The sequence below is a fragment of the Flavobacterium maritimum genome (assembly GCF_040049085.1).
Classification (GTDB): domain Bacteria; phylum Bacteroidota; class Bacteroidia; order Flavobacteriales; family Flavobacteriaceae; genus Flavobacterium; species Flavobacterium maritimum.
Genome location: NZ_JBDLZY010000002.1, coordinates 461,373 through 576,715, shown reverse-complemented (window position 1 = coordinate 576,715; position 115,343 = coordinate 461,373). Strand labels below are relative to the sequence as shown.

At 35.7% G+C, this 115,343-nt stretch carries 93 protein-coding genes and 1 tRNA gene (1 of these 94 only partly in view); 33 read left to right on the top strand and 61 right to left on the bottom strand.

All coding sequences use genetic code 11. The features are described from left to right. Positions 1-80: 80 nt before the first annotated feature. From ABEB23_RS06475 to ABEB23_RS06455, 5 genes are all read right to left on the bottom strand, one after another. The gene (locus tag ABEB23_RS06475; protein WP_348811664.1) at positions 81-1,871 is read right to left on the bottom strand and encodes an acyl-CoA dehydrogenase FadE; all 1,791 of its coding nucleotides are present in this window, start codon (positions 1,869-1,871) and stop codon (positions 81-83) included. A 73-nt stretch (positions 1,872-1,944) separates the two neighbouring features. Next, positions 1,945-2,217, bottom strand: coding sequence for a four helix bundle protein (locus ABEB23_RS06470; protein ID WP_348811663.1), 273 nt, complete (start codon positions 2,215-2,217; stop codon positions 1,945-1,947). 148 nt (positions 2,218-2,365) lie between these two features. Next, positions 2,366-3,547: a thiolase family protein gene (locus ABEB23_RS06465; protein WP_348811661.1), complete on the bottom strand. Its 1,182-nt coding sequence runs from the start codon at positions 3,545-3,547 to the stop codon at positions 2,366-2,368. A gap of 80 nt (positions 3,548-3,627) precedes the next feature. Continuing rightward, a complete protein-coding gene (locus ABEB23_RS06460; RefSeq protein ID WP_348811659.1) occupies positions 3,628-6,018 on the bottom strand; it encodes a 3-hydroxyacyl-CoA dehydrogenase/enoyl-CoA hydratase family protein in 2,391 nt (796 codons plus the stop codon). 63 nt (positions 6,019-6,081) lie between these two features. Beyond that, positions 6,082-6,567, bottom strand: coding sequence for a MarR family winged helix-turn-helix transcriptional regulator (locus ABEB23_RS06455; RefSeq protein WP_348811658.1), 486 nt, complete (start codon positions 6,565-6,567; stop codon positions 6,082-6,084). A gap of 268 nt (positions 6,568-6,835) precedes the next feature. Between ABEB23_RS06455 and ABEB23_RS06450 the strand changes: the two genes are divergently transcribed. Then, positions 6,836-7,648: a hypothetical protein gene (locus ABEB23_RS06450; protein ID WP_348811657.1), complete on the top strand. Its 813-nt coding sequence runs from the start codon at positions 6,836-6,838 to the stop codon at positions 7,646-7,648. A 260-nt stretch (positions 7,649-7,908) separates the two neighbouring features. Here the strand turns inward: ABEB23_RS06450 and ABEB23_RS06445 are convergent, their stop codons facing one another. The 6 genes from ABEB23_RS06445 to ABEB23_RS06420 form a co-directional block, all read right to left on the bottom strand. Further along, positions 7,909-8,961 (bottom strand): proline iminopeptidase-family hydrolase, encoded by a 1,053-nt coding sequence (locus ABEB23_RS06445; RefSeq protein ID WP_348811655.1) that lies wholly within the window; start codon positions 8,959-8,961, stop codon positions 7,909-7,911. Between the two features lie 23 nt (positions 8,962-8,984). After that, entirely contained in the window at positions 8,985-10,757 is a 1,773-nt protein-coding gene (locus ABEB23_RS06440; protein ID WP_348811654.1) for an AMP-dependent synthetase/ligase, read from the bottom strand. 287 nt (positions 10,758-11,044) lie between these two features. Then, the gene (locus tag ABEB23_RS06435; RefSeq protein ID WP_348811653.1) at positions 11,045-11,479 is read right to left on the bottom strand and encodes a hypothetical protein; all 435 of its coding nucleotides are present in this window, start codon (positions 11,477-11,479) and stop codon (positions 11,045-11,047) included. A 365-nt stretch (positions 11,480-11,844) separates the two neighbouring features. Then, on the bottom strand, positions 11,845-12,606 hold the full coding sequence (locus ABEB23_RS06430; RefSeq protein ID WP_348811652.1) for a LuxR C-terminal-related transcriptional regulator: 762 nt from the start codon (positions 12,604-12,606) through the stop codon (positions 11,845-11,847). A 186-nt stretch (positions 12,607-12,792) separates the two neighbouring features. After that, entirely contained in the window at positions 12,793-16,446 is a 3,654-nt protein-coding gene (gene purL, locus ABEB23_RS06425) for a phosphoribosylformylglycinamidine synthase (protein WP_348811651.1), read from the bottom strand. Positions 16,447-16,531: 85 nt separating this feature from the next. Beyond that, on the bottom strand, positions 16,532-18,058 hold the full coding sequence (locus tag ABEB23_RS06420) for a hypothetical protein (RefSeq protein ID WP_348811650.1): 1,527 nt from the start codon (positions 18,056-18,058) through the stop codon (positions 16,532-16,534). Positions 18,059-18,199: 141 nt separating this feature from the next. On the opposite strand from ABEB23_RS06420, the gene ABEB23_RS06415 reads away from it, so the two are divergent. The 5 genes from ABEB23_RS06415 to ABEB23_RS06395 all read left to right on the top strand — a co-directional run bounded on the left by ABEB23_RS06415 (position 18,200) and on the right by ABEB23_RS06395 (position 21,744). Further along, entirely contained in the window at positions 18,200-18,637 is a 438-nt protein-coding gene (locus ABEB23_RS06415; protein WP_348811649.1) for a PaaI family thioesterase, read from the top strand. Further along, positions 18,637-19,719: a chorismate-binding protein gene (locus ABEB23_RS06410; protein ID WP_348811648.1), complete on the top strand. Its 1,083-nt coding sequence runs from the start codon at positions 18,637-18,639 to the stop codon at positions 19,717-19,719. Before ABEB23_RS06415 ends, ABEB23_RS06410 begins: the two co-directional genes overlap by 1 nt. Before the next feature lie 153 nt (positions 19,720-19,872). Next, on the top strand, positions 19,873-20,589 hold the full coding sequence (gene bshB1 / locus ABEB23_RS06405) for a bacillithiol biosynthesis deacetylase BshB1 (RefSeq protein WP_348811647.1): 717 nt from the start codon (positions 19,873-19,875) through the stop codon (positions 20,587-20,589). Between the two features lie 75 nt (positions 20,590-20,664). After that, positions 20,665-20,738 (top strand) — tRNA-His (locus ABEB23_RS06400). 283 nt (positions 20,739-21,021) lie between these two features. Beyond that, positions 21,022-21,744 carry a YqjF family protein gene (locus ABEB23_RS06395; RefSeq protein ID WP_348811646.1) on the top strand — a complete coding sequence of 241 codons (723 nt, stop codon included), beginning with the start codon at positions 21,022-21,024 and terminating at the stop codon, positions 21,742-21,744. Between the two features lie 187 nt (positions 21,745-21,931). Here the strand turns inward: ABEB23_RS06395 and ABEB23_RS06390 are convergent, their stop codons facing one another. From ABEB23_RS06390 to ABEB23_RS06370, 5 genes are all read right to left on the bottom strand, one after another. Then, positions 21,932-22,945 carry a M28 family peptidase gene (locus ABEB23_RS06390; RefSeq protein ID WP_348811645.1) on the bottom strand — a complete coding sequence of 338 codons (1,014 nt, stop codon included), beginning with the start codon at positions 22,943-22,945 and terminating at the stop codon, positions 21,932-21,934. Between the two features lie 4 nt (positions 22,946-22,949). Further along, on the bottom strand, positions 22,950-23,927 hold the full coding sequence (locus tag ABEB23_RS06385) for a DUF3667 domain-containing protein (protein WP_348811644.1): 978 nt from the start codon (positions 23,925-23,927) through the stop codon (positions 22,950-22,952). Between the two features lie 32 nt (positions 23,928-23,959). Then, positions 23,960-24,733, bottom strand: a complete 774-nt coding sequence (locus tag ABEB23_RS06380; protein ID WP_348811643.1) for a dienelactone hydrolase family protein — start codon at positions 24,731-24,733, stop codon at positions 23,960-23,962. 130 nt (positions 24,734-24,863) lie between these two features. Beyond that, entirely contained in the window at positions 24,864-27,065 is a 2,202-nt protein-coding gene (locus tag ABEB23_RS06375) for a penicillin acylase family protein (protein WP_348811642.1), read from the bottom strand. Between the two features lie 48 nt (positions 27,066-27,113). Next, positions 27,114-27,566, bottom strand: a complete 453-nt coding sequence (locus tag ABEB23_RS06370; protein ID WP_348811641.1) for an Lrp/AsnC family transcriptional regulator — start codon at positions 27,564-27,566, stop codon at positions 27,114-27,116. 243 nt (positions 27,567-27,809) lie between these two features. Here ABEB23_RS06370 and rocD point away from each other — a divergent pair, with 243 nt between their 5' ends. The 3 genes from rocD (at position 27,810) to cobA (ending at position 31,159) form a co-directional block, all read left to right on the top strand. Then, positions 27,810-29,060 carry an ornithine--oxo-acid transaminase gene (gene rocD / locus ABEB23_RS06365; protein ID WP_348811640.1) on the top strand — a complete coding sequence of 417 codons (1,251 nt, stop codon included), beginning with the start codon at positions 27,810-27,812 and terminating at the stop codon, positions 29,058-29,060. Between the two features lie 10 nt (positions 29,061-29,070). Beyond that, positions 29,071-30,033 carry an arginase gene (gene rocF, locus ABEB23_RS06360; RefSeq protein ID WP_348811639.1) on the top strand — a complete coding sequence of 321 codons (963 nt, stop codon included), beginning with the start codon at positions 29,071-29,073 and terminating at the stop codon, positions 30,031-30,033. A 328-nt stretch (positions 30,034-30,361) separates the two neighbouring features. Continuing rightward, entirely contained in the window at positions 30,362-31,159 is a 798-nt protein-coding gene (gene cobA, locus ABEB23_RS06355) for a uroporphyrinogen-III C-methyltransferase (RefSeq protein WP_348811637.1), read from the top strand. 140 nt (positions 31,160-31,299) lie between these two features. Here the strand turns inward: cobA and ABEB23_RS06350 are convergent, their stop codons facing one another. The 3 genes from ABEB23_RS06350 to ABEB23_RS06340 all read right to left on the bottom strand — a co-directional run bounded on the left by ABEB23_RS06350 (position 31,300) and on the right by ABEB23_RS06340 (position 36,935). Next, positions 31,300-31,848: an acyl-CoA thioesterase gene (locus tag ABEB23_RS06350; RefSeq protein WP_348811636.1), complete on the bottom strand. Its 549-nt coding sequence runs from the start codon at positions 31,846-31,848 to the stop codon at positions 31,300-31,302. Positions 31,849-31,889: 41 nt separating this feature from the next. Beyond that, positions 31,890-33,329, bottom strand: a complete 1,440-nt coding sequence (locus tag ABEB23_RS06345) for a rubredoxin (protein WP_348811634.1) — start codon at positions 33,327-33,329, stop codon at positions 31,890-31,892. 93 nt (positions 33,330-33,422) lie between these two features. After that, the gene (locus ABEB23_RS06340) at positions 33,423-36,935 is read right to left on the bottom strand and encodes a molybdopterin-dependent oxidoreductase (protein WP_348811632.1); all 3,513 of its coding nucleotides are present in this window, start codon (positions 36,933-36,935) and stop codon (positions 33,423-33,425) included. A gap of 287 nt (positions 36,936-37,222) precedes the next feature. Between ABEB23_RS06340 and ABEB23_RS06335 the strand changes: the two genes are divergently transcribed. The 5 genes from ABEB23_RS06335 (at position 37,223) to ABEB23_RS06315 (ending at position 43,275) form a co-directional block, all read left to right on the top strand. Next, on the top strand, positions 37,223-37,924 hold the full coding sequence (locus ABEB23_RS06335) for a Crp/Fnr family transcriptional regulator (RefSeq protein ID WP_348811630.1): 702 nt from the start codon (positions 37,223-37,225) through the stop codon (positions 37,922-37,924). A gap of 541 nt (positions 37,925-38,465) precedes the next feature. Beyond that, a complete protein-coding gene (locus tag ABEB23_RS06330; RefSeq protein ID WP_348811629.1) occupies positions 38,466-39,917 on the top strand; it encodes an alginate export family protein in 1,452 nt (483 codons plus the stop codon). Positions 39,918-40,085: 168 nt separating this feature from the next. Beyond that, the gene (locus ABEB23_RS06325) at positions 40,086-41,315 is read left to right on the top strand and encodes a CmpA/NrtA family ABC transporter substrate-binding protein (protein WP_348811628.1); all 1,230 of its coding nucleotides are present in this window, start codon (positions 40,086-40,088) and stop codon (positions 41,313-41,315) included. Between the two features lie 28 nt (positions 41,316-41,343). Continuing rightward, positions 41,344-42,231, top strand: coding sequence for a nitrate ABC transporter permease (gene ntrB, locus ABEB23_RS06320; RefSeq protein ID WP_348811627.1), 888 nt, complete (start codon positions 41,344-41,346; stop codon positions 42,229-42,231). 237 nt (positions 42,232-42,468) lie between these two features. Next, positions 42,469-43,275, top strand: coding sequence for an ABC transporter ATP-binding protein (locus ABEB23_RS06315; RefSeq protein ID WP_348811625.1), 807 nt, complete (start codon positions 42,469-42,471; stop codon positions 43,273-43,275). A gap of 270 nt (positions 43,276-43,545) precedes the next feature. On the opposite strand, the gene ABEB23_RS06310 is transcribed toward ABEB23_RS06315, so the two are convergent. From ABEB23_RS06310 to nirB, 7 genes are all read right to left on the bottom strand, one after another. Further along, positions 43,546-44,010, bottom strand: coding sequence for a DUF4265 domain-containing protein (locus tag ABEB23_RS06310; protein WP_348811624.1), 465 nt, complete (start codon positions 44,008-44,010; stop codon positions 43,546-43,548). 355 nt (positions 44,011-44,365) lie between these two features. Beyond that, positions 44,366-45,844: an MFS transporter gene (locus tag ABEB23_RS06305; protein ID WP_348811623.1), complete on the bottom strand. Its 1,479-nt coding sequence runs from the start codon at positions 45,842-45,844 to the stop codon at positions 44,366-44,368. Between the two features lie 150 nt (positions 45,845-45,994). After that, positions 45,995-46,654 carry a response regulator gene (locus ABEB23_RS06300; RefSeq protein ID WP_348811621.1) on the bottom strand — a complete coding sequence of 220 codons (660 nt, stop codon included), beginning with the start codon at positions 46,652-46,654 and terminating at the stop codon, positions 45,995-45,997. 241 nt (positions 46,655-46,895) lie between these two features. Further along, complete coding sequence (locus tag ABEB23_RS06295) at positions 46,896-48,704, bottom strand: sensor histidine kinase (RefSeq protein ID WP_348811620.1); 1,809 nt, start codon at positions 48,702-48,704, stop codon at positions 46,896-46,898. Positions 48,705-48,716: 12 nt separating this feature from the next. Beyond that, positions 48,717-49,304 carry a DUF4202 domain-containing protein gene (locus ABEB23_RS06290; protein WP_348811618.1) on the bottom strand — a complete coding sequence of 196 codons (588 nt, stop codon included), beginning with the start codon at positions 49,302-49,304 and terminating at the stop codon, positions 48,717-48,719. A gap of 29 nt (positions 49,305-49,333) precedes the next feature. Next, on the bottom strand, positions 49,334-49,711 hold the full coding sequence (gene nirD, locus ABEB23_RS06285) for a nitrite reductase small subunit NirD (RefSeq protein WP_348811616.1): 378 nt from the start codon (positions 49,709-49,711) through the stop codon (positions 49,334-49,336). A gap of 108 nt (positions 49,712-49,819) precedes the next feature. Further along, positions 49,820-52,327, bottom strand: a complete 2,508-nt coding sequence (gene nirB, locus ABEB23_RS06280) for a nitrite reductase large subunit NirB (protein WP_348811614.1) — start codon at positions 52,325-52,327, stop codon at positions 49,820-49,822. Between the two features lie 308 nt (positions 52,328-52,635). Between nirB and ABEB23_RS06275 the strand changes: the two genes are divergently transcribed. Beyond that, entirely contained in the window at positions 52,636-53,415 is a 780-nt protein-coding gene (locus ABEB23_RS06275; RefSeq protein WP_348811612.1) for an META domain-containing protein, read from the top strand. Here the strand turns inward: ABEB23_RS06275 and ABEB23_RS06270 are convergent, their stop codons facing one another. The 4 genes from ABEB23_RS06270 to ABEB23_RS06255 form a co-directional block, all read right to left on the bottom strand. Then, the gene (locus ABEB23_RS06270) at positions 53,416-55,917 is read right to left on the bottom strand and encodes a mechanosensitive ion channel family protein (RefSeq protein ID WP_348811610.1); all 2,502 of its coding nucleotides are present in this window, start codon (positions 55,915-55,917) and stop codon (positions 53,416-53,418) included. It lies immediately after the preceding gene. A 77-nt stretch (positions 55,918-55,994) separates the two neighbouring features. Then, complete coding sequence (locus ABEB23_RS06265; protein ID WP_348811609.1) at positions 55,995-56,786, bottom strand: NIPSNAP family protein; 792 nt, start codon at positions 56,784-56,786, stop codon at positions 55,995-55,997. Between the two features lie 142 nt (positions 56,787-56,928). After that, positions 56,929-57,732, bottom strand: coding sequence for a hypothetical protein (locus ABEB23_RS06260; protein WP_348811607.1), 804 nt, complete (start codon positions 57,730-57,732; stop codon positions 56,929-56,931). Positions 57,733-57,841: 109 nt separating this feature from the next. Next, the gene (locus tag ABEB23_RS06255; RefSeq protein ID WP_348811605.1) at positions 57,842-58,315 is read right to left on the bottom strand and encodes a DinB family protein; all 474 of its coding nucleotides are present in this window, start codon (positions 58,313-58,315) and stop codon (positions 57,842-57,844) included. Positions 58,316-58,680: 365 nt separating this feature from the next. Between ABEB23_RS06255 and ABEB23_RS06250 the strand changes: the two genes are divergently transcribed. Next, positions 58,681-59,616, top strand: coding sequence for a nuclear transport factor 2-like protein (locus ABEB23_RS06250; RefSeq protein WP_348811603.1), 936 nt, complete (start codon positions 58,681-58,683; stop codon positions 59,614-59,616). A 116-nt stretch (positions 59,617-59,732) separates the two neighbouring features. Here ABEB23_RS06250 and ABEB23_RS06245 read toward each other — a convergent pair whose 3' ends face one another. The 4 genes from ABEB23_RS06245 to ABEB23_RS06230 all read right to left on the bottom strand — a co-directional run bounded on the left by ABEB23_RS06245 (position 59,733) and on the right by ABEB23_RS06230 (position 63,232). Further along, complete coding sequence (locus ABEB23_RS06245) at positions 59,733-60,416, bottom strand: 2'-5' RNA ligase family protein (protein ID WP_348811601.1); 684 nt, start codon at positions 60,414-60,416, stop codon at positions 59,733-59,735. Positions 60,417-60,467: 51 nt separating this feature from the next. Continuing rightward, the gene (locus ABEB23_RS06240) at positions 60,468-60,995 is read right to left on the bottom strand and encodes a GNAT family N-acetyltransferase (RefSeq protein ID WP_348811600.1); all 528 of its coding nucleotides are present in this window, start codon (positions 60,993-60,995) and stop codon (positions 60,468-60,470) included. Positions 60,996-61,083: 88 nt separating this feature from the next. Further along, the gene (locus ABEB23_RS06235) at positions 61,084-61,641 is read right to left on the bottom strand and encodes a TPM domain-containing protein (RefSeq protein WP_348811598.1); all 558 of its coding nucleotides are present in this window, start codon (positions 61,639-61,641) and stop codon (positions 61,084-61,086) included. 292 nt (positions 61,642-61,933) lie between these two features. Then, entirely contained in the window at positions 61,934-63,232 is a 1,299-nt protein-coding gene (locus ABEB23_RS06230) for an NCS2 family permease (protein ID WP_348811596.1), read from the bottom strand. Between the two features lie 316 nt (positions 63,233-63,548). Here ABEB23_RS06230 and ABEB23_RS06225 point away from each other — a divergent pair, with 316 nt between their 5' ends. Further along, entirely contained in the window at positions 63,549-64,031 is a 483-nt protein-coding gene (locus ABEB23_RS06225) for an outer membrane beta-barrel protein (protein ID WP_348811595.1), read from the top strand. Positions 64,032-64,232: 201 nt separating this feature from the next. On the opposite strand, the gene ABEB23_RS06220 is transcribed toward ABEB23_RS06225, so the two are convergent. The 9 genes from ABEB23_RS06220 to ABEB23_RS06180 form a co-directional block, all read right to left on the bottom strand. After that, positions 64,233-65,705, bottom strand: coding sequence for a serine hydrolase (locus ABEB23_RS06220; RefSeq protein WP_348811594.1), 1,473 nt, complete (start codon positions 65,703-65,705; stop codon positions 64,233-64,235). Between the two features lie 461 nt (positions 65,706-66,166). Then, on the bottom strand, positions 66,167-66,559 hold the full coding sequence (locus tag ABEB23_RS06215; RefSeq protein ID WP_348811593.1) for an RDD family protein: 393 nt from the start codon (positions 66,557-66,559) through the stop codon (positions 66,167-66,169). A 7-nt stretch (positions 66,560-66,566) separates the two neighbouring features. After that, complete coding sequence (locus ABEB23_RS06210; protein ID WP_348811592.1) at positions 66,567-66,707, bottom strand: hypothetical protein; 141 nt, start codon at positions 66,705-66,707, stop codon at positions 66,567-66,569. A gap of 152 nt (positions 66,708-66,859) precedes the next feature. Beyond that, positions 66,860-67,480 carry an HAD family hydrolase gene (locus tag ABEB23_RS06205; protein ID WP_348811591.1) on the bottom strand — a complete coding sequence of 207 codons (621 nt, stop codon included), beginning with the start codon at positions 67,478-67,480 and terminating at the stop codon, positions 66,860-66,862. Between the two features lie 94 nt (positions 67,481-67,574). Beyond that, positions 67,575-68,012, bottom strand: a complete 438-nt coding sequence (locus ABEB23_RS06200; protein ID WP_348811589.1) for a putative quinol monooxygenase — start codon at positions 68,010-68,012, stop codon at positions 67,575-67,577. 70 nt (positions 68,013-68,082) lie between these two features. Next, a complete protein-coding gene (locus ABEB23_RS06195; RefSeq protein ID WP_348811587.1) occupies positions 68,083-68,583 on the bottom strand; it encodes a GNAT family N-acetyltransferase in 501 nt (166 codons plus the stop codon). Between the two features lie 333 nt (positions 68,584-68,916). Continuing rightward, positions 68,917-69,621 carry a hypothetical protein gene (locus ABEB23_RS06190; RefSeq protein WP_348811586.1) on the bottom strand — a complete coding sequence of 235 codons (705 nt, stop codon included), beginning with the start codon at positions 69,619-69,621 and terminating at the stop codon, positions 68,917-68,919. A gap of 168 nt (positions 69,622-69,789) precedes the next feature. Further along, positions 69,790-70,290, bottom strand: a complete 501-nt coding sequence (locus tag ABEB23_RS06185) for a hypothetical protein (RefSeq protein WP_348811584.1) — start codon at positions 70,288-70,290, stop codon at positions 69,790-69,792. A 160-nt stretch (positions 70,291-70,450) separates the two neighbouring features. Beyond that, positions 70,451-71,068: a hypothetical protein gene (locus ABEB23_RS06180; RefSeq protein WP_348811582.1), complete on the bottom strand. Its 618-nt coding sequence runs from the start codon at positions 71,066-71,068 to the stop codon at positions 70,451-70,453. Positions 71,069-71,593: 525 nt separating this feature from the next. Here ABEB23_RS06180 and katG point away from each other — a divergent pair. Next, the gene (gene katG / locus ABEB23_RS06175; protein WP_348811580.1) at positions 71,594-73,816 is read left to right on the top strand and encodes a catalase/peroxidase HPI; all 2,223 of its coding nucleotides are present in this window, start codon (positions 71,594-71,596) and stop codon (positions 73,814-73,816) included. 208 nt (positions 73,817-74,024) lie between these two features. Here the strand turns inward: katG and ABEB23_RS06170 are convergent, their stop codons facing one another. Both ABEB23_RS06170 and ABEB23_RS06165 read right to left on the bottom strand, forming a co-directional pair. Beyond that, positions 74,025-74,414 (bottom strand): DUF1398 domain-containing protein, encoded by a 390-nt coding sequence (locus tag ABEB23_RS06170; RefSeq protein WP_348811578.1) that lies wholly within the window; start codon positions 74,412-74,414, stop codon positions 74,025-74,027. A gap of 28 nt (positions 74,415-74,442) precedes the next feature. After that, positions 74,443-74,877, bottom strand: coding sequence for an acyl-CoA thioesterase (locus ABEB23_RS06165; RefSeq protein WP_348811577.1), 435 nt, complete (start codon positions 74,875-74,877; stop codon positions 74,443-74,445). 507 nt (positions 74,878-75,384) lie between these two features. On the opposite strand from ABEB23_RS06165, the gene ABEB23_RS06160 reads away from it, so the two are divergent. Further along, entirely contained in the window at positions 75,385-75,936 is a 552-nt protein-coding gene (locus tag ABEB23_RS06160) for a DUF4494 domain-containing protein (RefSeq protein ID WP_348811575.1), read from the top strand. Between the two features lie 96 nt (positions 75,937-76,032). On the opposite strand, the gene ABEB23_RS06155 is transcribed toward ABEB23_RS06160, so the two are convergent. The 7 genes from ABEB23_RS06155 to ABEB23_RS06125 form a co-directional block, all read right to left on the bottom strand. Continuing rightward, positions 76,033-76,608: a DUF4256 domain-containing protein gene (locus tag ABEB23_RS06155; protein ID WP_348811574.1), complete on the bottom strand. Its 576-nt coding sequence runs from the start codon at positions 76,606-76,608 to the stop codon at positions 76,033-76,035. A 93-nt stretch (positions 76,609-76,701) separates the two neighbouring features. Next, the gene (locus ABEB23_RS06150) at positions 76,702-77,241 is read right to left on the bottom strand and encodes a hypothetical protein (RefSeq protein ID WP_348811573.1); all 540 of its coding nucleotides are present in this window, start codon (positions 77,239-77,241) and stop codon (positions 76,702-76,704) included. 191 nt (positions 77,242-77,432) lie between these two features. Continuing rightward, entirely contained in the window at positions 77,433-78,497 is a 1,065-nt protein-coding gene (gene rsgA, locus ABEB23_RS06145) for a ribosome small subunit-dependent GTPase A (RefSeq protein WP_348811571.1), read from the bottom strand. Positions 78,498-78,573: 76 nt separating this feature from the next. Then, on the bottom strand, positions 78,574-79,461 hold the full coding sequence (locus ABEB23_RS06140) for an alpha/beta hydrolase family protein (protein WP_348811570.1): 888 nt from the start codon (positions 79,459-79,461) through the stop codon (positions 78,574-78,576). Between the two features lie 220 nt (positions 79,462-79,681). Continuing rightward, entirely contained in the window at positions 79,682-80,593 is a 912-nt protein-coding gene (locus ABEB23_RS06135; RefSeq protein WP_348811569.1) for a hypothetical protein, read from the bottom strand. A gap of 89 nt (positions 80,594-80,682) precedes the next feature. Further along, positions 80,683-81,222, bottom strand: a complete 540-nt coding sequence (locus ABEB23_RS06130) for a helix-turn-helix domain-containing protein (protein WP_348811568.1) — start codon at positions 81,220-81,222, stop codon at positions 80,683-80,685. A 175-nt stretch (positions 81,223-81,397) separates the two neighbouring features. Continuing rightward, complete coding sequence (locus tag ABEB23_RS06125; protein ID WP_348811567.1) at positions 81,398-81,811, bottom strand: hypothetical protein; 414 nt, start codon at positions 81,809-81,811, stop codon at positions 81,398-81,400. A gap of 602 nt (positions 81,812-82,413) precedes the next feature. Between ABEB23_RS06125 and dnaK the strand changes: the two genes are divergently transcribed. The 14 genes from dnaK (at position 82,414) to ABEB23_RS06055 (ending at position 107,574) form a co-directional block, all read left to right on the top strand. Next, on the top strand, positions 82,414-84,300 hold the full coding sequence (gene dnaK / locus ABEB23_RS06120) for a molecular chaperone DnaK (protein ID WP_348811566.1): 1,887 nt from the start codon (positions 82,414-82,416) through the stop codon (positions 84,298-84,300). A 344-nt stretch (positions 84,301-84,644) separates the two neighbouring features. After that, positions 84,645-85,715 (top strand): magnesium/cobalt transporter CorA, encoded by a 1,071-nt coding sequence (corA, locus tag ABEB23_RS06115; protein WP_348811565.1) that lies wholly within the window; start codon positions 84,645-84,647, stop codon positions 85,713-85,715. Between the two features lie 43 nt (positions 85,716-85,758). Continuing rightward, on the top strand, positions 85,759-87,852 hold the full coding sequence (gene pta, locus ABEB23_RS06110) for a phosphate acetyltransferase (protein ID WP_348811564.1): 2,094 nt from the start codon (positions 85,759-85,761) through the stop codon (positions 87,850-87,852). 70 nt (positions 87,853-87,922) lie between these two features. Continuing rightward, positions 87,923-89,122 carry an acetate/propionate family kinase gene (locus ABEB23_RS06105; protein WP_348811563.1) on the top strand — a complete coding sequence of 400 codons (1,200 nt, stop codon included), beginning with the start codon at positions 87,923-87,925 and terminating at the stop codon, positions 89,120-89,122. 99 nt (positions 89,123-89,221) lie between these two features. Beyond that, positions 89,222-91,966, top strand: coding sequence for a helix-turn-helix and ligand-binding sensor domain-containing protein (locus ABEB23_RS06100; protein WP_348811562.1), 2,745 nt, complete (start codon positions 89,222-89,224; stop codon positions 91,964-91,966). Between the two features lie 243 nt (positions 91,967-92,209). After that, entirely contained in the window at positions 92,210-95,209 is a 3,000-nt protein-coding gene (locus ABEB23_RS06095) for a SusC/RagA family TonB-linked outer membrane protein (protein WP_348811561.1), read from the top strand. A 4-nt stretch (positions 95,210-95,213) separates the two neighbouring features. After that, positions 95,214-96,668 (top strand): RagB/SusD family nutrient uptake outer membrane protein, encoded by a 1,455-nt coding sequence (locus ABEB23_RS06090; protein ID WP_348811560.1) that lies wholly within the window; start codon positions 95,214-95,216, stop codon positions 96,666-96,668. A 17-nt stretch (positions 96,669-96,685) separates the two neighbouring features. Continuing rightward, complete coding sequence (locus ABEB23_RS06085; RefSeq protein ID WP_348811558.1) at positions 96,686-97,588, top strand: LamG domain-containing protein; 903 nt, start codon at positions 96,686-96,688, stop codon at positions 97,586-97,588. A 75-nt stretch (positions 97,589-97,663) separates the two neighbouring features. After that, complete coding sequence (locus tag ABEB23_RS06080) at positions 97,664-99,049, top strand: glucoamylase family protein (protein WP_348811557.1); 1,386 nt, start codon at positions 97,664-97,666, stop codon at positions 99,047-99,049. A 27-nt stretch (positions 99,050-99,076) separates the two neighbouring features. Then, complete coding sequence (locus ABEB23_RS06075) at positions 99,077-99,754, top strand: carboxylesterase family protein (protein WP_348811556.1); 678 nt, start codon at positions 99,077-99,079, stop codon at positions 99,752-99,754. 3 nt (positions 99,755-99,757) lie between these two features. Further along, on the top strand, positions 99,758-102,058 hold the full coding sequence (gene bglX, locus ABEB23_RS06070) for a beta-glucosidase BglX (RefSeq protein ID WP_348811555.1): 2,301 nt from the start codon (positions 99,758-99,760) through the stop codon (positions 102,056-102,058). 138 nt (positions 102,059-102,196) lie between these two features. Next, positions 102,197-104,293, top strand: a complete 2,097-nt coding sequence (locus ABEB23_RS06065; RefSeq protein ID WP_348811554.1) for a glycoside hydrolase family 97 protein — start codon at positions 102,197-102,199, stop codon at positions 104,291-104,293. Positions 104,294-104,392: 99 nt separating this feature from the next. After that, a complete protein-coding gene (locus ABEB23_RS06060; RefSeq protein WP_348811552.1) occupies positions 104,393-106,156 on the top strand; it encodes a discoidin domain-containing protein in 1,764 nt (587 codons plus the stop codon). 26 nt (positions 106,157-106,182) lie between these two features. Beyond that, positions 106,183-107,574 (top strand): M28 family peptidase, encoded by a 1,392-nt coding sequence (locus tag ABEB23_RS06055; protein WP_348811551.1) that lies wholly within the window; start codon positions 106,183-106,185, stop codon positions 107,572-107,574. A gap of 125 nt (positions 107,575-107,699) precedes the next feature. Here the strand turns inward: ABEB23_RS06055 and ABEB23_RS06050 are convergent, their stop codons facing one another. The 9 genes from ABEB23_RS06050 to ABEB23_RS06010 all read right to left on the bottom strand — a co-directional run. Beyond that, entirely contained in the window at positions 107,700-108,782 is a 1,083-nt protein-coding gene (locus ABEB23_RS06050) for an AI-2E family transporter (RefSeq protein ID WP_348811549.1), read from the bottom strand. A 132-nt stretch (positions 108,783-108,914) separates the two neighbouring features. Next, positions 108,915-110,003 (bottom strand): PAS domain-containing sensor histidine kinase, encoded by a 1,089-nt coding sequence (locus ABEB23_RS06045; protein ID WP_348811548.1) that lies wholly within the window; start codon positions 110,001-110,003, stop codon positions 108,915-108,917. A 350-nt stretch (positions 110,004-110,353) separates the two neighbouring features. Then, positions 110,354-111,172 carry a 3-deoxy-8-phosphooctulonate synthase gene (gene kdsA / locus ABEB23_RS06040; protein WP_348811547.1) on the bottom strand — a complete coding sequence of 273 codons (819 nt, stop codon included), beginning with the start codon at positions 111,170-111,172 and terminating at the stop codon, positions 110,354-110,356. 238 nt (positions 111,173-111,410) lie between these two features. Further along, positions 111,411-112,688: a beta-helix domain-containing protein gene (locus tag ABEB23_RS06035; RefSeq protein WP_348811546.1), complete on the bottom strand. Its 1,278-nt coding sequence runs from the start codon at positions 112,686-112,688 to the stop codon at positions 111,411-111,413. 378 nt (positions 112,689-113,066) lie between these two features. Further along, positions 113,067-113,633, bottom strand: a complete 567-nt coding sequence (locus ABEB23_RS06030) for a YceI family protein (protein ID WP_348811545.1) — start codon at positions 113,631-113,633, stop codon at positions 113,067-113,069. A 49-nt stretch (positions 113,634-113,682) separates the two neighbouring features. Further along, the gene (locus ABEB23_RS06025) at positions 113,683-114,315 is read right to left on the bottom strand and encodes an NAD(P)H-dependent oxidoreductase (RefSeq protein ID WP_348811543.1); all 633 of its coding nucleotides are present in this window, start codon (positions 114,313-114,315) and stop codon (positions 113,683-113,685) included. Between the two features lie 13 nt (positions 114,316-114,328). After that, positions 114,329-114,784, bottom strand: coding sequence for a MarR family winged helix-turn-helix transcriptional regulator (locus tag ABEB23_RS06020; protein ID WP_348811542.1), 456 nt, complete (start codon positions 114,782-114,784; stop codon positions 114,329-114,331). 228 nt (positions 114,785-115,012) lie between these two features. Then, positions 115,013-115,198 carry a YgaP family membrane protein gene (locus tag ABEB23_RS06015; RefSeq protein WP_348811541.1) on the bottom strand — a complete coding sequence of 62 codons (186 nt, stop codon included), beginning with the start codon at positions 115,196-115,198 and terminating at the stop codon, positions 115,013-115,015. 16 nt (positions 115,199-115,214) lie between these two features. Beyond that, positions 115,215-115,343: the 3' end of a hypothetical protein gene (locus ABEB23_RS06010; protein ID WP_348811540.1), read on the bottom strand. 177 nt of this gene lie beyond the right edge of the window; 129 of the gene's 306 nt are visible here — the last part of the coding sequence; the start codon falls outside the window, past its right edge — the gene reads right to left on this strand; it ends in the stop codon at positions 115,215-115,217.

Sequence of the window (115,343 nt, the reverse complement as noted above, 5' to 3'; positions counted from 1 at the left end):
AAAGTATAAAAAAAAACCGCACTGTTATGTAAGACAGATGCGGTTTTTTAAACAAATAAAAACTAAAAAAGTTTTATGCTCTAGAAGCAGTATTCGTTTTCTGCGACTAATTTAGATGTGATTATTTCTCTTAAGCCAACAATATTTGGCATATTAGTGTATTTAGTAAAACGTCTTAGTCCCATTAACATCATGCGTTGTTCATCGCCTTCAGCAAAAGAAATAATACTTTCTTTTCCTTTTTGGGTTACAATGTCAACCGCTTTGTATAAATATAGTTTAGCCATCGCAATTTGTTCCTGTACTTTAGCTTCGCCCTCTCTTTTAGCTAATTTTTCCGTTCTCAAAATGGTTGATTCAGCCATGTAGATTTCGATCAAAATATCTGATGCTGCCATCAATAATTGTTGGTGTCCGTCTAAATCCGGGCCATATTTTTGAACGGCACCACCGGCAACCATAAGAAATGCTTTTTTCAATTTGCCTACCATTTCTTTTTCTTCAGCAAATAATTCAGAATAATCAGGTGTTTCAAAAGAAGGAATACCCATTAATTCTTCTTGAACTTTTGATGCAGGGCCCAATAAATCAACATGACCTTTCATCGCTTTTTTGATTAACATTCCTACAGAAAGCATTCTGTTGATTTCATTAGTCCCTTCATAGATACGTGCGATACGCGCATCTCTCCAAGCGCTTTCCATTGGTGTGTCTTCTGAGAATCCCATACCACCAAAAATTTGAATTCCTTCGTCAGCACAGTTTTGAACATCTTCAGAAACAGCCACTTTCAAAATAGAACATTCGATGGCATATTCTTCAACTCCTTTCAATTCAGCCTCTTGGTGTGATGAACCTTCAGCTTCACGAGCTATAATTCGATCTTCAATATCTTTTGCAGCCCTGTAAGAAGCACTTTCTCCCGCATAGCAACTTGTAGCCATTTCAGCTAATTTATAGCGAATAGCACCAAATTGTGATATTGGAGTGTTGAATTGAATTCTTTCATTAGCGTATTTAATTCCGCCAGTAGTAACTCTTCTTTGAGCATCTAAACAAGCTGCTGCCAATTTGATACGTCCCACATTCAAAGCATTCATGGCTATTTTGAATCCATTTCCTCTTTCAGAAAGCATGTTTTCAACAGGAACTTTAGTTTCGTTAAAGAATACCTGACGGGTAGAAGAGGCACGTATTCCTAATTTATGTTCTTCTTCACCCATTGAAATTCCGTTATCAGGAGTGTTTTCCAAGATAAAACCAGTAATGTTTTTATCATCGCCAATACGTGCAAAAACTATAAACAAAGAACAAAAACCTGCATTCGAAATCCACATTTTTTGTCCGGTAATCTTGTAATGCGTTCCATCTTCTGATAAGACTGCTTTTGTTTTTCCGGAATTAGCATCTGATCCAGCACCTGGTTCTGTCAAACAGTATGCACCAAACCATTCGCCAGAAGCCAATTTAGGAACGTATTTTTGTTTTTGTTCTTCGGTTCCATATAAAGTAATTGGCATGGTTCCAATTCCGGTATGAGCACCAAAAGCAGTAGAGAATGAACCAGTTGCTCCCGAAATATAATCACAAACAAGCATTGTCGAAACGAATCCCATTCCTAATCCGCCATAAGCTTCAGGAACAGCAACTCCTAAAAGTCCAAGTTCACCAGCTTTGCGCATGCTTTCCTCCGTGAATGCATAATCTTTCTTCTCAAAACGGTCTTTGTTTGGCCAAATTTCTTTGTCTACAAACTCTTTTACAGAGTCACGCATCATTAATTGTTCTTCAGAAAAATCTTCTGGAGTGAATACATCTTCACATTTTGTTTCTTTTACCAGGAATTGTCCTCCTCTTGTTTTGTCGCTCATTTTGATTTGTTTTTAAGATGATAGATAATAGACGAATAGATGATAGACGTTGTATTATTTATTAATTAACTTATTATTTATTTAATGTGTTTTGAAATGACATTGTAGCTTTTTGAAACTCTTCAATTTTCATTTCAATATTATTTGTGGATTCTTCGGTTATATATTTTCTTTGATTTGCAAGCAGTAATTGAGTTTGTAATTCGAATGATGACCCTAAAGAAATATCAAGAAAATGGCTAAAAGATTTATTTGATCTACTGGAACCTTCAGCAATATTTGAAGGCATGGAAACGGAAGACCTATCTATTTTACTCTTTAATTTTTCAGCAGCCGGAAATGCCAAATTTTCAGCTTTTTAAAATTATGTCTCTTGAAATCAGTCATTTTTTATTTTTTTAGATGAAAGATTGGCAGATGATAAACTTTGATTTAATAAAGCGGATTTTAATTGACAAAAATCTATTATCTCTTCGTCTCTTATCTATTATCTCTTACAATAATTCATAAATCCCCGCACTTCCCTGACCAGTTCCCACACACATACTTACAATTCCGTATTTACTTCCTCGGCGTTTCATTTCGTCGAATAATTGAACTGATAGTTTTGCTCCGGTGCAACCCAGTGGGTGTCCCAGTGCGATTGCGCCACCGTTTACGTTTACGATATCTGGATTGATTTCTAATTCACGGACAACTGCCAATGCTTGTGAGGCGAATGCTTCGTTTAATTCAATTAAATCAATATCTTTCAATTGTAAACCGGCTTGTTTTAAAGCTTTTGGAATTGCTTTTACAGGACCAATCCCCATGATTCTTGGTTCAACTCCTGCGGAAGCAAAGTTTACTAAACGGGCTATAGGTTCCAAATTCAATTCTTTCACCATTTCTTCGCTCATGATTAAGACGAATGCAGCTCCATCACTCATTTGAGAAGAGTTCCCTGCAGTTACACTTCCGTCTGCAGCAAAAACAGGTCTTAAACCGGCTAATGCTTCTATAGATGTTCCGGCTCTTGGGCCTTCATCTTTGGTGACAGTATACGATTTCGTTTCTTTTTTGCCTTTTTCATTAATGAAAGTTTGTTCGATGGTAATAGGAACAATTTGTTTATCGAATTTTCCTTCTGCTTGTGCTTTCAAAGCTTTTATGTGTGAATTATAAGCAAACTCATCCTGATCGGCTCTGGAGATATTGTATTGTTTGGCAACAGCTTCAGCAGTAAGTCCCATTCCCCAATAGTAGTCTTCGTGTCCTTCTTTTGCAACAGCGTAATCAGGAGTTGGTTTGTAACCTCCCATCGGAATAAAACTCATACTTTCAGCACCACCTGCAATTATACAATCGGCCATTCCTGATTGGATTTTGGCTGTAGCCATCCCTATGGTTTCCAAACCAGAAGCACAATATCTGTTTACGGTAACACCTGGCACATCTTCGATTTTCAATCCCATCAAAGAGATTAAACGCCCCATGTTCAACCCTTGTTCTGCTTCCGGCATAGCATTTCCAACCATTACATCATCAATGCGCTTTTTGTCAAAATCAGGCAACTCATTCATCATGAACTCGATGGTTTCAGCGGCCAATTCATCAGGTCTTTTAAATCGGAACACACCTTTTGGAGCTTTCCCCACGGCTGTTCTGTATGCTTTTACTATATATGCTGTTTTCATAACTATTATTTTGAATTTTGAATTATAAATTTTAAATGAAGTTCATTCGTAATTTGTAATTCATAATTTATAATTTAAAATTAATTGCGAAGTGGTTTCCCTTTGGTTAACATATATTGGATACGCTCCAATGTTTTTCTTTCGGTGCAAAGTGATAGGAATGCTTCACGTTCGATGTCTAATAAATATTGCTCAGATACTAAGGTAGGCTCAGATAAATCACCACCCGCCATTACATAAGCCAGTTTATTGGCAATTTTTTTATCGTGTTCAGAGATGTATTTACCGGCCTGCATTTGGTCAGTACCTACTAAGAACATTCCTAGCGCTTGTTTTCCAAGAACTTTCACATCCGTTCTGCGAATTGGTTGTGTGTAACCAGCTTCAGCCATTAACAAAGCATGTTTTTTAGCCTCGGCGATCTGACGGTCTTTGTTCACTACAACAATATCTTTTCCAGCTTGAAGAATTCCTAAATCGAATGCTTCATGAGCTGAGGTAGACACTTTTGCCATAGCAACAGTCAGGAAATATTCTTGCAGAACATTTAATTCCACATCATTTTTGCGGAATAAATCGGATGCTCTTAATGTCATTTCTTTTGAACCTCCACCACCTGGAATTACACCAACTCCAAATTCTACCAATCCAATATATGATTCAGCGGCAGCAACCACTTTGTCAGCATGCAAACTCATTTCGCAACCACCACCTAATGTCATTCCGTGTGGCGCAACAATAACTGGGATTCCAGAATAACGTACACGCATCATTGTGTCTTGGAACATCTTGATAGCCATATTCAATTCGTCATATTCCTGTTCAACAGCCATCATAAATATCATTCCGATATTCGCTCCCACAGAGAAATTTGCCGCTTGATTTCCAATCACCAAACCTTGGTATTCTTTTTCAGCTAAGTCAATTGCTTTGTTTATTCCTTGCAGTACATCGCCACCAATAGTATTCATTTTAGATTGGAATTCTAAGTTCAAAATTCCGTCTCCTAAATCTTGAATGATTGCTCCGCTATTGCTCCATACTTTTTTGCTTTCGCGAATGTTGTTCAAAATGATAAATGCATCTTGTCCAGGAACCTTAGTTTGCGCTTTTGTCGGAATATTATAGAAATATGTAGCTCCTTCTTTTACGGTATAAAAACTAGAGCTTCCAGAAGCTAGCATATCATTTACCCAAGCAGCAGGTTCTAAACCTTCCGCTTTCATGATTTCGATTCCTTTTGCAACACCAATGGCATCCCAAATTTCGAAAGGACCATTTTCCCATCCGAAACCGGCTTTCATTGCATCATCAATTTTGTATAATTCATCTGTGATTTCAGGAACTCTGTTAGAAACGTAGGCAAACATTCCAGCAAAACTTTTTCTGTAGAATTCACCTGCTTTGTCTTTCCCTTTTACCAGAACTCTAAAACGATCAATAGGTTTATCGATAGTTTTTGTCAATTCTAAAGTTGCAAAAGAAGCTTTTTTAGCCGGACGATATTCCAATGTGTCTAAATCCAAAGACAGAATGTCGCGATCTACTTTTTTATAAAAACCTTGTCCTGTTTTACTTCCAAACCATTTGTTCTCCACCATTTTGTTGATGAAATCCGGAAGTTTGAATAATTCATGTGCTTCGTCGTTTGGACAGTTTTCATAGATTCCGTTAGCAACATGAACTAGAGTATCCAATCCAACAACATCAACAGTACGGAAAGTAGCAGATTTTGGTCGGCCAATTACTGGACCGGTTAATTTATCTACTTCTTCAATAGTTAGTCCCATTTCTTTAACCAAATGGAATAAACTCTGAATTCCAAAGATCCCGATTCGGTTTCCGATAAAAGCTGGAGTATCTTTGGCTACAACCGAAGTTTTACCCAAGAATTTTGAACCGTATGTAGTTAGGAAGTCTAAAACTTCAGATGAAGTTTGTGGACCAGGTATGATTTCGAATAATTTTAAATAACGGGCAGGGTTGAAAAAGTGTGTTCCGCAGAAGTGTTTCTGAAAATCGTCACTTCTTCCCTCACTCATAAAGTGAATCGGAATTCCCGAAGTGTTTGAAGTAACCAAAGTTCCCGGTTTTCTGAATTTTTCAATTTGTTCAAAAACCAATTTTTTGATATCCAAACGCTCAACAACTACTTCAATAATCCAATCAACAGTTGCAATTTGCGCCATGTCATCGGTTGTATTTCCAGTCGTAATGCGATTGGCAAATTTTTGATTGTAAATCGGGGATGGCTTTGATTTTAATGAATTAGCCAAATGCTCGTTCACCAATCGGTTTCTTACAATTTTACTTTCTAAAGTAAGACCTTTTTTGGCTTCAGCATCAGTAAGTTCTCTTGGAACGATATCCAAAAGCAAAACTTCTACACCAATATTGGCAAAATGGCAGGCAATTCCAGACCCCATAATTCCGGATCCGATTACTGCAACTCTTTTAATTACTCGTTTCATACGTGGTTTTTATTTGTTTTTTATGTGATCCCGATAACGATCATGAGGTATCGCCTTTCTCAATTATTGATTGTTTTTTTGATTGTTGGCGATTTCATTTTCCTTTTTTTCGGGTTGATTAAAAATATTTTTTTCATGAATTAACTCATTGATGATTTCGGCCACTTCTATAAAATGGTTCAATTTTTCATCAGAAATATGTTGCCTAACCGTTTCATTAAATTTTAAAACTGTATTTTTTGACAGTTCTCTTTTTTCTTTACCAAAATCTGTCAGGTAAATCAAAACGCCGCGACCGTCTTCAGGATTCTTTTTTCGGATGATTAATCCTTTTTCCTCCATTGACTTTAAGGTTCTGGTCAAACTTGTCGCTTCCATTCCCATTTTTGGTCCCAATGCGGTTGAGGGCGTTCCTTTTTCTTTATCCATACTTAGCAAAGCAAAACCTGTTGCCATTGTTGCGCCGTATTTAGAGGCTTCCTCGTTGTACATTCTTGAAACAGCTTGCCAAGTTGCACGTAAAATATAATCTAATGTTTTGTCTTTCATAAGTAACTATATCGATTTCAAATATAATAAAAAATATACTATGCATGCATAATAAAATATGTTTTTTTTAATTTTTTATAAATATAGATAAAAAACTCCTTTGAAATAAGGAGTTTGAAAATATTATGCACGCCCAGTATATTTTCGTTTTAACAAAGAAAAGATGCTTTTTTGAGCTCTAAAAAAGAGATGAAATTGTGTTTCTAATTAAATCAAATGCACGAGAGTGGAATATATTTTTCTTACTTTGGTAAAAAAAAATACAATCATGAAATTTATATCAAACCGAACCATAATCATAAAATCACTTATAGCCGCATTTATTATTTTGGGAATCAAAAATTTTATTTTCAAAAATCTTTCTCTTTTCGGGCAGGATTTTCATGATTTGATAGAACTCTCGGATATTACGATAATTTTTACGGGTGCGTTTTTTGTGTTCGGATTATTATTGGCCGCAACCATGACCGATTTCAAAGAGAGTGAAAAGATTCCCGGAGAAGTAGCTTCAAATTTGGAAGCAATCAAAGATTGGATTTATCTGGCTTTCAGAGCGCCAAGAACTGGAACCTCCGATTTGTGTAAGGAAGAATTAAACAGTGCATTTTTACGTCAAGAAATGCTTACCATTACCGATGGCATCATTTCATGGATTTATTCCAGCGGTAAAGATTCTACCGTTATCTTTCCGTTAATAAGAAAGTCCAATGAAATTGCTTATTATTTTGCCGAAAGAGGTGTCGATAAAGAAGCCATAAAAGGAATTCAGGAAAACACCAACGCGATGCGAAAACAGCTTACTCGGGCGTATTCGATTTCCAGAAATAATTTCATTAAGCCTGCATATACTTTGCTTCAAAGCATTTTGTTCATAGTGATGTCTCTTTTACTGATTACCAAATTCAAAAGTCCATCAGCCGATTATTTAGTGACCTCTGCCATTACGTTTTTATTTTGCTATTTGTATTTATTGATTAGCGGCCTGGACGATCCTTTTGATATTTTCAATGGAGATACCAATGTCGATTTAAAACCCATTGACCGATTCAAACAAAGATTGGTTTCAGATTTTTTGGTTTGATTTACAAATTTTCCGAAGTCATTTCGGTTAGTAAGTGTCTTAAGTATTAGTAAAAATAAATCTTTATTTATGTCTCATAAAGAAACATGAACTACAAAATATCATTTAAGGAAAGAGCCAAGTTAGGCATGGGTCCAAGCGATCACCAGTTACCTTAGAAGAGCTAAAAGCTCAAGCAAAAAAAGAGTTTAAAAATTTATAAATAATCAAAAGTGTCCCAATTCAGGACGCTTTTATATTTCTATCACCTTTTGAATTATTTATCCTTTCTTAAATTCCCCACTATCCACATCTTTCAAAAACTTAATCACACCAGTGAAGTAGGCTTTGGGATCATCGTATTGCGAAAGATGACTGCCGTTCGGGCAAAACAAAAAGCGTCCGTTTTGTACTTCATTGGCGATCCATTTCATGTGTTCGGGATCCATAGTGTCGTATTTAGAACCGATACTGAGGGTAGGAACCGTCAGGGTTTTTAGTCGGGCTTTGACGTTCCAGTTTTTTAAGGAAGCATTTCCCGTGATGCCAAATTCACTATGGCCTTGCATGAAAACATATACTTCAGGATTGATGTGTTTGAAACATCTGTTGATCGATTCCGGCCATTCTTCCAAAGGTTTTCTTAGAATGTGTTCTGTGTAATAATGTTTGAACAACAGTTCACTGTATTTTGGATTCTCAAAATCGTTGTTTTTCTCGATCTCCTGTAATTGTTTGAGGATTTTCGGATCCATTTGCGGCGCCAGAACTTCTTTTGCGTAAGCATTATATTCAGGAATGCTGGCCATCATATTCGAAATAATCAAGCCTTTCAAGTTCTTTTGGTATTTTAAGGCATATTCCATCGCGAGGATTCCGCCCCAGGATTGTCCTAATATATAAAAGTTAGAACTGTCTAAACCCAAAGCGATACGCACTTGTTCCACTTCTTCTACAAAACGTTCGTTTGTCCAAAGTTTATCGTCTTTAGGCTGGTCGCTGTAATAAGAACCCAATTGATCGTAATAAATGTACTCGATGCTTTCGTTAGGGAAATAACCGTCAAAGCATTCGTATAATTCATGCGTCAGTCCGGGGCCGCCGTGAAGCAAAAGCACCTTTATTTTAGGGTTGTTGCCAACCCTTTTGGTCCAGACTTTAAAAGTTCCAATTGGAGTTTTTACAGGAATCATTTTAATGCCTCCTGTAAGTTGATCATCACGTTGCGAAAAATCTAAATAATTGTCTTTTATAGCATCTTCTTTTGGTTTTTCGTTACAATTAGAAAATAAAAAGATACTGAACAGCAAACAAATTATGATTTTTAGCTTCATGATTTCAGTGTATTTATGGAAATCTAATTGTAGATTTTGTGAAATAAATCAATATATTTCTCCATAACAATTTTTCGTTTTAGTTTCAGGGTAGGAGTGAGATGTCCGCCTTCAATAGACCAGGTATCAGCGGTCATTTCGAAACGTTTGATTTTTTCCCAATTTCCAAATTTGTCATTTAGTTTGTCAATTTCTTCTTGTACACGCTCAATGACTTTTGGGTTGGCAATAATTTCCTCATTGGTGGTTCCAATGTTTACATGATGAATTTTAGCCCATTCTTTAATGAATTCAAAACTAGGTTGAATGAATGCGGCCGGCATTTTCTGACCATCACCAATCACCATGATTTGTTCAATAAAACGAGATTGTTTCATTACGTTTTCAATCAGTTGGGGAGCAATATATTTCCCACCTGAAGTTTTGAACATTTCTTTTTTACGGTCGGTGATTCTAAGGAAACCTTCAGCATCAATTTCGCCAATGTCTCCCGTATGAAAATAGCCGTTTTCAATAACTTCTGAGGTTAGTTTTTCATCTTTGTAATAGCCCATCATTACGTTAGGTCCTTTGCAAAGAATTTCTCCGTCTTCGGCTATTTTAACTTCTACATTGTCAATTGGTTTTCCAACGGTACCCACTTTGAATCCTTTATTCCTCATGTCGTTTACAGCAATAACAGGAGATGTTTCGGTCAAACCGTAGCCTTCCATTACCGGGATTTCGGCGGCGGCAAAAATTCGGGCTAATCGTGGTTGTAATGCGGCAGAACCCGAAACCATTAAATCCAAATTACCTCCTAAACCTTCTTTCCATTTACTGAAAATTAATTTTCGGGCAATTTTAAGTTCGAATTCATACCAAGCGCCATTAGCACCATAAGGTTGGTATTTCAGTCCCAAATCAATCGCCCAAAAGAAAAGTTTCTTTTTGATTCCGGTTAATTGAGTTCCTTTTTCGTAAATTTTATCGTAAACTTTTTCCAATAATCTCGGAACTGCAGTGATAACCGTTGGTTTTACTTCTTTGATGTTGTCACTGATTTTATCGATTGATTCTCCAAAATAAACCGATACACCATAGTATTGATATAAATACAAAATCATTCTTTCGAAAATATGACAGATAGGAAGGAAGCTCAAGGCACGACTATGACCAGCTTCAAAAGGAATTCGGGACGCACTGTTCAGTACATTAGATACAATATTTTTGTGTGAAAGCATTACGCCTTTTGGTTTTCCAGTGGTTCCTGAAGTATAAATTATTGTCGCTAAATCATCTGTTTTTACATTGTTTTTTCTTTCTTCAACCTCATTTTGATTGCTTTCGTCCGCACCAAGGCTGAGTAATTCTTTCCAATTTTTACAACCACTGATTTCGTTAAAAGAATAAACTTCTATTAGGGCAGGAACTTTATCACGGATTAAATTTACTTTTCTAAGTACTTCTTCATCCGATACAAAACAATATATAGACCCGGAATGATTCAGGATATATTCATAATCGTTTTCTGAAATAGTCGGATAAATAGGAACTGTTTGCGCACCGGTTTGCAAAATTCCAATATCCATAATGTTCCATTCAGTTCTGTTATTGGTAGAAATGAGGGCAAGTTTATCGTCTTTTTTTATCCCCATTCGAAGTAAAGCCCTCGAAATAGCATTGGCTTTGGCGATATATTCATCAGTAGAGGTTTTTTTCCAAACTCCATTTTGCTTGGTCACCAATGCATCTGGAATATTGAAGTTTTCTTGCTGATAATAAGGAAAATCAAAAAGGCGAGATATGTTTGTCATTATAGGAATAATTGAAATTTTTTCGCAAATTAAATAAAAATTAATAATCTTTTTTGTTTTTTAAAAATTAAATGACAAAAAAGAAGCAGTAGGATTGATATTCAACGAAATCGATTTCTTTCGGATCCCAAATAACTGCTTAATGACCTTTCAAATTGTGCATTATTTACTAATAAAATATAAATGAAGGTATTAAATTTCTGTTTTTAAAGGTGTAGTAATTTTATTTTTAGCGAGAAACATTGGTTTTGAGATGCGTATGTTTTTATGATTTGGGAGATAAAGGATTATTCAATTTCATCCACATAATCCTTAACTCTTTCGCCCATGATATACATTTTATTTTTGGTATAATGAATCGAAAATTGCACTACAATCCAATCGTTGTTTTCCTCATCATTGTTTTTGTAATAAAGCGAATAGGAGGCACTATTAAATCCTTCTTTGAATATCGGAATTCCTTTTTCAGAACATTCAATTCCCCAGCTAATATCTTTTTTACTCAGGTCTTCAAATTGGAAAGTTCCACTACCATTGGCATTCAGTTGAACGATAGGTTCTGTTTTTCCTTCATAGAGATACAATCCTGTTACCGGATATCCTATAGTTGTTGTAATAAAATGGTCCTGATCTTTGACGGTAATTTTGTTAATTTCAATTTGGCCGTAAGAATGGGTTACACAAAGAAAAAGTGTAATGAAAAATAAATTAAGGGTTTTCATTTTTGTAGGTTATTTTAGGGTTGTTGAATATCTTAAAAAAGCAGGGGCAGTACTTTTATAGGATTTTAATTTTTGTTCTTGTCCGTCTCTGTAAATCGAGCAATTTCGAAGAAAGCAAATCTAATGAAATTAGTGCTAACAAAATCAATAAAATTTGTGTTGCGGAGTGGAAGGAATAAAAATAAAATTCTAGAGTTTATCGAATTGAGTATTAAAGCTTTCCTTGTAAATTGAAAGACTTGAGTGTCCAAAATTTTGTTTTTTAGCTATGAAATACCTTCAAAGAATTACTAGTGAAAGGAGAATTAATGGAGAAGTCAAAAAGATTTTTTTGGCAAGGGTTTATAACTATTCATTTTCTGAATTTAGAGTAAACCTTGCAAGGTGCTTTTTCTAATTAATTGGGCTGTATTTTTTGAGTTGGATTTTTTTAAAATGTTTTTACGATGTTGTTTTACCGTATTCACACTGATAAAAAGAGTATCGGCAATCTTGGTATTATCCAAGCCTTCGGCAATTAGTTTAATAATATCAATTTCTCTTTTCGAAAACTCTGAAATACATTCTGAATTCTCACAAACATCAATATTCATATAAGATACTTCGCCATTCAGTCCGATTAGGGAATATTGATAGGTGTTGTTTTTAGTCAGGTGGTCAATCTTGGTGTGAATATTTAATGATTTTCCGAATCCTCCTTTAGAATCTAAAGTAAGCACGATTGCCTGATGGTTTAGCATACAATAGTCTCCGTTTTTCATTCGGCTTCTAAAGCTGTAATTTATTTTATAGTTGGTTAATTTGTCAACCCCCAATTTTTTATAAAAGAAATCAGCTATTGATGCTTCCGCTTTTGAAATGAATTCGATATCGTCAGGATGAATGGTTCCAAGAATATCATTGAAAGTAACCGTTTCGGGATCAAAACCGTGGATTTCAGTTATTTCAGAACTGATGTTGGACAACGACATATCATAGAAGTCCACAATGTAAAAGTAGAAAGGGCCGGTGCTGATTATGGCACTGGTAATTTGATCGAATTGTATTGACGATAATAAGGTGTTTTCAATGGCCTTTTTCTGAGTGCCAACCCAAACGGAATGTAGTTTATCTATTTCATTGCCCATAAGGGACAAATTAATGTAAAAATTTTTTAACTGTCAATTGTTAAACGAAATAAAGGCGTAATAGCTTGATAAATATAGATTAAGTAAGAGAGGGCTTATCAAAAAACTATAGCTTGCATTTTGTTGTTTTTTCATAAAAAAAGCGCTCACCTCGATGAACGCTTTTAAATATTTAAATGATTTTACTTAGATTTTCTCAATCCATTTTCTGGCATTCACAAAAGCTTCGTGCCAAGGGGTAACTTCATCGTTTCTGTCTTTTGGATAATGTGCCCAGTTCCATTGGAAAGTAGAACGCTCAATGTGTGGCATCATCACTAAATGTCTTCCTGTTGTATCACACATCATTGCGGTGTTATAATCAGAACCGTTTGGATTGGCAGGATAACCTTCGTAGCCATATTTACCTACGATGTTGTAGTGCTCTTCGGCCATTGGTTTGCTAAATTTTCCTTCACCATGTGAAACCCAAACTCCTAGTGTTGCGCCTGCAAGAGTTGATAGCATCACCGAATTGTTTTCTTGTATTGTTACAGAAGTAAAGATGCTCTCATGTTTGTGGCTCTCGTTGTGCAACATTTGTGGTTTTTGCGTGTGTTCCGTATTGATTAGCCCTAATTCAATGAACAATTGACATCCATTACAGATTCCAACAGATAAAGTGTCTTCTCTTTTGAAGAAATTGGTTAAAGCTGTTTTCGCTTTTTCATTGTACAAAAAGGCTCCGGCCCAACCTTTGGCAGAACCCAAAACATCTGAATTCGAGAATCCACCCACCGCACCGATAAACTGAATGTCTTCCAGGTTTTCACGTCCTGAAATCAAATCGGTCATGTGGACATCTTTCACATCAAAACCGGCTAAGTACATTGCGTTTGCCATTTCACGTTCCGAATTACTTCCTTTTTCACGAATGATCGCTGCTTTTGGACGTGGTTTCGAATTGTCGATTACAGGTGCTTTTCCTGTAAAGTGTGCCGGGAAAGTATAGTTTAAAGCTTGGTTTTTATAATTGTCAAAACGTGCTTGTGCAGTTCCGTTTTTAGATTGTTTTTGATCCAACAAGAAAGACGTTTTAAACCAGATGTCTCTGTATTTTGCAATGTCTAATTTGCATGGGCCAAAGTCTAAAGTTGCTTCATGAGTGGCATTTCCTAATTTGTAGAAAGCTACACCGTTTTGGTTTAACTTGCTCTCCACTGCCAAGTCGTCTTTAGCTTGGAAAACAATCGCAATATTTTCAGCAAAAAGATATTTGATAATGTCTTTTTCTTCAAAAACAGAGAAATCGATTTTAGCACCTAAATTCACATCTGCAAAACACATTTCCAATAAAGTAGTAATCAAACCACCACTTCCAATGTCATGACCTGCAAGGATGTTATTGTCTAAAATTAATTCCTGGATTGTATTGAAGGCGCTTTTGAAAAAGGCTGCATCTTTAATTGTTGGTGTTTCGTTTCCGATGGTATTCAGGATTTGTGCAAAAGAAGATCCTCCTAATTTGAAGTCGTCTTGTGACAAATTGATATAGTAAATAGAACCACCATCTCTTTGTAAAACAGGTTCTACTACTTTTCGAATATCAGTACAATTTCCTCCAGCAGAAATAATTACCGTTCCCGGAGCAATTACCTCGTCATTTGGATATTTTTGTTTCATTGAAAGTGAATCCTTTCCTGTTGGAATATTGATTCCCAATTCGATTGCAAAGTCGGAACAACCTTCTACAGCAGCATACAAACGAGCATCTTCTCCTTCGTTTTTACAAGCCCACATCCAGTTAGCTGAAAGAGAAATTCCTTTCAATCCGTCTTTAATTGGAGCCCAAACGATATTTGATAAAGATTCAGCAATCGCATTTCTGCTTCCCGCAACAGGGTCAATCAAGGCAGAGATAGGAGCGTGACCAATTGAAGTCGCAACACCTTCTTTTCCTGAATAATCCAAAGCCATTACACCACAATTGTTTAATGGCAATTGCAATGGTCCTGCACATTGTTGTTTGGCTACTTTTCCGCCTACGCAACGGTCCACTTTATTGGTCAACCAGTCTTTACAAGCTACGGCCTCTAATTGCAATACTTGCTCTAAATAAGTTGCTATGTTTTTTACGCTGTATTCTAAACCAGCATAGTTGTAATCGATAGTTTTATCAGTCATTACTGTTTTTGGAGAACTTCCGAAGAAATCTTCCAAGGCGTAATCCATTGGTTTTAAACCAGTCGATTTTGATTGGAATGTAAAACGGTGATCGCCGGTTACGTCACCCACTTGGTACATTGGAGAGCGCTCTCTGTCTGCAATTCTTTGTAAAATGTCAATGTCTTTTTTACCAATGACCAATCCCATTCTTTCTTGAGATTCGTTACCAATAATTTCTTTTGCAGATAGGGTAGGATCGCCCACAGGCAATTTGTCTAAATCAATTAAACCTCCTGTTTCTTCCACTAATTCTGAAAGGCAGTTTAAGTGTCCACCCGCGCCGTGATCGTGAATTGAAACGATAGGGTTATTGTCACTTTCTACCAAACCACGAATGGCATTGGCAGCACGTTTTTGCATTTCCGGATTAGAACGTTGCACTGCATTCAATTCGATTCCTGAACCAAAAGCTCCCGTATCTGCTGATGAAACTGCAGCTCCACCCATTCCGATTCTGTAATTTTCTCCACCCAAAATAACGATTTTATCGCCTTCTTGTGGTTTGTGTTTGATGGCTTGGTCTAACTTTCCGTAACCAATTCCACCTGCTTGCATGATTACTTTATCGTAACCAATTTTACGGTTGTTTTCTTCGTGTTCGAAAGTAAGAAGAGAACCTGTAATTAATGGTTGCCCGAATTTATTTCCAAAATCAGAAGCTCCGTTAGAAGCTTTGATCAAAATATCCATTGGTGTCTGGTACAACCATTTTCTTTCTTGAACAGCGTCTTCCCAAGGTCTGTTTTCTTCCAATCTTGAGTAAGATGTCATGTAAACGGCTGTTCCCGCCATTGGTAGAGAACCTTGTCCTCCAGCCAAACGGTCACGAATTTCTCCACCCGAACCTGTTGCAGCTCCGTTGAAAGGTTCTACAGTAGTTGGGAAATTGTGCGTTTCTGCTTTTAATGAGATAACCGAATCAAATTCTTTTATTTCATAAAAATCAGGTTTGTCGGCAGTTTTAGGTGCAAATTGCTGTACTCTCGGCCCTTTTACAAAAGCGACGTTATCTTTGTAAGCAGAAACGATATCGTTAGGGTTTTCTTGTGATGTTTTCTTGATTAATTTGAAAAGAGATGTTTCTTTTTCTTCACCATCAATAACAAAAGTTCCGTTGAAAATTTTGTGACGACAGTGCTCTGAATTGGCCTGTGAAAAAGCGAAAATCTCAGAATCAGTTAATTTTCTACCTAATTTGGTTGCCAAATTATCTAAATAATCCACTTCTTCAGGACTTAGAGACAATCCTTCCTGTTTGTTGTAAGCAGCAATATCATCAATATTCAGAATAGGTTCCGGTTTGATATTGATGGTAAAGATATCTTGGTTTAACTCAGTATATTTTTGAGAAAGCATTGGGTCGAAATCAGAGAAATCGGCTGTTACTTTATAAAATTCTTCGATTCTGATGATTCCGGGAATTCCCATGTTTTGGGTAATTTCAACCGCATTGGTACTCCAAGGCGTAATCATGGTAGCGCGAGGACCAACAAAAAAATCCGTCAGAACGGATTTCTCTATTTTATTTGAATTGGCAAAAAGCCAGTTAAGTTTTGAAATGTCTTGAGCCGAAATTTCGTTTTGCGTTTGTACTGCAAAAACAGTTTTGCTTTGGTTTTCAAAGAAATGAATCATTGTTGTGTAGTTTGTTGTATGACGGTGCAAATTTAGTTTAAATAAATAGCAAGAGCAAATGAGAAAGAGAAGACTTTTTAAAAAATTATTCCGGGAAAGTTTTGCTCTGATATGCTCCCAAATCCGGAGGTAAAGTTCTGGTGTTTCCTAAAATATCCAAGAGGATGTTGAACGCCGGATTCCCTTTTGCGAAAGCGGCTGAAGTCTCGTCAATATTGAATTTATTTTGAGAAACGTCCAGAAATTTAGGATCTTTATTTAAGATGATAGCATTGTAATGCGTAGGATCTGTTTCAAACTGATAATCGGGATTTGTACTAAATGAATTGGAAACATTGTCAAATTTGAGCAGACAATTATTGAATTGGTATTCAAATAAAGCGTCTGATTTTTTGTTTAAAATCATTTCATTGGAGTAAGAACCGTAAATAATACAGTTATTGAAAGTGGCAGCGGTTAAATTTTTTGATTCCGGAACTGCTCCCAGGATATAATTGCCGACGGAAACGGCCACTTGTTTTGAACTGTTCCAGTTGTTATTGAAAGTGCAATGGGTAAACTGGTAATTTCCACCGTACGAGCATTCCAAACTGGCTTGTCCGGCATTATTGATAACGATATTTTCTCCTTCAATTTTTGCAGTTTGTGCCAAAATTCCATAGTTGGTACAATTGTAAATTTGGGTGTTTTTTATGCTGACCGTTGTGCCGTCATTGTTTTGAATCAATAAACCAATAGTTGCATTTTTGATGGTGAGATGATTCAAGTTGTTGTTGGTACTGCCATCGGTGAGCCAAATAGTTCCCCATTGTCCCGGTACATCCGAAAAATCAGGTTCCAGTCGGTCGCCTTCAAAAATGACTTCATTTTCAAGTTTGTCAGTTGTCGATACCGTTCCGTTTACTTTTATAGAGCCGCTGTTGGCTACAATCAATCCGGAATTAGCATGAAAATGGACTCGGGATCCTGCATCAAAAGTGGCTGTTTTTCCTGACGGGACAGCTGCATAGCCGTAAATTACATAGGGTTTTGTATTGGTAAAATGGAGTTCATTTCCGTTAATGGGATCATTTTCATCGAGATAAAAACCATCAATTTCTTCGTCACCAACTGGAAGTGTTTCGGTAGTTCCGTCTTCAAATCGCTGAGGGTATAGAAAAACAGCATCCTTAATAAGGGTTACTAATGCTACCTTTTGAAGATTTTCTCCACCATCAAATTGAATTTGGTCTGTATATAAAAAATCTGTAGGATTCGCATCCGCTATATTGGCAGTTGTTTCTATGAAAATATACAAACTGTCGTTGGCCAAAAGATCTACATTGTTGAAAACCTTTCCTTCGGTTCCCTGCATTCCGTCAACGGTCATTCGGTATTTGGAATTCAGCCCTTTTCCGAATTGGATTGTTGGTATGGTGATGTCCTTTTTGCTGTGATTGTATACTTTTAGTGTGTAGGTACTGGAACCGATATCTGTGAAAACAGTATCTAAATAGACGGTATCTTTTGAAAATGCCAAATCTCCTGTGCTGGCTACTGTATCAAAATCAGAGCGGCATGAGCCGATTGACAGTAGGATTCCAATAAAAAAAAGGAAAGATAACGTGCGCATTTTTGATAGATTTTTGGTAAAAGTAGGAAAAAACTAATTTGAATTTAGGAATGATTTTAAAATTTGAATTCACAATAACCATTGCATTTGTTATTTTGTAACTTATCTTTTATTTAATTTTACATTTCTAAAGCAGTAAACATGACATTCGATAAAGAAAAAATCCTTCACTATTGTAATAAGGTGTCAAAAAACACCTTGATGGAAACCCTAAATATTGTATATACAGATGCCGGAGAAGGTTTTCTGGTAGCGACTATGCCTGTAAATCCATCAGTTCATCAGCCTATGGGATTGTTGCATGGCGGGGCTTCAGTAGCTTTGGCCGAAAGTGTGGGTAGTGCGGCCTCGATGCTGTTTGTTAACTCGGAAGTCAGTGAAGTTCGCGGAATAGAAATCGCGGCAAATCACCTCAAAGCCAAACGTGATGGGATGGTAACGGCTACGGCTAGAATAATTCATCAGGGGAGAAGTATTCATCTTTGGGAAATACGAATTACTGATGAGCAAGACAATTTGATTTCGCTTTGCAAATTGACGAATATGGTTTTGCCAAAAAGAAAAAGTGAAGATAAATAATGAAAGTGATTTTAGATAAAGTCCAAAAACAATTGGAACAACATTTACCTTTTGTAGTCTATTGTAAACCCAATTCCGATACGGTTACAGGACTGTTTCAACAAAATGACTCTTTGTATCATGTAAGTGATTTTAGTGAAAAAGGCTTTGTTTTTTCTTCTTTTGATGGTAATCAAACGTATATCATTCCAGAGAATCAATCGGAGAGAAGTAGTGCCGTCTGGGATAAAAAAGAGATTGCTTTGGTTGATAAAGAAGGCAGTTTGCCAGATGAAGCATCCAAAAAGAACTTTGTAGATCTGGTAACCAAAGGGATTCGCGCCATAAAAAACAACGAATTCAAGAAAGTGGTTTTGTCCCGAAAAGAAACGGTTGATTTGGCTGATTTCGATTTGGTTTTGACTTTCGAGAAATTGGTTCAGTTGTATCCTTCGACTTTTGTGTATTGTTTTTATCATCCAAAGGTAGGAACTTGGTTGGGTGCCAGTCCCGAGCAATTATTGAAAGCAAAGGATACTGTTTTTGAGACAATTGCTTTGGCGGGAACACAGAAAGATACCGGTTTGACGGAAACAATTTGGGAGCAGAAAGAAAAAGAAGAACAACAATTTGTTACTGATTATATCGTGGCAAAGCTTGAAAACGTTGCCGAGGAAGTTCTGGTTTCCAAACCATATAGTGTGAAGGCGGGAAGTATTTGGCATATCAAAACGGATATTTCGGGGACTTTGAATTCTGATTCGCATTTAAAGGAAGTTATTGCTTTGCTGCATCCAACACCTGCGGTTTGCGGTTTGCCGAAAGATGATTCAAAAGCTTTTATTTTGAAGAATGAAAACTATGACAGGACTTTTTATACGGGTTTTATGGGGGAGTTGAACAGTAGTTCTAAACCCAATTCCGTACATACTGATTTGTTTGTAAATTTGCGCTGCATGCAAATAGAATTTGGCTCAAAACCTGGAATAGTAAAAGCACATTTATATATGGGCTGTGGGATTACCAAAGACAGTGTTCCTGAGAAAGAGTGGGAGGAAAGCGTTAATAAGTCTATGACGATGAAGAGGAGTTTTTTAAGTTAGAATTCAGAAAACAGAAAAATTGCAATGACAATAATAATAGCAATGTCAATTCCAATGATAATGAAGAAAATAGAGAAATGAGAATTTCGATTGATTTTGTTTTTTAGGTTTTGCTATCGCTATTGAAATTAATGAAATAAAAATACAACATAGATGAAATTAGATATACTAGCTTTTGGAGCGCATCCTGATGATGTGGAATTGGGTTGTGCAGGAACTATTTTAAAAGAAGTATCCTTAGGGAAGACCGTTGGGATTGTAGATTTGACCAGAGGCGAATTAGGAACTAGAGGTTCAGCTGAAATTAGAGATCAGGAAGCGAATGCTGCCGCAAAAATATTGGGTGTCTCTGTTCGGGAGAATTTGAATTTCCGAGATGGATTTTTTGTGAATGACGAAAAGCATCAGTTGGAAATTATAAAAATGATCCGTAAGTACCGTCCTGAAATTGTTTTGTGCAATGCTATTGACGATCGTCATATCGATCACGCGAAGGGAAGTAAACTGGTTTCGGATGCGTGTTTCTTATCGGGACTAATGAAAATTGAAACGGTGGTGGATGGTGAAAAGCAAAATTGCTGGAGACCCAAGCTGGTGTATCATTATATTCAGTGGAAAAATATTGAACCGGATTTTGTTGTAGATATTACTGGCTTTACCGATAAAAAGATTGAAACAATACTGGCTTATCGCTCGCAGTTTTATGATCCGACTTCTAATGAACCGGAATCTCCGATTACGAGTAAAAACTTCTTGGAAAGCTTAAATTACCGTTCCAGGGATTTAGGAAGGTTAACCGGAGTGGAATTTGCAGAAGGTTTTACGGTTGAAAGATATTTGGCTGTCAATAGTTTAGGAGATTTGATATAATTTTCGTGTAATTTTTTTAAAAAAATCTTTGCGAAAGTAAACATTTGTCTTATATTTGCAACCGCTAAGCAAATGGTGGTTGTAGCTCAGCTGGTTAGAGCATCGGTTTGTGGTACCGAGGGTCGCCGGTTCGAACCCGGTCATCCACCCAAAAGGCAAAAGCCTCGAAGAAATTCGAGGCTTTTTTTGTATGTATAAAAACCGGACTGAAGTACAGTTTTATAAAATGGGACACAACGGACTTTAGCCCGTCGATAAAATAGATAGTTAGATACTTAGTTCCGAAGAAACGGGGCATCTAAATTATTTAAAAAGTAACACCTCAAAAAAGAATTGGACTTGTTTCAAATTTCAATTGTTCTGAATACTGTAAGAAAGAAATATGTAAATTAGTGGCAGTAAGTCCACAAAATACTTTTCACAATTGAAAAAATGACAATCAAAGAAATTTTAAATAAAGCAAAACATCGTCCTTGGGGAATTCCGAGTGAGAATTGGCAATTTTATCAAGAATGGAATAACGTCATTTTTCTTCATTGGGAAGTTAATTATGATGAGTTGAGGAAATATGTCCCGACAGCACTTGAGATCGATTTGTTTGAGGGGAAGCCATGGGTTTCTTTGGTTGCCTTTTCGATGGAAAAGGTCAGACCCAGAAATCTTCCGTATTTTCCTCCGGTTTCTAATTTTTATGAGATTAATATTCGGACTTATATTAAATCAGGAGATAAAACAGGGGTTTACTTTTTAAGTATTGAAGGAGGGAAGAAACTGTCCTGTAAAATTGCAAAAGAAATTTCCGGATTGCCTTATCGTCATTCTGTAATCAGCAGGACTGAATATCAGTACCAATCTTTCAATAAAGAATTTAATGACAATTTTGAAATTGAGTTTCGACTTGGGGGCGAAATAACAAAAAAAACGGAGCTTGACAAATGGCTAACCGAAAGGTATTCGTTGTTTCAGGACATGAATGATTCGATCAATCGGTTTGAAATTCATCATGTCGAATGGCCTATCAGAGAAATTGAAATTGTCAGCTTGGAAGTGAACTATGCCAGGTTTAAGAACTTAATGAGAAACAGTCCTAAAAAAGTGTGCTATTCCGAAGGTGTTCAGGTTGTTTCTTGGGCTAAACAAAAAACGGAAGAATAAAGCTGCCCCTATTTTTTTTTAATGGATAGTGACAAAAAAAGCCTTGAATTGCATCAAGGCTTTTTTTGTATAGGGTTTGCACAAGGGATAGAAGTGGAAATCCTTTTTGGTGATTTTTCATCACCAAAAAGATTAGAACGGATAGCCCGACCCGCTTTTTTCGGCGGGATGTGCCCTAATTATAGTTCTATTTTTTATCTACCAAAGGTCTTAGTGTTCGGTTGGCCAAATCCCAAGCGATTACGAAAGCAAATTGGGTTCTTTTGGCTAATGCGTCAAATTCAATTTTGTCAACTTCATCTGTTTTTTGATGGTAATCCGCGTGGACACCGTTGAATAAGAATACTGCAGGGATACCGTTTTTAGCAAAATTGTAATGATCAGAACGCTCGTAAAAACGGTTTGGATCTTTTGGATCGTTGTATTTGTAATCTAAATCCAGATTAGTGTATTTGGTGTTTGCGATGGTACAGATGTTGTCTAAATCGGTTGACAATCGATCAGCACCGATTACATATACATAATTATTGCTTCCTGCGTGCGCTTCGTCACGACGACCAATCATATCAATATTTATATCACTGATGGTGTTTGCCAAAGGGAACAAAGGGTTTTCTGAATAGAATCGGGAACCGTGCAAACCGTGTTCTTCACCGGTAACATGAAGAAATAAGATAGAACGTTTAGGACCATTTCCTTCTTTTTTGGCTATTTCAAATGCTTGCGCAATTTCGAGCAAAGCCACTGTTCCGGAACCGTCATCATCGGCACCATTATAGATTTCTCCATCTTTCATACCAACGTGATCGTAATGGGCTGAAATAATCACGATTTCTTCCGGTTTTTCAGAACCTTCAATAAATGCCCAGATATTCTCTGAGTCACCCAGTTTTTGACCATATTTCTTGTTTAGATAAGCGGCAGGAATAGGTTGGTAATAATTAACGGCTCCTTTTGGGAAAGGGATATTGTTTTTTTGGTATTGATTGATGAGGTATTTACCTGCTTTTTTCTGACCGGCAGAACCTGTTTCACGACCTTCCATTGAATCGGCAGCTACGATATAAAGATGTGTTTTTAAATCATCGGCAGTAATAGTATTCATGTATTTGGTAGGTTCAACACTATCTGAAAGTGTTTTTTGGGTGGAGCAAGCTGCACTTAAAATAAGTACTAACCCCAATAAGGATAATTTCTTCATTTCTTTAATGTAAATTGATAAATGTGTAAATAGCATATAGTGTCATAATGATGATAAACAAAATTATATTCAGTATGAGAAGCAATATGCTTTTTATAAATGAAATTAATCTTGTTTCACCATAAAAACGATGATGAGCCGGGTAAAAATAGTACATCATCCAACTAATTCCAACAATATTGCAAAGTATTGTGATGAAACTGATAAAATTCGATTCTTCAAAGAATGTCTCTATTTTGTTGATTAGAAAAAGGATTAAAAAAAGCAACAATAAGAAGGAGAAATAATGGAGTGTAAAAATGCCGTGGTCAAAGTAATACCAACGTTTCTTGCTATGTAAAAGCCAAAGAAAAAAAGCGAAGAAAGGCATGAATATAAACAATACCTTAGGTAGATTGTGAATGAAGGATTCCAGAAATTTTTCAATAATCTCTTTATCGGTATTATTGTCTTTAACGACTTGGAATTTTCGGCTAATCCAATAATTAAAATCCGATAGCTTCTCCTTTTGAGTGCTGTGTGCTTGTATGGAATCTAATTCCTGAACGGATTTATAGCCATAGTCAAAAGTTAGTTCTTTTTCGGCAATGTTCCCTTTTTTTAAACTGTCATTTGCTGTTTTTGTAACGTGTTCTGGTGGATTGGCTTTTATTTCAAGGGCATCTTTACCCGGAAAAATGGCGATCGTAAGAAAGGTGACGAAGCTGATAAAAATATACAGCCTTACAGGTGCTAAATAGGATAAGCGTTTTCCCGAAAGGTATTCTTTGGTAAGGGTTGACGGTTTTAATAGCAGATTCCTTATGGTTTTCCAAAAAGCATTTTCATAATGTGTTAGGTCTTCAAAAAAGTGAACGAACAAATGATAAAATGTTTTTCGGGTATCGGTGTTTTCTTGCCCACAATTGGGGCAAAATCTATTTTCGACCACATATCTGCAGTTTAAACAAGTCTTGTCTTTTCTTAAAGCGTCTTTCCCCATAAAACGTACTTTTGGTTGTGGTGGAATCGAAATTATTTTTTCAATACTTCATTCAGGAAAACTTTCATGTGTTCGAAAGAGCGTTTGGCCGCTTTCTCATTATAGGCCGCTCCTTTTGAGTTATCATTTCCAGCTGCAGGATCTGTGAAGGAGTGTACAGCATTAGCATAGTAAATCATTTCCCAATCGGCTTTTGCATCACGCATTTCCTGTTGGAAAGCAGTAACTTCTTCTTTTGAGACGTAAGGATCATCAGCACCATGACATGCCAGTACTTTGGCAGTAATCGGTTCGGTTGCTCTTGCAGCGTCTTTCCCTAAACCACCGTGGAAAGAAACAACACCTTGTATATTCATATGGCTTCTGGCAGCTTCAAGCGCGCCGGTTCCTCCAAAACAGAAACCAATAACCACAATGTTATCCGGATTGGCTCCCGACTTGATTAATTGTTCCAATGCCAATGCAATTCGTTTTTGGTAAATGGATGTATTTTGTTTGTAATAACCGGCATTTTTTCCTGCTTCGGCATAGTCTTTTGGATAATTGCCTTCGCCATAAATGTCGGCTATAAAAGCATAATATCCAAGATTGGCCAGACTTTCTGCTGTGTTTTTGGAGTGTTGATCGATTCCCATCCAGGCAGGAAGAATCAGAATTCCGGGTTTTTGATTGCTTTTTTTAGCCGGACTGATTTCGAAACCGTTTAAAACCTGACTTCCATCACTGTATTTGATAGCTTTCAATTGTGCAAATGACACGCTTGAACATAAAAGCATTCCGCAAAGCAAATGAGTTATTGTTTTCATAATGGTTAAATTTTATACACAAATATCTGAATAATAATAAAGTAAATAATAAATTTAAAAAAAAATAGTACTAAAATTGGAATCATTATGTCAAAAAAGATCTTTTTATATAACGATTTTTTGATTTGAATTATTCACCCGGATGATAGCTGCGTTCCGCATTTTTTTGAACATCTTCCTTATAAAAAAGCACGTCTTTGAATATTCCTTTTTGGTACATCACCGCCTGGTCGTAGAAATGTTTTGATTTTGGATCGCTACTGTTTCCGCCTGCCAGTAATGATTTGGCTTTTATTTTATCTCCAAATTCGACAGCGCATACGAAACTATTGCCGCTGTATCCATATCTCTTTTTGGTGTTTTTCTGATAAGCACTTCTGTAAGCCGGCAAACATCCCCAAAGAGCAGAAGCGTTTGCAATGGGTAAACTTTCTAAATTATCATTGAAAACAGATTCAATTTCTCCAGATATTCGCTGAAACCGATTGATGCTGCCCCAAGAAATTTGCCAGCTTCCAAATTTTGTGTTCAATTCGTTAATTACCTGTTGCAGTTGCGGAAGCATTTGGTCGGCAGTGGCATTTTTAGCAAAAAGTCTGGTGTTTTCCACCTGATCTAATTCTCCTTCTTCGATGTAGGTTTGTTGTATAACGGGATTCAATTTTAATGCCCATTCGTTGGCCAATGTGGTGGCTACGGAATTTTCGGTGGCATAATAATCCCAGTTTTTGAGAATAGTAATTGGTTCAGTCAAATCCGTATAAAGAGAATCTCCGGATTGTACATTTTTTTCAAATGTGCGGATTAAAGCAGGAATCAATTCTTCAAAAATGGAAAGCTTTTTATCATAGCCGTCGGCGATTACTTTGTCTAGAGTATAATGGTTGCCTTTGTCTAATAATCTAACGGCATTTAGCCCTCTGTAGCTTTCACCATCGGGAGCCATATAAGGAGGATAATTTTCTTCTTTTGGACTATTGGCACCAGCCACACTGAAAGGAGTAGAGTTGCAGTTTTGTAACCAGCCATTCGTTGGATTGTATACGTGAACCGTCTCCGAAACATCGTGGAGTCCTTTCCATTCTGTAGTCGAGGTAGTGCCGTCCATAGCTTTTGACCAATTCAGGTGTTTGTCCCGAACAGGAATAAAGTTTCCATGCCAGTAGGCAATGTTACCTTTATTATCCGCATAAACAGTATTATTTGATGTATTGGCTTTTAAATCCATAGCCTTTTTGTAGTCATCAAATCCTTTTGCTTTTGTTCTTACCCAGCTTTGTACCAATCCATCCATGGAACGATTGTTTGATTTCAGGCTAATCCATTTCCCATCTCTTTTGGCCATGATGGGCCCGTGATTGGTGAAATATGTTTGAAAGGTTTTTGGAATCAATTTTCCGTTGTCCAGATAATTGATGGTGATTTGTTTTTCTTTAACAGGGAATAATTTACTGTCGTATTCATAAAACAGTTTGCCGTTTTTGGTTACGATTTTCTCTTCATAAATATCGGCTACGTCTACAGCGGAAGAAGTATGCATCCAACCACAATTTTCATTGAATCCCTGATAGATGAAGAACTGTCCCCAAGTTACGGCGCCATAAGCATTAAGTCCTTCCTCACTAGTCATCTGTATTTCGGGTCTGAAATAAAAAGTAGTGTGTGGGTTGATATACAAAATTGCATTTCCTGATGCGGTTTTTGAAGGCGCAAATGCAAATCCATTAGAACCGGTCTGCATGTCCTTTTCTCTTTCGACATAGGCAACTTTGTCGGTCTCATCGGAATAAAATGCTCTCAGTTCTTTGGTAGTCAGGTCGGCCGTACTAATGGCTCCAATGCTGCCATCTGTCCAAAGTAAGGGATACCAAGGTTCAAAATGGGTTAATAAAGCAGGCTTTTGTTCAGGATGGTTGAGTAAATAAAAATTGATGGCATCGGCATAGCTGTTTAATAATTTTTTCAGCCAGGGAGCTGCCCTTTTATAATCGGCTTTTGCTTCATTAGCATCAATCAAAAGCCGGATTTCTAAGTCATTATACAAAACGGATGGTCCTTTTATTTCAGAAAGTCTCCCCAGTTTTTCGATGTAATTCATTTCAACGCGTTTGAAATCATCTTCACATTGCGCGTAAAGCATTCCAAATACAGCATCGGCATCTGTTTTTCCGTAGACGTGCGCGATGCCCCAATTGTCACGAATGACAGTAACTTGTTGCGCCAGCTTTTTTAGTCTTTTGTATTCCTTAGTATTTACATTTTGCGAAAACACAGAAAAGTGGAAACAAAAGAAGAATAAAGCCAGCACTAAATGATTCTTGTGATACCGCATTTTTATTGAATATTAAATGGATAGTAACAGTAGGGGCAATCATTTTTTTTAAAGCGATACGTTTCGCTTGAAGGCACATCCCAGTTCAATAATAGAATTGGTTTTGGCTATGCCCGGGATATTATCAATTTTTTCATAAAGAATCTGTCTCATGTGTTCATGATTCTTGGCGATGATTTTTACGTAAAGGGTGTAAGATCCTGTAATGTAGTAACACTCTGTGATTTCCGGAACTTTTTTCAGCTCTTCGATAATTCGACCTGAATCCTGATCTTTTTTCAGGGAAATACCGGTAAAAGCTCCCCAATCATATCCTACTTTTTTTTCGTTGATAACAGGCTTGATTCCGGTTAAAATTCCTTGCTCTGTTAATTTGTTGATACGTTGGTGAACCATCGTATTTGATATCTTTAAATTGGAAGCAATGACAGAGAAAGCCATTCTTCCATCTTTTTCTAATTCTTTGATTATATTGACATCGAATTCATCTAATATTTCCATTTATTTGATTTTTTAAGTTAAAATCACTTTTTTTTCAAAGTATAAAAGTAATTCTTTTTTTGTCATATCAAAATAGCTGCGGAAAATGAAACATTGATTTTGTAAAAATGACTTATTTTGAATCAAATTGTTTAAATAATTTTTATTTTTTATATTTTTAAAAGTCAAAATTATTGTTTTTGTTGTTAAATAAAATATTTTTATTATATTTGAACTTTGTATTTCTAAAAAAAAGTAAATATCATGATACACACAGAGCAAACCCTTTCTTCAAAATCAGAAGCGTTGATAGCTAAAGAGAATCAATACGGTGCCCATAATTACCATCCGTTACCCGTGGTTTTAGAACGCGGTGAAGGGGTTTATGTCTGGGATGTAGATGGTAAAAAATACTATGACTTTTTATCGGCTTATTCAGCTGTAAATCAAGGACATTGTCATCCAAAAATTGTTGGTGCTATGGTAAAGCAAGCGCAAACATTAACGTTGACTTCCCGTGCTTTTTATAATGACCAATTAGGGCCTTATGAGGAGTATGTGACCAAATATTTTGGTTTTGATAAAGTCTTGCCAATGAATACTGGTGCAGAAGCTGTGGAAACGGCACTTAAATTATGCCGAAAATGGGCTTACGAAGTAAAAGGTATTGCTGAAAATGAAGCACAGATTATTGTTTGTGAAAATAACTTCCACGGAAGAACCACTACTATCATTTCATTTTCGAATGATGAAACAGCACGAAAAAGTTTTGGTCCTTTCACAGCAGGATTTATAAAAATTGCTTACGATGATATTGAGGCTTTAGAAAAAGTTTTAAAATCAACTACAAATATTGCTGGTTTCTTGGTAGAACCTATTCAGGGTGAGGCAGGCGTTTATGTTCCTACTGAAGGTTATTTGGCAAAAGCCAAAGCGCTTTGTGAAGAACACAATGTTTTATTCATAGCGGATGAGGTACAAACAGGAATTGCACGTACAGGTAAATTATTGGCTGTAAATCATGAAAATGTGCAACCGGATATCCTTATTTTAGGTAAGGCACTTTCTGGGGGTGTTTTTCCGGTTTCGGCAGTTTTGGCTAACGATCACATTATGAATGTTATTAAGCCGGGACAACACGGTTCTACTTTTGGAGGAAACCCAATTGCAGCTGCTGTTGCTATTGCTGCGCTTGAAGTAATTAAAGAAGAAAAACTGGATGAGAATGCAGAACGTTTGGGAATCATTTTGAGAAATGGACTTAACGAAATTGCTTCCAGAAATTCTTTGATTACCTTGGTTCGAGGTAAAGGTTTGCTTAATGCTATTGTCATTGATTGTGACGAAGAATCTGATTTGGCTTGGAATATCTGTATGAAATTCAGAGACTACGGATTATTGGCAAAACCGACTCATGGGAACAAAATACGTTTGGCACCACCATTGGTAATGACCGAAACTCAAATCCAAGAATGCTTGGGCATTATCGAGAAGGCATTAAATGATTTTAGGTAATCATTAATTTATGGAGAGAGTAATCAAGTTAATAAAAAACAGGTCAGATATAGGTGCCGGTACGCGGGGCTCTGATTTAGGAATCGATGCGGTTGAAATTGCTGCCATCAATCAAAACAGCGATTATTTTAATCAATTTGAGTTTGATGATGTCAAAACGCATAACGAATCCATTTATAATAAAGATCATAATTCCTTTGCCAAAAGAATAGAGCATGTTTTAGAACAATGTACGAGAGTTTCGTATTCGGTTAAGAAGAATTTGGAAGCTAATTATTTTCCAATTGTTTTATCAGGAGATCATTCTTCAGCATTGGGAACGATTAGTGGTATCAAAGCTGCTCATCCAGAACGCACATTAGGTGTTATCTGGATTGATGCCCATGCCGATTTGCATTCGCCTTATACGTCACCATCGGGAAATATTCACGGAATGCCTTTGTCGGCTGTTATTGCCGATGATAATTTAGATTGTCAGATTAATCAAGTTGCTCAGGAAACCCAAAAACATTGGGAGGGAATGAAAAATGTTGGTTATCCGGGAGCGAAAGTTCTGCCTGAAAATTTAGTTTATTTTGGTGTTCGTGATACTGAGGAAGCGGAGGATAAGCAAATTGAAAAGTTAAAAATTAAGAATTACCAGGTTGCTGAAGTCCGTTACCGAGGATTAAAAAAATGTGTGAGCGAAGCTTTGTCGAAGTTATCACATTGTGACAGTCTGTACATCTCTTTTGATGTTGACTCGATGGATTGTGACATGATTTCGTATGGTACGGGAACACCGGTTCCAAAGGGATTTGATCAATATGAAATAATTGCTATTATCAATCAAATCATTGAAACCAAAAAAGTGGTCTGTATAGAGTTTGTCGAAATCAATCCACTTTTGGACACCAAAGGAAATAAAATGGCTGAAACGGCATTCGAAGTCTTAGAAGCCATCACTTCTACGCTTATTTTGCCTATTGAATAGTTATTTGCTTAGTAATTAATAGTTTACATCCCAAAATCCTTTAAGATTTTGGGATTTGTTTTTTATGGATTTCAGCTGTTTTCTAGTACTTTATTTGTTTTTTATCAAATTATGGGGCTAAAATCTTCTTATCTTCATTTCGTTCCTAAATTTTGTTAATTTTTAATTCAGGTTTATATATTTACTTATATTTGTAATAAGTATTTATACTTAGTTTTGAGATTATAAACTAAGTTTTAAAATATCAATTAGAAGACAATGAATCTATTGGTTTTGTTTTTGATTAAAAAATTATCGATTTAGAAGAGCAATTTAATACCTGAAGAAAATGATACAGACTAATAAACCAAAGCTAACAATCGTAGGGGCGGGCCCTGGCGATGCTGAATTAATCACTTTGAAAGCCATCAAAGCACTTGAAAATGCCGATGTAGTTTTGTATGATGCACTGGTGAATGAGGAGTTATTGCAATATGCAAAACACGCCCAAATTATTTTTGTCGGCAAACGTTTTGGCTGTCACGCTTATACTCAGGACCAAATCAATGATTTGATAGTGTCTATGGCAAAACGCTATGGTCATGTGGTACGATTGAAAGGTGGAGATCCATTTGTTTTTGGAAGAGGAAGCGAAGAAGTGGAATTTGCTCAAAAATATGATTTAGAAACAGCCATTGTTCCTGGTATTTCATCTGCTTTGGGAGTTCCTGCATCGAATGGAATCAGTCTGACACAACGTAAAATTGCCGAAAGTTTCTGGGTAATCACAGGAACGACATCGGAGCATAAATTATCAAAAGATGTAACATTGGCTTCCCAATCTTCTGCTACAGTAGTCATTTTGATGGGTATGAACAAACTGGATGAAATTATTTCGATTTATCAAAATAACAGAACTGATGATTTGCCTGTAGCGATTATTCAAAACGGAACAAAAGACAGCCAAAGAAAGGCAGTTGGTACAATCAGTACTATTTCTAAGATGGTAAAAGAACAAGAATTGTCTTCACCTGCCATTATCATAATTGGTGAAGTGGTTAAAAATGCTTCGCAATTAACTTCATATTTCAATGGAGAATATTCAGATGAGGAGTTTGTTCTTCAGAATTTAGATGTATTCGAATAATTTCAACAACTATTTTTTGGCTACAGCCAAAGCATCAATAAAAAAGCCGGAATATTGACAACAGTAAATGGAGTCAATATTCCGGCTTTTCAGTGGTATGATTTCAGGATAATTTTGGACAGTTTCCTGAAAAAATACAGTTATTGTAATTCAACCTTAACATTAAATGTATTATTACTCAAAATAGTTTCTATTGCTCCAAAAGTGGCAATGCTCTTTTGATATTCTCGTTCTTTCTTCAAAGAAATTTGTTTCAGGCCATTTTGAAAACGACTGACTTCCTTTAAATTAGTCAACAGCAGTCCCGGAACAGCGGCATTTTTGCCGTCTTTGTCTTTCGAGACCATTGTAAAATAGGAAGAATTACAATGTTTGACAACTCCTGTCTGTATGTTTTCTGCCTCCACACGAATGCCTACAATCATAGAACTCGTTCCTACGTAATTGACACTGGCTTTCATAGTGACCAATTCGCCTACTTCGATAGGTTTTAAAAAGTTCACGGTATCTACGGATGCGGTTACACAATAATTGCCCGAAAATTTTGAAGCACATGCAAAAGCAATTTGATCGAGTAATGATAAGATATAACCACCATGTATTTTGCCGCTAAAATTAGTATGGGAGGGCAACATTAATTCTGAAATTGTGACGTAAGAAGAACTTACCGTTTTGAAACCAGTATTCATATAGTAATTAATTTTTTTAGCAATAGTTCCTTTTCAATTGGTTAGACAGTGTCAAGTTTTTCCCCTTTTAAAGCGATGAAGCTACTTTTTGGAGCTTCACATAAGGAGCAACAATAATCCTCCGGTAAATCTTTGAACAGAACCCCTTTTTCAATTCCTTGAATGCTGTCCCCGTATTCCGAATTATAAATCGTCAAACATTCTGAGCATTGGTGTACATCTTGTTCTTTTTTCTCTTTTTTGGCTGCGGTTTCGCTTACTTCAAAAACAGAATTACCTAATTCTTCAAAGTATTTTCGGCTCAATTCAATCAGGATATTCGGCAATTCCAGTTTATCCACGTCTTGAGTATGTACAATGTATTCTCTAGTGTTTGGGTCAAAGTTTTTGGCGTACAAGACATTGTAAGTATCCCTGATTTTTATGGATTCTAAATCTTTTGGTAAATCATTTTTTTCGATTACAATCGAAGTAAAATAATGCCCTTCACGATTGTATTCAGATAATCCAAAAGTAAGTCCGTACGTACTGATGTCAAATTGATCTAAAGTTCGTACCAAAAAAGTTTTGAGATTCAAGGCCCATTCCATGGCAACAGGCAAGTGCCAGTTAAGTTCCAATAAGGAATGACGTACATTGATTCCTTTTTTTCCAAGGAATTTTTCCCAGTCTAATTTTCTGTCTTTCGGGATTCCTTTTACGATAAATGATTTCCAAGGAGTGATACATATTTTTCCGATTTTGCAATCAAAACACAAATCACACATTTCTTTCAGAAATTCCAAATCGTATAAATTATTTCTCCAATACAAGCCCAACCAATATTGATCGATACCTAACTTATTCATTCCCTCATAATAAGGGAAAGGGTAGAAGGGAATGTGCAGCGGTTTATCAATGGTCCTGTTATTGGCATCTATAGCATCGCTGACCAATTGAAAAATCATCTCAGCCGAATACGGTTCTTCATCAAGAATTTTCTCTATGGCATAATATACCTCGGCAATATTCCAGCTGTAGATTAACACCGGATACATTTCCATTTTGTCCCATTTTGGCAAACGGATGTATAAAAACCAGTAATCTTCATGATCTGAAGCGATAAAGTTGATATGCCCGGTAAACAAAGGCACTAATTGCTGTTTTGGATCCGTGATGTTTACTTTTAATTTAGGTTGTTCTTTGAATTGCTCCAGAACATATAAAAATTTGTTTCCCGTTAGCCAAGGGGTATTTCTGAAAATATCTGTCGAAACATAGGATGAAACAATATTATTACCGCTTTTTTCATTTGGAAAAACAAAATGGTGTTTGCCTGTTTTTGTCTTATCATTAGCTGAAAAACCTTTTGGAAAAATAATGTCCTGTCTGGAACCAAAAGAAAGTGCGTTAAGCCCTTGCTCCATACCCATATTTACAATTTCTCGTAATTCACCTGGTGAAATCACGCCTCCTTTTACTATTAATCGTGTTAATTCCATGTTCTTTTAGTTTTCAGTTTTCATTTTATAGCTTTTCAGTCACAGTCACAGTCTCAGTGGCGGACTGAAACTGAAAACTGCGACTTAAAACTATTATTTAATTTTAGCTAAAATTTCTTTTACTTCTGTTTTACAGCTTCCGCATCCTAATCCGGCACCGGTGGTTTTACACAATTCGGTGAAATTAGAAACACCGCTTTTTATGGTTTCTTCAATGTTACCGCTACCTACCTGGCTGCAGGAACAAACGAGTTTCCCTAAAACAGGTTTGGCGTTTGAGCTTCCTCTCAATAAAGTATTTCTTTTGTCCGACAATTCGATTTTGCTTTCGATCATGGTTTTGAATTCGGCAAATTCATTTTTATCGCCCATCAAAATTGCACCAACCAGCAAATCGTTTTTGACTACGCATTTTTTATAGTAGCGTTTTCCTAAATCAGAGAATACAATTTCTTCGTATGAATCGTCATTTTCAGGAATTTCGATTTCTCCTATACTGCATAAATTAATATCTTCTAATTTCAGGATATTCATTAGTACCGAACCTTTGTAGAAACTGCTGATATCACCTGCCAAAAAGTTGGCTAATACATCGGCTTGCTCTTCAGCGGCTGAGGTAATTCCGAATAGCTGATTGTTGAATTCGGCTATTTCTCCAATGGCAAAAATATGCGGATTTGAAGACTGCAAATACTGATTAACTTTTACCCCGCGTCCACAGGATATTCCGGCTTCCTTAGCTAATTCTATATTCGGAATCGTACCAATGGTATATACAATCGCATTGGCAGTCAGGATTCGACCACTTTTAAGGGCAATTTCTATTTCGTTTGGATTATCCGTTTCGAATACGGTGCTGACCTCATTATCAAAATAAATTTGAATGTCACGAAGTTGTACTTCCTCGGCTAATAATTTACTCGAAATACGATCCAGTTGACGTTCCATTAAACGGGAAGCTCTTTGGATGATGGTTATTTTTACTTTTTTATGTTTTAAGGCTGCAGCCAATTCTAATCCCAATAATCCACCCCCTACAATAACCACATGTTGTTCTTCTGGGGACAGATTGGTATTGTCAAGATAGTTTTTTAAACGGTCGGCATCGTCTTTTTTTCTGATGGTAAAACGTCCTGGTAAATGCAGTTGTGCATTTTCGGGAACAAAAGGTCGGCTTCCTGTCGCCAATATCAGAGAATCGAACTTATGGAGTGTACCATTGCTATCGAGAACAGTATTTTCCTTGGTGTTGACGTTTTCAATAGATACACCAGATTTCATGGTGATATTCAGCTTGCTTAAAGCATCATCTTTTATTTTTAAAAGCTGTTGCCAAGAAAGCTCAGCAGTAACATATTCCGGCAATAAAACACGATTGTAAAATGGGTTTTCTTCATTTGAAAACACAATAATTTCATCAGTAGTATTGATTTCCCTGTAGTTTTGTATGAATCGGAAAGCGGCAGCTCCAGCGCCCACTACGGCTATTTTTTCAAAAGGTTTCACGTATTTAACCACAGAAACGATAGTGTATTTAAAATCTGGTTCTTTGGATACGGGATCCACAATCGTATTGGTTAAATTATTGGTACGGTTCAAATCGTTTTCCAATTGTTTTCCCCAATGCATCGGCAAGAATACAACACCTTCTTTGATCGTGTCAGAAACTTTTGCCTTTACTCGAACTGTTCCGTTTTTACTCGTTACCACCACAATATCTCCATTTTGGATGGATGATTTGTAGGCATCAATCGGGTTTATCTCGAGTACTGGGCTAGGGATATGCGTCATCAATCGGGATACTTTTCCGGTTTTGGTCATCGTATGCCATTGATCTCTGATACGTCCTGTTGTCAGTATAAATGGGAAGGCTGCATTAGGTGCTTCTGAAGTATTTTCAATAGCTGTCGGGAGATTGAAAATTGCTTTTTGCGAAGGCGTATAGAATTTTTTATCAGAAAACAAACGAGGGGTTCCAGGGTGTCCATAATCAGGAACCGGCCATTGGAAAGTGCCTTCGTTTTTTAGACGGTTATAATTTAAAAAGGAAATATCGATGTTAGTTCCTTTTGTCATCATACAATGTTCTTTGTAAATGTCTTCGGTAGTGTTGAAATTGAAACCACTGAAATTCATTTTTTTGGCAAAGCGAGTTAAAATCTCCACGTCCGGAAGTGCTTCACCCGGAGGATTGATGCCTTTCGGTAAATAAGAAATTCGTCTTTCAGAATTGGTCATGGTTCCTTCTTTCTCCAACCAACCTGCTGCCGGCAATAATAAATCGGCAAATTTAGCGGTATCGGCATTGTGTGAAATGTCTTGTACAACAACGAATTTAGCATTTGCCAAGGCTTTTTCTACTCGACGGGAATCAGGTAAACTCACCATTGGATTGGTACAGATAATCCAGATTGCTTTCATTTTTCCGGATTCTAAAGCATCAAACATTTCAGTTGCAGTTAATCCCGGCTTTTCGGATACTTGGTCAACTCCCCAAAATTCGGCCACCTCTTTTCGGTGTTCCGGATTATTTAATTCTTTATGAACCGCCAGTAAATTTGCCATTCCGCCTACTTCACGACCTCCCATGGCGTTTGGTTGTCCGGTCAATGAAAAAGGTCCGGAGCCTGGTTTTCCAACTTGTCCGGTTAGTAAGGAAAGGTTAAGAAGTGCTGTGTTTTTATCAACGCCAATCGCACTTTGATTGAGTCCCATTGCCCAAAGCGAAAGAAATCCTTTGGCTTTGCCAATAATATCGGCAGCCAGCTTAATGTCATTAACAGAGATTCCGCAAAGTTTAGAGGCTTTTTCTAAGGAACTCGATAGTACTAAGTCTTTATATGCTTTAAAGTTTTCAGTGTGGTTTTTGACGAAATCATTGTCGGTATATCCTTTTTCGATCAGTCTTTTAGCCAAAGCGTGGTATAAAACAATATCAGTTCCAGGGATGATTTGTAAATGCAAATCGGCAGTCAAAGCAGAGTCGGTTTTTCTGGGGTCAATAACAATGACTTTAACTTTTGGGTTTTTCTCTCTGTGTTGTTCCAGTCTTCTGAAAAGAATGGGGTGGCACCAGGCAGGATTCGCTCCTGTTATCAAAAAAGTATCGGCAAGTTCAATATCATCATATGCGATAGGCACAGAATCCTCTCCAAAGGTTTTTTTGTAACCCGCCACGGCTGAACTCATGCACAAACGCGAGTTGGTATCGATGTTATTGGTTTTAAGAAATCCTTTTACCAATTTATTCACTAAATAGTATTCTTCAGTTAAGCATTGTCCGGAGATGTAGAAACCTACACTGTCAGGGCCATGTTTTTTTATAATAGAAGAAAAAACGGCAGCTGCTCTATCCAATCCTGCATCCCAACTTACACGTTCCATAGGATGTGATTTACTCCATCGCATCTCAGGATAAAGAATTCTGTCGGAAGTGTCGTTGACTACATAATGAAGATTCATTCCTTTAGAACAAAGCATTCCTTTATTAACAGGATGGTTTTTGTCTCCGGTTACTGAAACTCCATTTTTAGAGTCATTTGTTGCTATGATTCCGCATCCTACTCCACAATAGGAACACGTAGTTTTGATTTCTGAATTTTGCATTATTGAATTTCTTTATTAATAATGGAAGCTTGTATTGACGAGCTAACTAACTTTCGAAAGTGTAAAAATAAGTATTTTTACGTATAAATACGTATAAAATCAATTTTATTTTATATTTTTGGTAAAAATAAATTTGGGACACCAAATCATTTCAGAAGCAATTTTGAATTTTATCCGTGACAGCGCCATGATTCAAAATTAGAGACAATAATGAAGGATAGTGGAACCATATTGCTTCGCCCGTTCGTTATTGATCGGGTCCTTTTAAAAACAAATATTAGCTACGTATGAAAGAAGAATTAGCCACTTGTACCAGCTGTATAAATGAAAATTGTTTCATTAAAAAGCATATTCATTTAGAACAAATGAAGACCTATATAGATAGAAAACGCAGTTTTACCTGTAAAAAAGCGCAGCAATTTATCATTGAAGGCGCTCCCATTCAGGGATTGTATTTTATCTATAAAGGAAAGGTAAAGACTGTAAAGACGGGTATTCACGGAAGGGAGCAAATCGTACGGCTGACCAAAGATGGTGACACACTTGGTTTTAGGGGATTTGGTACGACGAAGCGTTATCTCATTGGTGCTTATGCTTTAGAGGATACGGTATTGTGTAATTTCAGTAATGAAGACATGTTGGAAATCCTTCATAATGTTCCTGAATTTACCTTTGATTTGATGTTGTTTTATGCAGAAGAATTGAATAAAAGTGAAAACAATATTCGGAAAATTGCCCATATGAACGTGCGTGAACGAGTAATTGATACCTTATTATATATTCACAGGAAATTTGGACAAACAAATGGAGTTATTGAGCTTGATTTGTCCAGAAAAGAAATAGCCGATTTTGCCGGAACTACTGATGAGCAAGTGATACGCGTGATTTCAAGCCTTAAAAAAGAAGCCCTTATTAAAACTGTCGGTAAGAAGATTGGCTTAGTCCAAGTAGAAAAATTAAAGTCCGAGATAAGAGAACATAAACAATAATTTTTATTTATGTGTTTTTTGGATGTAATATGAATAAGTTTGTATGTTATTGGTTTAAAAGTGTTTGGCTTTGTTTTTATTTATTTAAAGCTTTTGAAATTAGTCCTTTTTCTTCACCTTTAAACAAATAAGGGGCAATAGGAAAGACTTTAAAATTTAATTCTTTTACTGTTCTAATCGTTTAAGAAATCTCTGGGTTTAATGGAAATACTTTTTCATTAAACCTTTTTTTATACGACAGATTGTATTTCCTCTGCATCTTTTTGCTCTTAAATTCTTTAAATAAATGAGTTTACAAATCAATTATTGGGAAATCCCAAGACTTAAATATTGATTTTACGTATTCTATACTTACGTATTCAAAACTCTTTAGCCCAAGCTATACTTGGTTTTCTTTTTGTTTTCTGTCAAAAAGCAGGATTGAAACTGATTTTCTCCTTTGTTTTTATGTGTTAAAAAGTGGTTTCTGTCTGTTTTTTATATAGTATCTAAGTATTAGTACTTACGTAAATTTGCTTCATACTAATTAAAACACATGATTATGCAAAACATTAAAACCACATTACTAAATATTCAAGGTTTAAGAAAAGTAAGTATTTCCAAAGCAACTCTTTCAAAATCTATTTTCCTAAGCATTGCTTTTACGGTACTAAGTCAAAATGAAACAAAAGCACAAGTAACAGCAACCGGACAAATAAGAGAAAGAGCTGAATTTAGAGCGGGTCAAGGAACTTTGCAAAAAATAGGGGATGAGGCAGCATTTTTCAATTCTCAAAGAGCCCGATTGAATTTAGGATATACGGGTTACCGTTTTAAAATATATACTTCTTTACAAGATGTACGAGTTTGGGGGCAAGATGCTTCTTCAATAAACAGAACAACAACGGAGGCGAATAACGGAGTTTTATTGCACGAAGCTTGGGCTGAATTAAATTTAGTTGACACCACCAGTACGATTCAAAATTTATCCTTAAAAGTAGGACGTCAGGAAGTTTCTTACGATGACCAAAAAGTCTTAGGTGCTTTAGATTGGTTGCAACAAGGAAGAAGACATGATGCGATCATCTTCAAATTTGCTAATAAAGGATGGATTGCTGATGTAGGAGCAGCATTCAACCAAAATAAAGAACAAAACACAGGAACTATTTATAATGGTGTTCCAACAGGTTATGGAGCAGGAACGAACGGAATCGGAACCATGTACAAATCATTCCAATATGCTTATGTCGCTAGAAAATTCTTCTTTGGAGATGTCTCTTTCTTATTCTTTAAGGATGATTTTAATAAATACACTAATGTGACTTCCGGAACACCTGCCGTAACTACTAAGGTTTTTGGAGAAGGGGTTTGGAGCCGAAATACAACCGGACTTTTCTTTAACTCTAATGTAACCAGAAAACTGAATCTTACCGGAAGTTATTACTTCCAAGGAGGGAAGGATAAAGACGGACGTTCTTTAAGTGCTAATTTGGCTTCGATTACTTCGACTTTTCAAATGGGGCGTAAATTATTTATGGGGCCTGGAATTGATTACTTATCAGGAAATGACGGAACAAAAGCAGTAACCGCGACTTCAAAAAGTAATCTTTTTGATCCACTTTACGGAACACCGCACAAATTTTGGGGAAGTATGGATTATTTCTATGCAGCTAACGGCTTTGGAAAACAAGGATTGTTGAACTATTTCTTCAAAGTAAAATACAACGTAAAAGATAATTTGAGCTTCTTTTTAGACATTCATGGTTTTGAGTCGGCTAACACTTTGTCTAACGGAGCAGGAGGAACATTAGATTCTTATTTGGGTACGGAGGTTGACTTGTTAATGCGCTACAATTTAACCAAAATCATCAATATCGAAGCGGGTTATTCCTTCATGAAAGCAACTAACTCAATGGCATCTGCAGCAGTTAAGAATGTCGCAATACCTGATCTAAGTCCACAATTTGCTTACGTGATGCTAAATATCAAACCTAACTTTTTAGCTAAAAAATAAGCTTCATTAACTATTAAGCTATTCAGTGCTCCTTAGATGCTAAGATGCTAAGAATATAAGTTTGAAAAAAAAAATTACGGTCTTTTTCTGCCTTTTTTAATTGTCTGCTTAAATCTTAGCAACTTAGAATCTTACTGAATAGAATACTAACTTTTAAATCTATTAAAAATGAAAACGATAAAAAAACAAATAGCCAGGGGTTTCGAAACAGTTGTATTGACCCTGTTTGTAATGATGATCTCCACTTTCACAACCTTAAATGCTCAAAATGATCCTGTACGATTAGGGTTTATACCCTTAACGGATTGCTCGCCGATTGTTATGGCAAAAGAGCTGGGTTTATTCAAAAAATATGGTGTTGAGGTGGTGGTAACCAAAGAATCTTCTTGGGCCAACGTTCGTGACAAAATCCTGACAGGAGAATTAGACGGAGCACATTGTTTGTATTCCATGCCATTTTCAGTGTACACTGGAGTAGGGGGAAAAGCCGGATCAGAAATGAAAATTGCGATGATGTTGAACGTAAACGGACAGGCAATTACACTTTCAAATGATTTTTGTGGGAAAGTAGGATTTAAACAAATGGGCAAAGTAACACCGGTTGTAGCGGCCAAATTGAAAGCCGAAAAAGAAGTGACCTTTGCGATGACTTTCCCTGGTGGAACACACGATTTATGGTTGCGTAACTGGATGTCAGTTGCAGGTTTGAATCAAAAAGCAGTTAAAATCATTACGATTCCACCACCACAAATGGTAGCTAACATGAAAGTTGGTAATATGGATGGATTTTGTGTAGGAGAACCTTGGGGAGGTGTCGCCGTAAAACAAGGAGTTGGATTTACACAGGTAGCGTCTCAGGATATCTGGAAAGATCATCCGGAAAAAGCCTTGGTGGTAAACAAAGATTTTAGCGCTAAACGCAGAGCTGATTTAGTAAAAGTAATGAAAGCGGTTATGGAAGCCTGTAAATGGTTAGATGTTCCTTCCAATCGTAAAAAAGCGGCTGCAATCATTGGAAAAGCGGCTTATGTAAATGCTCCTGCAGATGTGATTGAAGGAAGGTTGATGGGCGATTATAATTTGGGTTGTAACCAAGGAGTAGAAGTGTATGACAATGATTATATGTTGTTTCATAAAGGCGGAATGGTCAACTTCCCTCGAAAATCTCACGCAATATGGGCGATGGCACAATTTGTACGATTCGGATATTTGAAAGAAGCACCTAATTATGCTGCTATTGCCGACAAATTAATTCTGGATGATTTGTATAAAGAAGTGGCTGCAAGTATGAAAATAAAAGTACCAAATGATGATATGAAACCGTTTGCCTTGACCATGGACAAAACTGTTTTTGATCCTGCAAATCCTGCAGCGTATTTGAAAGTTGTTAAAAAATAATTGAATTGTTAAACTAAACTATATTACCATGTCTGATAAAAACACCCTTAGCATTGAGGCATTAGATGCAGTTGTCAATGTGTCGACAGAGAACACAAAAAGTGTTACAGAAGAAAATGAGAAATTCAAATTAGTATTTAATACAGTACTTGAAAAATTGAAACCAGTCCTGTTTGCTGTGCTTGGCTTACTACTTTTTGCAGGATTCTGGAGTTTGTTAAGTTTTTATACCAAGGAGGCACTTCCGGGGCCGACAGCTACTTTGACTGTTTTAAAAGAAATGTTGAGCGATCCGTTCTATGATTACGGACCTAACGACAAAGGAATTGGATTGCAATTATTCAGTTCAATCAAAACGGTTCTTTCCGGATTTTTGTTAGGTTCTTTGTTTGCTATTCCAATCGGAATTCTAATTGGAGCCAGCACCTTTTGCAAACAAATTTTTTATCCTATCGTTCAATTGCTAAAACCAGTTTCACCATTAGCATGGTTCCCAATCGGATTGGTTGTTTTTAAAGATACCGGAATGGCAACGATATTTATTGTTTTCATTACTTCTTTGTGGTCAACCTTGATTAACACTTCTTTTGGAGTGGCGTCCATTCCGCAAGATCATAAAAATGTAGCCAAAGCATTTGGTTTCTCTAAAATGCGATACCTGACCAAAATCTTAATTCCGTATAGTTTGCCCCACATCATTACAGGATTGCGTTTGAGTATCAGTGTTGCCTGGTTAGTAATTGTTGCCGGAGAAATGTTGTCTGGAGGAGCAGGAATCGGGTTCTTCGTTTGGGATAGCTGGAATGCCCTAAGTCTTGAAAAAGTTATCTCAGCAATTATTATCATTGGAATTGTAGGTTTACTTTTTGACAGAATCTTCACTTTTATCGAAAACAAAGTCGCTTACAAAGCGTAATTCCAAAACCAATAAGCTGTTCTTTTACATCGTGAGTTTGCTAAAGTTTTTGTGGGCGTGCCCCTTTGCAACCCCAATAGCCATCGGGGACGGGTCGTGCTGTACGTTCCCGCTTTTTTTGAGAGGAAAAACCTCTCAAAAAAGAGCTCCACTGCCATCACTCACGCAAACCCAAAATCCAGAGTAAATAACATCGATTTTTAGAATTAATTTTTCAATCATTAAATAAAGAAAACCATGAGCTATTTAGAAATCAAAGACTTGGAAATATCGTTTCCAACTCCAAAAGGAAAATATGTTGCCGTAAGAGATATTAATCTATCCATCAAAAAAGGAGAAATCATCTCCATCATTGGGCATTCCGGTTGCGGAAAATCAACCATTATGAATGCCATAGGAGGAATGCTGACGCCGACAGGAGGAACAGTAGAACTAGACAGTAAAAAAATAAAAGGCCCAGGCCCGGATAGAGGTATTGTGTTTCAAAATTATTCGCTTTTACCTTGGCTGACTGTTGATGAAAATATTTTTCAGGCTGTAGATTCAGTTATGGATTGTTCCAAAAAAGAGAAACATGAAATCGTAGAGAAAAACCTGAAAATGGTGAATCTGTATGAGCATAAAGACAAATTGCCTGGTCAGTTATCAGGAGGAATGAAACAACGAGTTGCGATTGCAAGAGCTTTTGCGATCAATCCGGGTGTATTATTATTAGATGAGCCTTTTGGCGCTTTGGATGCCTTAACAAAAGGTTCTATGCAGTTGGAAGTTTTAAAATTATGGAATCTGAACAACAGAGACAAAACCATTATCATGATTACGCACGATATCGAAGAGGCGTTGTTTTTGTCTGATAGAATTGTGGTGTTGAATAACGGTCCCGCTTCAACCATCAGAGAAATTGTTGAGGTTCATTTGCCTAGACCGAGAAACAAAATCGAAATTGTAAAAATGCCCGAATATATTGAGCTACGAGATAAATTATTACACCTGTTAACCGATAAATTCTCGATCGAAGATATGGGCATGGTGTATAAAAGTTAGTTTAGTTTTTATTCAATTTGTTAAGTGGTTAATCCCTGTAATGGCATGGCATTACAGGGATTTTTGTTGTGTGGTAAACACGTATTGCAGAGACGCATTGTAGAGACGCACTGCAGTGCGTCTCTGCTAATACCAGTCAAATTTATATGTCCAATTCTTTTGTTCCGTCAGACTATGAATGTTGTTAGAAAAATTAACAAATGAACATCGTGCCATAGGTACAAAACCAACCGATACATGTATCGCACCTACGGCATGTTGGATTCCAATCTAATACCAGTGATTTTTAGATAAATTGGGTTCAGCATACGTGATTATATTGCTTTCTTCCAGTTCTATCAGTTTTTCTCTAATTGGAGCATAGTCTAAATCGGCAGGAATTTCCATTACAAAATAATCGCTATTAAATTTTTCTGATTCACAGCCTAAAGAATTAAATAGTTCTCGTAAATTATTTATATCAAAAGATTTATCATTGAGAATGACCTGAATAGTCGAGTTCCCGGAATGTTCTATGGTTTCCCGATACGTCAGGCTGTTTTCTGTTTCATCAAATTCGGCAAATACAATATCGCCGCAAGAAACGGAAGCATAAAACGGAATATTATCCAATTGGTATAATCCTTTTTCAGCGTCGATAACTGTCGCCCATAAAGTTTCAACAGCCTGTTGATCTAAAATATTGCTAAAAAACCGAAACAGTATTTTTACATTAGTATCTTTTTCTTCCATCATTTATTGGTTATGTGTCAAGTATATTTATACGATTCATAAACGTCCGTAACTTTATAATCACAAACATTTATTTCAAAATCAAATATACTGCTAAATCAAATAGTACTGTATCTCAAATTTTGTTAAAAACAAAAAACCGCAAATTCACAGTTTATAAATCTGCAAATTTGCGGTTCTTTTTTAGCTTCAACACAGGACGTAAAACCGTAATAGGAATGGAGTCTTACGTCTGCGTTAGAAGTAAAAACTTTCTAGAGGAATTGAAAGTTTTAGGGTTCTTTTTAAATGAAGTTATCTGTGGTATTGAGTAACAATTTTTTTAACTCAAGTAACTCATTCAAAAAGTGTTGTTTTATTATTTACGTTCCATTTCTCTGGATAAAACAGGATGCTTTTCGTTCATGATTTTGGTTACGGTAACATGCATCCAAATCAAACATATGGCAGAGAATAATAGAATGAAGATCCAAGAACTTGACCAAATTCCTGTGGCTGTCAGTAAATAGCTGAAGATAATCGGTCCGAAGAAACCTCCCAATCCACCAATCATTCCGACCATTCCACCTACAACCCCCACTTCTGTAGGGAAGTATTCCGGAATGTGTTTGTAAACAGCCGCTTTTCCGATTCCCCACGAAATACCGATCAGAATCACCAATACTAAGTACACCCACATATTTGCATCAAAGTTAATACGTGTAATACCTTTGGCTAATAATTCTTTTTTCTTAACATCTTGATTTTGTGTTACAACAACTTGTTGCCAAGAGGTACGGGTTGGGAAAATGGTATTTTCAGCCAGTTTTTCTATTTTTTGTGCAATAGGAAAATCGGTATCGCCAATTTTTATGTTTGTAGCAGAAACCATTGTAATTATTCCTTTTTTGGTAGCTAAAACTCCAGGACCAGTTGTGGTAATATCCATTTTTGGAACCATCAACAAAGCACTTAGTACTACCGAAGAACCCAATACCCAATACATTACTTTTCTAGCACCAAATTTATCTGATAAATACCCCCCAAAAGCACGAATGACACCTGATGGTAAACTGAACATGGTAGCGAATAATCCGCCCATAACCAAACTGGTTTGATAGACATTCATGAAATTTGGCAACAGCCATTGTGAATAGGCAACGAAGCATCCAAAAACTAGGAAATAGTAAGCTCCAAATCGCCAAACACGCACGCTTTTAAGAGACTGAAGCATTTGGGAAACGGTTTTGGTATGGTTTTCTATTTTTTTGTTTTTAGCAAAAATCAAGAAGAATATACCGATGATTACTAATGCAGTTCCATAAATTACGGGTAATAATTTCCAACCGTTTTGCGGGTCTGTGAGTGAAAATTGATTCAATAAGGAAGGTGCCAGAAAGGTTGTGATGGCTGCGCCCGCATTTCCCATTCCAAAAATCCCCAATGCTCTGCCTTGCCATTCTTTTGGATACCAAATAGAGGTGTATCCAATACCAACGGCAAAGCTTGTTCCTACCATCCCAAATAAAAAGCTAAGAAGGGCAAACATGAAAAAACTATCAGCTAAAGGAAGCAGAAACAAAGGTATAGAGCAAAGAAGAAGTAGTAAAGAGAATACGTATTTACCACCGTATTTATCAGTAAGGATTCCAATTGGTAAACGCATAACTGAACCAGTCAGAATTGGAATTCCCAAAAGCCAGCCCACCTGAACTACACTCCAATGGAAGATACCATTATCAACTAAGTAGGTGACCAAAACCCCGTTTAGGGTCCAACAAGCGAAACATACCGTAAAGGCAAGAGTATTCAGAAATAATATTCTGTGTGATTGCGATAAAGAGGTTGTGCTTTTCATAATACTTATATTTTTGACAAATATAAGTATGTTTACTTATTTAAAAACTGCTAAAACGCAGTTTTTGAAAAATAATTAAGTATTTATACTTAATTTATATGTTTTACGTAGTTTTTGGAAGCATCAGAGATAAATTGTACCCTAAAAATATTACAATAAGGAAAACTCAGTTGCTTTATTGGAAAGCTCCATCAGGTTTTTCACTTTTAATTTTTTCATCAAATTAAAACGGTGGACTTCTGCGGTCCTTTTGCTGATGTCTAAAGCTTCTGCAATTTCTTTATTTCCTTTTCCGGATAACAAAAGTTTAAGAATTTCTTTCTCTCTTTTGGTAATCATCAGTTCTTCTTCTTGCAGATGTTTAGGTTCCAAAGAGGAGGAAGGTTGCGTAAGTTGCCCTATTAATATGGATGATATATCACCACTGAAATATTTTCCGCCATTAGAAACAGTATGTAAAGCTTTAAGAAATTCTTCTTTACTGGAACCTTTCAACAAATAACCATCGGCTCCGGCTTTTATTGATTTTAATACGTACTCCTCAGATTCATGCATAGAAAGCATTACTATTTTTATGGGATTGTTTTGACTTCTTAGTTTTTCAACTACCTCAATTCCCGTCATATTAGGCATGCGAATATCTAAAATAAGCAAGTCAGGTTGTCTGGCGTCAACAATCTTAAGGGCTTCCAAGCCATCCGTCGCTTCGCCGACAACTTCAATGTTACCTTCGTTTTCCAATAATGATTTGATACCATCTCTTACAAATACATGATCATCTGCCAGTACTACTCGAATAGGATTACTCATAACTTACTTAATTTTGGATCTTTGTTTTTACGTATATTCATCTAAAGCGGATGGCTAAGATACGTAATTCTTAAAATAATATGCAAATTCTGAAATTTAAAATTTCAAATATCAGATAAATTGTAATTCAGCCTGTTTTTATGAAAGACTATTGAATTTTGATTATATCCAATAAAAAATACTTTCATTAAACCCAATGCAGGGTTAACTTTCTTAATTTCTAAAGACTCAGAAACTTATTTTAAATAGGAATATTAAACGAGATTCGGGTTCCTTCGCCTGGAATAGAATTGATGAAAACGCGTCCATTGATGTATTGAATTCGTTCTTTCATAAAAAGCAGTCCCATTCCGGATTCGCTGTTTCTTTTTTTCTCTACACCATTTACATCAAATCCTTTTCCGTTATCGTCAATGGTGATACTCAGAATTTTGTCACTATGTGAAAGTTGCACAATAATATGAGTGGAATCGGCGTATTTTATAGCGTTATTGATGGCTTCTTGCGTCAGTCGATAAATGTTGATTTCGATTAAAGAATCCAATCGTTTATCGAAGCCGGTTTTGTTGTAAAAAAGGATGTTTTTACCCGTTAGTTTCGATAATTCCTGAGTCAGTTTTGACAGAGAAGAAACGATACCATGATCGCTTAATTCTGGAGGCATCAGGTTGAAAGTGGCAGTGCGCACCCCTTTTATGATATCTAAAGCCAGTTTTTTGAGATACTCTATTTTCTGCGCTGCTTTTTCCTTATCATCCAGATTGATGCTTTCGAGACTGAATTTTAAACCGGTAAGCATTTGTCCGATACCGTCGTGAATTTCCCTAGCGATTCGATTTTGTTCGTTTTCCTGATTTTCGACAATTCTGCTCGAAATAATCTTTTGCTGATTGATTTTATCATTGACATTTTCGGTATTCAAACGCTCTACTTCCTGTTCTGCTCTCTTGCGTTCGGTGATATCAAAGCAGATAATCAATAATTCTGACTCATCTTTTTTAATAGTCACGGGAACCATTGATAAATCAAGCCAAATTGATTCCGCATTTCTATTAGTGATATGAAGTTCACCCTGCCAGCCGCTTCTTTGTTTTTCGGCAATAATACGATCAATCACAATTTGCTCTTTCTCGATTGGCGTTACTATTTGCGAAAAGCTTCTGTCCGTAATGAAGGGGTTGTGATGCAGTAGTTTTGAAAATTTTTCACCGATGTGTATCAAAGAACCATCAGGCGCAACCCGGCAATAGAGTAGGGTATTCTCCATAGCGTAATTGAGTGATTTCAATTCCTTTACAGAGTTTTCTTTTATTTCACTGATTACTTCAGTGTCATGAGCCAATTTTAATGCTTTCTTTTCGGAGAATAAAAGTTTAGAGATGAGGGTCTCCACTTTTTTGTTGGTCGGTTTGAAAATAAAAACGAATTCTAAAAGCAAAACCAATAAAGTGAATGCTAAAATAGCATATTCCGTTTTGCTTTGCAGGGTTACTTTTTCGAGCGCTTCCTTATCGTACTCACCTACAATCTGATTCATTTTATCAAGGAAAATCGACTCGTTTTTTAGTATTGTCTCTACTAACTTTTGATTTTCCTGAGAGTTTATGTTTAACTTTTTGTGTGCTAAAAATTGAGTGCTGGCAGAAACAATACTGTCAAAATTGGGTTTGATAGCAATAAATAATTGTGAAAGAGCCGGACTTTTTTCTTTTGGAAAACCCAGACTGTCATTGCCGTTTTCTAAAGCAGAATGATTGAACTTCCAAAGATTGATGATTTCGTTGATGCGATGGATTTCCTGTTTACTTTTGACAGTATCGGTCACGAAATTCAGAATCAGAATTTCCTTGGTTAATTTCTGACTCAACATTCTTTGCTTTCCCGAAATGTTGATTATTTTCGAATCACTCAGCTGGCTATTGAGATTGTATTGTATCAGCAATTGGCTTAAAAGTACCGTAACGGCAATAGTCAACAGCGCAAAAAGATACAAACGGCGTAAATTTTTGAATGAAATGGTGTCGACAGATGTTGCGGCCCTGTTTATCATGATACATCCGAATTACAATCCAAGTGCCTCTTTTATCAATTGAAGATTTGTTTCGTTAAAGTTAATTTTCAGGGCTTCCTGATGTCCTTTTTCGGACATTTTATTCCAGGTTTTAAGAATAATATTTTTGAGTTTTTCCGGATCGTGTTTGTGTACGAACGGATCTAAATAAAACTCTAGGAATACCAGACAAATAACATCTTCTAAAAGTTGTGTTTCTTCGTCTTTTTTGAGTAATTTTTTTTCGATAAGAAATGAAACCCTATCAATAAATTCCTGATTGTATCCTGCTTTTTCTAATATGACAGCTGTGGTTTTAGCGTGGAATTTTTTTAAGTCTTCACGCCATTTTAAATAACCAACGCGATCCATCGGATAGGATTCCCGTGCTATTTTCCATCGGCAAATGTGTTGTGCTTTGCAGGCAATCTGAACGGCTTCAGAGGCATCCGGATGAAAATCCATCAGTCTCTCATACATTCGATTAGAATATAATAATTCTTTTGGATATGTTTTGGATTGGTATATTTCGTGATTTGGATCTTGAGCATTTTCTGCATCAATCCAAGCGCTTGCATTTTGGAATGGGGTTGCTGTCATTTGAAAAGTTTAAAATCAAAGATACATAATTATTCCAAAAAGCCAACGAATACTTCTCCATCAACAATTTTCACAGGATAGGTTGCAATAGAATAATCTTCTCCATTAAGGTTCGATCCATCAACAAGAGAAAAGGTTTTTTTGTGCATTGGACAGGCAATTTTCGGAACACCGTCTGCTGAACCTGTCATCCCTCTTGACAAGACCATTTCCATTTTGTGAGGACAAGCATTTTGACAAGCGTACCATTCATTTCTTCTTTCGAAATTAAAAAGGGCAATTTGTTTGTTTTTATATTTTATACATCCTCCTCTATTACTAGGAAAGTCTTTTATTTTTCCGGCTTTAAACCAAACTTTAACTTCTTCTAAAGTAACAGCTTTGTAATCGTTTAATATATTTTCCATAATCCTATTTTTTTTGTCTTTTCATAACTTCAACGGTTTTTAAAGGTTACGAAATACCAGAAAAAGTCGTTGAAGTCGTGTTTACTAGAAAGAATTTAATTATTTTTTTTACCAAGGTTTTGGCATTTTTTGATCTCTTAACGGTACGTATTCAATATTATCATCCGTATCATCTGAATTAACAAAGTGACTAAAACGTTTCATTAATCTTGGTTTTTCAAGCACTTGTTTCCATTCACATTCAAAAGTTCCAACAAGTGATTCCATTTCAGATTCTAATGCTTCACAGATACCGATACGGTCGTGAATGATAACTTCTTTTAGATAATCCAATCCGCCTTCCAATTTATCCAGCCAAGTTGCAGTACGTACTAAAGGCCCGGCTGTACGGATGTAATACATTAAAAAACGATCTAAGTATTTAATAACAGTGGCTTTGTCAATTTGTTCCGCCAGTAAAACAGCGTGTTTTGGATTGGCTCCACCGTTTCCGCAGATGTAAAGATTCCAACCGCCTTCCACAGCGATTAATCCAAAATCTTTTCCTCTTGCTTCGGCACATTCTCTAATACAAGCCGAAACTCCTCCTTTAATTTTGTGAGGTGCACGAATACCTTTGTAACGATCTTCAAGTTCAATGGCAAATCCGGCACTATCGTCCATTCCGTAACGGCACCAAGCATTACCAACACAACTTTTTACAGCTCTTAATGATTTTCCGTAAGCATGTCCGCTTTCAAAACCATTTTCAATTAATATTTTCCAAATTTTAGGTAAATCGTTCAAGTTCGCCCCAAATAAATCGACACGTTGCGCTCCCGTAATTTTTGTGTATAAATCAAATTGTTTGGCAACTTCTCCAATAACAATTAATTTGTCTGGAGTAATCTCGCCTCCTGCAACTCTTGGTACTACTGAATAGGTTCCGTTTCTTTGGATATTAGCCAGGAATCGGTCATTGGTATCTTGAGTGGTAACATGTTTGTTAGCGGTGTCATTGTATATACTTGAGAAAATAGAAGCGACAACCGGCTTACAAACTTCACATCCATCCCCATTTCCGTGGTGATCGACAACTTCGTAAAAGTTAGTGTATTTATTGATTTTTACGATATCAAATAATTCTTGTCTGGTGAAGTGAAAATGCTCACAAATGCTTTCTTTGACTTCTTTACCAATTGATTTTTGAGCTTCTTTAACTAAATCAACTACCATTGGTTTACAACCTCCACAACCTGAAGTTGCTTTGGTTAATTTTACAACATCTGATAAAGTTTCACAAGTTCCATCTGTTATTGAACAGCAAATAGCTCCTTTTGTCACATTTTCACAAGAACAAATCACGGCAGTATCCGGCAAATCCATAACACTTCCCATAGTAGAGCTTTCTCCTCCTCTTGATCCCAGAATTAAATCTTCCGGATTTGGAGGCAATTTCATAGCATTACTATAAATTTGGAATAGTCCATTGTAATCGCTTGAGTCACCAACCAAAATTCCACCCAAAAGTGTTTTTCCGTCTTTGGTAACATTGATTCTTTTATAAATTCCGTTGAATTTATTTTCGTAAACGATCGCTGTTACGTCTTCGTTTTCGATAAAAGGATCACCAAAACTCGCAACTTCAACACCAATTAATTTTAATTGTGTAGACATATCGATGGTTTCCCTCATCGTTTTATCTCCTTGAAGGATTTGTTCAGCGGCTACATCGGCCATTTCATAACCGGGAGCCACAAGACCATAAATCATGTGATTGTATAATGCTACTTCACCGATGGCATAGATAGATGGATCTGAAGTTTGCATTTTGTTATTAACCAAAATTCCTCCTCGTACACCTACTTCTAAACCGGACACTCTTCCTAGTTCGTCTCTTGGTTTAATTCCGGCAGAGATAACTAACATATCCACTTTTAGGAGTTCTTCTCCTTCAAACATCATCCCGGTAATGTGATCTTCTCCGGCAATATATTGAGTTGATTTATTAAGATGGATACCAATATTAAGTTTTTCAATTTTTGACTGCAACATGTCGCTGGCTCCTTTGTCTAATTGTCTTGGCATCAATCGAGGGGCAAATTCCACCACATGTGGATTTAATCCCAGATCATAAACCGCTTTTGCAGCTTCAAGACCTAATAATCCTCCTCCAAGAACAGCAGCTTCTGTTGCACCATTTTGTTTTATTTTTTTGGCGTAGGCCATAATAGCATCCAAATCTTCAATGGTGCGATAGACGAAAACACCTTCTTTTTCGACCCCTTCAATAGGCGGTACAAATGCAGAAGAACCTGTGGCTAGAACTAAGTAGTCATAAGTATGCGTTTTCTCTAAATGCGTATGTATGGTTTTTTGCTCTCTGTTAATATCAGTAATTAATTCAGAAGTATTAAGTATAATATTATTCTCTTCATACCAATTTGATGTAGATAGAGATAGGTCATCGGCACTTTTTCCTGCGAAGTACTCACTTAAGTGAACTCTATCATAGGCGCGTCTTGGTTCCTCTCCAAATACGGTAATTTGATAATTTTCATGTCCTGTTTTTGTGATGAATTTTTCACAAAATTTGTAACCTACCATGCCGTTTCCGACTACTATTACTTTAATCATAACTCATTAATTAAGTATTACAGAACAAATATACGTATAAATACTTAATTCAAATACTTATTTTTTTATTTTTTTTAGATTTATTTTTTATTTATGTACGTACTTTATTCTAAGGAGGCGTTTTTTTGGCCCAATTTTAAATTTGTGTCCTCCGTTTATTTTTTATAAATTTAGTCTGATTATCTGCGAATTAGCTGAATTAAATAAGGGTTGGCGTTTCTATTGTATTGTAAATGCACCTTTTTTGTAGCGGATGTATTTGCTCGTATTCGATTTCATTTAGGATTTAATAAAAACAAAAAATTAAGATGAAAAAAATAGCATTTTTGGGATTATTCTTATGCTTTGCAATTGGTTGTAAGACGGTTACACCAAAGCAAAGCGTTGCTCAACAAGGTCAATCGGAGCCCACTATTTTTAATGATGAGATCTCCTATTTTAAAGCCAATGGAAACGAACCATTTTGGGATTTAGATATTTCAGAAAAAGAAATTGTATTTAAATCCTTAGTTCCGGGTTTTGAAGTATTCAAAACACCTCATGCTGCTCCCGTTCAAGCAATGGATGCCAATGTGAAACTTTATCGTCTCGAAACGGAATCCGTTACAATGAATATTCAAATTACGCAAGAAGAAATCGCTGACTCCATGGCGGGAATAATTTATCCTTATTCGGTTATGGTGCAAATAAAAAGAGCTGCAGATCAAGAGTTTAAAATCTTCAAAGGGCAGGGGCAATACATTACGGATTATCGCTTGTATGATATTTGGGTTTTGGAACAAATCAATGGTAAGAAAGTAAGTTTATCAGATTATAATACTAATTTTCCTCGACTGGAAATGAATACTACAAAGAATCAATTTTATGGTTTTGCAGGCTGTAATCACATGAATGGCAGTTTGTTTTTTGAAAAAGGACTTTTGCGTTTTACCAATGTTGCTACGACTTTAATGGCTTGTGGGGATAATAATAAAGAAGATGAATTTTTAAAGGCCCTTCGAAGCACAACGAGCTATTCTGTAGCCAATATGCGTCTGTCTCTTTCGAATCCTTCAGGGGTTTTATTAGTATTTAAAAAAGTGGATTAATCAAGAATCTTTTTCTTCTTCTAAAAAAGTATCATTTGATTTAATATGTACATCTTGTTGTGGAAAAGGAATTACAATGCCATGTTCTTTAAAGAGCGAATCAATAGCGAGAATTAAATCACTTTTTACATCAAGACCAATGTTGAAATCAGGGACCCAGAATTTTATGTCAATGTCGATTGAACTGTTGTTGAATTCAGTAATCAAAACAATAGGTTGCGGGAAGTATAATATTTTCTGATTTTTTTCCATTAATTCCATCAGGAGATGTTTAGTCTTTTCTAAATCGGTTCCATAGGCTACGCCAAGCTTAATGGTAAAGCGGCTTTTGCTGCTGCCCAAGGTCCAGTTCACCAGATGCTGATTTAATAGATCACCGTTTGGTATGATGACATCGGCTCCATCCCAGGTTGTAATGACGCTACTACGAATCCCAATGGATTTCATTTTTCCGCTTTGACCTCCTATTTCGACAACATCATCTAAATTGACAGGTTTTTCAAAAGCGATAATTAGTCCACTTATAAGATTATTTACCAATGCCTGTAGTCCAAATCCGATACCAACACCCAGCGCTCCAAGGATGATAGCAATTTTGCCCATAGGTATTCCGGCTAATATAAATGCAATTACAATCCCCGAAGTAATTAAACCAATTCTAATTAATAGGAGCCAACTGCCGATACCCTTTTTTTTGAGAGGGGTAACATGAAATCTGTTTTCTCTGGCTAAGAAAGCTACTGTTCTTGAAATGAATCCTGATAAGAAAAGTACGAAAAAGAAAATAAATATATTTTCATAGGTAAATGTAAACTCTCCAAATTTTCTGTTCTGAACTAATTCATTTTTAAAAGGCTCAATTAAGTTCTGAAAGATATATGTATTTCTATTGGTCAGAACATACCATCCCACAAAAAATGATATATTTAACAGTAAAGGGATTTTATAGTTGGAGTTATCTATTAATTCGTATTTTGTTTCATCGGTTTTTTCTTTTAGGTTTAAGGAAAGCATCACTATATCTATTGTTAATCGATACGTCCAAACCATTAAGTAAACCAGTAGCATTCCAAAATATCCCCCCGTCATTAATACTTTACTTAGATTGTATTGTTCTTTTAGCATAAAATAAACAGCAAAAATTTCGAATAGAATCATCAATATAATAGTAATCAGAATTGCTTTTTCTTTTATTTCATCTCTTTTCTTCTTTAAGAAATACAGTCCTAAACCTATTCCAAGACAACTTAAAATAATTATGAACCAAGATTCAAATACTGAATATGGGAGTATCAAATTATCTAATATGGCTAAAATATTTAAAGAGAACAAAATCATCCATGCTTTGAACCGAGAAGGAGAAACGGATTTTCGAATAATAGTAATCAAAGCTATTGTGCTGATTGTCCAGATTATTGCGGATAAAATAAATGGAGGCAATGGCAGGAAAAATTGAAAAATAGTTGTTGTGATTACAATTGAGGAAGCTAATGGATATATAAATACATGCCCCGAATTTAGTTCTTTGTGCCGATTGGATTTTATATATTTCTGTTTGAGTATTATTAAATAAATTGCAATTGCAATGATAAAGAAGATCATTGTGTAAATAATGGTACTGTGATTTACTAAATAAAAAAGAAGCACTAATATCCCTTTATTGAATGAATACTTAACTGCATTGCTAAAAGATTGATCCTTTAAATTACTTTTTTTTATAAGAGTTTCGGATTTTCCAAATCGAAAGTTTTCAGAGATATATTTTCGTTCGACTTCAATTTCAACGATATCATTCTCTAGACTGTATTTAAATAAATCTCCCTGAATTTGTAATTTTTGAATACTGTCCAAGGCATTTTTTAGACTCACATTTAATGTTTTTACGTCTTTTGTCATGAAAGTCAATCGTTGAAAATAATTCAACATGGCAACGGAGTCTTTGGGAACCTGATACAATTCTTTATCTGCTGACAATGAATCAATTTTTTTCTGAATGTCTCCCAGTAGTTTAGTATCGCTTTTTATAAGGTTTAATCGATTATTGGTTCTGTTTAAAAGTTCATCCAACAGAATGGAGGTCGAGGTTAAGTTTCTGACAGATTGAATCCGGTCTCTATCTGTAATGATACCCTTTACAGCAAATTTTTTCCAAGCTACAAATTTGTTGATTTCTTCTATAAAATCTTTGTAGTCATTCCCTTGTTTGAGCGTGAAATTAGCTTTTTGAATTTCAGTATTGATGAGATTAAAGCTGTTGTTTTGTTTTTGAGCGGTTTGATTATTCTCATAATTTGCTTTACTGTCTTCCAATTCTTTTTTTGCAATTGTATTAATCCGGGAAGATAATTGTTCCAATTTGGCTGTTTGAGATTGCGTTGTATCTATCTTAGAAGGTGACTTTTGTGCAGCTATCGAAATGGAACAAAACAAAAACAGTAAGGAGATAATTGCATTGATTTTTACAAATTGCAAGGAAAAAGATTTGGTTCTTTTAAGGCTCATAAGAGATTTGTATTAGTTGTAAAACGTCACATCATCAATAAAGTATGGGGATAAAAAAAGTAACTAAAAAAGATTGTTTAATAATCGGAATAATCTGTTGGATACAAAAATGTAATGTCCATGTGAGAAATATTGTTTTGGTATTTTGGTAAGGATGATATTTCTTTCCATTCCGGAGACTCACCAAAGGCTTTCCAATGCGCATCCCTACTTTCCTGATCTGCGAAAGTGGTTAGGTACATTAAATTAGGCATCTTAGCTCCCGACAGGACTTCTCCGTAGAAAACAGCATTAAATCCAAGACGATTAAAGAGCTTAATTTCGCCACCGGCATTAAACATATCAACTTTGTTTTTGTAAATAGCTTCGGTTGCCGATTCATAACTTCTTAATTCATAAACTCTTTTGGCTCTTGGGCTATCTAATTTGGGGATTCCTAAAACAGGATGGTCTGTAAAGGCTTTCAGTAAAACTGATTCTATTCGTAAATAGGGTGCTTGTTTGTAGGTAGCATTTAAATAATCTGCCCCTTTGTCCAAATAAGTTTTGTCTTTTGCTAATTTATCTTCAAGACTAAGAAATTGATCCATTGATGAAAACGGAATTAAGACCATGATTTTTTTTATCGAATCAGTTTCATTCGCTTTTGCTTTAAAAACCCCAATATTCTTAATTCCCTGTTTTCGCAAGCCTGGGAGATAGGCTTCTTTCAAATATTTTTCAGTGGTTGCCAGCTGTTGCTCAGAATTTAAAGTATATATTTTGATTTGGTAGAATTCTCTGGCCGGTGCAATAACTTTTTCGGTGGTTTTAAAGCTGCTGACAGTAAAAAAGAGAACTGTTATAAGGAGTAATTTTGCTAATTTCATCTTGGTTGGTTTTGGTTAGGTAATAATCTGTCTTATGACATATAAAAGTATGAAAAAACCAACACTTTTTAAATGGTAAGTACTATTAATTCACTCTTTATTTGAGGATTAGCCTTTGCCAATAAAGGAAATAACAAAAAATTTAATTTTTAAATTGTAAAATAGAGGTCATGGCCGCGGCAAGTACCAGGTTCATTCTCGGACTAAGTTTTTTATCTAACCAAATGATGTTCTTATTCATACCTAATAAGCCACCTCCATAATATTGAAGGGCGCATAGTGCTTTTCCGTTTTCCACAAATTCATATCCTAAAGCCGGTAATTGGACATGTTCTCCTTTTTTAGCAGAGCTTATCGCGTAAATTTCAATTTTTCTTTTACCATCCGTAAGATAGGTTTCGTTTTGTTCGGACCGTTCATTAGTGGTTTCAAAACGGAATACCAGATGCCATACTGCAGTTGTATCTCCTGTTGTGGTGATCATCGATTCAAAAATGGTAAGGTCTTTTGCTATCTGATTCTCTTGTGTAATGTATACGGAAGTATCATCTTCTCCTACAGTCTTTTCAATACCCAGCCCATTATATTTTGTTTTTGATTCGGTCACACGCTGGATTATTGCATTGACATTAGCAGTTTCAGTGGTTTTATTCTCTAATATAAATGAAAATTTAGAATCTGATTTGGTCTCAGACTTAGTAGGAAATAACCAGTTGTTCGTTTTTGTTCTTTCTTTTTGGACGCTGTTCTTGCTACTGATAACCGCGTAATTGCCAAAACTGAATTTCCATATTCGGCCCATCGTTTGGCTACCCATTTTTACCTTTAGCTTTTCGGAATTGGCAGCGAGACTATCATTGATAATTAGATTGTTTTGCGCTATTGTGCATTCGCTTATTGCTAATAGAAAGCAAAAGATATAAATTCTAAATGATAGGGTCGCCATGTGATCAGTTTTAGATGAGTAGGATAGGAGAACTTTCTTCTAATTTTTTGCAAAAGCGGTTTTCCACTATTAAATGTAATCTCTCAATAGTTTTATTTTACTAATAGTTTTACAGCACCACATTCTTAAATTTTTCGATTTGTCTTTGGTGACGTAAAATATGCACGATAGCATGCTCCATTAACTGCTCAATATCATAATGTTGTCCCCAGGAAGTAATTATTTTTTTTGCGTCATCAAATTGTTCCAGTTCCTGGTCTTTTATATTCTTAAAAACATTTTCGGTATAAGCAAAAACCTGGTTTAGATCTTCTAAATATTCTTTAGTCGTTGCATGAAAGGTTTTTTCCGGTCGTATCGCTTGATGCCCTTTCAGGTTATTAATGTAGATGGCATAGCTATAACCGGAACTTACAACGTGTGATAAAACGGTTTGAATAGATTTGCAATTTTCATCAGTGGTATGCGGGTCTATGTGCATGGTCAAAACATCGTCAGAAATATCTTCAATGACTTTTTTGAAATCCTGGATTGCCTGTTCATAGATGTCAAGCAATGCTCCAACAGCTCCTGGTCTATACATTTTTATGATTTTTTATTTAGAATTCAGTTTGTAAAAAAAAGTTTTATTCCGAATAAAGCTAGAGTAAATATAAGTGATTTAACAGAGATTTAATGCTTTTTTACTAAAAAACAGACTTAAATTAACCTAAATCCGCTTGAGAGGATTGCGGTAAGAAGTGCTTTATGCGAATTGATTAGTACAATTTGCAGTGAAGAAGTCTTATTTTGTAAGCATCTGAATTTTAATTATTTAATAAAAATGTAAGATTTTAGATTAAAACGGATTGGTTCCGTTCAAATAAAATAATATTTGTGTGTAACATCCTGATATTCAGTAAAATTTTGTTAAATTTAAAGTATTATTAACCCAAAATTTAACTAAATATGAGAAATTATTTTTCAATTGTATTGTTGATCGCAACCTGTATCACTTACGCACAGAAAAAAGTAAATGGAACTATTTATCTGGATCATCCTGCGATTACAGTGGTAGAAGCCATGACGCAAGCCTTTGTTAGCGGAGACTCTGATAAAGTGGCAAGCTTTTTAGCCGATGATTTTAAATCCTATAATGGTACGACTACCAATAAGGATGATAAAGGAGATGATAAAGCCTCATTTGTAAAAAGTGTTAAGTTTTGGAAGGAGAATGTTGATTATTTCAGTATTAAGCGATCACAAGGCGCATATCCCGATGCCTTGGAATACAAAGAAGAAAACAATAAAGATGTTGTGTGGGTTCAAACTTGGGAAGATTTAAAGGGAGTACATAATAAAACGGGTGTTAAAATGGATGTTCCCATGCACCGATTATTTGTGGTTAATAAAGACAATAAAATTAAAACCATCATTCGTTATACGAATAGCAGTGTTTTTGATGAAATAGGGGACAGTTTTAATGATAGGGAAAACGGACGGATTTATAATCATCATGAAAACATTAATACGGTCAGAAAAATGGTTCATGCTTATGAAAATAAAGACTTAGCCAAAGCCTACACTTTTTATGATGAAAAGGCCACTTTCACGGATATTAATTCGCCTGCAACCAAAGGAATAAGCTTAGCAGAGCAAAAAGCAAATGATCTGAAGTTTTTTGAGAAATTTGAAATTAACAGTATTGATGTTACTGGTTATCCGGATTATTTGCATTACGAATTAGGAGATGCAAGAGTAGTGCAATCCTGGTGGAATTTTAGACTAACAAGAAAATCCGACAAAAAGAAAATTGTTTTACCGGTGTTTTTCATTGATAATTTTGATGATAAAGGTAAAATTACCTCTGAAATAATTTATTACAGCGAAAAGATGTTAGAATAATACCATACAGTTTAGTACTTGTCAAGGGGATTTTAGCTTTTTGATTACTAGATTTGAAACCAAAAATAAACCTCTTAAATCCAAATTTTTTGAGACTTAAGAGGTTTTTTTATTTTTTATTTTGAACTAAATTCATGTAATTCTTTGACAAATTGTTCTCTTTGGTACCAATCATTATAGACCAGATTGTATTTTTCAACTTTGAATTTCCCAAAATTGAAATTCCGATACTTTTCTAAAACTTGAATCAGTTTTTCTGTATGGCTGATTTTTTTTCGAAATCGGGCTACCGTGGCATGAGCCGTTTGAATGGAATAGCGTTTGTCGATACTTTGTTCCAAACCCGAATTCATAAAATGGGTTCTCAAGTTGTTTCTTAAATCGTCAAGCGAATTGGTATTGGTAAAACCCTGAAGCATGATAGCCGAAGAAGAAGCTGTAATTCCCTGAAAGTTGATGACCAAATCTTCTATTCCAATCAAACTTTTTTCTACGATTTCAACATAATCGGGAATTGAAATAGAGGTCAGATTAAAACCGTCGTAACAGGAGATGATTGATAATACGGTGATATGAATATCTGAATCAGGGTAATAATATTGCTCAGGATCGATGGTTCTGAGTTCATCTAAAAAGTCTTGAATCTTAATTTTGGTTGCAGTATCAGGTCGAATTAGTAATGTAATTCCGAAACGACTGTCTGTATCTGAATCAATTTGAGTATCTATTTGGTATCTGTCCGCTGCAATGGTTTCAACAGATTCAATGTAAAGATTGTTATAATGTTTGGCTAAATCCATTAGGGGTGATTTTCATTGCAAGATTTTGATAAAAGAAATCGCTAGTTACAATTAGAGTACTAATCTAAAACCAAAAACGGGTAGTTCTCCCTGCATAAAATCTAAATCCTCTGATCTTTTGAATCCCAGATTTTCATACATTTTCCAGGCTACCTGCATTGCCATCGTAGAATGGATAATAACCTGTTGCAGCTTTAGATCTTTTGCTTTTCGGATACATTCCATTGTCAAAATTTTGCCAATTCCTTTTCCTCTGGAATCGGGACTTACTGCCAATAATCTGAAGCCGGCTGCATTTTGTTCTTTGGTTGCAGTTCCACCCGAACCATAATTCTTCATGTCATTAAAAAAAACGACAGCGCCAACTATTTTGTCTTCTGCAGTAACAGCTACCAGGAGTTCTGTTCCTGGATTGCTTGTTAATGAACCAATATTTGCCAGCATTTTATAGTAGTTAGGTTGTTGATATTCTTTAGGAAAACCTTCCAGTTGTGAATAGACCTGCACCATCAGGGTACCAATTGCTTCAAATTCATTGGGTTTTGCATTTCTTATTACGTATTCGGGGTTGGCAGCCATATTATTGAAAATTATTGTGAATTTATAAATGATGGAGGTGTCTAGATGGTTTGTTTTTATATTCAAACAGTAGTTACATCAAACAGGTTTATTTAATTTTTGTTTCTAAAAGTTTCATTAATTCTGTCAAACCCATTAAAGTTCCATTATAATAGTCCTCTTTTTTAAAGTACGGAATGAAATAAGTGTCAATTATTGCTTTAGTTTCCTCGTCCGAAATTATTAGTTCAATACCATTCCCATTTTGAATACGCATTTTTCTATGGCCACGGGAAATAGCGATCAGTATTCCGTTTTGGAAATCTTGTTTTCCTAAATTCCATTGTTGCGCTATATGAAGCGATAAGTTGTCAAAGTTTTCTTTTGCAGTTTTGATGGTGTCTATGGTAACTACTGCTATTTCGATTGTCGTCTTTTTTTCGAAAAAATGAATCAGACTATCTAGTTTGTGTTCTTCTTTTTTCGTGTATAAGTTTTCGTAGTCATTAATCCATCCGGCTCGTTCTGGCAGGTTGTCCCAAAAAACCTGTCTGTATTTTTTTACTAAGTTTTCTATTACGGTGTCTTTGGTAACCGTTGGATCGGTTTGAGAATAAACACTTGTCAAATAGAAAAAGGATACTATTAAAATTACTATTTTGCGCATTTTGGTTCTTTTATTTTCCGAAACATCAGCTTATCTAAAAACTCTAAACAAGCCCAAAAAAATATTATTGTAAAGCAAATATACGGGATTTAAACGGGAGTGATTTCCTTTACTTAAAAAACGAATGGAAATGTTTTTGAATAAAAAAGGCATCGAAATTTTCGCTTTCAGACAAAGGCAAGAGAACTCCAAATAAATAGCCGAAACAAATTCTATTTAATTATTTTGGCTATCTCAATGAAGTAAAAAAGTACAAATGGATTTGAGTATTGTGTTCTTCCCCAGTCGTGATTTACATTTGGGAAAGCACAATTTCCACTATAGAAAATAGTCCAATTCCCCACATAAAAGGGTGGACTTTATCTGTGTTTTTTGTGAAAACACAAAGCAATACATAACTTGAAAAACCATAAGCAATGCCAGAACTGATGCTATAGGTCAGTGGCATTAATATCAAAGTTAAAAATACCGGAACGCCCAAATAAAGTTCACTAAAATCAATTTTCACTAAATGTTTGGCCATATAGATTCCAACTAAAATGAGTGCTGGAGCGGTGGCATAAACTGGTACAGCACCTATAAGTGGCGCGAAAAACATTGCCAGTAAAAATAGCAGAGCGGTAAAAACAGAACTCAATCCAGTTCTGGCTCCATTGGCAATCCCTGCAGCCGATTCTATATAGGTTACTGTGCTGCTCGTTCCCAGAATTCCGCTAAACATGGTGGCAACGGCATCCGCTTCCAATACTTTTTTTACGTGTGGCATTTTTCCATCCTCCTTTACTAAGCCGGCTTCCATAGAACAGGCTATAGCAGTTCCGATGGAGTCAAATAAATTCACGAACAGAAATGAAAAAATAGGAGCGATAAAGGTGATTTTAAGCACTGAAAGCACTTCTAACTGACCTAAAACAGGCATGATGGAAGGAGGTGTGCTGATAAATTCCGTAGGCAATAGTATGGTATCATCAAAAGTAAAACCCAATAGGGTAGCCAGTAAAATACCAATCAAAATAGAACCTTTTACCTTGTAATGTTCTAGCATAACAGTTACAAAAAATGCGGCTAAACCAATAATCAAAGCAGGAGTAAATTTGCCCAGCCCTACTAAGGTGGCTTCATTGGATACGATTAATCCCATTTGCTTAAAACCAATAAAGGCTATAAATAATCCAATTCCGGAACCGATTGCGACTCGTAATGATTCGGGGATCGCATCGACAATTTTATGTCGTAATCCCAAAATTGAAATAATAATAAAAAATACTCCCGACATAAAAACAACGCCCAGAGCTTGTTGCCAGGTAGCGCCATCATTAAGGACCAAAGTATAAGCAAACATTGCGTTTAGTCCCATTCCTGGTGCCATGGCAAAAGGAACATTAGCCCAAAAACCAACTAAAAGAGTTCCAATTATGGCGGCCAAACAAGTAACAGTAATCAGTGCGCTTTTATCCATACCTGTGGCGGATAAAATATTAGGATTTACAAAAATAATGTACGCCATGGTCAAAAAAGTAACCGTTCCACCAATGGCTTCCTGACGGATATTGGTATTTCTTTCTTTTAGATTGAATATTTTTTCTAACATAATTGTTTTGGTTTCTTTGATGGCATAGCGACTATTGAGCCTTTATACTTGAGTGAATTTTTTATGTGTGAGAAGGTACAAAGTTATTGCTGATTTCAATTTCGATACCCAATGAAAAACTTGCATCAAAATTATGCAATAGTTTTGGTTCTGTAAAAAGAATGAGATGTTTAGAATCAGAATAATGATAAGCCTTTTCTTGATAGATGTGAAAAATATCGGCGGGTTAAGTAATTGGTAATTAGTATTTTAATTCGTACATTTATTAGGATTATTTTGATGTCTTTTTAAAGATTAGGATTTAAACTAATTCATTATGAAAAAATCATTACAATTTACAGCTATTGTACTGCTAATTACTGTTATGGCAAATGCTCAAGCTGGGCCTAGAGTAGAGGTTAATATAGGTCCAGTTGTGGCAGATTCTGATGCGTATTTTTCGGTTAATGTTCAGGGTAATTTTTATTATATGTGGCAAACATCAGAAAAAATTGACCTAGGAGTAACTACTGGCTTTTCTCTTTTTTCGGGTGATCGAATTGAAGAAGTTTTCGAATCAATTCCTGATTTATATGTACCCGTGGCAGTTGCTGGCAGAATAAATATTACACAAGCTTTTTCAATGGGTGGCGACCTTGGTTATGGAATAAATGTTGAAGGAGGCGGTGGATTTTACTATCGTCCTGTAATTGCTTATAATTTTAGTGAAAAGTTAGCGCTTACTGGGTCTTTTAGCAGCATAATTGAAAACGACTACACTACTTCGGCTATTAATCTGGGTGTGAATTTTGGATTTTAGCAATTATTTGCATTCACTTTCTCGTAGATAGTGCAACTCTCCGAACTGTTTATTGTATAAATAGCCACAAAGTCAGGATATTTATTCGATTTATGGTCATTTTGTTAAATGATTAAACCTGAAAAATCTCCTGACTTTGCGGCTATTTCTGATAGATCATTATGAAACCAGATTTCTTAATTAAAAACAATCACTAATGGTTTAAGATTTTGAAATTTCTTCCAAGACTTTTTTACCGTTTTCATTATGGGGATCAAGAACTACAGATTTTTTATAATTCTCAAGAGCAAGCTTTTTATTCCCGTCTTTTAAATACGCTTCACCCAAACTGTCATAGGTATTCCCAGATTGAGGAAACGATTCCGTATTTAGTTTGAAAATTTCAATTGCTTCTTTAGTTTTTCCGGTTTGTAACAATTGATAACCAACACTGTTCATTTCATTTTCGTTGATCGCATAGATGTCAGATTTTTTTAACTCCTTAAAATGCTCCAGACCAGATATGATACCCTTTTCTAAAATAACATCTAATACAGAGTAGGCTAATGATTTTTTTGGCATACTATAAGGTTTATTGTAAAGGATATTTCTAATCGCTTTATTCATTTCGTTTAAATTCGTACTCCCTGTATTATTTAGCAATACAACTAGATTTTTATCAGCAGGAATACGTGAAAATATGGTGTTAAATCCATTTATACCTCCGCCATGTTCGACCACCGTTAAACTGTTATCCTTTTCTTCATTGAAAGCCGAATTGATAAACCATCCATACCCGTAATGACCAGGTCCCGCTTGGATGTAGGATTTAAATAATAAGTCTCTATATTTTTTTGAAAGTAACTGATCTGTATAAAGCGCCTGATCCCATAGGTATAAATCGTCCACGGTAGAATACAAAGAACCTGCGGCATAGGGGATGGAGAGGTCCAAATAATTGGCATTACTATAACTAGTGCCATTTTTTTCATAGCCGGAAGCTCTGTTTTTCAGAATCGTTTCGTGATGATCATATCCTGTATTATTCATTTTGAGAGGTGCGAAAATTTGCTCTTGTAAAGACTGCTCATAGGTTTTGCCAGAGATTTTTTCTACGATGTAGCCCAATAAAAAATAACCTGAATTGCTATAATTGAATTTTTCACCTGGTGTGAATTCAAGAGGTAAGTTGGCGAATGTGTTTATAAATGCTTCCGGACTGTAGGGATTGATGCTTAAATCTTTTACGAAATTAGGAAACGAAGTGTAGTTTGGAATTCCTGATGTATGTGTAAGCAAGTGATGAATAGTGATCTTGTCGCCTGTTACTTTTGGATAAGCAGGCAGATAAGTCGAAATTGGTACGTCTAACTTTAATTTTCCCTGTTCAGCTAATTGAAGTATTAACATCGCAGTAAACTGTTTGGTCACAGAACCCAAACGGTGTTTAGTATCGGATTGATTCGGAATATTCCATTCCATGTTTGCCATTCCAAATCCTTTTTTGTAAATAATTTTCCCTTCATAAGCGACAAGTGCAGAGCCATTAAATTGCCCGTATTCAGAATATAGATTCATTAACTTATCAATCTGTTCTGCTTTGGTTTGTCCTATTGCAGCGGTTAAGGTCGTTAACTGAATAAATAAACCGACTAGAATTTTTTGTACTAAAAAACGACTGGAATTTTGTTTCATGAGGATTGTTGGTTTTAGTGATTATTGAATGGCTTTCGAACCAGTTTTTGTTAACTAGGAAGTAAATATAGTGGATTTTAACTACAAAAAAATTGGTTTTGAAAAAGAGATTGCATTGATGTTATTAAAAATCAATACCTGAAAAGCTTTAAAAAACTCCTTTGTAACTGATAATTAAGATATTGTTTTTAATAGATTTTGGTCTATTAAACTATAAACAGGAGCTGTCTCATCCTGAAAAAAAGGTTATATGGCTCTTTCGTATTTTGATGTGTTTTTATTATAAAGACAACAATTTTATAACTTGCATACGATTTTTTAAAGCTAATCAGGAAAAAGTCAGGAGATTTTCATGAAGTTTCCGCCTTAACAAGATTGAAAAATTACGTAAGGTAGAAGGCGTTCGCGCACAATTTCGACAAATCATCTATACAGTTTACACTTAGCAGATCTGACGTTTATTAATTCTTCAGTTTAATCATTACGCTTCCACAAATCATATCGTGAAGTGTTCTACTTTTTGGACTAATAAAAATGGTTAAAAAAGAAATCCAACCAAATGTAACTTTAAAAAAATATCGAATTGTTGCCTGAAAAATATTGATAGATTGAGTTTCATCTGAATTTTTTCGAACTCTTATTCTCATTTTATGGTTTCCTAAAGTTGCTCCATTGGATGTACAAATTGGCTCATACATAAGCAATGATATAAATAAAGTTGCTCTTACCCAATTTGGGACGTTATTAAACATTTCAAGAATGTCTGTAAAAAGCAACATACAGCCTATGATTATAATTGAATCAATTAGTGTTGATTTAATTCTATCTAAAACTGAAGGGTATTTTTTTTCCATAATGATTTTATAATTTTACTTTTTGTCTAACAAACTCCTCAAAATTCTTTTCGTCGAATTTTTTGTCTTTTGGTAATTCCTGGATTCTCATGTCTGACATTCCAATTGGGGAATAAAACTTCCATTTCAAAGTTGGTCGGTGCTTCATAAACAAATGTTTGTCTCCAAATTCATCATTAGTGTAAATTCCAAAATAAAGACGAAAAAATATTGAATCAATTATTATTGAAACACCTAAAATCAAAGTCTTTTTCGTTATTTATTGAGATGAAACAGAGTATTTCCCTACTGGCATTCTTTTTAGATAAATTGTTCAAGTTGCGTGTAACTGTTTATTACATTTTCATTTTCCAATTCTTTGTATTGGTTTAAAAAATCATATAAAACGGTTTTAATTCCTAATTCTTTACCTGCCTTAATCTCCGAATTCAAGTCGTCTCCAATAACTATAATTTCATCTGAACCAAGATTATATTTGACCATTATTTCTCTAAAAACATCCTTTTTAGTAAGAGTCGAAATATTTGGGTCAACAACAAAGAGTTCTTTGAAGTCTGGTTTAAGATCAAGTTTATCAATTTTGCTGAACTGAAGTTTTGTAAATCCTGTTGTCACAAGAAATTTTAAACAATCCAGGCTTTTAGTTATGGAATAGTCGCTAAAGGGCTCCATTTTTTCTTGGTAAGTAAGTTCAGAAAGATGATGTAAACATTTTAAAGTGAGGTCATCATTAAATTGAAATTCTTTTGCAACTACTTGAAAAGGTCTCCTCATAATCTCAGTTTTTATGGCATTGATATCTCCGACATAGCGTTTGTCGTTTTCAATGGTTTCAAATAATGTGAAAAATAATTTTTCTCCAATAGATGAAACTGGGTAAATAGTATTATCAAGGTCAAATATGATTGCTTTTGTATTCATTTAATTTTAGGTTTTTGATTTTCAGGATTCTAATATGCTTGCATTTTCGAATCCTTTTCCTAATTAGCTCTTACATAAAGAGTTTTTTTGTAAACTATTTATCCGCCTTCGTAGCCGAACCAATTAGTGTAACATCGATTAGTTCCAATGATTTAACCATATCTTTAACAGTCTCCTTATATTTCTTAAAATGGGTTGTTTCTATATGTGATTTGTATGCCGCTGTATCAGCGTATATTTCAAGTATGGTGATGTGTGAGGGGGCGCTTTTGTCTGCGACAGCGTAATAAGTTAACACGCCTGGCTCAACACGAACCGCAGTAGTCATTTGTTCTTTTAGTGCACTGTTATACTGATCCAATTGCAATGGGTCAACTGTAATTTTTGCTAATCTGACCATTTGAATTTTTTCCTGTGCCATGGAATTTAAACTAAAAGAAAGTGTTAGTATAAATATGGCGATTACTGTTGTCAGCAATTTAGTTCGGCCTAATGAAGTTTTAGTAGTTGGTTTAAATATTTTCATATTCATTGCGTTGAAGTTAAAATTATTATTGCGAGTGTTGCGTATGTAACGAACTTAGCTGTTAGCATATTGTCTGTTACGCATTTGTCATTAATTCGTACTCAATTTCGTCATCTTGTAAGTCCGCAATTTGAATGAAATTAAGCTTGTCAAGAAGTTTTATGGCGCTTTTGTTTTGTTTCGTTGTGATTGCCCAAACACGTTGTAGTCCGATAGTATTTATTCCAAAGTCTATGGCTAATAACATAGCAGCGGTCATAAAACCTTGCCCACGGTATTGCGGTAATAAAACGCAGCCAAGTTCACCGGCTCCTTTGTCAAGGCCACGATAATAGCCGCAAGTCCCTAAGATCTTATTTGTTGTGTTGTCTGCAATGCCCCAATGAATGGAATTACCTTCATGATAGTCCTGGTTTATTTTGTCCTGCATTTCTGTCGCCTCTTGCACCGTCGCTGCCTGAATTGCATCATAAAATGAAATTTCAATAAGGTCTTCCATGTCCGCAGGGAGAATTTGTCTCAGCGAGACTTTATCGCCAGAGATTATTGGGAAAGTGTTGTATGGAGGTAGTTTCATTTTATCTGTAATTATGTCTTTATGTTTATCAATATCCCCAGTTCTCCCGAAATGTCGGAATAAAAACCTCTGGGCGAAGCTTTTTTGTTAATTGTGAAGTAAATATAATAGATTTTGGTCTATTAAATTAAAAAAGAGAGTCTTACGCGAGTTTCTGGCTCGTGCGAACTATCAAAATCAGTTGAAATTTATTTCTAAAATGGTCGGATTATTTCTGCTTTAATTTTTTGTGCAATTGTGTTTTAAATTCTTCAAGCTTTTTAAATCAGATTTGTATTTGTACGCACGAGCGGGACGCTCGCGTTAGCCGGGGGTGTTGACAGACGTATTTTTCTAGGCAATCCAAGTTGGTTTCACTTCGTCAATTACCCATTTATTTTCAATTTTCTTTATGTATATTCTAAAACCTTGTCCACAAAGTCCGCCACAAACAAATCCAGCATCTAATATTCCAAACTTTTTTTGTTCGTCAAATTTTATTCTAGAAAAAAAGACAACACCTGAAAAAACAAAATTATATTTAGTTTGCCAGATAGCATCTCTGTCTTTTGGAAATTGAGATATGTGTCTAAGTTCAAACTTATTGTTAAGTTTAATGTTGTTAAAATCTAAAATGTATTCTGTTTCAGTTTTTATTTTAGAATTATAAAGTTTACTACCGACAAAATGTTTTTCAAAGTCTTGTTTTAAATTTTCGCTATTATTCTGCTTTATTCTGGGATCAAACGCAATAATAATTTTTGAAGTATCTTTTTGAATTTCTAAAGTTCTTTTTTTCCACTTTAATAATTTTATTTTTTGTTCAGGTGTAGCCTTCGTGGAATCGACTCCAACATAATGTCCAGTTTTGTCAAATATAGATTCACCATATTTAGGCGGAAAATTTGTAAATAATCTAATGTCAATGCAAGTTGAATCAATTAAACTTGGAAAAATTTCTGTCATTACATTTTTCTCAAATTCTAATTCGCTAACTTTCTTTTCACAACTTGCAAAAAAAATAATTATTAATATGAATGCTGTCCTCAGTTTTTTCATAATATATCTGCCAACGTTCTGGTACTACAGCGGGTTTGGGACTAAATTAGGCTCATTATTCGGATTTGCCACGCGAGCGATAGCGAATAGACGAAGTAAATCATCACAAATACAAAACCAAATTTACATTAAGCCGATTGCTCAAATCCGTTGTGGTAGATGTTGTCGTTATTTATTTAATTTATATAGATTTTCTAAAAAAATTATCTTTTCATCTTCACTCCAATTATTTGTATAAACAAGTAGGTTTAAAAAATTATCTTTAGTAGAACCGAATAGGAATACATTATCGGATTTTTTATCATTATATTTCCAAATTATATATTCTAACTTAGAATTTTCTTTAATCTTTGCCGTTTTGAATTTATTTTCTTTCCAATAATCTGAATCCCAGACATAAAACAACTTTACGTTTTCAAAATCTGATTCATTGCTTTTAAAAAAAGGATACGATTTTTTAGGGTTTTGAGCAATTGCAATAATTATCCCATCTTTATTTTTTAAATAAGTTTGACCAGAGTCATCCACTGTATTCAATTGCTCCCAATTTCCGGGAATTTTTACTTCACCAGTGTTCGTTTTTACATTGGAGTAATCCATAATATCTTGGCAAAAAATAAAATTTGGCAAGAGAAAAAGCAGCACGAAAATTAAATTAAATTTATTCATATTTTTGGTTTTATAATTACACACAACGTTCCGGTACTAAAGCGGATTTGCCACCCGAGCGATAGCGAATAGACGAAGTAAATCATCCCAAATACAAAACCAACTTTCCATTAAGCAAATTGCCCAAATCCGTTGTAGTAGCTGTTAGCAACTGGTCTTTTTATAGATCTTCGTATTTAATTTCTTTAGCATTTTGTACAATAAAATCTTCACTTGCAATTATCTTTTTATCATTTTGTTCTAGAGTAACTAGTACGTCATAGAAAAGTCTTTTGTTTTCTGCATAAGATTTAGGATCGTTTATGGTATTGAAGCCAAAATCATATATTTTTTTTTCAATTGGATAAATCACATTAAAGAACTTATAATTATGCCCATTTTCTGTTCTATCGAATTCTAGTAAATAACAGACTTTTCCATTTGTGAAATTAATTTTACTCATTGAATAATTAAAAGTAGGTGTGTCTACTGAAATCTGTTTGAATATTTCTTGCAAATAATTTTTTGTAGATATAACTCTTTCAATGTCATATTCTGAAGCTACATAATACAGATTTAATTTTTTGTCAATGGGGACAAGGAATAAAATATCCTCCCTTACTTTTGGTGTCCAATTTGATGGAATCAGTGCTCTGATTTTTTTATCGGAATATTGTTTCCAACCTTGAGTTAATTTTGTTTTTTCTAAAGTCTCTAATGTTAGTTTATTTGGATTTTTATCAGAGTGTTTACAATTAGCAAACAGAAAAAATAGAATGCTATATAAGATAATTTTCATAGGAAACTTTTTTTAGACTTGTTGCTAATTTAACAATACTCGCTATTAACTTTCGCATATCCACCCACATTCAGCTGGCTTTGCGCTATAAACAGTTTTCTTATATTTCTGCTAAAGTATAAATAATTTATTACAAATAGATTCTGTTTAGATCTTGAAATTCTTTAAATAAAAAATCGTCTTCTTCTCCCATCAGCCTAGCCCCGATAATAGCGGCATCCTTTTACTGCTTTCTTTAAGCAGGAAAAGATACAGCGAATAGCGGGAAACAGCTCCTGGTAAAAACAGAAGATTAGGAGAGGAAGGTGTTCTGTTTCGGGGATTTTGAAAAGAGTTTAATTGCGTTAGAAACAGATGTAGCTGCTTATGATGACATGTGTGCCTTTATGAACAATTCTTTTTTTATGTAAGAGGTTAAAATATCGAATTTGAGCAAACAATTATAGTTTTTATCTATGAAAAAAGTATTTTAGATAAAAAATAATTGGTAAATTCGTAGAGTAAGTTTTTAAAAATCATCGCATTATGGAAAATAGCAAAAATCAGAACACTATGGGAGAAAGTAAATGTCCGTTTTCAGGAGGGAGTCCAAAACAAAGCGCCGGCTCTGGCACCAGAAACGAAGACTGGTGGCCCAATCAATTAAAATTAAACATCCTTCGCCAGCACTCTTCACTGTCCAATCCGATGGGGGAGACGTTCAATTATGCCGAAGCTTTTAAGAGCCTCGATCTGGCTGCTGTGAAGAAAGACATCTACGATTTAATGACCACATCACAGGACTGGTGGCCAGCCGACTATGGTCACTACGGACCGTTCTTCATCCGAATGGCATGGCATAGTGCAGGAACATATCGTATCGCTGATGGCCGTGGCGGTGGAGGTTTTGGTACCCAACGATTTGCACCACTTAACAGCTGGCCTGACAATGCAAACCTCGACAAGGCTCGTTTGTTGTTATGGCCAATCAAAAAGAAATATGGTAAGAAAATTTCCTGGGCTGACTTGATGATTCTTACCGGAAACTGTGCTCTTGAGTCAATGGGCTTCAAGACTTTCGGTTTCGGTGGCGGACGTGAAGATGTTTGGGAACCTGCGGAAGATATTTATTGGGGTTCTGAAGGAAAGTGGCTGGATGATAAACGTTATACTGGTGAGCGTGATCTGGAAAATCCTTTGGCTGCCGTGCAAATGGGACTTATTTATGTGAATCCTGAAGGACCGAACGGAAACCCTGATCCGTTGGCAGCGGCAATTGACATTCGGGAAACCTTTGGCCGAATGGCTATGGATGATGAAGAAACGGTTGCGCTGATTGCCGGTGGGCATACTTTCGGTAAAACTCATGGTGCAGCGGATCCAAGTAAGTATGTTGGTCCTGAACCTGCAGCTGCAAGTATTGAAGAGCAAAGCCTTGGATGGAAAAATACATTTGGCACAGGAAATGGTGAAAACACAATTACCAGTGGTTTAGAGGGTGCTTGGACAACTACACCTACAAAATGGAGTCACAATTATTTTGAAAACCTTTTCGGTTTCGAATGGGAGCTGGACAAAAGTCCGGCCGGTGCGCATCAGTGGAAACCCAAAGGAGGAGCGGGAGCAGGGACAGTGCCGGATGCTCATAATCCATCAAAAAAACATGCTCCATTCATGCTTACCACCGACCTTTCTTTGCGTGTAGATCCTATTTATGAGCCGATTTCAAGAAGATTTTTTGAAAATCCGGATGCGTTTGCTGATGCATTCGCACGTGCCTGGTTCAAATTAACACACCGTGACATGGGGCCAATCGCACGTTATCTCGGCCCAGAGGTACCTAAGGAAGAACTGATCTGGCAAGACCCTATTCCAGCGGTGACGTACAAACTAATTGATGATAATGATATTGCTGTCTTAAAGGCTAAAATACTGGCTTCTGGATTGTCTGTGTCTCAACTGGTATCCACAGCTTGGGCGTCAGCATCAACCTTCCGTGGTTCTGATAAACGCGGCGGTGCCAATGGTGCTCGCCTTCGTTTGAGTCCGCAAAAAGATTGGAAAGTCAACAATCCGGCTCAATTATCGGCTGTTCTAGCGACTCTTGAGGGGATTCAGTCTGCATTTAATAGTGCACAGTCCGGCGGAAAACAGGTATCATTAGCCGACTTAATCGTTTTGGCAGGATGTGCCGGAATTGAGAAAGCTGCTCAGCAAGTAGGGCAAAATATAACTGTTCCCTTTACACCAGGAAGAGCAGATGCTTCACAAGAACAAACAGATGTGGAATCTTTTGCTGTCCTTGAACCTGAAGCGGATGGGTTCCGCAACTACATGAAAACGCAATATACGGTATCAGCAGAAGAAATGCTGATCGATAAGGCTCAACTGATGACGTTGACAGCACCTGAGATGACTGTGCTCGTTGGTGGTTTACGTGTTCTTAATACGAACTTCGATCAGTCTAAACATGGTGTATTTACTGCTCGTCCTGGGTCATTGACTAATGATTTTTTCGTGAATTTACTTGATTTGGGTACAACCTGGAAAGCCTCTTCGGATTCCCAAGAAGCATTTGAAGGTCGTGATCGTAAGACCGGTGCATTGAAATGGACAGGAACCCGTGTTGATCTTATCTTCGGTTCGAACTCAGAGCTTCGTGCTATCGCTGAGGTGTATGGCTGTGAGGATTCACAAGAGAAGTTCGTTCAGGATTTTGTGGCGGCCTGGACCAAGGTGATGAATCTGGATCGCTTTGATTTGAAGTAAAGAACTGTATTTTATATTATTAAAAAGGTGGTCTATTTCTGGACCACCTTTTTTGTTTTACGACTTTTCCTATGTATTCTATTCAAAATTAGAATAACCATTACATCCAGCAGTAAGCTTAATTTAATGCCTTAATGGTGAATTCAAAAGTCTATTTGTTAACACTAAACTCAATTGTTTTGCGGTGCAACGTTTTTTTAAGATAAATCTAAGTCGGAATTTTTTCAATTAAAATTTCGGCACCGGATTGGTCAAAATACGTACAGGTCATTTCAATAATATTGACGCTCCATTTCGCAATTCCGCATTGGGCAGCATGATTACAAAAACTGAGGTAATCGGTTTGACCGTCTTGGTGCATAACCAGAAATTCAATAAATCGTTCTTTGTTGGCTGCGGGAGCAATACTGATGCTGTTATACGTTTCAGTTGCTGTCGCTCGAAAATCATCGGCACCAAAATATTCAACATGGCCGTCATTGACAAAGGTATCATAGCCTTTTACGCCTAAGGCAATTAAATCCTGAATGTAAGCAGGGAAGTCCGCACCAGATTTAACTTTTGCATGAGCTTCTTTTATTTGATCAATTGTGAACATAATTCAACAGGAATTTGATAATGATTAATTACAGACTAATAAAATCAGCTGTTTTTGGAAAAATACTTAGTGCATCCACAACAATTTGTGGGGTAGGAGTGGCCAGTTTACGGAGTTTAGTATCCATCCAGGCGCCATCTACCGTAATAACGGCACACAAAACATCCTCTTTATAAAACTCATGAACGATAGACCAGCGAGACGCATCGGCTTTCATTTTTGCCATTTTGGTTTGCATGGTAATTACGTCAGAAAGATTAATTTCTTTTCTAAAAACACATTCTTCTCTAAACAATATGGGACCAATATGTTCTTTTTGCATTACTCGTAATGTTAATCCTAATTGCTCCAGAATCTCAACACGGTGTTGTGCTCCAAAATCATAATAGGCACTGTGACGTAAGTGAAAATTTGGATCTAAATCAGACCAACGAAAGGACAACTGTTTGCTAAATGTAGCCATGGGGTGTTATTTATGGATGTTTCTTGTAGGCAAAGATAATGCGGATTTTCATACAGGCAAAGCGAACAGACCAAGTAATCAGTCCGGAAACTAAGGACTACAATAGTTTCTTATGCATTGTTAGCTGTAGGGCGTGACCCCGTTGCACAAGATTCTGATTCACAACAGTATTTTTCAAGCAACGAGGTCAGGCTGTCCGCTGTATCTTTTCTTTTTTTAAAGAAAAAAAAGAAAAGGATGCCGCTTCCATCCTTCACGCGAACCCCACGTCAGTAAGTTCAGGAATTGACCACCTGATTTTGTCAATCCCGATGAAGTTGGAATCTCAACTTGGCCAATGTATGTTGCGAAGTCCGAGGCCAAATCTTTTAAAGCCACACGAAATAGGGATTCTAAAAGACCGAAAAATCAAGGCCGACTACCATTCGAAATTGTGAATATCTATTTTATGAATTGTGGATTTAATTTCCTTAAAAATCTATCTTTGGCATCCTTAAAAAAAAAGAGATGAGCACAATTTGGTATGAATGCAAAGTAAAATATAGAAAAACAGATGAAACTGGCGGACAAAAGATTACGACAGAACCTTATCTGGTAGATGCTTTATCCTATACGGAAGCAGAAAGCAGAATTAACGAAGAGATGTCTGCTTATATTAGTGAAGAATTTAAAATCATGAATATAAAAGTGGCTAATTTTGCAGAGATACACCCTTTCGAAAATGCGGACCGTTGGTTTAGATCAAAGGTTTCTTTATTGGCTTATGATGAAGAAAGCGGCAAAGAACGAAAGTCGAATATGTATCTGTTAGTGCAGGCCAATGACGTAAAAGAAGCTTTTGATAATACCACTCACGTTATGAAAGGTACGATGGGAGACTATACAATACCTGCGATTTCAGAATCACCGATTATGGATGTTTTTCCTTATTTCAGTGGGGAAGAAGGGGAAACAGAACAATTGGAAAGATTCAATGCACTGAAAGCTTCCAGACCAGTAATAGAAGAGGTAGAAGATACTATGGAATTTGATCCAGCTTATTTAGAGGAAAGTGTTTAATTAGAGACGAGTACACGAAATGACTGCAATAATAATTGCATAAAGGAGAGGGCTTTTTGGCCCTCTTTTTTCATTATAATTTTATCGGTGGATTGTCTAAACCCTTAGTGAAGCTCTGAATCCTCTGGCACTGTAGTAAGAGGGTGCGCCGTTGTGATACACAAATACATGGTTATAGCGGAAATCAGCAAAGAGAGCACCGCCGTGTTTTCTAATCTCCGAAGGTGTTTTTATCCAGCTCGATGTTTTTGTATCGAAATTTCCAAGTTTCTGCAACTCCCTATATTGTTCTTCTGTTAATAGTTCGATGCCCATGGCAGCAGCCATACCAATTGCGTTATTTGCCGGTTTGTGTTCTTTCCTTGATTCTTGCGCTTCAAGGTCATAACAAACACTTCTGCGGTCTTTAGGACTTTCTGTAGAACAATCATAAAAAATATATTCATCCGTCTTTTTATCATAGCCCACAACATCCGGTTCACCGCCAGTTCTTTCCATTTCATGGAGCGACCATAGTTTTTCAGGTCCGAAGTCTCGGGAAGCTTGCAGTTTTGCCTGTACTTTAGCCCATTCAAGACCGTTATGGCGGTTCATGTTTTTCTCAAAACGGTTTTCTAATACACTGAGTAGTGCTGTAAGTTGTTCTGGTGACAACTCTTTTTTATTTTCCATTGTCATATTGTGTTATTTTGATTTGCTTACTATGTTTTGTAATTCATTGCTAGTGCTGAGCTTGCAAGGTAGATTTATTGCTAATAGTAGTATTTATTTGCTTTGTTGTAATTCAATTATTTGTTCCTTTTGGCCACATACAAACTTTATTCTGTTTATTCCCCAATGGTTTGAAGTGATTGTGTGTTCGTTTTTAAATTCAAATTTTTCAGAACCACCGTTCACATTCCTGTTTTCTGTTTTTTTAATTATTGGCGTGATTTCTATAATTCTGTCAAAGTTCATTGTCGTGTCATTGTTTAAACGTTCCGAAATATGAACTTCTTCTATTTTAGGCTGCCAGTGTCCTTGATAGTTTAATTGTCCGCCAACTTGGTAAGATATTAGTGATTTACTGTTCAATAAGTTTAGTTTACTTTCAACAATTTCAACTTTGAAACTGTTAACGAAAAGTGCTTTTTGGTCCGACCACCAACCAATATTATATGTAATTGGAATTTCAAATTTTGGTCCTCTTGGTTCATTTGATAAAATGCTCTTACGACCGAAGTCAGTCAAATAGAAATAGTAGGCGACAGCACTTAATATTAATGTCAAAATCAGTAGTCCTACTATTTTTAGAATTTTATTCATTGTATTTTTTGTAGTTGTTTTTTGTAGCATTACCGTCAACGTTTTGGCGCTTGGCGTTCGTGCGGGATTTCGAAGCACCAAACTGTCAACCCAGCACTAAAGTTGATTTGAAAACTGAACTTGAATTTAACCACTTCACCCAGCATGATGCCAAACGCATGTTAGCGGTTCGGGCTTCTTTTCTTAGAACTTCATTTTTTCTTATTGATGTTCTTTTTGTAATTCTTTACTATTTTTCCGAATTCCTTATCTTTTTTCCGTCTTTCGGCAACGGAAGATTCAAAATGAGCTTTCTCTTTTTCTAATTTCAGGTAATTATCATATGAAGCACGGTCTATTTCTCCCTTTTCAATGGCTTCAATAACAGCACAGCCTATCTCATTCGTATGAGTACAATATTTGAACTTACAATTCTGAGAAAGCCTGATAATCATATCAAATGTATTTTCTAACCCGCTTGTTGAATCAGCAATACCTACTTCTCTCATTCCTGGATTATCAATTAATATTCCTCCATTTTCAAGAATAACTAATTCTCTGTGACTTGTAACGTGTTTCCCTTTATTTGTACTCTGGCTGATTGTATCTGTTCGCATTAAAGATTTTCCGGAAAGATTGTTTAATAAAGTGGATTTTCCAACACCTGAAGAACCAAGCATACAATATGTTTTACCTTTTTCAATAATCGCTTTTATTTTGTCGTACCCATCTTGTGATTCGTTACTTATTGCAATAATCGGAACATTATTAATTCGAGCTTTTATTTTCTCCAATATCTCAAATGTCCGCGGTTTATCAATTAAATCAATCTTAGTGAGCACTATAATGGGACTCACCTTTGATGAATTACAAATGGTCAGGTATCTTTCAAGTCTATTAATATTGAAATCCCTATCAGCGGCCTGCACCAATAATGCATAATCAATATTTGTTGCTATTATTTGTATCTCTCCGAATTTACCAACGTCCTGTCTGGAAATAACAGAGAATCTCGGTAATATGCTGTGAATAATGGAAAAATCTGAATCATGAATTGTTATTGCAACCCAATCGCCAACGGCTGGAAAATCTTCACGACTTTTTGATGAAAATCGTAAATTACCTGTTATCTCGGCTTCAAATTCTCCTTTCTCAGTCTTTACAATATATCTTTCTTTATGTTCTGATATAACTCTTCCAATCTCAAACTGTTTAAGGTTATTCTCATTCCTTAATTTTTCAAGTTTATCATTATATCCTAAATCTTCTAATGTCATTGCAATATAGAATTGATTAGTTTATTCAATATTAACGGCCTATTGCCCAAATCCGTTGTAGTAGCTGTTGTAGGTCTTATTTTGATACTTTAGACTTCTTAATGTTCAAAGCTTTCTGTTTTATCCACTGAATTGAAATATCAACTGGTGCTGTAATATTGCCAGAAGCAGTATTGTGTCCTAATGTTGAAAACAAGGTATATTCGAAAGGTTTGCCTTGAGCTTTCAATGTATTTAATTGCTCCATACATAACTTTACTGGAATCTGTATATCTTTCTCGCCAAAAAGCCAAAGTCCTGGAATTGAAAGAGTATTCAGATAAATTTTTGGGTCAGTCGCCACGAATTGATACCTGTCTGGGTCATTTTTAGTATGCTCACGAGCATCTGATTCTGTATGATTTTCCCAAAAATCATTGTTTCCATTAGTATAAAACTGAAATCGAAGTTGTTCTAGAGTTGTAATTGTAGGGCAACTAAATAAAACCATAAATTCTATTTGTGGATTTTTACTTGCAGCAATTGGGATTATCCATCCTGCTTGACTGAAGCCAACTAATCCAATTGGTGTTTTTTTATTTTTCAAATAGGTTCGAAATGTATTTACTGCTGAACTTGCATCTTGAGATAATAAATTAAGATTAGTAGTGTCAATATTATTCGTGCCAACAGATGGTCCTACATATACACCGCCTGATTCTCCAACTCCACGTTTATCATATGTCAATACAGCAATACCTTCTTTGGCAAGACGTTTAGCGAACTCCATTTCTCTTTTTACAGGATCAGACCCATGAACAATTACAACTGCTGCAAATGTTTTTTTAGGCGTTAAAATCGAGCCTGCAAGAGTGACGCCTTGACTTTCAAACTTTACGTCTTGAATGGTAAAGTCGGCCGATTGAGAAAATACCATTTCTGGTAAAGTTATTAATAATAACCAAAGAAATAAGTTAATGTTCATTTTGGTTTAATTTAAAAATTGTTTTGAATTGTCTTGGTCTTCGTTAGCATTGCCTACAACGTTCTGGTACTACAGCGGGTTTGGGTCTAAATTAAGTTCATTATTCGGATTTGCCACCCGAGCGATAGCGAATAGAAGAAGTAAATCTCCCGAATACAAAACCATTTTTCATTAAGCCTATTGCCCAAATCCGTTGTAGTAGCTGTTAGCAGGAGGTTTTTTATTCAATTCCCATTTTGTTTTGTGTACAGTCAATGTACAAACTATTATTTAAAAATATTTTATTTCCCAGCATTCCTGTCATTCCCGAAAATTTCATCATTGAATATTGAACTTGCGAAAATCCTTCCACATAAGTAACATTATTTAGAGGTATTTCTTGTGTGTCAAATTTTATTTTTTGGTTACAGTTTGCAGTAAATGTAGTCAAAACATTATTCCAAGATTGTGATTTTTCAATGTTATTTTTTGAATTTGGTAGTTTCAAGCTTTCCCATACTTCTTTGTTGGTTAATAATTCATAGGCGCTTGTACCTGAATCAAATAAAAAATTTTCCTCTTGTCCTTTTAGAAAACCTTTAACGATTATTTTTCTTTTTTTGAATTTAAAATCAAATAATTTGGTTTGAAATCGAGAGGGCGCTTTAGATAAATTTAAAGCAATATTATTTTCTTTAAAATTGATGATTGTTTTTCTATTTTCTAAAATGTCTGCTCCAATAGTTCCAATTATTTTTATAGAATCATTATTATTATCATTTACGTGATTATAAATTTTGAATTTATCGGAAGTAATTTTTGTTTTCCCAATGTAGAAAGAAGTTTTTGCAAGTTCTTTATTTACTGAGATTTGGCTAATTTTTTTAATTGAATTTGAGTAAAATACAGTATAAGGCGAACCGGTGTCAAATTGCAAATAGTAAGTTATTGTGTCATTCGGAAAATGTATAGGGAGCAACAAAGCATTTTTTTCAGAACCCAACCACTTAAATGGTATGAAACCACTTTCATTATCTACTGTCAAATAATTTTTTTCTGGAGTAAATTTTTGGTCAAAATAAATATAGCCACCAAGTACAGCTAAAACCAAAACTACCAAAAAAGCCAACACAATTTTCTTTAAAACTTTCATTAGATTATTTTTTTTGCAAATTTCTGTTTTAGGAAACAATTTCTTTGCAAAAGCAATACGCCATTTTTACGTCAATTGAATAATAGTATCTATAAATAATTTATTTTCAGTATTTTATGTAAATCGTTTTTGCTGTTTAAACTTATACCGTTTACAATAACAACTAATAATTTCAGACAAATAATTAATAATAATGGAAATATAAAAAGCGGAAAATGTAGTGATAACCCTTTTTGAATGAATGGGCTTACGATTTGAGAAACAGATAGTGCAACTGCAATTAGAATTTGAACACTTACTATACTTTTTCCAAGTTCTTTGTTTTTTGGGTCGTTTGTTTTGTAGGTCAAGATTAATGGGAATATAACTCCTCCAAAAGGTATTACAAGTCCAAATAAACTAGAAAAATTAATCAATTTTGCTCTGTCAAGTTTTGTAATCTCTTTGAAAGGTATTAGTTTTTCAGGCTCAGTTTTAAAGACATTTGCCAGTGCTTTCAATGTAAATCCTTTTGGGATATTTCCAGCTTCAATCCTTTGAATTGTCCTTAACGAAAGTCCACTTTTTTCGGCAAGTTCGGTCTGGGTTAAGTTTTTTCCCTCTCTTAAATGTTGAACTATTGATTTCATTTTGGTTTTGTTTGCGTTTCTGGTAAACTTTCTGCTAACGTCCCCAGGCTTTACGTCTGTTGCGGACTAAAGAAGCCGAAACTTTCGGTTTTGCACTGACCTCAAAGATACAAAACCATTTTTCCATTAAGCCTATTGGTCAAATCCGTTGTAGTAGCTGTTGTAGGCTGTTTTTTTATTTAGCCTGTATTATTTTCACTCCGTCATAATAATCTCCATTTTGCATACTTATAACTAGAATTCTTTCAGAATTAGTATTGTTTTGATTTAATGTAATAATAATTTTTTTTCCGTCTTCTTTTCGTTCAACTTGGAAATCGGAATTTGTAATCACAAAATTTTTAGAATGTCTGTCGATGTTTGACAAATCAATCTTGTTGTTATCAAGAGAAATACCATCCAACCACCAATATATTGATTCGGTCGTAATGGTGATAGAATTCAAATTGGAACTTAGTGTTGCTGTTTTTTGAGATAATTTAATATTGTCATCCCATTTTCCAATAATATCCTCATCTGCACTTTTAGTGCATGAAAGCATAAAAATTCCAATTATAGCAAGAAACCCATAGATGATAATTTTTTTCATAATATTTTGGTTTTAATTATTTTTAAACGATATAATTTGTTTCGCTAGGTTCTTGAATTCTCCGATTCGGTTTTAAAATAGCCTACAACTGGTATATACTCGCTACAAAGTATCGAGTACGCACCCAATTTTGGGTAGATTGTCGCACTTCATTAGTGCTTATTGATCAAAGATATAAAAAATTCCTACAAATCATCAGAAGTACTTTTATTCGCTGAACACTTTTTCTACTCAGAGGAGTTTGTATTTCAGTTGTTTTGCCATTGCTATAGACCAATGTTTTGAATGCAGATATTTCTTATTTGATTCGTAAAGTTCTTTTTATTCCGGGGGCCGCGTGAGGGACAGCAGCAAACTACCGAAGTAGTGCGGATGGCCCGACAGCAGTATAGAAAGGGGCTTTGTAGACGGGCTGTTGAGCAGCCCCTTTTTATATGGCTGGCACGCCCAAAATAGTGATGAAATGTCATCTTGTCAGCTAATTTTACGACAATTTTAACAAAAACTGACAATTTATGGACTGCCATTGTCTTGGCACAAAGATTGACTTATCGACTCCGAGATGTTAAAATGAGTATACAATAAAATTAAATATATTAAAAATGGGTAAAATAATCGGAATTGATTTAGGTACGACCAACTCTTGTGTTTCTGTAATGGAAGGTAATGAAGCAGTTGTTATTCCTAATGCAGAAGGAAAAAGAACAACACCATCTATCATCGCTTTTGTTGAAGGTGGAGAAATTAAAGTAGGTGATCCTGCAAAAAGACAAGCGGTAACAAATCCTACCAAAACGATTGCTTCTATTAAACGTTTTATGGGACATTCTTTTGCTGAAATCACTGAAGAGGCAAAAAGAGTTCCTTACTCTGTAGTAAAAGGGGACAACAATACTCCACGTGTGGATATTGATGGTCGTTTATATACTGCACAAGAATTGTCAGCAATGACGCTTCAAAAAATGAAAAAAACAGCTGAAGACTATTTAGGTCAAACTGTTACTGAAGCAGTTATCACTGTTCCTGCTTACTTTAATGATGCACAACGTCAAGCTACTAAAGAAGCTGGTGAAATTGCAGGTCTTAAAGTAATGCGTATTATCAACGAACCTACTGCTGCTGCTTTGGCTTATGGTTTGGATAAAAAAGGTAAAGATCAAAAAATCGCTGTATACGATTTAGGTGGTGGTACTTTTGATATCTCTGTTCTTGAATTAGGAGACGGAGTTTTTGAAGTATTGTCTACTAATGGTGATACTCACTTAGGTGGTGATGATTTTGACCAAACTATTATTGACTGGTTGGCTGACGAATTCAAAGCTGAAGAAGGTATTGATTTACGTTTAGATCCAATGTCATTACAACGTATTAAAGAAGCTGCTGAAAAAGCTAAAATTGAATTGTCTTCTTCTGCAGAGACTGAAATCAATTTGCCTTACGTAACAGCTACGGCTTCTGGACCAAAACACTTGGTTAAAAAATTGACAAGAGCTAAATTTGAGCAATTGTCTGATGCATTAGTAAAACGTTCTATGGCACCAGTTGCTAAAGCGTTGAAAGATGCTGGTTTATCTACATCTGATATCGACGAAGTTATCCTTGTAGGAGGTTCTACTCGTATGCCAAGAATCGCTGACGAAGTAGAAAAATTCTTTGGTAAAAAAGCATCTAAAGGTGTTAACCCTGATGAGGTTGTTGCTATTGGAGCTGCTATTCAAGGTGGAGTTTTATCTGGAGATGTAAAAGATGTATTGTTACTTGACGTTACTCCTTTATCTTTAGGTATCGAAACTATGGGTGGTGTAATGACTACTTTAATTGAGTCTAACACTACTATCCCAACTAAAAAATCTCAAGTATTCTCTACTGCTGCTGATTCTCAACCATCTGTTGAAATTCACGTATTGCAAGGTGCTAGAGCAATGGCTGCTGATAACAAAACTATCGGTCGTTTCCACTTAGACGGTATTCCACCAGCACCAAGAGGTGTTCCACAAATTGAAGTAACTTTTGATATTGATGCTAATGGTATCATCAAAGTTTCTGCAACTGACAAAGGAACTGGTAAATCTCATGACATTCGTATCGAAGCTTCTTCTGGATTGACAGCTGAAGAAATCGAAAAAATGAAAAAAGATGCTGAAGCTAATGCTGATGCTGACAAAGTTGCAAGAGAAAGAGCTGAAAAATTGAACGAAGCTGACGGAATGATCTTCCAAACTGAGTCTCAATTGAAAGAACTTGGAAGCAAATTATCTGACGAAAACAAAGTTGCTGTAGAATATGCATTGACTGAATTGAGAATGGCTCACCAATCTCAAGACATTCCAGCTATTCAAACGGCTCTTGACAACATCAATGCAGCTTGGAAAAAAGCTACTGAAGCGATGTATGCTCAAGGTGAACAAGGTCAAGCTGAAGCACAACCACAAGGTGATGCACAACAAGGAGACAATGTTGAAGACGTTGAATTCGAAGAAGTCAAATAATTATTTCTCGTAGAGACGTGATTAATCGCGTCTCTACAATATAATAAATGAAAACCGAACTAGTGATAGTTCGGTTTTTTTTATGGAATAAATGTAAGGTAGAGAAGCACAGCAGTGCGTCTCTACAGTGCGTCTCTACAAAGAATAAAAAAATAGTAAAAAGGACGTTTTTATCAGCTAAACATGATTTATCTCATAAAACGGGATGTTATTTCTGCCTACTTTTGCTTTATTATAAGAAATTGGCCAAAATCTAATTTTCATTTTTTGAGGAGCCAAAAGCAAGAAGGAACGATGCTATTTATGAAATATTTTTCGTAATATTACTAGATAAATTTGGCCGAATGAGAAAAATTAAATACAGAAAAGGTAGGAAGCTGCATCCCTATAAATTAGAATATACGGGAATTCATAAAGACAAGGAATCCGAAATGCAGTTGTTTGTGTATGATAATTTGGATGTGGAGGAATATGAGGATTTTGAGGTTGCTGATTTGAATAAATTAATTATTGGCAAAAAATCGAACTGGCTTAATATACACGGATTAAACAATATTGGGCTGCTTCAGGCTATCGGAGGCTATTTTGATATCGACACTTTTATGCTGGCTGATATTTTGAATACCAACCGAAGAACCAAACTGGAGGAAACACCGGTTAGTCTGTTTTTTAACATCAAATCGCTGTTGCCGGTTGAGGATTCTGATAATATAAAGGTAGAGCAAATTAGTTTTTTATTGAAAGATGGTGTATTGCTTTCTTTTCAGGAAAAAAGAAGTGATTTTTTTACCCATATTCGGGAGCGTATTCGGACACATTCCGGAATTGTAAGGGCTAAAAAAGCAGATTATCTGTTGTACATTCTTTTGGATTCGATAATGGAAAATTTTTATGTCACTCTGGAGAACGAAGAAGACAAAATTGAAGAGTTGATCAATCAGACCAAGAAAAGTACCGATCCGGTAATATTAGAAAGAATTGAAAAACACAGGGATAATTTGAATTTTTTAAAACGTTCCATCATTCCGCTTCGGGATTCTTTGTATGAGATAAAAAGCATCAAGGATGACAATGTTTTTAATGTGATGGAAATTGAGAATTTTAGTTTTTTTGCACGATTGCATCAAAAGAGTTTAGAACTTTTGGAGCAAATTGAGTCGGATATGGGATTGCTGGAAAGTGCTTCTAATTTCTTTTTCTCGGCACAGACGCATAAGATGAATGAGATTATGAAAACCCTGACGATTGTTTCGGCAATATTTATTCCGCTTACTTTTATTGTGGGGGTTTACGGGATGAATTTTGACAATATGCCCGAACTAAGATACCATAACGGCTATTACATTGTAGTAGGGATTATGTTTTTGATCAGTGTCGGAATGGTGTTGTATTTTAAAAGAAGGCGCTGGTTTTGATTTTAAAGAAGGAAAAAAAGAGTTAATATAATAAATAATAAAGATGAGTAAGGCTATTTATATTGCAACAAGCGAACAAAACTGTGGTAAATCTATTGTCAGTTTAGGAATTATGAGTTTGTTGATTGGTAAGACTGCCAAGGTAGGTTATTTTAGGCCTATTATAGAAGATTTTGAAGAAGGCGGATTGGACAATCATATTGAAACGATCATCTCTCATTTTGGTTTGGATATCGAATTTGAAGATGCATATGCCATTACCAAAAGTAAGCTGATCAAGAAGAAGAATAAAGGAAAACTGGGCGAAGTAATCGATTTGATTATTGAAAAATACAAACGATTGGAAGAACGTTTCGATTTTGTTTTAGTCGAAGGAACCAGTTTTACGGGAGAAGGAACAGCAATCGAATTGGATATTAATGTTTTGATTGCCAAGAATCTTGGAATTCCAACAATTATTTTAGGTTCAGGTGTTGGTAAAACATTAGAAGAATTAATAGACAGTTTGTACCTCGTGTACGATTCTTTCAAAGTAAAAGAGGTTGAAGTATTGGCGGTTATTGCCAATAAAGTGCAACCCGATAATATCGAACTCGTAACCGAAGGATTGAAGAAAAATCTACCAACAGGTCTATTAATCAATTCGATACCGGTGATATCCAGTTTGAATAATCCAACCATTCAGGAGATTGTAAATGAATTGAATGCCACCGTATTGTTTGGAGCGACTTATCTAAATAATCAGACCAGTAATTTTAGTGTAGGGGCCATGCAATTGTGCAACTACTTAATTCACCTTAAAGACGGCAGTTTGGTCATCACTCCAGGGGACAGGGCCGACATTATTTTGGGAGCTTTACAGGCGAATGAATCGGCCAATTATCCTGCTATCGCCGGAATTGTGCTAACAGGGAATATTTTGCCGGAAAAGAGTATTTTAAAGCTGATTGAAGGACTTTCAACTGTTGTGCCTATTATCGCAGTGGAAGAGGGGACTTATTATATTACCAACAAAATTGGATCGATCAAGTCTAAAATTTACGCCAACAATAAACAAAAGATTGAAACTTCTATAAATACTTTCGAAAAGTATGTTGATGTGGATACTTTGGCACGAAAGGTAGTTACTTTTGAAGCTGAAGGAATGACACCAAAAATGTTCCAATACAACTTGGTAAAAAGAGCCAAAAAACACAGAAAACACATTGTTTTACCGGAAGGAAATGACGAGAGAATTATTATTGCCGCTTCCCGTTTGCAGTCAATGGATGTAGTTGATATTTCGATTATTGGTAACAAAAAACAAATTGAGAGTAAGGTGGCCGAATTAGGTTTAGATTTCGATTTCTCAAAAGTGGATATCATCAATCCGATCGAATCGAAATGCTACGACGACTATGTAAATACCTATTATGAGTTGCGAAAAGCCAAAAACGTATCGATGGCTATGGCCAGGGATTTGATGGAAGATGTTTCTTATTTTGGTACAATGATGGTGTACAAAGGACATGCTGATGGAATGGTTTCCGGTGCCGCTCATACTACGCAGCACACCATTTTACCGGCTTTGCAGTTTATTAAAACTAAACCAAATTGCTCCGTTGTTTCGTCTATCTTTTTCATGTGTCTGGAAGACCGTGTTTCGATTTTTGGAGATTGTGCCATTAATCCGAATCCTACCGCAGAGCAATTGGCTGAAATTGCCATTTCTTCTGCAGAATCCAGTCTGGCATTTGGTATTGAACCTAAAATCGCCATGCTTTCCTACTCTTCAGGTGCTTCCGGAAAAGGAGATGATGTTGATAAAGTAAGAAAGGCAACTGAAATCGTGAAACAAAAACGTCCTGATTTGAAAATTGAAGGACCTATTCAATATGATGCCGCCGTTGACTTGGAAGTGGGACAAAGTAAAATGCCAAATTCTGAAGTCGCAGGTCATGCCAGTGTTTTGATTTTCCCTGATTTGAATACAGGTAACAATACGTATAAAGCCGTTCAAAGAGAAACCGGAGCTTTGGCAATTGGACCAATGTTGCAAGGTCTGAACAAACCGGTAAACGATTTAAGTCGCGGTTGTACGGTTGATGATATTATAAACACAGTCGTGATTACGGCTATTCAAGCACAGGGATTGTAAAATAAGTTGCTGAGATTCTAAGATACTGAGAACCTTAGTTCCTCAGAACCTCACTAAAAAAAATAAATAAATGAAAATTGTAATTATAAATTCAGGAAGTTCTTCCATAAAATACCAATTAATAGACATGCCATCCAATGCAGTAATTTGCAGTGGTATGATAGACAGAATAGGATTAGAAACCTCAAATTTCAGTTATGTGACTGATACGGGCAAAGTAGAAGAAACCTTGCCAATTGCTAATCATAAAATAGGTTTGCAGAAGATTGCCCAATTGTTGATGGATGATAAAGTAGGGGTTATCAAGAGTACCTCGGAGATTGACGCTGTTGGTCATCGTGTGGTACATGGTGGAAGTAATTTTTCGAATACAGTAATTATTACAGCGGAGGTAAAGGATAAAATAAAACAACTTTCTGCTTTGGCGCCTTTGCATAATCCTGCCAATCTGGAGGGAATAAATGTTGCCGAAGAAATTTTTAGTACTGCCAAACAAATAGCGGTTTTTGACACGGCTTTTCATCAAACCATTCCGGTTGTGGCACACAAATATGCGATACCTAATTCCCTTTTGACAGAAAATAAAATACGTGTTTATGGTTTTCATGGAACGAGTCATAAATATGTTTCAGAAAAAGCAATTCATTATTTGAATGAAAATGCTGCTGGAGAATCATCAAAAATCATTACGATTCATCTCGGAAACGGATGTAGTATGACCGCCGTTAAAGATGGAAAAAGCGTTGATACCACCCTTGGTTTTGCACCGATGAATGGTCTGATTATGGGAACCCGATGCGGGGATATCGATCAATCGGTTATATTTCATATGGTTAATGCTTTGGGGTATTCCTTGGATGCCGTGAATACCTTGCTGCAAAAACAAAGCGGTATGCTGGGTCTTACCGGTTTCAGCGATTTGAGAGATATTGAAGCAAATGCAGAGCAAGGAAATGAAGAATGCCAATTGGCTTTGGATATGAATGCGTATCGAATTAAAAAATACATAGGTTCTTATGCAGCTGTTTTAAACGGACTCGATGCCATAATTTTTACGGCAGGAATAGGCGAGAACTCTTCTTATATCCGAAAATTAGTTTGTACGGATATGGATTATTTCGGTCTGGCATTGGACGATGCTAAGAATGAAATCCGTTCTAAGGAAACAAGAGAAATCAATACTGCCGATTCCAAAACAAAAATATTGGTCATTCCAACGAATGAAGAAATTGAAATCGCTAATCAAGTTCATGATTTACTTCTGAACTAAAAAGCGAACCAAATTCACTAAAAGCTTCTGTATTCAGAGGCTTTTTTTATGTTTTTTATTGAAGAAATGTATTTATATTTGAAGATAAATCCTCACGTTTTGAAAACTAAATTACTTAATATACTCTTTTTTGTTTTTATATCCTTGCAACTGTCTGCCCAAGAGTTGCTTCCTTTTGTCGAAAATTACAGTAAATCAGATTATCAGGGTGACAATCAGATCTGGAATGTAGCACAAGGAAAAGACAATGCCATGTATTTTGCGAATAATTATTATTTGCTGCGATACGATGGGGTGAAATGGGAGAAATATACGTTACCCAACAAAACCATTATTCGTTCCATAATGGTAGATGGGGACAAGATTTATTCTGGTTCCTATAAAGAATTCGGGTATTGGTTCCGAAAAGATGGTAAGATGCATTATGTTTCCATTTCGAAAGGGAAAAAGGTTTTTGATGAAGAAAACAATGAAGAAATCTGGAAGATATTTAAGTTCAATAACCAAATTTATTTTCAGTCTTTCAATGGTATTTTTCAATTCAATGGAAAGGTAATTAAGGAAAAAAAGATTCCTTTTCTGATTTCCTATTGTTTTGTTGTGGATAATCAGTTATTGATTGCTTCAGTAGAAAAAGGGATTTACAAAATGACTAGTGGAGAGATAGAAAAAGTAAATGGATTGTCTCTTTTAGAAAATAATGTTATTCATGCTATTCAAAAGTATCAAAACAAAACTTATTTTTTTACAAAAAAGAATGGGGTTTATGTTCTTGAAAATGCTGTTTTGAGTCCTTGGAAAAGTAGTTTAAATGATATTTTAAAATCGGCGAATATTAATGTTGCCCAATTTATAAAAAATAACAAATTGATTATTGGGACTGCAAATAAAGGGGTTTATGTTCTGGACTTGAATGACGGTTCCTATAAAAACATCAATAGAAACAATGTCTTGATGAACAACTCTATTTTGAGTATTGGTCAGGATAAGGAAAATGATTTATGGCTGGGACTGGATAATGGGATTGCCCATATCGAGGTGAATTCTCCAATTTCTATATTTTATGACAGTTCTGGGATTTTAGGTTCGGTGTATTCGGTGGCAAGCACGCCAAAAGGTTATTTGATGGCATCCAATCATGGTGTTTTTAAATATGAAGGCAAGCAATTTTCTTTGATTCCCAACACCCAAGGGCAAGCCTGGAATATCAGTAAGATAAACAACCAATACCTCATTGGTCACAACGAAGGATCTTTCATTTATGAAGACGGCTTGTTCTATAAATTAAGTACCATTAACGGTGGTTGGAATTTTGCCAAAAGCAGTATCAGTAACTCGTATTTGCAAGCTACCTACAGTGGAGTTATTATTTACAATGATGCGAATGATTTAAGTAAACATATAGCCATAAAAGGAATATGGAAACCGATTAAGTACGTTGCCCAGAACAGGAAAAATGAAATATGGGCGGCCGATAATAACAGAGGTTTGTATCGAATTTTATATAATGATGCGTATGAAACTGTCAAAGTGGAGAACGTTACCAACCGTAGTAAAATCAGTAATGATTTTGGTGTGAAAATATTCGAATTCAGAAGTGAAATCCTGTTTTTGATAAACAATTCCTGGTATACGTATAATTCCATCACCAATCAATTAGAGGCAAATGAATTGTTTAATACCAATTTCAAAAATGTCAAAGATATTATCGCTATTGATGAAAATCATTTTATGGTACTTCAAGATGGGCTTCTATACCATATTGATGCGCAGGGTAATAAATTTATCAGGAATATCATTCAGGAGAAATATTACAAAGGAAAAATTATCAATGATAATCTGAAAGTATTCAAGAATAAGGATAATTATCTTTTGAATCTGGATGATGGTTTTATTTCCCTTCAATTAAAGTATGATAACAAGAAAAAAACCAATGTAAAGATTGAAGCTTTCAATAACGGTGTTTTAGTAGAAAATAAATCAAAAATCAAACATAATTCAGAGCTTAGATTACATGTAATATCTGGGATTTACGGAGCAACAAAGCCGGATTTGTTTTATAAAATCAATGGGACGAACGGATTTATTCCAATAAAGGAAGGATTAATTCTTTTGAATAATCTTACCAGCGGTTCCCATGAGGTTACGATTTACCATAATGATGGTTTGCGTTATAATAAAATATCCAATTTTCAATTTGTTGTTGCCAAAGCTTGGTATTTTTCGATTTGGATGATTTTAGTATATATGATTGTAGTGGGGCTGATATTATACCTGTATTACAAATGGAATAAGATGAAATATATTCAGAAGCTGAAATTGCAAGAAGAAGAATTGAAGCATCAAAAGGAAATTCTGGAGATGGAATTGAAAGCCGAGAATGAATTGAACAGTCAGGAATATGAAAAACATATTCTGGAACTTGAATTACAATCAAAATCATCAGAAGTTGCCGGTAAATCACTGTCGATTGCGAAGCAAAGTGAAATGATTGAAAACATTCAAAATATTCTAGATACCGAATCGGATTTTAATAAACTGAAAAGTGAGATTAGAAAAGCCATAAAAATTAATGCGGTTAATAAGCATGAATGGGAAATTTTTGAAACCAATCTGAATCAAATTCATAATGAATTTATTGTTGCCCTTTCTAAGAAATACCCAAATCTGACTCCAAAGGATATTAAGCTTTGTGTGTACTTAAAAATGAATCTTTCCTCCAAAGAAATAGCTCCAATGATGAATATTTCCTTCAGGGGAGTGGAGTTGCATCGTTACCGATTAAGAAAGAAATTAAACCTTACACAAGAAGAAAATCTTTCTAAGTTTTTGTTAACCATATAAAAAAGCGTGTTTTTTTGTAAATAATATAGTTTTTTTACAGTTTTATTGCAGAATAACAACACATCATCACTACATCATCACTCTCTGATGTAGTACTTCATTGCCTTTCTCATAGCCTTTAAAATAAGGATTTGTTGACGAATTATCCCAGTTTGATGTATTCGTGTAGTAGTGCTGTTTTGATTACTACAACGTTGTATTTACCTAATTTAGCTCAACTAACTTAAACGTTTAACAAACCCTATGAGAAATTTTATTTTTAGCTTTTTAGCACTCATTCTACTTCCGGCATATATGTCTGGTCAAGTAATAAAAGGAAAGGTATCAGATCAGAATGGAATTGGAATTCCTGGAGCATTTATTGTTGCAGCCGATTCGAAGACGACCGCGGATACCGATTTTGATGGAAGTTTTACGATCAACGCCAAAGTAGGCGAGATCTTAAAAATTAGCTTCGTCGGTTTTGACGCTTTATCTATTGCGGCAACTGCAGAACCGATGACTATAACTTTAAAGGAATCCAAAGACACTGAATTGAAAGAAGTCGTTGTCATTGGATATGGAACCAGAAAGAAAATTGATAACACAACTGCGATTACTTCATTAAAAGCAGAAGAAATATCAAAAACCAAAGTATTGAATGCTTCGCAAGCCATTCAAGGTAAAGCTGCGGGTGTTCAGGTAATTTCTTCAGACTTGCCAGGAAGTACGCCTTCAGTAGTTATTAGAGGTTTAGGAACTGCATTAGGAGGAAGAAATCCGTTGTATATTGTTGATGGTATGCCTACAGAAAATATCAATAACATTAATACAAATGATATTACCTCTTATGAGATTTTGAAAGATGCTTCTTCACTTGCAATTTATGGAACCAGAGCTGCAAACGGTGTAATTATTATTACAACTAAAAAAGGAAAAGGCGACAAGGTTACGGTAGAAATTGAAAGTTTTACAGGTATTAGAGAGCCTTTAAAAAAAGTGAAAATGGCAGGAAGCAATAAATATGCTCACTATTCTAATTCGGCTTTACAATCAACTACTTTCTCACAAGATCAGCCTCTAAATACAGATTGGTTTGATGAGATTACCAGAACAGGAAGCTATACTCAAAATAATGCTTCGGTTTCCGGATCAACTGAAAACATTAAATACTTTTTCAGTTTAGGAAACTATGAAGAAAAAGGAATTGTAAATGGTTTAGATTACAGCCGTACTACTTTTAGAAACAATAATGATTTCAAAATTTCTAAAAAATTAAGCTTAAATCAAAATTTCAGTTTAAGTTCTACTAAATCAAGTCCAAAACCATTAAGTGCGTTTACCAATGCGTACAAACAATCTCCAATCGTTCCGGTTCGTTTTTCTAACGGACAATACGGAGTGCCTTTTGTTGGTGAAGATGGTTTTGCAGGAACAACAGGTTCTGCATTTAACAATGTTGGGAACCCTGTAGCTCAATTAGACTTTTTTAATGAAGAGCAGGAAAGTATTGTGTTACAAGGTGGTTTGAAATTAGATTATGAAATTGTAAAATCATTAAAATTTACTTCACAGTTTAACGGAGAATATTACACCTGGAAAAATTACAATTTCGAGGACACCAAAAATATCTGGTTGGCAGCTGATCCTACTCGTGTAGCTTCTGAATATTCTGCTACTGACAATGTTAATTTATTGACAAAAGGCAGAGAAGAATATTTCAATTGGAATTTATCAAACTATTTCACTTACAATAAAATTTTTGCTGACATTCACGATGTTGAGTTAACTGCTGGTATTGAAACTTCTGTTAAAGGAGCAAGAGAGAAGTTGACCATTGCCAGAAAAAATGTCAACGCAGACGAAAATTATTGGTCATTATCAGGTGTTGATTATGTAGGAACTGTGACTAGCTATAAAGATGAAGTATTTAATCAAACTAAATTGGCTTCTTACTTCGGTCGTTTTCAATACAAATTGATGGACAGATATTTATTGACTGGAACAATCAGACGTGATGGTTCATCAAATTTTAATAAAGATTACCGTTGGGGAACTTTTCCGGCTTTTGGTTTAGGTTGGATCATTACCAAAGAAGATTTTATGGCTGATGTAGAACTAGTCAACTTATTAAAATTAAGAGGAGGTTGGGGTAAATTAGGAAACCAAAATGTACCGCTTAATAATCAAGCTTATGCTTCAGGACTTAGTAGTTATTTAGGAGGATCAATTTTGTATGAAGGAACAACTATTAATTCGCAAATTGACCCAAGTTTATCATGGGAGGTTACGGAAGAAGCTTCTGTAGGTTTGGATTTTGAATTGTTGCAAAGCAGATTGAAAGGATCTTTTGATGTGTATGATAAAGCGACAACTAATGTTATTTTGAGTACCAGACCTTATTTAACTTCAGGTATCAGCACTTCTTCTCCTGCGCATGTGGGTGAGGTTTCCAATAAAGGTTTTGAAGTTGCTTTGCGTTGGGATGATAAAATATCTGATAACTTGAGTTACTGGGTAGGAGGTAATTATTCTAATAACAAAAATGAATTGACCAGTTTAAAAAATGCTACCCTTGCTCCAATTAATGGCGGAAGTCTTGGAAACGGACAATGGACAAAATTATTGGATAATTCTTCAATAGGCCAGCCGTTGGGTAGTTTCTATATGTATGAATATGCCGGTTTTGACAGCACAAATGGTCAAATGTTATATTATAACGCTGCAGGTGAAAAAGTTACCCAAGCTGTTTTGGGAGAGACTGACAAAAAGTATGTAGGTTCAATTTTACCAACATCAACCTATGGAGTTAGTTTAGGATTGAATTATAAAAACTTTGACTTTTCAGTTGACGGATACGGTACTTCTGGTGCAGATGTATACAATGGTAAAAAAGCGCAACGTTTTAGCGGGGAAAATATAGAAGAATCATTGGCTACAGATTTCTGGACAGCAAACAATACAACCGCTTCAAATCCAGCTGCGTTCAACCAAGTTCCGGTAGCTTCAACTTACTATTTGGAATCGGGAGACTTTTTTAGAATCAACAATATTACTGTAGGATACAAACTGCCATTACAAGGAACGTTTATCAATTCTTGCAGAATATATGTGAATGCTATAAACCCATTTATCACTCAGAAATTCTCTGGTTTTTCTCCTGAATTAAATGGTAATGGCGATCCTTATGGTACTCAAGGGATTGAATTGGATGCCTATCCTACTTTGAGATCGTTTGTTATTGGTGCTAATTTAAAATTTTAATACAATGAAAAAGATATTTATAGCAACGTTTGTACTTTCAACGTTCTTTTTTGCGGGATGTGCAGATGATTATTTAGATGTAGATCAAACAGAATCTATTTCTACCAATGATTTAGAATTGTTCAACAATGATGAAGGAGCAAAAACTTTTGTAACGTCAATCTACGGTAAATTTTTAGAATGGGATATGACTTCATTCGGATGGATTGGTCTTTCCAGTATCACTTCTGATGATGCTGATAAAGGATCGTCTCCCGGAGATACCGGAACCGATAAAGATGTATTGGATGCCTTAACGTATAATGCGTCAAATCCTTCTGCCGAAAGTACTTTTAATGCCAACTATGCCGGGATCAACAGATGTAATCAAGCATTAAATATCATTCCTCAATTAGACAAGGCAGATCCGGCTTTACGAGCCAGATTAATCGGAGAAGCCAAATTTTTGAGAGCTTTTATGTATTTTACTTTGGTAAAATGCTATGGAGGAGTGCCTATTATTGATCATTTGCCAAATCCATCTTCAGAGGCAGACAGAATCATGCAATTGACTCGTAAGTCGTCAGATGAAGTATATGCTTATATCGAGAATGATTTGAATGATGCTATTGCTGCATTGCCGGTGAAATCGGCTTACTCCGCTTCAGAAAAAGGAAGAGCATCAAAAGGGGCTGCTTATGCTTTGTTGGCAAAGGTGAATTTATACCAAGAAAACTGGCAGAAAGTAATAGACAACTGTAATTTGGTTACAGGATATTCTATTGTTCCGGATTATGCCGTAATGTTTAGATTGGCAGGTGAAAACGATAACGAGTCCATTTTTGAAATTCAAGGTACAGGTTCAACTCCTGCTAAAGGAATTTCAGGATATTCTAATACTCAAGGTGCTCGTGGTGCCGGCGGATGGGGTTGGGGTTTCAATACGCCATCTCAAAGTTTAGTAAATGCGTATGAGCCTGGAGATGTTAGAAAAGATGCTACCATTATTTTTAGAGGAACAACTTTGTACGATGGTAGAGTTGTACCGACAACAGTTGAAAACCCTAGATACAACTATAAAGCATACTCTTCTGCCTATACTAACGGTTGGGAGACTGACGTAAATATCAAGTATTTAAGATATGCAGAAGTAGTATTGATGAAAGCTGAGGCATTAAATGAATTGGGCCAGACTTCAGATGCGATTCCTTTATTGAACCAAATCAGAAAAAGAGCTGGATTAGGCAATACTACCGCAGTATCTCAAGCAGATGTGAGAACAGCAATCTGGAAGGAAAGAAGAGTTGAAATGGCTTTTGAACATGACAGATTCTTTGATTTAGTTAGAACTGGTCAGGCTCAAGCAGCTTTTGCAGTTGATGGAAAAACATTTGTTCCGGGAAAACATGAATTGTTCCCTATTCCAGATGCATTTATCAAACAATCAAATGGATTGTCACAACAAAATCCTGGTTATTAATTCTAAAAACAGTAAAAATGAAAAAAAATAAATATGTTTTCTTATTTGCTTCTGTTGTTGCTACACAATTCTTTGTGAGCTGTAACGAGGATAGTATAGATAAAGTAAACGCACCCATTCCTTATGATGGAATTGGAGGATACGAAAACTCCGATGATGTTGCAGCTTCAAATTTGATTTCAAAATTGAGTTTTGATGGAAATATAGCCGATTCTAAAAGCGGATTAACAGGTGGAGTTGGAACAAACGTAACCTTTGATACAGGTATAAAAGGGCAGGCTTATAAAGGATCTGCAAGTTCTTTTATTGCGTATAATACGGTTGCCAATTCGGTGATTGATTTAAAAAACATCACTGTTTCCATGTGGATAAATACGAACCCACACACTGGTGGTGCGCAATCTTTATTTATGTTGCCAAAAACATCAGATTTCTGGGGGAATATCTTCTCAATGATTGAAGGTACAGGGCCGGAAGAAACAATGTTGATTAAAAATCATCTTCAAAAAGATGTAACTCCAAGTATTCCATGGTCTGGTCAATGGTTAGTTCATGATGGAACTAATGTGTTACCTGATATGTTTGGTACTTGGAAACATCTGGTTTGGTCTTACAATGCATCTAGTTCTACCTACAGTATGTATGTTGATGGTGTAAAACTAGAACTTCCGGAGGGGATGTCAAAAAGATATACTGATAATCCTGATTCAGGAGGTGTTGGTTATGGCGCATTAGCAAATTCTGATGTTTCTAAATTTGTTATCGGTGGATTTCAACAACATTTGGGGGCACCTTGGAACGCACCTGAGTCTTGGATGTTAAACTACACAGGACTAATGGATGAGTTTAGAATGTATGATATTGCTCTTAACGACAATGAAGTGAAAGCTTTATATTTATTAGAAAAAGATAACCGATAAGGATTCTTTTACACACCTGATCCACATAAAATCAGGTGTGTATTTTTTTAGTAATTAATACTATATTTTATAAAGATGAAAAGTTATCTATACTTATTTATTTTTTTGAATCTTCTCAGTTCATGCTCTTCTTCGGGACCGGAAGGTAAGAGTGGTGGTACTCCGTTGCCAACAACTCCAACCACCCCAGTTCCTGTTTTAACAGATACCGAAGCGATGGATCAAGTTCAAAAAGATGCCATTAAATATTTTTGGGATTATGCGGAACCAAATTCAAAATTAGGTCGGGAACGCTATCATACGGACAACCCCGGATTCGAAGCCAATAAAGTAACCACAGGAGGTTCTGGTTTTGGGCTAATGTCTTTGATTGTTGGGATAGAAAGAGGTTTTATTCCAAGAGCCGAAGCCGTTACCCGAATGACGACTGCTATGGATTTTCTTGAAAAAGCAGATCGTTTTCATGGTGCCTGGGCACATTGGATGGATGGGAACACCGGACGTGCTATTTCTTTTGGCAATAAAGATGATGGTGGAGATATAGTAGAAACAGCTTTCTTATGTCAAGGTCTGATTGCCGTGAGAGAATATTTCAAAAACGGAAATGCCCAAGAAAAAGCATTGGCTGCCAAAGCTGATAATTTATGGAAAGGTGTAGAGTGGAGTTGGTATACCAACGGTGAAAACGCCATGTATTGGCATTGGTCTCCTACATACGAATGGGAGATGAAATTCAAATTAGAAGGATACAATGAATGTTTGATTGCCTATATTATGGGAGCCGCCTCTCCAACTCATCCCATTCCTGCCGCCGCTTATCATGAGGGATGGACACGAAACGGGACTATTGGAACAGGAAACACACAATATGGTATTCCATTAATATTCAAATACAATACGGTTAGCGGAAATGCAGGACCTTTGTTTTGGGCGCAATATTCTTACCTGGGATTAGATCCTTCACAATTAGCCGATAAGTATGCAAACTATTGGGAATTAACACAGAATCACGCCAAAATCATTAATAAGTATTGTATTGATAATCCAAAACAGTGGAAGGGCTATTCTGAAAAATGTTGGGGTCTCACAGCGAGTTATTCACGAAACAGTGATGGAACCACAGGATATTCGGCTCATGATACCGACAATGATTTGGGTGTAATTACGCCAACAGCTGCCTTATCTTCTTTTCCATATACACCTGTTGAAAGCATGAAAGTTTTGCATTATTTATATGATGAAAAGAGAAGTACACATGTTGGAATTGCAGGTCCGTATGATGCTTTTTCACCGCATTATAATTGGGTAACTCCACGTTATCTGGCAATAGATCAAGGTACCATTGCGCCAATGATTGAGAATCACCGTACAGGCTTATTATGGAAATTATTCATGAATGCTCCTGAAGTTAAACAAGGTTTGCTTAATCTGGGATTTCATTCCGGGAAATATAATTTTTAGAAAATAATGAAGTATAAAATTATAGTAATGGCTCTTTTATTTTCATTGAATTCCTTTTCACAATCGGATGTCAATGGAAAATTAAAAACTGAAATCGTTGAAAAACACGAATTAGGATATGCTTTACACATTCCGGCAAATACCAAAGAAAAAAAGCCTTTGATTATTTTTCTTCATGGTTCCGGTGAAAAAGGAAACGATATTGAGAAAGTAAAAGTGCACGGTCCTTTTAAATACTTGAAGACTCATGAATTGGACAGCTACATTTTGGCTCCTCAATGTCCGGAGAATGAATATTGGAACGAAGAAGTATTGTATCGTTTGATTTTAAAAATTCAAAAAGAAAACAATATTGACAGTAGCAGAATTTATCTCACCGGCCTTAGTATGGGAGCTTGGGGCGCCTGGAATCTTGCTTTTGCGCATCCGGAAACCTTTGCGGCATTAGTACCGATTGCGGGATTTGTCGACAGAGTTCCAATGATTGAAGACTGTAAAATCAAGGACATTCCTACCCAAATTTTTCATGGACTTCTTGATGATGTGGTTAATGTGGATTATTCTATAACCATTTATAAAAAATTGAAAAGCTGTAATGCGAATGTTCAACTAACGCTTTTTGATGATGCAGGTCATGACAGTTGGTCAAAAGTATATGACAACCAAGACATTTATGATTGGATGTTTAAACAAATAAAAAAATAAAAAATGAATACTAAATTAATAATTATGCTTCTTGGTCTTTCAGTCATTGGCTATAGCCAAAAAAAGGAAAGCAAGAAAGCCGTTAAAATTAAACCCAAAACCGAATTTGTAGCCGAGTTGTTATCGAAAATGACTTTGGACGAAAAATTGGGTCAATTGAATTTACCAACTTCAGGTGATATTACCACCGGTCAAGCCAATAGTTCTGATGTTGCAAGAAAAATCGCAGAAGGTAAGGTCGGTGGTTTGTTTAATATCAAATCAGTTCAAAAAATTAAAGAAGTACAAAAGATTGCTGTCGAAAAAAGCCGATTGAAAATTCCTTTAATTTTTGGAATGGATGTGATTCATGGGTATGAAACTACATTCCCGATTCCCCTGGGATTATCCTGTAGCTGGGATATGAAATTGATTGAAAGAAGTGCCCAAATTGCTGCTCAGGAAGCAAGTGCCGATGGGATTAACTGGACATTTTCTCCAATGGTTGATATTTCCCGTGATCCTCGTTGGGGAAGGGTTTCTGAAGGTTCCGGTGAAGATCCGTTTCTTGGAAGTCAAATTGCCAAAGCGATGGTTAATGGATACCAACAAAATGATCTTTCAAAAAACAATACCATTTTAGCCTGTGTGAAACATTTTGCATTGTATGGTGCTCCAGAAGCCGGTCGTGATTACAACACCGTTGATATGAGCCATATAAGAATGTTCAACGATTATTTTCCGCCATACAAAGCGGCTGTTGATGCTGGTGTGGGTTCGGTTATGGCTTCTTTCAACGAGATTGACGGAATTCCTGCCACCGGAAATAAATGGTTGATGACTGATGTGTTGAGAAAACAATGGGGATTTGAAGGTTTTGTTGTGACCGATTTTACCGGAATTCCTGAAATGATCGAACATGGAATGGGTGATTTGCAAACAGTATCAGCTTTGGCTTTGAATGCCGGAGTAGAGATGGATATGGTAGGCGAAGGGTTCTTAACCACCTTAAAGAAATCATTGGATGAGAAAAAGGTAAGCATGGAGAAAATTGACAATGCAGTGCGTCTTATTTTGAATGCCAAATATGATTTGGGATTGTTTCATGATCCCTACAAATATTGTGATGAGAAAAGAGCCAAAACGGAAATTTTCACCAACCCTCACAGAGCCGAGGCCAGAAAAACTGCTGCGCAATCATTGGTTTTACTAAAAAATCAAAATCAGTTACTTCCTCTAAAAAAATCAGGGACGATCGCTCTTATTGGACCTTTGGCTGATGCCAAAGAAAACATGGCGGGAACTTGGAGTGTGGCTACCAATATGGATAAATCAATTTCATTATTGGCTGGAATCAAAGAAGTGGCAGGTAATGGTACTAAAGTGCTTTATGCTAAAGGAAGCAACTTAGATTATGATGAAACTTTTGAGACGAATGCTACTATGTTTGGTAAAACTTTACACCGTGATAAACGCTCTAAAGAAGAAATGTTAGCCGAAGCTTTAAAAGTGGCTAATCAAGCGGATGTTATTGTGGCTGCATTGGGCGAATCTGCTGAAATGAGCGGGGAATCCAGCAGCAGAACTAAGTTAGAAATTCCGCAAGCACAAAAAGATTTATTGAATGAATTATTAAAAACAGGAAAACCGGTTGTATTAGTTTTATTTAATGGTCGTCCATTAGTATTAAACGATGAAAATGCTAGCGTTCCAGCCATTTTGGATGTTTGGTTTGCAGGAAGTGAAGCAGGAAGTGCTATTGCCGATGTTTTGTTTGGAGATGAAAATCCTTCCGGAAAATTAACAGCCACATTCCCTAGAAGTGTGGGGCAGCTGCCAATTTATTACAATCAAAAAAATACAGGAAGACCACTTTCTAATAAAGAAGGAAAATTCGAAAAATTCAGATCTAATTATATAGATGAAAGAAACGAACCTTTATTTCCTTTTGGTTTTGGATTGAGCTACACCACTTTCGATTATTCAAACCTGAAAATATCTTCGGATAAAATGAATTTCAACGATAAACTTAATGTTACAGTTGACGTTACCAATACCGGAAATTTTGACGGAAAAGAAGTAGTTCAATTGTACATAAGAGACATGGTTGGTTCTGTGACCAGACCAATTAAAGAACTGAAAGGTTTTCAAAAGATAGCTCTTAAAAAAGGGGAGAAACAAACGGTAACTTTTGAGATTTCAGTTGAAGATTTAAAATTTTATAATTCTGATTTGCAATTTGCTGCTGAACCGGGCACTTTTCAGGTGTTTGTGGGCACAAATTCAGATGCAGACAAGAAGCTTAGTTTTGAGTTGATTAAGTAATGTGGTTAGTTTATTTGGTGATTCCCTTCGGTATTTTTACCGAAGGGTTTTTTAACAAAAAAGGCATATTTGTTAGAAACGACAGGGATAAAAGCGAGTATTTTATTTACTTTTATCAAATCTAAAAAACCAAACAAAATGAAACATTTATTTTCTCTTTTTCTCATTTTTACCCTAGGGATAGTACAGGCTCAAACTGTACAATCGCCTTCCGGTAAAATTGCCGTAAATTTCAAATTAGGAAGTAACGGACAACCCATTTATTCCGTAAATTATAAAGACAAGGCGGTCGTTTTAGAAAGTGCTTTGGGAATAAAATTAAAGGAAAAACCGGCTTTAGAGTCGAACTTTGAAATACTGACCTCAAAAACGGCTACGTTCAACGAATCTTGGAAACCTGTTTTAGGAGAACAGGCTACTATTGTGAATCATTACAATGAATTGACAGTTTCCTTAATTAACAAAGAATCTAAAGTAAAAATGAATATCATTTTTAGAGTTTTTGATGAAGGTGTGGCTTTCAGATATGATTTTCCAAGACAAGCCGATTTGAATTATTTCATTATTTCGGATGAGTTGACCCAATTCAATTTGGCGGAAAATAACAAAGTTTTTTGGCTTCCGGGAGATTTTGACAGCAATGAATATGAGTACAATGAAACTAAATTGTCTGAAATTGATAATTCTAAAATAAATATGAATAATGGAATTGGAGTAAAATCAATTCCAGGAAAATATATGGTTCAAACGCCTTTGATGATGAAATCACCATCAGGATTGTACCTGAATATTTTTGAAGCAGCGGTTGTCAATTACCCGGTAATGCATTTGAAAGCCGATGTGACAAATTACAAATTGAAAGCGGAATTAGTGCCAAACGCTATTGGAGATAAAGCCTATTTGCAAGCTCCTTGTGTTTCTCCTTGGAGAACGATTATGGTTAGTGATGATGCCAGAGATATTGTAGGTTCCAGAATGATTTTGAACTTAAACGAACCATCAAAAATTGAAGATACTTCTTGGATCAAACCAATGAAATATGTGGGAATCTGGTGGGAAATGCACGTAGGGAAATCGACTTGGGATTATGCAGGCTCACAGAATGCAACCAATTTTGCAGATGCACCAAAAGCTTCAGGAAAACATGGAGCAACAACTGAAAACACCAAAAGATACATTGATTTTGCTGCCAAGAATGGTTTTGACGGCGTTTTAGTGGAAGGTTGGAATGTTGGATGGGAGGATTGGAACGGCAACTGGAAAGAAGAGGTTTTTGATTTCACTACGCCTTATCCTGATTTTGATATTGCTGCTATTTCGGCTTACGCCAAAGAGAAAAATATCAAAATGATTATGCATCATGAAACATCAGGGTCGGTTGCGAATTACGAACGTCATTTAGACCGCGCTTTAGATTTGATGAAAAAGTATCATTACCCTGCTGCAAAAACGGGTTATGTAGGTAAGATTATCCCACGAGGAGAGTTTCATGATGGGCAAACGATGGTGAACCATTTTAATTTTGTTGCCAGACGATTTGCAGATAACAAATTAATGTTGAATTCCCACGAATCATCGAGACCAACAGGTTACAGCAGAACATATCCAAATTATGTAGCGGCAGAAGCGGCTCGTGGTAATGAATTCAACGCATGGAGTGTTGGAAATCCGCCAATGCACGAAACGATTTTGCCATTTACAAGATTACTTGGAGGGCCGATGGATTATACACCGGGAATCTTTGAAATCAAAATGAGCTATTATGATAAAAACAAAACAGAGCAGGTTCATACGACTTTAACTAAACAATTGGCTTTGTATGTGACGATGTATTCTCCAATACAAATGGCTGCAGATTTGTTGGAGAATTATGAAAAGTATCCGGATGCATTTCAGTTTATTAAAGACGTGGCAGTAGATTGGGATGATTCCAAAGTTCTTCAGGCAGAACCGGGAGATTTCCTAACAATCGCCAGAAAAGCAAAAGGAAAGGAATCTTGGTTTCTTGGCGCTATCACTGATGAAAATGCCAGAAAATCAGAAATAAAATTAGACTTCCTAACTAAAGGTCAAAAGTACAAAGCCATTATTTATGAAGATGCTAAAGATGCCGATTGGCAAAAAAATCCTATCGCTTACAAAATAAGAGTGATAGAGGTTACAAACAAATCAAAAATCAATTTGAATTTGGCACCAGGAGGAGGAACAGCGATAAGCTTCGAACCGATTAAATAAAAATGATATCCTGCAAGTGTTCAAAGCTTGCAGGATTTTTTTTAAAGCCGCTTGTTCTCTTATGGTGAAAATTCAAACGAATAAAACCCAAATATTAAAATGAAAACCATCAAGAACATTCTATTCAGTGTCGTCATTTGCCTTTTTTTCAATGCAAATGCGCAGCAAAAAACTTATTGTAATCCCATCAATATTGATTATGGGTATTGCCCAATTCCAAACTTCGTTACTCAGGGGAAACATCGCGCAACTGCCGATCCTGTCATTACTTTCTTCAAAGGGGAATATTATTTATTTTCTACCAATCAATGGGGCTATTGGCATAGTAAAGACATGCTCGATTGGAAATTTATATCTCGAAAATTCCTCAGACCGGAACACAAAGTATACGATGAATTGTGTGCGCCATCATTGTCTTTTGTAAACGATACATTGTTAGTGGTTGGCTCCACACATACTAAGGAGTTTCCTATTTGGATGAGCACCAATCCCTCTAAAGATGAGTGGAAAGAATTGGTTCATAAATCGGAAGCTGGGGCTTGGGACCCCCAAATTTTTTGGGACAAGGAAAAAGATGAAGTCTATGAATATTACGGCTCGAGTAATTTATACCCAATTTATGGTGTCAAATTAAATCGCAAAACCTTTCAGCCAGAAGGAGAAGTAGTTCCTTTAATTTCATTAAATGACCATGAGCACGGCTGGGAACGTTTTGGGGAGAATAACGACAATACTTTTTTGCAGCCTTTTATGGAAGGGGCTTTTGTAACCAAACATAAGAATAAATATTACCTGCAATATGGTGGACCTGGGACTGAATTCAGTGGTTATGGCGATGGGGTGTATATTAGCGAGAATCCATTGGGACCTTTTGAATATCAATCTCACAACCCGTTTTCCTATAAACCCGGAGGTTTTGCCAGAGGAGCTGGACATGGCGCTACTTATGAAGATGCGAATGCTGATTATTGGCATGTATCCACTATTTCTATTTGTACCAAAAATAATTTCGAACGTCGTTTAGGAATTTGGCCGGCTGGTTTTGATAAAGATGGAATATTGTATTCGAATACCGCTTATGGGGATTATCCAACTTTTTTGCCTTCGCAAAAGAAAGATCATTTGAATCAGAATTTCTCAGGATGGATGTTATTGAATTATAACAAACCTGTACAGGTTTCTTCTACCTTGGGTGGTTTTCAGGCCAATTATGCCGTAAATGAAGATATAAAAACCTATTGGTCTGCAAAGTCAGGAGCAAAAGGGGAATACATCATTTCTGATTTAGGGGAGAAAAGCGCCATTCATGCGATTCAGATAAATTATGCTGACCAAGATGTGGAATTGATGGGCAAACCGGAAACTACGACGGGACATAAGTATATTTTGTATTATTCGGATAACAACAAAGACTGGAAAATTCTGGTGGATAAAAGCAAAAATACCAAAGATGTTCCCCATGATTATATTGAACTTGAAAAACCAATTCAGGCACGTTATGTAAAAATGGTAAATATCAATATGCCTACCGGGAAATTTGCGTTATGCGGTTTTAGAATTTTTGGAAAAGGAAGTGGAATTGCTCCCGGAATTGTCAATAATTTTGTTCCTTTACGCAGCGATCCAAAGAAAGAAGGAGAAAGACGCAACGTTTGGTTCAAATGGCAACAGGAACCGCTAGCGGACGGCTATGTGATTTATTTCGGGAAATCACCGGACAAGTTGTATGGATCGATCATGGTGTACGGAAAAAACGAGTATTATTTTAACGGTTTAGATCGATCAGAAGTATATTATTTTCAGATAGAGGCTTTCAATAATAACGGTATTGGTCCCCGAACCGAAATAAAGAAATCAGAATAAAGAAACCAACCCCCAACTATTTATATATGAGAAAAACGGTATTTTTAGTAGCATTACTTTTTAATGGAATCACCCTTTTTGCACAAAGCAAGGATGAACAGGCGCTTAAAGAAATTTACAAATCAGCATTGACGAATGCTAAATGTTATTCTTGGCTGGATTATTTATCCAATAGTATCGGTTCTCGATTATCAGGCTCTGACAATGCAGAAAAAGCGGTACAATATACAAAAGCGCAATTGGAAACATTAGGCTTGGATAGCGTTTACCTGCAGGAAGTAATGGTGCCAAAATGGATTCGAGGCGAAAAAGAAACTGCTTATATACAAGACAATAAAACTAAAATAAAAGTTCCAATTTGTGCTTTGGGAGGCTCTGTTGCCACGCCAAAAAACGGACTTACAGCCGAAGTGATTGAAGTGCACAGCATTAAAGAATTAGAGCAATTAGGAGCAAAGATTAAAGGTAAAATAGTGTTTTTCAACAGACCGATGGAACCGGAAAACATTGAAACATTCAAATCATACGGAGGTTGCGTGGATCAAAGGTATGCCGGAGCAAAAGAAGCTGCCAAGTTTGGTGCCGTAGGTACCATAGTGCGTTCTATGAATTTAAGATTGGATGATTTTCCGCATACCGGAACACAAAGTTATGGTGATCTTCCAAAATCAGATTATATTCCAACCGCCGCCATAAGTACTAACGGAGCCGAGTTATTGAGTAAAACTTTGAAGAGTAATCCAAATTTAAAATTCTATTTCAAACAGTCCTGTCAGCAAATGGAGGATGTTTTGTCCTACAATGTGATTGGAGAAATAAAAGGAAGTGAGCATCCGGAAAATATTATGATTGTAGGAGGGCATCTGGATTCATGGGATTTGGCAGATGGATCGCATGATGATGGAGCAGGAGTAGTGCAAAGTATGGAAGTGGCAAATATCTTTAAAAACATTGGGTACAAACCTAAAAATACCATTCGTGTTGTACTTTTTATGAATGAAGAAAATGGAGGCAGAGGTGGAGACAAATATGAAGAATTGGCCCAAGCGAATAAGGAGAACCACATCTTTGCTTTAGAAAGTGATTCAGGAGGATTCAGTCCGAGAGGATTTTCTTTTGAAACAGATGATGCTAATTTCAGTAAAATTCTGACTTGGAAAAATCTTTTTGAGCCTTACTTGATTCATAGTTTTGTGAAAGGGCATAGTGGTTCGGACATTGATCCTTTAACCTCTAAAACACTGGTGAAAGCGGGATTAAAACCCGATTCACAACGTTATTTTGACTATCATCATGCCTTGAATGACACTTTTGACGCCATCAATAAAAGAGAGTTAGAATTGGGTGCAGCAACTATGGCTTCCCTGATGTATCTAATGGATCAAAACGGAATTGAAATGAGCAAAGAGGTTCAATAACCATTTGATTATTATAAAATGAAAAGCTGCAAGTTGAACCTTGTGGCTTTTTTTGTAGCAATACTTTAAAAGTAGTTGTAGTTTTAAGGAGGGTTGCTTTATTTATACGTTTTTCAAAGGCAAAGCTATTTTTTGGTCTTGTTATGACTGCCATCTCCCAATAATACAGATAGTGTTTTTAGACTCTCGGTTCGGTCCGCAATCAATTTCACGATACTGATAAAAGGTATAAATAAAATCATTCCTGCCGCTCCCCAAATAATACCGCCCGAAGTGATCATTATAATAATGACAAGTGTGTTGATTTTTAAACGGGTACCTACTGCAAAAGGAAATATCACATAGGCTTCTAAAGCCTGGACGAAGGAAAAAACCGAAATCACTCCCAGCGGATACCAAATAGAGTTAAATGTTATCCAGGAAACAGCTATGGGTAAAAGGGAGGAGATCATTATGCCTATGTAAGGAATAAAAGTTAGTATAGAGGCCATGAAGCCAAAAAGTATAGGATGAGGCACGCCAATGATTGCCAATCCGATACTATTTAATATGCCCACAATTAAATAGACTAATAACATCCCCTTCACAAAGTCATAATAAGCATGAATAGTTTCTATCAAAATTTCGTGAATGGTTTCTTTTTTATCAGCGGGAAAAATCTCGTATAAGGCATTGGCCAATAATCTGCGATGGTACAATATAAGTGCAGAAAAAACGGGAATGATTAAAAGGAAAAAAAAGTATTCAGAAAAGGAATAAGCTGTGTTTCTTAATAGGGAAATAGCTTGCGAACCCGAGTTATCGATGGCGTGGTTCAGGAATTCTAATTGTTTTTCGCTACTTACCCCAAATTGCTCGGTGATAAATACGCTGAGTTGATTAGCGGTTTCGATCAGCTTTATTTTGAAAGGTTCCCACTCATTTACAAAGGCTATAATTTGTGTAAATAGTAAATAGAGGATGGTTGCCATTAACAGGGATAGCGTAAAAAGAGTAATGGCAATAGTAATACTTTGACTCAATCCTTTTTTTTCCATCCATTTACAAACAGGATAAAGTATAAAACTGATGAGTAATGAAAAACTAAGCGGAATAAAAAGCGTTTTGCCAAAATAAAGAATCACGAAAATAAAGATCGTGAACTGTAGAATCTCAAGCGCAGAAAAGGAGCTATTTGAGTCGGATGAAACATTTTTTTTTGGTGTCATAAGAGCTATGAATTGGAAACAATACTATTTTTTAATGTCTTTATTCTTTTCTTAATAAACAATGACTTCCAAACAAAATTCATTTGCAGTAAGGAATCCACTAAATCAGTTATCGTAGTTAAAATTCAATTTTTATTGCTTAAAGGATATAATGAATTTTGCTCCTTCGTTTATGCCGCTTTCAAGGGCAATCGTTCCCCCTAAACTGGTTATATGATTGTGAACCAAATAGAGGCCAATTCCTTTACTGTCAATATGATTGTTGAACTTTTGATGCAGTCCGAAAATTTTATCTTTTACAACTTCCATATCAAAGCCAACTCCTGCATCAGAAAAAATCAATTGCGTAATTCCATTGACTTTTTTGGTAGCAATGGAAATGACCGGTTGCGAATACGGCTTGGCATATTTAATGGAATTGGTGATAAGATTCAAGAACACACTTTCCAGATATACTTTATTAAATTTGACGGTTTCTGCTTCCGAAAAGTCAGTAGTAAGGATAGTTTTTGAATTTTGTATCAAAGAACTAATAGAACGCATGACAATATCTAAGGATTCATTCAAGTTTAAAACTTCAATTTTTGAATTCTCAGTTTCAGTTTGTGTGATACTGTCTATTGATTCATCCAGAGTTTGTTTTAAACTTTCGCTGGTTGCTCTCAGCATATCTATTAATTCCAGTGTATCCTCATCATTGATTTTGGAAGTATCCAAAAGGCTAAAGATGGTTAGGAGGTTACTTACTGGAGATCTTAAATCATGAGAGTTGGTGTAGGTTAATTTTTTGAGGTCTTTATTGTTTTTTGTCAGATTGGTAAGAAGTAAATTGCGCTCTTCTTCCTGTTTTTTTTTATGCGTGATATTTTTGGCTATAGCAAATACTAGTTGGTCGCTTTCGACGGGCATAGAGGTCCAGGATAGCCAAACGGTTTCTCCACTTTTAGTTACATATCTGTTTTCGAAATTTAAAAGCGGATTGTTCTGTATTAGATTATCCCGATGTTTAGCAGTTCTGTCCTGATCTTCGGGATGTATAAACTCATAGATAGGTCTTGATAATAATTCTTCAACAGTATAGCCCAATAACTTAGAAACAGCAGGATTGATTCTTTTTAAATAGCCATCAAATCCGGCAATGCAAAATAAATCCGCAGACAATTCGAAAAAATGTTCGAATTTATAGTCGTTACCTAAATTATGATTGGAATTTTGTGTCATTTTCTGTGCTGAAAAATTAGCATTGCTTTGTTTATGCCTATTTAGACTTCAAAGCTAAACTTGTTTTCTGCACTAAATTAGGAATAAATAACCAAAAATGGGGCTTTACTGCCAACAAATTGTTCAAACAGGTTGTGATAGAAGGTCTTTTTTTTGCTAAAGCGCTAAACAAAAAAAGCCGTCATAAAAATAACGGCTTTGATATTTATATTAGCTAAGCAATTAGATTCTTAAAATTCGACCCATTGCAAGAATGGTCTGAAAAATAAAAAAATCTTGTGAGACAGTGTCTTCCAAATGAGTTGTGATTCGACTATCCCACAAATAGTGCTATTATGCCTATTATGTTTTTAAAATGCGTTTATTGTTTTTCTGATCGCTACTAGCTTAGTCATCAACGGTTCAAAGTAATCTAAATGCAACATATTGGCTCCATCACTTTTGGCATTAGCGGGGTCAAAATGGGTTTCAATGAAAATCCCGTCAACACCAACAGCAATTCCTGCTTTAGCGATAGTTTCAATCATATCTGGTCTTCCTCCGGTTACACCAACGGTTTGGTTAGGCTGTTGTAAAGAGTGTGTTACATCCAAAACAGTAGTGGCATAGTGTTGCATAGTAGGGATTCCTCTAAAATCAACAATCATGTCTTGGTATCCAAACATGGTTCCACGATCCGTAATCATCACGTTTTGATTGTTACAATCCAATACTTTTTGCACAGCATGTTTCATACTTTCCGGGCTCATGAATTGCCCTTTTTTCAGGTTCACTACTTTACCGGTATTGGCAGCTGCCACCACTAAATCAGTTTGACGAACCAGAAATGCAGGAATTTGTAATACATCAACATATTCCGCAGCCATGGCAGCATCTTCATTGGTATGAATATCAGTTACCGTTGGAACACCAAAAGTTTCGGATACTTTACGAAGAATTTTTAAAGCTTTTTCGTCACCAATTCCGGAGAAACTGTCAATTCTGGAGCGATTGGCTTTCTTGAAAGAACCTTTGAATACGTATGGGATTTCCAGTTTATCGGTAATACCAACTAATTTTTCAGCGATTCTCATAGCCATCTCTTCGCCTTCGATAGCGCAAGGTCCTGCCAACAGAAAGAAGTTACCACTTTCAGTATGTTTTATTTGTGGGATATTTTGTATGTTCATAATAGGAATTTTTGAAGGCGCAAAGATAGTTAGGAATTGGGAATTTCAATTTATGAATTATAAATATTTTATGATTAAATCGGATACTTTAAACAAAAAAGAAAACTCCAACGATTATAAAAAGGTTGGAGTGTATTATAATTATTTTTTTATTATTCAGGACTTTGAATTAATTCTGACAAAGCATTATTCTGCTTTCTCTAGAATTGTAAACTACCTTTCTTAGGTAATCAAGCAATTAATTTCCGATGGCTAATGCCTGATAGGCTTTCATTCTGAAGTCCAGACTTTTTTTAGGATTTGGCTCTAAAAATAATTCTGCATTGCCTATTTTAGAGTATTCTAAGGAAAAAGATTCATTACTGTACCAATTTTTTATTTCCTGGTCATATGTTGCTATTTCGCTTTGAATACCGCCGGCACAGTTATTAACGAGTACATTCTGGAAATTTACTTTTGCCAAATTAGCTGAAACATTACCAATTTTGCCTTCTAATAAAGCGCAAAGTTTAAATCCTGAAACGACACTGTTAGTCAGACTAAAGTAACTTTTTTCCTTAACATAAATAGCCTCGCGAACTAAGCCTTGATTGTTTTCTTCTAAATTGGCCAAAGCCATATTAGTGGCTGTGATTTTGGTCAGCTTTTTTGTTAAGTCAGCATTTTCAATTTTGTCGTACGAATCTATTTCAAAGCATCTTGAACCGGAAATATCTGAAGAAAAAGGATAACGGATAGCAATACTGTTACTGATATTGCTTTGTGCACCTTGAGTAAAATCAAAATCATCATCAGTTGCTCTGAAGGAAATGATATTGTCAAAATTTACTTCTCCTCCATAACACTCATAGGAATCGTCATTGGAGTAACTGATTTGAATAAAATTAAACTTAGTTTTTCGACCAACACCTGCTAATGACAGACCGTTTAGTTCTTTCAAAGCATTTAATTTTCTTCCTGAGAATTCAATACGAACATATTTTAATATTCCGGAATCGCTGTCTTGATTTTTTCCGCCATAGTGGCTAACCATTGGATCCAGATTAAAGTCCAGAAATGCTTCTCCTCCAATTTTATTTATAGGAGCTTCGCCAAGGATGATGATGCCTCCCCAGTCTCCTGGTTTTCTATCCGAAACTTCTCTATTCGAAGTAAAAACGATTGGTGCAGTTTCTAGACCTTCAGCCATAATTTTGGAACCTTTAGTTATAACGAGTGTACCACATGTTTCTACATCTCCTCGTATAACAGTCCCCGGTTCTATAGTTAAAACTGCATTATTGGTTATGTATACCACTCCAACTAATGTGTACGTGTTTCTTTTATACAGTGTAAGATTGCTATTGATAACCCCGGTTAATAAGTTAGTTGATTCGGGATATTCGGCAGTTGTAGGTTTGAAGTTTGTCCAATTCTTTAACCAATTGGCTTCACCAACGATTCCTTTTTGTTGTTGGGCGCTTACTGTTATTCCATTTATTAAACAGATGATTGCAATAAGTACTGTTTTTTTCATAATTGAATTTTTTATTTTTGTGTTTTGATTTGATAAAATAAACGAGGAACTTTTTGTTTGTAGCTGTCCAATCAGTAGTGATTATTTAAGCAAGTATTTTCGTTATTTTATTTTTCAAAAGTACATGGCGTGTATTAAGTGAATAATTAATGAATATTAAGTATTCGTTACTATAAGGTTAAGTATGTAAAATTTAACACATAGTAAAAGCCATTAAATCAATTATTGAAATGCAATGATTGCGATATTGTTCTTACTTTTATAAAATCTGGATAAAAAAAAAGCCCTTGATAAACAAGAGCTTGGGGAGTTTTTAGACTAAAAGAACAAAGCCCAACAAGAATTTGCTGGGCTTTGCTTAATTAGTTTTGAATGAAATTAGAATTTTAGAGCTACTGTTAATTCAAATTCATCAGAGATTGCTTTGTCACCTAAGTTGTCAAAGAAACTACCAGAACCATATTTAATATCGTATTTAGTTCTGTCAACTTTTAATGCTGTTGTAGCTGTATTTCCTGTTATAGCGATATCAAATGTAACTGGATTTGTTTTTCCTTTTATTGTTAAATCTCCTGTTACCGTATAAACACCTTTTCCTTTAGCAGCAATTTTTTTGAAAACTAATGTAGATGTTGGGTATTTTTCAGTTCCAAAGAAATCATCAGATTTCAAGTGACCGTTTAATTTTCCTTGGTATTCACCAGTAAGGTCAGTTGCTGTTAATGAAGGCATGTCAACTGTGAAAGTTCCACCAGCTAATTTTTTTCCTTTGAAAACTAAAGCACCATCTTTAAAATTAACTGTTCCACTGTGTTGTCCAGTTACTTTTTTTCCTAACCAGTTGATAGTACTTTTTGAAGCATCCACTTTTTTAGTTTGTGCTGTTACAGATAAAGTAGATAAAACTACTACTAATGCCAAGGCAATTGTTTTTAAATTTTTCATTTGTTTGAATTTGATTTAGATTAATATTTAATTTTGAATTAGTAAATTTTTATAATGTTATAAATAAGTCCTCGTGTGATTTTCTAACTTTTTTGTTATGCTGTGTTGCATCTTCTTCGTGTCTGTATCCCAAAGTGGCGATTAATGAAGCATTCAGTCCTAGTTTATCTAATCCTAAAATTTCGTTCACTTGAGCAGGTACAAAACCTTCCATTGGAGTAGCATCGATTTTTAATTCAGCAGCTGCATTTAGTAAGTTACCCAGAGCCAAGTAAGTTTGTTTTGATGTCCAGATATTTTTTGCTTCCGATGGAAGTGTTGAAATTTTAGATTTCATAAAGTCACCATAACCTGATAAAGCTTCAATCGGGGTGTTTCTTGTTTCGCTAATATTTTTCAAAAAACTGTCAATAGTATCGTCTCCTATGCTAGTTTCATTGGCAAAAATAATTAGGTGTGAAGCATCGACAATTTGCGTTTGTCCCCAAGCTGCAGGCTGAATTTTGGCTCTTAATTCTGAATTTTCTACGATGATTACTTTATAAGGTTGTAGACCGTAAGAAGAAGAACTTAATCGAATAGCTTCTTTTAATATATTAAGATCTGTATCGGAGATTTTTTTGCTGGTATCAAATTTCTTTGTTGCATATCTCCAGTTTTGATGTTCTATGAATGTACTCATTTTGTTTTATTATTTATTGATTTCTGTATTTTTCTAATAATTGGTTTAATTGAATTATTTCGTCAGGATCTAAGTTTTTTGAAAAAGATTCTTCATGGGCAGTTATTTTTGGATCCAATTCTTTCAAAACATCTAATCCTTTCTGGGTAATCAAGACTTCTATTTTTCTTCTGTTTTCCGGGCAAACTTTCCGAGTCACTAATTCTTTCATTAATAATTTATCAACCAATCGGGTAGTGTTGCTCGTTTTGGCTAACATGCGTTCCTGTATCATGCACATATTGGCAGGATTGCCTTTTTGACCTCTTAATATTCGTAAGACATTATATTGCTCACCAGAGATGTCGTAAGGTTTTAATATTTCATTAAAATTATCTCCCACAACATTTTGAGTATACAAAATATTCAGAATAATTTTTTTTGAATCATCCATCGGCACTGTTGATTTTATAATTTCTTCAATTTTCATATTTGTGTATATGTAATTTGTTGGTACAAATGTAACACTTTTTTTATTTGTATATACAAATGTTAGTTATTTTTTTGTTAAAGTATTTTTTATGGGTAATGAAGGGGTGGAATCTAATTATTGTTAATGTGTTTTAAATCAATAGTTTGTGTTGTGTTTTAGGTAGTGAATTTGTATAAAAAAAGCCGAAACATTTGCTTCGGCTTTTTTATTCTTTAAGAGCGATACTTAATCTTTTACCCCAAATTTAGTCAGGATGTCTTCCAGCAAACACCATTTGGTAATGGAGGATTGCAATAAATTGGCGCCCACAAAAGTGGTGAACCACAACCAGTTTTGGTTGACATACATGGCCAAAAGTAAACTGATTAGTATGAAACTACCGGCAACAGCCCTTATAATTCTATTTTTCATATTTTTTTATTTTTAATTAATTTGATTTTTCGATACATAAAACGGCGACATGGATATGAGAGATCGTTTCTTGCTTTGCATTAAAACCATCAACCAATTCAAAAAGGAAATCTACCTTTTCATCATTTACAAAAGCATAAAAGAG

Excerpts from the sequence above, each read along its gene's own strand:
- ABEB23_RS06475 (WP_348811664.1), bottom strand. The coding sequence starts at position 1,871 with ATGAGCGACAAAACAAGAGGAGGACAATTCCTGGTAAAAGAAACAAAA.
- ABEB23_RS06465 (WP_348811661.1), bottom strand. The coding sequence starts at position 3,547 with ATGAAAACAGCATATATAGTAAAAGCATACAGAACAGCCGTGGGGAAA.
- ABEB23_RS06460 (WP_348811659.1), bottom strand. The coding sequence starts at position 6,018 with ATGAAACGAGTAATTAAAAGAGTTGCAGTAATCGGATCCGGAATTATG.
- ABEB23_RS06455 (WP_348811658.1), bottom strand. The coding sequence starts at position 6,567 with ATGAAAGACAAAACATTAGATTATATTTTACGTGCAACTTGGCAAGCT.
- ABEB23_RS06450 (WP_348811657.1), top strand. The coding sequence starts at position 6,836 with ATGAAATTTATATCAAACCGAACCATAATCATAAAATCACTTATAGCC.
- ABEB23_RS06445 (WP_348811655.1), bottom strand. The coding sequence starts at position 8,961 with ATGAAGCTAAAAATCATAATTTGTTTGCTGTTCAGTATCTTTTTATTT.
- ABEB23_RS06440 (WP_348811654.1), bottom strand. The coding sequence starts at position 10,757 with ATGACAAACATATCTCGCCTTTTTGATTTTCCTTATTATCAGCAAGAA.
- ABEB23_RS06435 (WP_348811653.1), bottom strand. The coding sequence starts at position 11,479 with ATGAAAACCCTTAATTTATTTTTCATTACACTTTTTCTTTGTGTAACC.
- ABEB23_RS06430 (WP_348811652.1), bottom strand. The coding sequence starts at position 12,606 with ATGGGCAATGAAATAGATAAACTACATTCCGTTTGGGTTGGCACTCAG.
- purL (WP_348811651.1), bottom strand. The coding sequence starts at position 16,446 with ATGATTCATTTCTTTGAAAACCAAAGCAAAACTGTTTTTGCAGTACAA.
- ABEB23_RS06420 (WP_348811650.1), bottom strand. The coding sequence starts at position 18,058 with ATGCGCACGTTATCTTTCCTTTTTTTTATTGGAATCCTACTGTCAATC.
- ABEB23_RS06415 (WP_348811649.1), top strand. The coding sequence starts at position 18,200 with ATGACATTCGATAAAGAAAAAATCCTTCACTATTGTAATAAGGTGTCA.
- ABEB23_RS06410 (WP_348811648.1), top strand. The coding sequence starts at position 18,637 with ATGAAAGTGATTTTAGATAAAGTCCAAAAACAATTGGAACAACATTTA.
- bshB1 (WP_348811647.1), top strand. The coding sequence starts at position 19,873 with ATGAAATTAGATATACTAGCTTTTGGAGCGCATCCTGATGATGTGGAA.
- ABEB23_RS06395 (WP_348811646.1), top strand. The coding sequence starts at position 21,022 with ATGACAATCAAAGAAATTTTAAATAAAGCAAAACATCGTCCTTGGGGA.
- ABEB23_RS06390 (WP_348811645.1), bottom strand. The coding sequence starts at position 22,945 with ATGAAGAAATTATCCTTATTGGGGTTAGTACTTATTTTAAGTGCAGCT.
- ABEB23_RS06385 (WP_348811644.1), bottom strand. The coding sequence starts at position 23,927 with ATGGGGAAAGACGCTTTAAGAAAAGACAAGACTTGTTTAAACTGCAGA.
- ABEB23_RS06380 (WP_348811643.1), bottom strand. The coding sequence starts at position 24,733 with ATGAAAACAATAACTCATTTGCTTTGCGGAATGCTTTTATGTTCAAGC.
- ABEB23_RS06375 (WP_348811642.1), bottom strand. The coding sequence starts at position 27,065 with ATGCGGTATCACAAGAATCATTTAGTGCTGGCTTTATTCTTCTTTTGT.
- ABEB23_RS06370 (WP_348811641.1), bottom strand. The coding sequence starts at position 27,566 with ATGGAAATATTAGATGAATTCGATGTCAATATAATCAAAGAATTAGAA.
- rocD (WP_348811640.1), top strand. The coding sequence starts at position 27,810 with ATGATACACACAGAGCAAACCCTTTCTTCAAAATCAGAAGCGTTGATA.
- rocF (WP_348811639.1), top strand. The coding sequence starts at position 29,071 with ATGGAGAGAGTAATCAAGTTAATAAAAAACAGGTCAGATATAGGTGCC.
- cobA (WP_348811637.1), top strand. The coding sequence starts at position 30,362 with ATGATACAGACTAATAAACCAAAGCTAACAATCGTAGGGGCGGGCCCT.
- ABEB23_RS06350 (WP_348811636.1), bottom strand. The coding sequence starts at position 31,848 with ATGAATACTGGTTTCAAAACGGTAAGTTCTTCTTACGTCACAATTTCA.
- ABEB23_RS06345 (WP_348811634.1), bottom strand. The coding sequence starts at position 33,329 with ATGGAATTAACACGATTAATAGTAAAAGGAGGCGTGATTTCACCAGGT.
- ABEB23_RS06340 (WP_348811632.1), bottom strand. The coding sequence starts at position 36,935 with ATGCAAAATTCAGAAATCAAAACTACGTGTTCCTATTGTGGAGTAGGA.
- ABEB23_RS06335 (WP_348811630.1), top strand. The coding sequence starts at position 37,223 with ATGAAAGAAGAATTAGCCACTTGTACCAGCTGTATAAATGAAAATTGT.
- ABEB23_RS06330 (WP_348811629.1), top strand. The coding sequence starts at position 38,466 with ATGCAAAACATTAAAACCACATTACTAAATATTCAAGGTTTAAGAAAA.
- ABEB23_RS06325 (WP_348811628.1), top strand. The coding sequence starts at position 40,086 with ATGAAAACGATAAAAAAACAAATAGCCAGGGGTTTCGAAACAGTTGTA.
- ntrB (WP_348811627.1), top strand. The coding sequence starts at position 41,344 with ATGTCTGATAAAAACACCCTTAGCATTGAGGCATTAGATGCAGTTGTC.
- ABEB23_RS06315 (WP_348811625.1), top strand. The coding sequence starts at position 42,469 with ATGAGCTATTTAGAAATCAAAGACTTGGAAATATCGTTTCCAACTCCA.
- ABEB23_RS06310 (WP_348811624.1), bottom strand. The coding sequence starts at position 44,010 with ATGATGGAAGAAAAAGATACTAATGTAAAAATACTGTTTCGGTTTTTT.
- ABEB23_RS06305 (WP_348811623.1), bottom strand. The coding sequence starts at position 45,844 with ATGAAAAGCACAACCTCTTTATCGCAATCACACAGAATATTATTTCTG.
- ABEB23_RS06300 (WP_348811621.1), bottom strand. The coding sequence starts at position 46,654 with ATGAGTAATCCTATTCGAGTAGTACTGGCAGATGATCATGTATTTGTA.
- ABEB23_RS06295 (WP_348811620.1), bottom strand. The coding sequence starts at position 48,704 with ATGATAAACAGGGCCGCAACATCTGTCGACACCATTTCATTCAAAAAT.
- ABEB23_RS06290 (WP_348811618.1), bottom strand. The coding sequence starts at position 49,304 with ATGACAGCAACCCCATTCCAAAATGCAAGCGCTTGGATTGATGCAGAA.
- nirD (WP_348811616.1), bottom strand. The coding sequence starts at position 49,711 with ATGGAAAATATATTAAACGATTACAAAGCTGTTACTTTAGAAGAAGTT.
- nirB (WP_348811614.1), bottom strand. The coding sequence starts at position 52,327 with ATGATTAAAGTAATAGTAGTCGGAAACGGCATGGTAGGTTACAAATTT.
- ABEB23_RS06275 (WP_348811612.1), top strand. The coding sequence starts at position 52,636 with ATGAAAAAAATAGCATTTTTGGGATTATTCTTATGCTTTGCAATTGGT.
- ABEB23_RS06270 (WP_348811610.1), bottom strand. The coding sequence starts at position 55,917 with ATGAGCCTTAAAAGAACCAAATCTTTTTCCTTGCAATTTGTAAAAATC.
- ABEB23_RS06265 (WP_348811609.1), bottom strand. The coding sequence starts at position 56,786 with ATGAAATTAGCAAAATTACTCCTTATAACAGTTCTCTTTTTTACTGTC.
- ABEB23_RS06260 (WP_348811607.1), bottom strand. The coding sequence starts at position 57,732 with ATGGCGACCCTATCATTTAGAATTTATATCTTTTGCTTTCTATTAGCA.
- ABEB23_RS06255 (WP_348811605.1), bottom strand. The coding sequence starts at position 58,315 with ATGTATAGACCAGGAGCTGTTGGAGCATTGCTTGACATCTATGAACAG.
- ABEB23_RS06250 (WP_348811603.1), top strand. The coding sequence starts at position 58,681 with ATGAGAAATTATTTTTCAATTGTATTGTTGATCGCAACCTGTATCACT.
- ABEB23_RS06245 (WP_348811601.1), bottom strand. The coding sequence starts at position 60,416 with ATGGATTTAGCCAAACATTATAACAATCTTTACATTGAATCTGTTGAA.
- ABEB23_RS06240 (WP_348811600.1), bottom strand. The coding sequence starts at position 60,995 with ATGGCTGCCAACCCCGAATACGTAATAAGAAATGCAAAACCCAATGAA.
- ABEB23_RS06235 (WP_348811598.1), bottom strand. The coding sequence starts at position 61,641 with ATGCGCAAAATAGTAATTTTAATAGTATCCTTTTTCTATTTGACAAGT.
- ABEB23_RS06230 (WP_348811596.1), bottom strand. The coding sequence starts at position 63,232 with ATGTTAGAAAAAATATTCAATCTAAAAGAAAGAAATACCAATATCCGT.
- ABEB23_RS06225 (WP_348811595.1), top strand. The coding sequence starts at position 63,549 with ATGAAAAAATCATTACAATTTACAGCTATTGTACTGCTAATTACTGTT.
- ABEB23_RS06220 (WP_348811594.1), bottom strand. The coding sequence starts at position 65,705 with ATGAAACAAAATTCCAGTCGTTTTTTAGTACAAAAAATTCTAGTCGGT.
- ABEB23_RS06215 (WP_348811593.1), bottom strand. The coding sequence starts at position 66,559 with ATGGAAAAAAAATACCCTTCAGTTTTAGATAGAATTAAATCAACACTA.
- ABEB23_RS06210 (WP_348811592.1), bottom strand. The coding sequence starts at position 66,707 with ATGAAGCACCGACCAACTTTGAAATGGAAGTTTTATTCCCCAATTGGA.
- ABEB23_RS06205 (WP_348811591.1), bottom strand. The coding sequence starts at position 67,480 with ATGAATACAAAAGCAATCATATTTGACCTTGATAATACTATTTACCCA.
- ABEB23_RS06200 (WP_348811589.1), bottom strand. The coding sequence starts at position 68,012 with ATGAATATGAAAATATTTAAACCAACTACTAAAACTTCATTAGGCCGA.
- ABEB23_RS06195 (WP_348811587.1), bottom strand. The coding sequence starts at position 68,583 with ATGAAACTACCTCCATACAACACTTTCCCAATAATCTCTGGCGATAAA.
- ABEB23_RS06190 (WP_348811586.1), bottom strand. The coding sequence starts at position 69,621 with ATGAAAAAACTGAGGACAGCATTCATATTAATAATTATTTTTTTTGCA.
- ABEB23_RS06185 (WP_348811584.1), bottom strand. The coding sequence starts at position 70,290 with ATGAATAAATTTAATTTAATTTTCGTGCTGCTTTTTCTCTTGCCAAAT.
- ABEB23_RS06180 (WP_348811582.1), bottom strand. The coding sequence starts at position 71,068 with ATGAAAATTATCTTATATAGCATTCTATTTTTTCTGTTTGCTAATTGT.
- katG (WP_348811580.1), top strand. The coding sequence starts at position 71,594 with ATGGAAAATAGCAAAAATCAGAACACTATGGGAGAAAGTAAATGTCCG.
- ABEB23_RS06170 (WP_348811578.1), bottom strand. The coding sequence starts at position 74,414 with ATGTTCACAATTGATCAAATAAAAGAAGCTCATGCAAAAGTTAAATCT.
- ABEB23_RS06165 (WP_348811577.1), bottom strand. The coding sequence starts at position 74,877 with ATGGCTACATTTAGCAAACAGTTGTCCTTTCGTTGGTCTGATTTAGAT.
- ABEB23_RS06160 (WP_348811575.1), top strand. The coding sequence starts at position 75,385 with ATGAGCACAATTTGGTATGAATGCAAAGTAAAATATAGAAAAACAGAT.
- ABEB23_RS06155 (WP_348811574.1), bottom strand. The coding sequence starts at position 76,608 with ATGGAAAATAAAAAAGAGTTGTCACCAGAACAACTTACAGCACTACTC.
- ABEB23_RS06150 (WP_348811573.1), bottom strand. The coding sequence starts at position 77,241 with ATGAATAAAATTCTAAAAATAGTAGGACTACTGATTTTGACATTAATA.
- rsgA (WP_348811571.1), bottom strand. The coding sequence starts at position 78,497 with ATGACATTAGAAGATTTAGGATATAATGATAAACTTGAAAAATTAAGG.
- ABEB23_RS06140 (WP_348811570.1), bottom strand. The coding sequence starts at position 79,461 with ATGAACATTAACTTATTTCTTTGGTTATTATTAATAACTTTACCAGAA.
- ABEB23_RS06135 (WP_348811569.1), bottom strand. The coding sequence starts at position 80,593 with ATGAAAGTTTTAAAGAAAATTGTGTTGGCTTTTTTGGTAGTTTTGGTT.
- ABEB23_RS06130 (WP_348811568.1), bottom strand. The coding sequence starts at position 81,222 with ATGAAATCAATAGTTCAACATTTAAGAGAGGGAAAAAACTTAACCCAG.
- ABEB23_RS06125 (WP_348811567.1), bottom strand. The coding sequence starts at position 81,811 with ATGAAAAAAATTATCATCTATGGGTTTCTTGCTATAATTGGAATTTTT.
- dnaK (WP_348811566.1), top strand. The coding sequence starts at position 82,414 with ATGGGTAAAATAATCGGAATTGATTTAGGTACGACCAACTCTTGTGTT.
- corA (WP_348811565.1), top strand. The coding sequence starts at position 84,645 with ATGAGAAAAATTAAATACAGAAAAGGTAGGAAGCTGCATCCCTATAAA.
- pta (WP_348811564.1), top strand. The coding sequence starts at position 85,759 with ATGAGTAAGGCTATTTATATTGCAACAAGCGAACAAAACTGTGGTAAA.
- ABEB23_RS06105 (WP_348811563.1), top strand. The coding sequence starts at position 87,923 with ATGAAAATTGTAATTATAAATTCAGGAAGTTCTTCCATAAAATACCAA.
- ABEB23_RS06095 (WP_348811561.1), top strand. The coding sequence starts at position 92,210 with ATGAGAAATTTTATTTTTAGCTTTTTAGCACTCATTCTACTTCCGGCA.
- ABEB23_RS06090 (WP_348811560.1), top strand. The coding sequence starts at position 95,214 with ATGAAAAAGATATTTATAGCAACGTTTGTACTTTCAACGTTCTTTTTT.
- ABEB23_RS06085 (WP_348811558.1), top strand. The coding sequence starts at position 96,686 with ATGAAAAAAAATAAATATGTTTTCTTATTTGCTTCTGTTGTTGCTACA.
- ABEB23_RS06080 (WP_348811557.1), top strand. The coding sequence starts at position 97,664 with ATGAAAAGTTATCTATACTTATTTATTTTTTTGAATCTTCTCAGTTCA.
- ABEB23_RS06075 (WP_348811556.1), top strand. The coding sequence starts at position 99,077 with ATGGCTCTTTTATTTTCATTGAATTCCTTTTCACAATCGGATGTCAAT.
- bglX (WP_348811555.1), top strand. The coding sequence starts at position 99,758 with ATGAATACTAAATTAATAATTATGCTTCTTGGTCTTTCAGTCATTGGC.
- ABEB23_RS06065 (WP_348811554.1), top strand. The coding sequence starts at position 102,197 with ATGAAACATTTATTTTCTCTTTTTCTCATTTTTACCCTAGGGATAGTA.
- ABEB23_RS06060 (WP_348811552.1), top strand. The coding sequence starts at position 104,393 with ATGAAAACCATCAAGAACATTCTATTCAGTGTCGTCATTTGCCTTTTT.
- ABEB23_RS06055 (WP_348811551.1), top strand. The coding sequence starts at position 106,183 with ATGAGAAAAACGGTATTTTTAGTAGCATTACTTTTTAATGGAATCACC.
- ABEB23_RS06050 (WP_348811549.1), bottom strand. The coding sequence starts at position 108,782 with ATGACACCAAAAAAAAATGTTTCATCCGACTCAAATAGCTCCTTTTCT.
- ABEB23_RS06045 (WP_348811548.1), bottom strand. The coding sequence starts at position 110,003 with ATGACACAAAATTCCAATCATAATTTAGGTAACGACTATAAATTCGAA.
- kdsA (WP_348811547.1), bottom strand. The coding sequence starts at position 111,172 with ATGAACATACAAAATATCCCACAAATAAAACATACTGAAAGTGGTAAC.
- ABEB23_RS06035 (WP_348811546.1), bottom strand. The coding sequence starts at position 112,688 with ATGAAAAAAACAGTACTTATTGCAATCATCTGTTTAATAAATGGAATA.
- ABEB23_RS06030 (WP_348811545.1), bottom strand. The coding sequence starts at position 113,633 with ATGAAAAATTTAAAAACAATTGCCTTGGCATTAGTAGTAGTTTTATCT.
- ABEB23_RS06025 (WP_348811543.1), bottom strand. The coding sequence starts at position 114,315 with ATGAGTACATTCATAGAACATCAAAACTGGAGATATGCAACAAAGAAA.
- ABEB23_RS06020 (WP_348811542.1), bottom strand. The coding sequence starts at position 114,784 with ATGAAAATTGAAGAAATTATAAAATCAACAGTGCCGATGGATGATTCA.
- ABEB23_RS06015 (WP_348811541.1), bottom strand. The coding sequence starts at position 115,198 with ATGAAAAATAGAATTATAAGGGCTGTTGCCGGTAGTTTCATACTAATC.